This is a genomic window from Microbacterium sp. NPDC055665, from assembly GCF_053618035.1.
In genome coordinates this window covers 112,688-225,889 of record NZ_JBSHGY010000001.1, presented here as the reverse complement: position 1 = coordinate 225,889, position 113,202 = coordinate 112,688, and the positions used below count along the sequence as shown (strand labels likewise).

The window sequence follows — 113,202 nt, the reverse complement described above, 5'->3', positions numbered from 1 at the left end:
CGAGGTCGACCGAGGCCGTCTCATCGGCTACGAGGGCAACTACTCGACTTACCTGGAGAAGAAGGGCGAACGCCTCGAGGTCCAGGGCAAGAAGGACGCGAAGCTGGCCAAGCGCCTCAAGGAGGAGCTGGAGTGGGTCCGTTCCAGCGCGAAGGGCCGCCAGACCAAGTCGAAGGCGCGTCTCGCCCGCTACGAGGAGATGGCTTCGGAGGCGGAGCGGACCAGGAAGCTGGACTTCGATGAGATCCAGATCCCCGCGGGTCCGCGCCTGGGTGGCATCGTCATCGATGCCAAGAAGCTGCAGAAGGGCTTCGACGGACGTGTGCTGATCGATAACCTCAGCTTCAGCCTGCCGCCGAACGGCATCGTCGGCGTGATCGGTCCCAACGGTGTGGGTAAGACCACGCTCTTCAAGACGATCGTGGGTCTGGAGCCGCTCGACGGCGGCGATCTGAAGATCGGTGAGACCGTCAAGATCAGTTACGTCGACCAGTCGCGTTCCAACATCGATCCGAACAAGACCCTGTGGGAGGTCGTGTCCGACGGCCTGGACTACATCACCGTCGGCAAGACCGAGATCCCGTCCCGCGCTTACGTGTCGAAGTTTGGTTTCAAGGGCCCGGACCAGCAGAAGAAGGCCGGTGTGCTCTCCGGTGGTGAGCGTAACCGTCTCAACCTCGCGCTGACTCTCAAGGAGGGTGGCAACCTGCTGCTCCTCGACGAGCCGACCAACGACCTCGACGTCGAGACCCTGAGCTCGCTCGAGAACGCTCTGCTCGAGTTCCCCGGTTGCGCCGTGGTCATCACCCACGACCGGTGGTTCCTCGACCGCATCGCGACGCACATCCTCGCTTACGAGGGCACCGACGAGAATCCCGGCCAGTGGTACTGGTTCGAGGGCAACTTCGAGGCGTACGAGGAGAACAAGATCGAGCGCCTCGGACCGGATGCCGCGAAGCCGCACCGCTCGACGCACCGCAAGCTGACGCGCGACTGAGGCCGCGATGTCCGCTTCGCCGGGGCCGCGTCTGCACATCCCGATCCACCTCCGCTGGGGTGACCTGGATGCGTTCAATCACGTCAACAACACGTCGATGCTGAAACTGCTCGAGGAGGCTCGAGTCAGAGCCTTCTGGCGTGCCGGCCCCGGCGAGGAGGCGCCGTCGACGGCGGTGCTCGACTCCGGTATCGACGAGGGCATCCTGACCCTCATCGCGCGCCAGGAGATCGAGTACCTCGCACCCGTGCCCTATCAGCGACGTCCTCTCGAGGTGCAGATGTGGTTCGGCAAGCTCGGCGGCTCGAGCGTCGAAGTCTGCTACGAGGTGCACAACGATCCGGCTGCCGAGCCGCGACAGATCTACGCTCGGTCCACCGCGATCATCGTGTTGGTCGATGCTAAGACCGGGCGTCCCACCCGGCTCACGCAGGAGATGCGCGATGCGTGGGAGCCGTACGTGGGTGACTCGATCGAGTACAGCCACCGCTGATCTGGCGTTTACAGCCGACGACGCGATGAACGTCCGTCCCTAGCGCGCCTCTTCGGGGACGCGGATCATGATCTCCTGGGCGACACTCGCGACCAGCGCGCCGTCGCGCGTGTAGATGCGCCCGGTGGCGAGGCCTCGACCTCCGCGCGCATTCGGCGACTCCTGGACGTAGAGCAGCCACTCATCCACGCGCGCGGGTCGATGCCACCACATCGCATGGTCGAGGCTCGCGACCTTCAAGCCGGGGAGCGCCCAGTAGACGCCGTGCGCCCGGAGGATCGACTCCTGGATCGTCATGTCGCTCAGGTAGGCGAGAGCCGCCCTGTGCAGGCGCTGGTCGTCGGGGAGCGGCGCACGCAGTCGCATCCACACAGCCTGGCGCGGTACGTGCGCATCGTCGCTGGGCAGATACATCGGAGAGTCGACGTGTCGCACATCGGCAGCCCGTTCGCTGAGCATCCGCGTCGTGCCTTCTGGCAGGCCGTGCACACGCTCCTCATCCGGGGTGAGGTCGTCCGGATCGGGAATTCCCGCCGGCATCGGCTGGGCATGCTCCACGCCGGGATCGGCATCCTGGAACGAGGCGATCATCGAGAAGATCGGCACACCGTTCTGGTAGGCCTGTGTCCGCCGCGTCGAGAATGATCGGCCGTCGTGGATCCGATCGACGGCGATCGTGATTCCCTGGCTCGCGTCTCCTGGGCGCAGGAAGTACCCGTGCATCGAGTGCACCGCGCGGTCCTCCGGGAGCGTCCTCTCCGCCGCGAGCAGAGCCTGGGCGAGCACCTGGCCGCCGTAGATGCGGCCACTCGGCATCGGGTGCGAGGAACCGGTGAAGATGTCCTCCGTCGTGCGGGCCTGAGCCGCGTCGAGATCGAGGACCTCGAGAAGTCGCTCGACGGTCTGGATGGCGTGCTGCTCCGCGCTCATGTGTTCCTCTCCGCGACCCCGCATGCCGCACCGTTGGTAGTTTAGAACGCGTGCCGCATCACCTCCTCCTCGCCGACCCCGAGACCGCGAAGGACGTTCTGACCTTCGTCGGTCGAGCGACCAGGATCACGGACGACGGTGTGCGACTACAGGCGGCGAACGGGGTGCTCGCGCTGACCACCGCCGTGCTCGCGCCGCAGACGCTGTTCGATCAGACGCCGACCATCCTCGCGATGCGCATCGTGCATGCCGACCCCGAACTCGAATGCGATGTCGTCGTCGATCAGCTTTCGAAGACGGACGAGGCCCACCGCCTGACTCTCCCCGAAACGGGTCTCGCCCCGGCATGGGCAGGTGTCGCGCCGCCTCGGAGCGCCTGGGCGCCCGAGACGACGCTGGTCGCATCCGTGATCGCGCAGCGCGCGCAATGGGGTATCTCGGCCGTCGCGCGAGGCGCGGGACCCGGCTCGGGTGAGGAAGCGGTCCGTGCACTCCGCGCCGCGATCTGGGGTGAGCCGGATGAAGAACTCGGAGGGCTGCCCCGCGGCGTGGCGTTCGCCGCGGATGCGATGGGCTTCATCTCGGGCGAGGAGCAGGTCCGCGTTGCGCGATCCGGCAGGTGGACGCGTCTGACGTTCCGCCGCGGTCACGTGCTGGTGCGCGGTCCCGTGGCCACGGGACTGACGAGCGTGCGTACGACCGGCTCTGCCCTCTAGCCTGGGGGAGAACCCGCCGCATGGGCGCCGCGCGGTTCCCGTCGCGCTGACACCTCGTCTTCTCGAGCGTCAGCCTGCGGCTGCGGCAGCGCGACCGGCGGTTCTGCCGGAGAACAGGCATCCTCCGAGGAAGGTGCCCTCGAGCGCGCGATAGCCGTGAACACCGCCGCCGCCGAAACCACTCGCCTCGCCCGCGGCGTAGAGCCCGGGGATCGGATCGCCGGTCGCGTCGAGGGCGCGGCCCTCGAGGTCGGTGTTGATGCCGCCGAGCGACTTGCGTGTGAGGACGTGGAGTTTGACCGCCACCAGCGGTCCTGCGCTCGGGTCCTGCAGACGATGCGGCGCTGCCGTGCGGATCAGCTTGTCACCCCGATAGCTGCGCATCGAACGAAGCATGCCGATCTGTGCATCCTTCGTGAAGTCATTGTCCATCTCACGGTCCCTGGCGACGACCTCGCGGCGGACGTTCTCGATGTCGAGGAACTCGCCCCCGGGGTGGCGCTGCATCTGCTCGAGCAGCGACTCGAGGTCGTTCTCGACGATGAAGTCCTCGCCCTCATCGAGAAACGACTGCACCGGTCCGGTCGGACCCTTGGCGAGCCTCGACTTCAGCAGCAGCTGGACGTCTTTGCCGGTGAGGTCAGGGTTCTGCTCGCTGCCCGAGAGCGCGAACTCCTTCTCGACGATCTGCCGCGAGGTGACGAACCAGGAGTGATCGTGGCCGGTCGTCCGGAGGTGGGCGAGCGTCCCCAACGTGTCGAAACCCGGGAACAGCGGAACCGGGAGGCGCTTGCCCGTGGCGTCCAGCCAGAGCGACGACGGCCCCGGCAGGATGCGGATGCCGTGAGACGGCCACACCGGATCCCAGTTCGTGATGCCTTCGACGTAGTGCCACATCCGGTCTCCGTTGATGAATCGCGCGCCGGCGGCCGCACTGACGCTGTACATCGATCCGTCGACATAGGCCGGCACCCCCGTGAGCATGTGCTCGGGGGGAGTGCCGAGGCGTTCCGGCCACGCTGCACGTACGAGGTTGTGGTTCCCGCCGATGCCGCCCGAGGAGACGATGGTCGCCCCGGCCGCGATCTCGAAGTCGCCGACGATCTCGCGCGAGGAGACGGCACCACGCTGCGCGCCCGACGAGGCGAGGACGTTTCCACGCGCTCCAGTGACCGCGCCATCGGTCACCGTGAGCTCGGAGACCCGGTGTCGCGGGAGGACCGTCAGGCGTCCTTCCCGCTCGCCCTGCTCGACGGCGGCGGCGAAGGGAGCGACGATGCCCGGCCCCGTGCCCCAGGTGATGTGGAATCGCGGGACCGAGTTGCCCGGTCCGATGGCGCCGTAGCCACCGCGTTCCGCCCAGCCGACGACCGGGAAGAAGCCGACGCCGCGCTCGCGCAGCCAGGAGCGCTTCTCGCCGGCGGCGAACTGCAGATAGGCCTCGGCCCAGCGCTTCGGCCATTCGTCTTCCGGCCGGTCGAAACCGGCGTTGCCGAACCAGTCCTGCGTCGCGAGCTCGAGGGAGTCCTTGATGCCGAGCCGGCGCTGCTCGGGGGAGTCCACGAAGAAGAGCCCGCCGAACGACCACCAGGCCTGACCGCCGAGGTTCGTCCGCGGCTCTTGGTCGACCAGGATGACGCGTCGGCCGGCGTCGAGAGCCTCGGCAGCGGCCACCAGCCCTGCCAGCCCCCATCCGATCACCAGGACATCCGTGGACAGGGGCTTGGTCGTCATGAGTTCTCCGTTGATTCCTGACGTGATCGGGTCTCGAGCGTGGGGCGACCGCCGGGAGCGGCACCGATCCCCGAAGGCTCGAATGTGTTCACCATGGCATATGCCGCCCGCTCGAGGTAGTCCCAGAGCGTCGCTTCGTGCAGAGGCGACAACCGCGCCTCGTCCACGGCGGTGCGCATGTGACGAAGCCAACGATCGCGCGCGTCCGCATCGATGTGGAAGGGCATGTGCCGCATACGGAGCCGGGGGTGCCCGCGGGTGTCGCCATACGTCGTCGGGCCGCCCCAGTACTGCTCGAGGAACATCCGGAGCCGGTCCTCGGCGGGCCCGAGGTCCTCTTCGGGGTACATCGGCTTCATCACGGGATCGAGGGCGACCTCGCGGTAGAAGACCGACACGATCTTCGCGAACGTGTCGTGTCCGCCGATCTCGTCGTAGAACGTCACTTCTGGGGACTCCCGTCGTCGTTCGGCTTCTTGCGCCGCCAGATCCCGCGATCAGGGATCACCGGCACGCCGGTCACCGCATTCGGTCGTGTCCGGGGAGGATTCGCGCCACGAACCCGACGGGCGCCGTCGAGCCCCGTCGGCACGACATCGACCATGCGCGGCACGCTGATCTCCTTCTCGAGGAGCGCGGCGCGCAGACGGCGACGCAGCTCCTGCGCCACGTCGTCCTTCGCGTTGGCGCGTGCCTTGATCACGATGCGGACGACGAGAGCATCTCCGTCGATCGACTCCAGGCCCCAGAGTTCGGGCTTCTCGATGATGCGCGTGCGCCACTTGGGATCCTTCGCCAGCCCCTGTGCGGTCTCGAGCATGATGTGCTCGACCTGCTCCAGGTCGGAGTCGGCCGGGACCCCGAGGTCGATGATCGATCGCGCCCATCCCTGAGACATGTTGCCGATGCGGGTGACCTCGCCGTTGCGCACATACCAGAGGGTGCCGTTGACGTCACGGACCTGGGTGATGCGCACGCTGACGTATTCGACGACGCCGCTCGCGAGCCCGAGGTCGACGACGTCGCCGATGCCGATCTGGTCCTCGGCCACGAGGAACATGCCGTTGAGCACGTCCTTGACGATGTTCTGCGCGCCGAAACCGAGACCGGCGCCGACCGCGGCGGTGAGGAGGGTCAAAGAACCGAGCAGGCTCTGGTCGAGAGCGTTCACGATGAGCACGATCGCGATGACGACGAGCATCACGTTGACGATGTTCTGCAGGATGGTGCCGAGCGTCCTCGTGCGCTGCACGAGTCGCATATCAGCGAGGGGGGACCGCTCCAGCGCCTGGGTGTCGTCGACCGATGCCTTGCTCTTCGCGCTGTCGACGATGCGGTGCACGACCCGTCGGATGACGAGGCGGAGGATGAGCCCGATCACGATGCAGCTCGCGATGATGATCGCGACGGTGAGTGCCTTCATACCGGCCGCGCCCAGCCAGGTCAGCAGGTTCGTCACCCAGTCGGGAAGCTCAGCAGGGGTGGGGGGAGTGGTTGTCGTGAAGGGGAGCATCATCAGTCACGATCCTAGCGAGCGGGTCTCTGTGCAGGCTGGACGGACGTGCCGTGCCAAAACGGAGACCATCCACACCCGCTCCGGCGTGTCCGAGCAGAACACACCGAAGGCGGGGTGGATGGTCTCCGTTTCGAGAGGCGGCCGGTGGTGACGCCGGCGGCCGCGCTCAGTCCTCCGCGTCGCGTGCCTGTGCGGCGAGTGCGCGCTCGACGTCGGCCAGGTTCTCCAGGACCAGGCGTCGAAGAGCCGGTGCCGCCTCCTGGTTGGCAGCCAGCCACGCGCGCGTCGCATCGCGAAGCGCCGCGTCGGCGAGAGCGGTGGGGAACAGCCCGACGATCAAGTACTGGGCGATCTGGTAGGTGCGCGACTCCCAGACGGGAAGCAGCATGTCGAAGTAGGCGGGGACGAACTCGCCGAGCACAGCGGCACCGGCAGGGTGCGTGAAACCGAGCGCGGCGGAGCGGACGATCGTGTTGGGGGCATCGTCGCGTTCGATGAGCGAAGCCCACGCGGCCTTCTTGGAAGCCGAGTCCGGCAGCGAGGCCCGGGCCTGCGCCGCGAACTCCCCGCCCTTGGCGGTGTTGTCCGCAGCCAGGGCCGCATCGATGCTCGCCGCGTCGGTGGCGCCGATGGTGGCCAGACCGACGAGCAGCTGCCAATTCAGGTCGGCGTCGATCTCCAGGCCCGGAAGCGTGTCCTCCCCGGAGCGCAGACGGCCGACGATGCCGGCGTGCTCCTGGGTCACCAGCGCATTCGCGAAGGCGGTCACGAACTGCAGCTGGCTGTCGCTGCCCGGCTCTGCCGCCTCCGCCAGGTTCCACAGCCCATCGGCGATCTTGAGACGCGCCGCCTCGCGCTCGGCCGGAGCGACGTAGAGCGTGGCGGCCGTCCGCAGCTGAGCGAGCGTGGTGCGCACGGTCGTCGACTCGGTCTCCCGGCCGATGTTCCCCAGCACGAGGTCGATGTAGGCGGACGCTGCCGTCTCCGCATCCCGGGTCTGATCCCACGCGGCGCCCCACACCAGGGAGCGGGCGAGCGGATCGTGGATGTCGGCGAGGTGGGCGATCGCGGTGGCGAGCGACTTCTCGTCGAGGCGGATCTTCGCGTAGGCGAGGTCCTCGTCGTTGAGCAGCACGAGGTCGGGGCGGGCGATTCCCTGCAGCTCCGGCACCTCGGTGCGGTCGCCGTCGACATCCACCTCGAGGTAGTGCGTGCGCGTGAGCGCACCGTCGGTCAGCGTGTAGAAGCCGATGCCCAGTCGGTGCGGTCGGATGGTCGGGTAGTCCGCGGGGGCCGTCTGGGTGATGGCGAAGCGCGAGATCGTGCCGTCATGGTCCTCGGCGATGACCGGCTCGAGCGTGTTGACGCCCGCCGTCTCCAGCCACTTCTTCGACCAGGTGCTCAGGTCACGACCGCTGGTCGCTTCCAGCTCCGAGAGCAGATCGCTCAGCTCGGTGTTGCCCCAGGAGTGCTTCTGGAAGTACTGGGACACTCCGGCGAAGAACGCTTCGATGCCCACCCAGGCGGCGAGCTGCTTCAGGACAGATCCGCCCTTGGCATAGGTGATGCCGTCGAAGTTGACCTGCACGTCTTCCAGGTCGTTGATCTCGGCGACGATCGGGTGCGTCGAGGGAAGCTGGTCCTGCCGGTAGGCCCAGGTCTTCTCCATGGCGTTGAAGGTCGTCCACGCCTCGGCCCACTCGGTGGCTTCGGCAGTGGCGATGGTGGATGCCCACTCGGCGAACGATTCGTTCAGCCAGAGATCGTTCCACCACTTCATCGTGACGAGGTCGCCGAACCACATGTGCGCGAGCTCATGCAGGATGGTGACGACGCGGCGCTCCTTGACGGCGTCGGTCACCTTGCTGCGGAAGACATAGGTCTCGGTGAAGGTGACGGCTCCCGCATTCTCCATCGCGCCGGCGTTGAACTCGGGGACGAAGAGCTGGTCGTACTTGGCGAACGGGTACGGGACGCCGAACTTCGACTCGTAGTAGGCGAAGCCCTCGCGGGTCTTGTCGAAGATGTAGTCGGCGTCGAGGTGCTGCCACAGGCTCTTGCGGCCGTACACGCCGAGAGGGATCACGCGGCCCGAGGCGCTGGTGAGTTCGGAGAACGTGGACTCGTAGGGCCCGGCCACGAGCGCCGTGATGTACGAGGAGATGCGCGGGGTCGGCTCGAAGCCCCACGTCGCCGTCGTGTCGTCGTCGTGCACGATGGGCTCGGGCGTGGGGGAGTTGGAGATGACCTTCCACGCGGCCGGTGCCGTCACGGTGAACTGGAACGTCGCCTTGAGGTCGGGCTGCTCGAACACGGCGAACACACGACGCGAGTCCGGGACCTCGAACTGCGAGTAGAGGTAGACCTCCCCGTCGACCGGGTCGACGAATCGGTGCAGACCCTCGCCGGTGTTCGTGTAGAGGCAGTCGGCGTCGACGACCAGCACGTTCTCGGCCTGCAGCCCGCTGAGCGCGATGCGAGAGTCGGCGAAGACCTCGTTCGGGTCGAGCTGTTCGCCGTTGAGGGAGATCTCGCGCACGTCGCGGGCGATCAGGTCGATGAAGGTGAAGCTCTCCGGAGTCGCGGTGAAGCGCACCACGCTCCGGGAGCCGAAGACCTCGGCACCCTTGGTCAGATCGAGGGCGACTTCATAGAACTGAGTGTCGATGACGTCGCGGCGCTCCTGCGCTTCGATGCGGGTGAGGTTCTCTCCAGGCACAGCTTTACTCCCAGGGGTGAGGGGATGTCACCGGGGTCGGCGCAGTTGGCGCCGACGGCAACCCTGACAGCCTACGCCAGTGCGGTGGGTGTCTCCTCGCATCGAAGGGGGAGGACGGAGGGATAGAAACGGAGCGGTGGGGACCTCGATGCTCCGTCGAAGTGAAAGGATGGAGGGGTGACTGCGATCGAGCCGAATGTCGTCCCCTTTGCCTCGCCTGCTGCCGCCGGCGGTGCACCCTTCGTGACCACGCCGGTGGCTTATGACGGGATCCTCCTCGCCGGGTTCGGTGGACCAGAGGGGCAGGACGACGTCATCCCCTTCCTCCGGAATGTGACCCGCGGCCGAGGAATTCCGGATGAACGGCTCGAGGAGGTCGCGCACCATTACCGGCACTTCGGCGGTGTGAGTCCCATCAACGGACAGAACCGCGTGCTGAAGGAAGCGCTCGAGAACGCCCTCGCCGAACGCGGGATCACGCTCCCCGTGTACTGGGGCAACCGGAACTGGGCCCCTTATCTCGAAGAGGTCGTCACCGAGGCCTCGAGCAAGGGCCACAACACGCTGCTGGCGTTCGCCACCAGCGCCTACAGCTCGTTCTCCAGCTGCCGTCAGTACCGTGAGGACTTCGCCCGCATCCTCGAGGAGACGGGGCTGGGCGACACGGTGACGATCGACAAGATCCGGCCTTTCTACGATCACCCCGGCTTCGTGGAGGCCTTTGAGACCGGCGTCCGCGAGGCGGTGGAGGGTCTCCTGGCTGCTGGCATCGCAGCGGCGGACATCCAGATCCTGTTCTCCACCCACAGCATCCCGACGGCCGACGCCGAGCGCTCCGGAGCGCGAGACATCGACTGGGGCGAGGGCGGCGCATATGCGGCTCAGCATCTCGCCGTGGCCGCGTGGGTCATGGATCGCGTGCGGCAGACGGTTCCCGCAGCTGCCGATGTCTCGTGGGAGCTGGTCTACCAGTCCCGCTCGGGCCCCGCCTCGCAGCCGTGGCTCGAGCCCGATGTCTGCGACGTGATCGGCGAGCTGCCCGACCGCGGTCGCAAGGCAGTCGCGGTCGTCCCCGTCGGCTTCATGAGCGACCACATGGAGGTCTTGTGGGACCTCGACACCGAGGCGGCCGAGGCAGCGGAAGAAGCCGGACTTGCCTTCACTCGCACCCCGACCCCCGGTGTCTCTCCGGCATTCGTCGACGGCATCGTCGATCTGGTCCAGGAGCGTCTTCAGGGTCGCCCCAACGAGGAGCGCGCGCATGTCACGTCGCTCCCCGGCGGCTTCGATGTCTGCCGTCCCGGATGCTGCGAGAACGTCCGCGCGGGGTTCAAGCCTGCTGCCGCGGGCATCGCCCCGTGACCTCGGACTCGACCGACGCCGCTTCTAGGATGGGAGTCATGCGCATCCACATCGCCACCGACCACGCGGGACTCGACTTCTCCACGCAGCTGCAGGATCACCTGCGTGCTGCGGGGCACGACGTGGTCGACCATGGCCCGATCGAGTACGACGCGGTCGACGACTACCCCGCGTTCTGCATCCGCGCGGCGCAGGCGGTCATCGCCGACCAGCGCGACGGTGTCGAGGCACTCGGTGTGGTCTTCGGCGGTTCGGGGAACGGTGAGCAGATCGCAGCCAACAAGGTCGAGGGTGTGCGGGCCGCGCTGGTCTGGAATCTCTCGACGGCTGAGCTCGCCCGCGAGCACAACGATGCGAACGTCATCTCCATCGGAGCGCGGCAGCACACCTTCGACGAGGTGACGTCGTTCATCGATCGGTTCATCCAGACGCCGTTCTCGGGCGATGAGCGTCACGTGCGGAGGATCGGCCAGATCGCCGACTTCGAGCGCGATGGTTCCCTGCTCCCGGACCCGCGGGCCTGACATGCCCGAGGGCCACTCCGTCCACCGGATCGCGCGGCAGTTCGATCGCAACTTCGTCGGCAAGACGCTGAGCGCGTCCAGCCCGCAGGGACGGTTCGCCGAGGGAGCCGCCGTTCTGGACGGACGTGCGGCGGTGAGTGTGCAGGCCGTCGGCAAGCAGATGTTCCTCGAGGCGGAGGGTGACCTCTGGCTGAGAGTGCACCTGGGTCTCTACGGCGCGTGGGATTTCGCCGGGGAGATCCTCGTCGATCCGACGATCGCTTCGGCCAATGGGCGGATGGGGCAGACGAACCAGCGCGGCACCGTGATCGACGAGGAGATCCTCGATGACGCCGGTGAGAACTCCCTCGCATCCATCGGGGCGCCTCGGCGCACGCGGGTGCACGTGCGCATGTCGGAGCAGACGAAGGGCCTCGTCGATGAGGGGCTCGAATGGCCGCCGCCGGTCGTCGGACAGGTTCGTCTCCGCCTCATGACAGACATCACCGCCGCCGATCTGCGTGGCCCGACCGCCTGTGTTCTGCAGACGCCGGAGGAGATGCTGGCGACGATCGCCAAGCTCGGTCCCGACCCGCTGGTCGGCGACCCGGTCGAGAATGAGGAGCGGTTCGTCCGCGCGGTCAGGAAGAAGTCGACGGTCATCGCGCTGCTCCTGATGGACCAGTCCGTCGTCAGCGGCATCGGCAACGTCTACCGCGCCGAGATGCTCTACCGGCAGCGGCTGAACCCGCACACTCCGGGCCGAGATGTCCCGGAGGAGGTCGTGCGGGCGCTCTGGCACGATTGGGTCCGGCTTCTGGCCATCGGTGTCGAGACCGGCCAGATGATGACCATGGACGGCCTCACGGGAGCGGACTACCGTGCGGCGATGGCGAACCGCGACGACCGGCACTGGGTGTACCACCGCGCCGGTCTGCCGTGTCGCGTCTGCGGCACCGAGATCGCCCTCGAGGAGATCGGCGCCCGGAAGCTCTATTGGTGCCCGCGCTGTCAGGCGTGACCGGGCTCCGTGGCATCGCATCCGTTCTAGGCTGATCGCATGCGACAGAATCCGAGCTTCACTCTCGCCGACGTGGGCGAGATCCGCCGGGTGATCGAGATGAATCCGTGGGCGACGATCATGAGTGCCGGGGACGACGGTCTCGTCGCTTCACACTACGCGGTGCTTCTGGACGAGGGACGCGACGACCTCACCATCGTCGGGCATGTCGGTCGCCCGGACGACCTCATCCACGGACTGGGGGAGCGCGAACTGCTCGTCGTGTTCCAAGGTCCCCACGGTTATGTCTCGCCTGGGTGGTACGGCGATGTCCCTGCGGTGCCGACGTGGAACTACACCGCGGTGCACCTTGCCGGCGTGCCCGAGCTCCTGACCGACGAGGAGAACCTCGTCGTGCTCGACCAGCTCGTCGCGCACTTCGAAACCCGGATGCCGGAGCCGCGACGCATGTGGGAACGCCCGAACGATCAGGCCTACGTCCAGCGCCTCGCCTCAGGAACGGTCGGCTTCCGGTTGACCCCGACCCGCGTCGTCGCCAAGCGGAAGCTCAGCCAGAACAAACCGCCGGAGACGATCGAGACGGTGATCGCGGCCCTCTCGACCAACGGCCCCTATTCGAACCCGGCTCTCGCCGCGGAGATGCGGCGCGCTCAGGATGCGCGCAGAGAAGGACGACAGCAGTGACCGAGCGCGGAACAGCCATCGACACCATCACGGCTGCGCGGATCGCGGGCCCGGGGCGCGAGTTCCTGATGGACGACGAGCCCGTGGACATCTTCATCGCCGACGGGCAGATCGTCGATATCGCCCCGACCGGGGCTCTGCCTGCACGCGGCGAGGTCATCGAAGCAGATGGTGCCTGGGCGGTTCCCGGGCTCTGGGACAACCATGTCCACACCGTCCAATGGGCACTGACGTCCGAACGTGCGACGCTCGGCCGCGCGGACTCCGCTGCTTCGGCGGCCGCGGCGATGAGCAGTGTCGCCCCGCTGCCGGATGGGCGCCGCGTCGGCACCGGTTTTCGTGACGCCCTGTGGTCGGATCGTCCATCGCTGGATCTCCTGGATGCCGCGACCGGGGACGTCCCGACGTACCTCATCAACGCCGACGTCCACAGCGTCTGGTTGAACAGCGCTGCTCTTGCTCGCGAGAGCTTCCGGAGCGACGACGGTGTGCTTCGGGAGACCGAGGCGTTCGAGATCTCGCGCCGCCTGAACGCCGTCGACGCCGCTCATGGCGACCGTGCGATGATGCGGGCAGGCGAGCAAGCCGCGGCGCGCGGCATCACCGGCCTCGTCGACTTCGACATGGCGTGGAGTGCGGAGGCCTGGCCCCGGCGTGTGCACGCCGGCTTCGCCTCGCATCGCGTCGAGTTCGCGGTGTACCCCTTCGACCTCGACAGGGCCATCGGAGAGGGGCTGCGCACAGGCGAGCTGCGGGAGATGCCCGATGTCCCGGCCGCAGGCAGGGGGCTCGTGCACGTCGGACCGCTGAAGGTCATCACCGACGGGTCGCTGGGCACACGAACTGCCGCCTGCTCGCACGCCTATCCCGGAGATCCGGGCAACTTCGGTGTGCTGACCGTGCCTTCGGACGAGCTCGTCGCCCTGCTGACCCGCGCGACCGGTGCGGGCCTGGCCGCGGCCGTGCACGCGATCGGTGACAGGGCGATCACCTCGGCTCTGGACGCCTTCGCGACGACGGGCGCCGTCGGATCTATCGAGCACGTGCAACTCGTGCGGCATGCCGACCTCGCACGATTCGCCCGTCTCGGTGTGATCGCCAGTGTCCAGCCGCAGCATGCGGTGGACGATCGCGATCTGGTGGACCGCCACTGGGCGGAGCAGACCGCGATCGGCTACCCGCTCGCATCGCTGCGGGACGCGGGTGCGCGGCTGCGCTTCGGATCGGACGCACCGGTCGCCGAGCTCGACCCGTGGCAGGCTATCTCCGCCGCGGTGTCGCGCACCGACGACGAGCGGGCCGCGTGGCATCCGGAAGAGCGGCTCACGCTTGACCAGGCGCTCGAGGCGAGTGTCCGCTCGTCACTGCGACCCGGCGAGCCCGCGGACATCGTCCTGTGCGGCGCGGATCCTCGAACGGCGACGGGGGAGCTGCTGCGATCGATGCCTGTCCTCTCCACGCTTCTCGCGGGGTACGTCACGCACACCGCGTGATCCCCGGAACGAACGCAAGAAGGGGCGGCCCTCGGAGAACCGAGAGCCGCCCCTTCTCAGGTCAGACGGGACCGATCAGGCTGCGATGTGCGAGACGAGGAACCAGCGGTCCTTCTCGAGGCCGCGCTGAATCTCGATCGCGACATCCTGGCTCGTCAGATCGACCTCGTCGAGTCCTTCGACGGCAGCCTTGACATCGACCAGGATCGCGTCGATGTCGGCGATCACGGCGCGGATCAGTTCGTCCGACTGAGTGAAGCCCGCGGGGACGGTGGTCGCGCCGGCCTTCTCTGCCACGGCGCTCACACGCGCATCGATCGGCAGTCCGAGGGCGACGATCCGCTCCGCGGCGGTGTCGGCGAAATCGCCCGCGTGTGCGACGACCGTGTCGAGAAGCTCATGGACGCCGACGAAGTTGGCGCCTCGGACGTGCCAGTGCGCCTGCTTGCCGTTGACGGTCAGCGCCTGGAGGCCGAGCACCACAGGGGAGAGGAACTGGGCCGCCCCTGCAGCCACGGTCGGGTCGATGGCGGTGGTGGAAACGGTCTGTGCCTTGCTCATCTTGTGCTCCTCCGGATGGATTTCTCGTACCTGTTGTAGACAACGCTACTCGGGCTCAGACATTCCGCAACCAAGCTGAGGCTGGGCTCACTTCCGCGTGATTCCGCGGTGATTCGGGTAGCCTCGCCTCATGAGCATCGCCGCCGGAGCCTCTGTCCTCGCCCTGCCGAACAGCGCACCGTCCATCGACGACACGGCGTTCGTGGCGGATGGTGCCCGCATCGTCGGGGATGTGTCACTCGCGGCAGGCGTCAGCGTCTGGTACAACGCGGTGCTTCGAGGTGACTCTGCGGGAATCAGCATCGGATCGGACTCGAACGTCCAGGACAACGTCTCGATCCACGTGGACCCCGAGCACGGGGTGACCGTCGGCGCCCAGGTCTCGATCGGCCACAACGCGGTCGTGCACGGCTGCACGATCGGAGACGGCACGCTCGTCGGCATGGGGGCCGTGATCCTCAGCGGAGCGAAGATCGGAGCCGGGTGTCTGATCGCCGGCGGCGCGGTGGTCCTCGGCGAGGCGGACATCCCTGCGGGATCGCTGGTCGCGGGTGTTCCCGCGAAGGTGCGTCGCACGCTCGACGAGGATGAGCGGTCCGGCCTGATCGCGAACGCCGCCGTCTACCTCGCCCACTCGCGTACCCATGAGGCTGCGACGTCGGCCTGAAGGCGCTGACCGATAGGCTGAGTCAGGTACGGGGCGGTGGCCAAGCTGGTTAAGGCAGTGGGCTCATAACCCAACGATCGCGGGTTCAAGTCCCGCCCGCCCTACTTTTCGTCTGCAGTTGCCCGGGAGCCGCCTCTTGTGAGGAACAGCTGACACGCGTGGCTCGTCACGAACGGTTCGAGTCGTTCGACCTCGAGCGGGCCGTCACTGTGGCGGAGGACATCACGCACCAGCTGAGCGTGAACACCGCAGACGAGTTCCTGATCCGCGTCGAGCAGATCGTGATAGTTGCACGGCGTGAGGTCGAACCGCAGGGAGGTCTCATCGACGACGGGGTTGAGGCCCGCATCGTCGAGGTGCTCGTAGAGCACGTCGACCTGACGCAGCGCATCGGCCTCGAGGCCGAGCGGCGATTCACGCGACATCGCCCGCAGCATCCGCCCCCGCGAGACTGCTCCTTCGACTCGAGCGCGCGCCACGGAGCTCGATGCGACGTCGCGGACGGGGTGGAACACGACCGGGGGCCGGCCGCGTCTGCCGAGGACGAGAGTCTCACTGCGGATCAGCCCCTCATCTTCGAGAACCCGGAGATGATCCCGCACCGTGTTGAGGGGAATTCCGCATTGCGAGGCGAGCTCGCCTGCTGAGCATCCCGGCGTCTGCTGGATGGCGTGGAGCAACTGGAGCCGACGGGGTTGTGTCAGCCCGCGAAAATCGTGTGCGCGGCGGGGCATGTGGCGAGAGTAGACGCGGAAGAGGTCGCGTACCTCCGGTTGGACCGGAAATAAACCGGTAGAACGGAATGCGATGTGCGCGAGGGCTCGGGATGGTGGAACCACCATGACCACGAGGGGCGGGAAGCCATGAGGCTCACAGCCGAATCCGAGAACGTCGTGCGGGCGACCGCCAGCGTCGTCGCCGAGCACGCAGACGAGATAACCACGCTCTTCTATCGCGCCATGTTCGACGCGCATCCGGAGTTGCTCCGCGTATTCAACCGGGCGAATCAGGCGATCGGAGAGCAGCCGAAGGCCCTGGCCGCATCCATCGTCGCCTTCGCAGTGCAGCTCATCGACCCTGCGGCACCCGACTTCGCCCCCGTGATGCGTCGCATCGCGCACAAGCATGTATCGCTGGGCGTCAAGGCGCGCCAGTACACGATCGTGGGGCGCCACCTCCTCGACGCGGTCGGAACAGTCCTCGGGGACGCGGTCACGCCGGAGGTGAGAGCGGCGTGGGACGAGGTCTACTGGCTCTTCGGATGCTCCCTGATCGCGGAAGAGGCGAAACTGTATGCGCTCGGCGGCACCGACTCGGAGTTCCCCTGGAGGAAGCACCGGGTGGTGGAGCGGATCGAGGAGTCCTCCGACGTCGTCTCACTCGTGCTCGCTCCCGTCTCAGGAGACGTGGGGTCATACCGGGCCGGACAGTACGTGGCCATCGCCGTCGACCTGCCGGACGGTTCGCGCCAACCGCGGCAATACACGATCTCGTCCGGGCCCCGTGGTGATTCGCTGCGCGTGACGATCAAGCGTGTGCGCGCGAACGGAGACGCCCCGGAAGGCCAGGTGTCCACGTGGTTGCATGAGAACGCGCATCCGGGACAGTTGATCGACGTGTCCCAGCCGGCCGGTGACGTCACCATCGAGGATTCCGAGCGACCGCTCGTCCTCGTGTCGGCCGGCATCGGCATCACCCCGGTCGCGGCGATCGTCGAGGACCTCTCCCGTCGTGCCCCGGCGCGCACGGTCCGACTGTTCCATGCCGATCGCTCGCATTCCAGCCATGCGCTCTACGGATCGTTGCGGAGGCAAGTGCTGGCGATGGACGACGCCCGTGCCCAGAACTGGTATCGGGAGGAGGCGGAATCCGCGCCGACGCTCCACCCCGCGCGCTCAGGCCGGATGGACCTCGCCGACGTCGACCTGCCTGACGACGCGGAGGTGTTCATGTGCGGACCGCTCGACTTCATGCGCACGTCTCGATCGACGCTTCTGGCACGCGGCGTGCCGTCGGAGCGGATCTCCTACGAGGTGTTCGGCCCGGACCTCTGGGCACAGCAGCCGAAGCCCGAAGCAGCCTGAGCCCCGACCCCGACAGCGGCCGCAGAGCGATGCGGTCGCTGTCAAGCCCCTCCCCGGACCTCGCCGTAGACGCCATTCTTCCCACGTGCGGCACCGCGCCGCAGAACGGGAGGCACCATGAGCATCGGCAGCGGAATCGCGCTCTTCGTGATCGGAGCGATCCTCGTCTTCGCGGTGAACGTCGACGTCCAATGGGTCGATCTCGACATGGTCGGCTACATCCTGATGGGCGCCGGCGTCGTCATCTTCCTCATCGGGATCGTGCTGCTCGCGCGGCGGCGCAGGACGGAGACGGTCTCGCGCACATTCGTCGATCCGGCGACGGGCGAACCGACCACTCGTCGATCCGTCAGCTCCAGCGGCGACGAAGCGGTGTGAGTCATGCGGATGGCATCCGACGATCGAGTTCGTCGGATGCCATCACTCTGCGGGGCTGCTCTCGAGATGCTCCTCGACGAGGGTGATTCCTCCGCTGGAACTCGCCGAGTGCGCGAGATCCTCGATCCACTTCCGGCTCAGGTCGGGAGTCTCAGGTTCCTGGAAGACGAACCGCAGCGGAATCGACGGGTGCAGCCAGAGGGTCGAGCGTCCGGGAGCGTCACCCTCCGGGTGCCGCCAGGAGAGCGTGAAGCTCTCATTGCGTCGCAGCTTGGTGGCGATGACGACTTTCAGGTGTGCGAGGGCGCGATCGTCGATCTGGATCGGGGTCTGCGCGTCGCCGTAGTAGAGGCTCCCCATCAGCGAACGATCATCGCGATGGGATGGGGGGCAGGGATCATGCGACTCCTCGACGGCGTGGCCGCGGATGGGGGTATCCGGGTACTCGAACTCTAGTCAACGACGGCAGCACGCACCGCACTGGCGTAATGACCCGCCGCGGAATGCGAACAGAATCTTCGCCCGGTGTCACATGGAGGTCAGCGACGGCGGTGTACCGAACGCGTCTCGGTACGCCGAGGCGAAACGGGTCGGGTGGGTGAAGCCCCAGCGGCGGGCGACTTCGCCGACGGAGCGTCCTTCTCCGCTCTGCAGGTCTCTGCGGGCCCCTTCGAGTCGTGCCCGACGGAGGGCCTGGGTGGGTGTGATGTCGAGAGCGCGACGGAACGCGTACTGGAGCCCCCTCGTCGAGATGTAGGCCGCCGCCGCGACGTCGTCAACGGTGATGGGCCGGTGCGCGTTCTCGTCGATGTATGCAAGCGCCCGGCGGACCGCCACGGGCGCTCCCGCACGCTGGGCCGGGCGGCGCATCGCCTCGGTGAAGGTGTTGGGAAACGCGGAGAGCGTCATCATCAGGGCATGACGTTCGAGCTCGGCGGCGATCAGCGGGTCGGACCCGGAGAGGGCGAGTGCTTGGTCCACGTAGGCGAACATCGCCTCCCAGCGCCGTGCGTCGATGGCTGTGTGCGGGGCGAGTCCCGTCGTGCGCAGCTTCAGCGTGTCATCGCCGGTCAACTGCCGTGCCCGCGCTTCGGCTGCGGGTCGATCGAACACGAAGGCCCGGACGTCAGCGGATCGGTCCCACCTCGCCTCCACTCGGGTGCCGTCGGAGATCCACGGCGCTCCTGGGGTCAAGGTGTCGCGCGCGGACCAGACACGCGCATCCGGGGCGTCGACGCGGCACACCAGAATCTGGTCCAGCGGTTCTGCTTTCGAATGCACCTTCGCCGCGAGCCGGTAGTTCACCAGCGAGGTGCTCCCCAGTTCTTCCGAACGCCAGTCGAACCGAAAGCGGCGAGGGTCCGCATCCTGGAGCGACGAGGAGGGAACGAACTGCTGCCACGTGGACTCGACCTGCTCGATGTCGGTGGACGTGAACTGCATGGGTGCTCCTTGTTCTTCGCGTCGCGATCCCACTCGACGACGCCTTCCAGGAGCGTAGCTCAGTGAACGGTACTCCAGCTCGAAAGCCGCTGCACGGCTGGCGGCATCGTCACTCCGCACCGATTCGGCTCGATCGCACCGGCCAGCCGCCGTCGAGCGTCTCCTGCGGATCGAGACGGCCGATGCTCACGAAGTACTCGGTGAGGCTGGCCGCCTGGGAGCGCGCCCAGCCGATCTGATTCGTGTGCAGCTCCGCCGGGGTCGCGGGGAGGGTGAAACGACGAGCGAGGGCTTGCGCCACGCGGCCGGCGGCGATCGCATCCGCGGACGCCTCGTGAGCGTCTTCGAGCACGACCGCGTAGTGGGCTGCGACGACTTCGAGTGTGCGTCGCCCGCGGCGGTATCGGTCGTACGCCTTGTCGATCACGAGAGGGTCGATGACGGGGGAGGGATCGGTCAGCGGGACGATTCCGTGTCTGGCCGCCTCATGCGCCAGGAGAGAGAAGTCGTACGCGGCGTTGTAGGCGACCACGGGTACGTTCTGCTCCAGCAGTGAACGCAGGGCCGCCGTGACCTCTGCGACGACTTCCCGGGACGATCGCCCGCGCCCTCGGGCATACTCCGTGGTGATGCCGTGCACCGCCGTGGCGCCCTCCGGGATCGGTACTCCCGGATCCGCGAGCCACGAGCGTGCAGCGATCTGGCGTCCAGCGGCATCGAGGACGCCGACGTACGCGGTGACCACTCGGTCCGACTCGACATCGACGCCAGTCGTCTCCAGGTCGAACACCCCGACGCGGGTGAGCCACGCAGGAAGTGGGGGACCGGATGGCATGCCTTCACGCTATGCGCGGCCGCGGACATCCAGGGGGAGGCGCACGGCGACTCGTAGACTCGGAGCATGACCGTGCCTTCCCCCTATGCGGACCGCCTCCACCGCCTTCCCGTGCAGCGCCATGAGGTCGAGGTGCGGGGAGCGACCACGGCGTATTGGGTGTACGGCCCGGAGAAGGCCGAGACGACGGTCATCGCGGTGCACGGCTTCCGCGGCGATCATCATGGCCTCGAGCCCGTGCTGGCCTACCTCCCCGAAGTGCGTGTGATCGCGCCGGATCTTCCGGGGTTCGGGGAATCAGCACCCCTGCCCGGGCGCCGGCACGACCTGGACGAGTACGCCGGCTGGCTCAGCGACTTCGCGATGGAAGTCGCTCCCGGCGCCGTCATCCTGGGCCACTCCTTCGGGTCGATGGTGACCTCGGCGGCGGTCGCTCGAGGGCTGCGGACTCCGCGACTGATCCTGCTGAACCCGATCGGCGCTCCGGCGCTGGAAGGGCCGAAGGGCGTCATGACTCGCTTGGCCGTCTTGTACTACGCGCTCGGTGCCCGTCTTCCGGAGAGACTCGGCACCGCTCTGCTGCGCAACCGCGTCATCGTCCGCGTGATGAGCGTCACGATGGCGAAGACCAGGGATCCCGAACTCCGACGCTTCATCCACGACCAGCACGACACGTACTTCTCGCGATTCTCGGACCGAGATGTGCTCCGCGACGCCTTCGTCGCGAGTGTCTCGCACGACGTCCGGGAGTTCGCTCCCGAGATCGATGTTCCGACCCTGCTCGTCGCTGCACAGCGTGACGACATCACCCCGATCGAGGCGGAACGAAAGCTCGCGACACTGTTCCCCGACGCGAAACTCGTGGAGATCGCCGACGTGGGGCATCTCATCCATTACGAGACGCCGGCCGAGGCCGCGGGCGCTGTGCGGCAGTTTCTCAGGATTCCCGTCGCGCGAGGCCGATGAGGCCTGCGACGCGGAACGGGATGACCTCACCCATCGCCAGCGAGGTCTCGGTGCGTTCGACGCCTTCGATCGAGAGGATGCGGGCGTCGGTGTCGAAGAGGTGACGTGCGTCCCTGCACGCGACACGAGCGAGCAGGTCGATCGAGCCGCTCAGACCGTGTGCCTGCACGACTTCGGGAATCCGAGCGAGCTCGTTGATGATGCGTGGCAGTTCGGTCTGGCGGACTCCGATGCTCACGAACGCCTGCAGGGGGAAACCCAGGACGTCCGGTGAGAAGGACCGCTCGTAGGAGAGGAAGATTCCGCTCTGCTCGAGGCGCGCCATCCGCGCCTGGATCGTATTGCGGGAAAGTCCGAGATTCTCCGCCAGGGCGACGATGGTGATCCTCGGATCGTCGGCAAGGGCAGCGAGAAGCTCGAGATCGATGCGGTCCATTCCTGGCATAGTGCCAAACCTTAGCAGGGGGCCTTCGCGTCAAATTGAGCAACATGCTCAAGCACCACGAGAATGCTTGAGCGAGGTGTTCAGCAGACGTACCCTCAGAGCATGTCGGTGATGACGCCGGCATCAGCGCGCGGAGCCTCACGAGGGCCGCCGACGAGGAGGACGACGATGTCACCGCAGATCACCCCCATCGCAGACACCGCCCAGGATCTCGAGCTCTCGGAGCGGATACTGGACCCGGACGGACACCGCGTCCCGAACCCCCGTCTGGACCCTCTGGTCGCGGACGTCGATGCCGCGCAACTGCGCTCCCTGCTCCGCGACATGATCATCCTCCGTCGTATCGATGCCGAGGGTGTCGCACTTCAGCGGCAGGGCCAGCTGGGACTCTGGGCGCCATGTCAGGGTCAGGAGGCGACGCAGATCGGTACGGCACGGGCACTCGCTCCCGAGGACTACGTGTTCCCCAGCTACCGCGAGACCGGCGTCATCTACGCCCGCGGCGCTCAGCCGGGCGACTACGTGCGCATGTGGCGCGGAGAAGAGGGTGCCGCCTACGACCCCGCGGCGCTGGGGGTCGCCCCTCTGCAGATCATCATCGGCGCACAGACGCTGCATGCGGTGGGGTACGCGCTCGGCATTCAGCGCGACGGTGCCGACGAGGTCGCGGTGACGTATTTCGGTGACGGAGCGACCAGTCAGGGCGACGTCAACGAGGCGATGATCTTCGCGGCGTCGTACCAGGCGCCCGTGGTCTTCGTGTGCCAGAACAACCATTGGGCGATCTCCGAGCCGGTCGCCGTGCAGTCGCAGTACCCGATCGCGGGCCGGGCTCCGGGTTTCGGTATTCCGAGCCTCCGTGTGGACGGCAACGACGTGCTCGCCTGCATGGCCGCCATGCGATGGGCGCTGCAGCACGCACGCTCCGGCAAGGGGCCCGCGTACATCGAAGCGGTGACCTATCGCATGGGACCGCACACGACGGCCGACGATCCGACGCGGTACCGCGACGCGGAGGAGCTCGAGTCCTGGCGTCGCCGCGACCCGATCGCACGGCTGGAGACACACCTGCGGGCGAGCGGCGAGCTCACGGACGAGCACGTGGCCGAGACACAGGCCGCCGCGGACGCGGTCGCGAAGGAGATGCGGGCTGCGTGCCTCGGAATGGTCACCCGTCCGCCGCTCGCGGTCTTCGACGGCGTCTACGCCGAACCTCACACCGGGCTCGAGCGACAGCGTGGCGAGTATGCGGCGTACCTCGCCTCCTTCGAGAGCGAGGCGTGAACATGACTGAGCTCACCCTCGGAAAGGCGCTCGGCGCCGGTCTCCGGCAAGCGATGCGCGACGATGACAAGGTGGTCCTCCTCGGCGAGGACATCGGCAAGCTGGGCGGTGTCTTCCGCATTACCGACGGACTTCTCGACGAGTTCGGCGCGGCCAGGGTGATCGACACCCCGCTCGCCGAGTCCGGCATCGTCGGCACAGCTGTGGGGCTCGCCTTCCGCGGCTATCGTCCGGTGGTCGAGATCCAGTTCGACGGCTTCGTCTACCCCGCCTTCGACCAGATCGTCGCTCAGGTGGCGAAGCTCCACTACCGGACACAGGGGCGCGTCAAGATGCCGATCACGATTCGGATCCCCTGGGCGGGAGGCATCGGCGCTGCCGAGCATCACTCCGAGTCGCCGGAGGCGTACTTCGTGCACACGGCGGGCATCCGCGTGATCGCGGTATCGAATCCCGAAGACGCGTACCGCAGCCTGCGTCAGGCGATCGCCTCCGATGATCCCGTGGTCTTCTTCGAGCCGAAGCGGCTGTACCACCACAAGGGAGAGGTCGATCTCGAGGCGCCCCTCGCGGATGCGCCGCCCATGGGCCTGGCGCGTGTGGTGCGAACCGGGACGGACGCGACGTTGATCACGTACGGAGCGATGGTGTCCACCGCACTGCAGGCAGCAGAGGCCGCCGAAGACGAGGGCGTATCCCTGGAGGTCATCGATCTGCGGTCGCTCTCGCCCGTCGACTACGACTCGGTCGCCGCATCGGTCCGCAAGACCGGACGGGTCGTCGTCGCTCACGAGGCATCTCGCGAGGCCGGCGTCGCGGCCGAGGTGATCGCGAGCATCACGGAGCGCTGCTTCGAGTATCTCGAGTCCGCGCCACTGCGGGTCACCGGCCACGATGTGCCCTATCCGCCGGCGAAGCTCGAGAAGTATCACCTTCCGGATCTCGACCGGCTGCTTGACGCCGTCGATCGGGTGCTGGATCGGCCGAACAGTCTGACGGGAGCAGAGGCATGATCGCGGAGTTCCGACTTCCCGACCTCGGAGAGGGGCTGGCGGAGGCTGAGGTCGTGCAATGGCTGGTCGCCCCGGGGGACTCGGTCGCCCTCAATCAGACCCTGGCCGAGGTGGAGACCGCCAAAGCGGTGGTCGAACTGCCGTCGCCGTACGAAGGCACCGTGGCGACTCTGCACGCGGAAGCCGGCGAGACCGTCGCCGTGGGGGCTGCGCTGATCGACTTCGAGGTCGTCGGTGATGAGGAGACCACACCCGCGCCGATCCCGGAGGCTGCTGAGAAGGCCCAGCCGAACCTCGTGGGATACGGGGCTGCCCCCACCTCGGCCGGTCGACCCGCCCGACGCGCGCGCCGTGCCGGAGCGACTCCGGCGAAGGTCGACACAGCCGTGCTCGAGGCCGCGCCGCACGACGCCACCCCGTCGGCCGCGGTCGAGTCCGTGGTGGAGCGACCGCGCTCCACGCCTCCCGTCCGCGCGCATGCGAAGCGTCTGGGGATCGACCTCGTCCTGGTGGCGGCAGAGGTCGGCGACCGACTCATCACGCGCGCCGATGTCGACGCGTACGCCGAGAGGGTCGGCGCTCGTGGCTCCGCATCCGTTGACGACCGCGCAGGGGCCCCGTCGGTCCCGTCGCGCTCCTCGGCTACCGGCGACGGGGTGCGCGAGACCCGCATACCGATCCGCGGCGTGCGGAAGCATACGGCCGCGGCGATGGTGCAGAGCGCTTTCACGGCTCCTCACGTGACGGTCTTCCACACAGTGGACGTGACGGCGACCATGGATCTGCTGGCGGGCCTGCGGGACGATCGTTCGCTCAGCGAGCATCGGATCGGACCGCTCGCGGTCGTGGCGAAGGCCGTGTGTCTCGGGCTCGGTCGTACTCCGGGACTCAACTCCCGCTGGGATGAGGCCGCCGGCGAGATCGTCCAGCATCACTACGTTGACCTCGGGATCGCGGCCGCGACGGATCGTGGCCTCATCGTCCCGATGATCCGCGACGCGGAGCAGTTGACACTGATCGAGCTGGCGGACGCCGTGAGGAATCTCGCCGAGGTCGCGCGCTCGGGGAAGACCTCGCCGGCCGAGCTCGCCGGAGGTACCTTCTCGATCTCGAACATCGGCGTGTTCGGTGTCGATGCCGGCACCCCGATCCTGCCGCCGGGACAGTCCGGAATCCTCGCGGTCGGTGCGGTGCGTCGTCAGCCGTGGGAGTTCCGAGGAGAGATCGCCCTCCGTCAGGTCATGACGCTCAGCCTCTCGTTCGACCACCGGCTCGTCGACGGCGCAGAAGGTGCGCGCTTCCTCAAGGATGTCGCGGACATCCTCGAGGAGCCCGGTCGGGCGATGCTGCTCAGGTAGTCGCGCGCAACGCGGCTTCCGCCATCGCGGCCAGCACGGTCGCGGTGGCGGAGTGCCGTCGTGCCGCCGCGCGTGTGCTGTGCGGCGTGGAGTTGATGAGGCCGAAGCAGGCCTGGACGCGAAGGCGCAGCTCTTCCTGATCCGCCCCGCTCTCGCCCGCCGTGTGCAGGGGAGACAGGGTGTCCACCCACAGCTCGATGTAGGCACGCTGCAGGCGGCGGACGGCGGCCCGATCCGCTTCGGACAGGTGGGCGACGTCGCGGTCTTGCACCTGGATCACCTCGGCGTTCCCGAGGGCGAAGTCGACGTGGAAGTCGATCAGTCCGCGCATCCGCTCGTCCGGAGTCGGGGTGTTCTCCACCACCTGCCGCCCGCCGCTGACCAGGTGCTCGCTCACTTTGACCAGCACGGCGCCCAGCAATGCCTGCTTGCCGGCGAAGTGTCGGTAGACGGCCGGTCCGGACACGCCGACGGCGGCACCGATGTCTTCCAGGCTCACACCGCTGTATCCGCGCGCGGCGAAGAGCCGGGCGGCGGCGTGCAGGATCGCATCGGACCGTTCGGCCTTGGCGCGGTCTCGGGCGGTGACCGGGCTTGTCATCTCAGTTAATCCTCGCTAACCTGAAGCAACGGGTTAGTGCACACTAACCGAAAATGCCTGCACCGCGCCAGGGCATCGCCCGCGCGGACGTGAGTCGAGGAGGACATCACGATGCCCGCAACGCAGGAGTCCCTCGCGCACGAGCTGCGCGAGCGTCTCACGACCGCCGCGCGAGGCGGCCCCACCGCGTCGCGCGAACGCCATGTGGCCCGCGGAAAGCTGTTGCCGCGAGACCGGGTCGCACGAGTGCTCGACGAGGGCAGCCCGTTCGTCGAGATCGCTCCGTTGGCCGCCGACGGCCTGTACGGGGGAGACGCTCCGGGAGCCGGAGTCATCGCCGGCATCGGACTCGTCCACGGCCGCCACGTCATGGTGATCTGCAACGACGCGACGGTGAAGGGCGGCACGTACTTTCCGCTCACGGTCAAGAAGCACCTGCGCGCACAGGAGATCGCGCTCGAGAACCGGCTGCCGTGCCTCTACCTGGTCGATTCAGGCGGCGCCTTCCTTCCGAAACAGGACGAGGTGTTCCCCGACCGTGACCACTTCGGACGGATCTTCTTCAACCAGGCGCGGATGTCGGCCGAGGGGATCCCGCAGCTGGCCGCAGTTCTCGGCTCCTGCACCGCGGGTGGCGCCTACGTGCCAGCCATGAGCGACGAGACGGTCATCGTGCGCGGCCAGGGAACCATCTTCCTCGGCGGGCCGCCCCTGGTGAAGGCGGCGATCGGCGAGATTGTGACCGCCGAAGAGCTGGGCGGCGGAGAGCTGCATGCACGGCGGAGCGGTGTGGTCGACCATCTCGCGGAGGACGATGAGCACGCGCTCGAGATCCTGCGCGACATCGTCGCGACACTTCCGCCGCCGGCGGCCCCGGCGTGGGAGGTCGCGAGGACGCGACCGCCCTCCGAGACGACGTCGCTCTACGATGCGGTTCCGGTCGACGTGAACGCGTCATACGACGTGCACGAGGTCATCTCGCGGCTCGTCGACGGCGACACTTTCTTCGAGTTCAAACCGGAGTACGGCGCGACCCTGGTCACGGGGTTCGCCCGTCTGCACGGGCACCCGGTCGGCATCGTCGCGAACAACGGGGTCCTGTTCAGCGAGTCCGCGCTCAAGGGTGCGCATTTCATCGAGCTGTGCGATCAGCGCGGCATCCCCCTGCTGTTCCTGCAGAACATCACCGGCTTCATGGTGGGGTCCGACGCCGAAGCGGGCGGCATCGCGAAGGACGGGGCCAAGATGGTCACCGCGGTCGCGACGACGAGGGTGCCCAAACTGACGGTCATCATCGGCGGCTCCTTCGGAGCGGGAAACTACTCCATGTGCGGGCGCGCCTACTCGCCGCGGTTCCTGTGGACCTGGCCCGCGAGTCGCATCTCCGTGATGGGCGGCGCGCAAGCCGCATCCGTGCTCGCCACCGTGAAGGAGGACCAGCTGTCCGCACGCGGCGAGTCGTGGAGCGCCGAGGAGCGAGGCGAGTTCGAAGCGCCGATCCGCGAGCAGTATGAGCACCAGGGCGAGCCCTACTACGCCACGGCGCGGTTGTGGGACGACGGCATCGTCGATCCCGCGCAGACCCGCGATCTGCTGGGGCTGGCGCTCGACGTCGTCGCCCGCAGTCCGCTGCCCGAACCGCGCTTCGGCGTCTTCCGGATGTGAGTGCCATGTCGTCACCGACCGTTTCCTTCCAGACCGTCCTCGTTGCGAATCGCGGCGAGATCGCGCGTCGCGTCATCCGCACGCTGCGCACCCTCGGAATCCGCAGCGTCGCCGTATACAGCGATGCGGACGTATCCGCTCCCCACGTGCGCGAGGCGGATGTCGCGGTGCGGATCGGTCCCGCTCCTGCGGTCGAGTCGTACCTGGACATCGATGCCGTGATCGCCGCCGCCCGGGCCACCGGCGCGCAGGCGATCCACCCCGGATACGGGTTCCTGTCCGAGAGCGTCGGTCTCGCCGAGGCCTGCGCCGAGAGCGGCATCGTCTTCATCGGTCCGTCCGTCGACGCCCTGCAGATCATGGGGGACAAGGCGCGTGCTCGTGAGCATGTGCTGCGCTACGGGGTTCCCGTCGTCCCCGGCTTCGACGCCAAAGGGCTGTCCGATCTCGAGATCGCCGAGGAGGCTGATCGGGTGGGGTACCCGCTCCTCGTCAAGCCGAGCGCCGGCGGTGGCGGAAAGGGCATGGAGGTCGTCGCGGACGCCTCGGGTCTCCGGGCCGCACTCGCGTCGGCGCGTCGGGTCGCGGCATCCGCGTTCGGGGATGATTCCCTGATCCTCGAGCGGCTCATCCGCCGCCCCCGTCACATCGAGGTGCAGGTGTTCGGCGATGCGCACGGGACGGTCGTCGCCCTCGGCGAGCGCGAGTGCACCCTGCAGCGTCGTCATCAGAAGGTCATCGAGGAGGCACCGTCCGCGGGGATCCCCGCGCATACCCGCGAGCGCCTGCTGTCCGCCGCGGTGCTCGCCGCCGAGAGCGTCGAGTACGTCGGCGCCGGCACCGTGGAGTTCCTCATCGACGCCGATGCGCCCGACGAGGTCTTCTTCATCGAGATGAACACACGCCTTCAGGTGGAGCATCCCGTCACAGAGGAGGTCACCGGGCTCGATCTGGTCGCGCTGCAGCTGCGCGTGGCCGCGGGGCTCCCCGTGGACGTCACGCCGCGACTGCGGGGGCACGCGGTCGAAGCGCGCGTGTACGCCGAGTCACCCGAACGCGGCTTCCTGCCCTCGACGGGCACGATCCTCCTGTTCGATCCGCCGCCCGGCGTGCGCGTGGATTCCGCCGTCGAGACGGGGAGCGAGGTGACCGGGTTCTACGACCCGATGATCGCGAAGGTGATCGCCTTCGCTGATGATCGTGAAACCGCACTCGCCCGGCTCGACGAGGCTCTCGCCCGCACGGTGGTTCTGGGCGTCGAGACGAACATCGCCTTCCTCCGCACGCTCTGCTGCGACCCCCGGGTCGTCGCGGGCGACCTCGACACGGGCCTCATCGAAACGCTGCTGCCGCTCGCCGTCGTACGCCCCTCACCGGCACAGCTCGCGGCTGCGGCCGATGCCGTCGAGGTGCCGAGCGAGCCGAGACGCACGAGCGATCTGTGGCGCGAGCTTCCGGGCTGGCGGCTCGGGGCCGAGAACGCGGCTCCAGGAGACTTTGTCGCACTCACGGACGACGACGAGATGGTGGAGGCGCAATCGGCTCCCGGCGCGACTGCCCGGCATCCCCTGCGTGCCGCAGTGGACGCCGACGGGGCGGTGTGGGTCTCCGAGGAGGGCCGCACCGTCCGACTCCGCCCCACCGACCGGCGGCAGCGGATGCGGCGGCGGATCGCCGCTCACGAGGCGGGGTCGGCGACGACGGAACCCGAGGGACGCGCGCCCATGCCGGGCAGCGTCGTCGCCGTGCTCGTCGCGGACGGGGATCCGGTCGCGGCCGGCGACCCGCTCGTCGCGATCGAGGCGATGAAGATGGAGCACCAGGTGCTGGCACCGCGCGATGGCGTGGTGCATCTGCTGGTTGCAGTGGGAGACCAGGTACGGCGTGACCAACCGGTCGCCCGCGTGACGACGGAGGAGAGCTGAACATGGAAGACCTGACCGAGGAGGAGCGCGAGCTCGCGTCGATGGTGCGCGAGTTCGCCGACACGGTGGTCGCGCCGCAATCGTACGAGGCCGACCGCACGCACACGCTGTCGATGGACGTCGTCTCGCAGATGGGTGATCTCGGCCTGTTCGGCCTGCCGTTCCCCGAGGAGTACGGTGGTCAGGGCGGCGACTACATGGCGCTCGGCATCGCGATCGAGGCGCTGGGGCGGGTGGACCAGTCGATCGCGATCACGCTCGAGGCCGGAGTGAGCCTCGGCGCCATGCCGATCTACCGTTTCGGTACCGAGGAGCAGCGCCAGGAGCTGCTTCCCGATCTGCTGGCGGGGCAAGCGCTGGCGGGCTTCGGCCTCACCGAGCCGGAAGCCGGCAGCGACGCGGGGGCGACCAGGACCACCGCGCGTCTGGAGGGCGATGAGTGGGTCATCGACGGCTCCAAGCAGTTCATCACCAACTCGGGAACCCCGATCACCCGCTTCGTCACGGTCACCGCGGTGACCGGGAACGAGAACGGTCGCAAGGAGATCTCCACGATCATCGTCCCGAACGGCACACCCGGGTTCACGGTCGAAGCTCCGTACGACAAGGTCGGGTGGAATGCGTCGGACACCCACCCGCTGACCTTCGACGGAGCGCGGGTTCCGGCATCGAACCTGCTGGGGGAGCGGGGGAGCGGCTTCCGCAGTTTCCTCAGCATCCTCGACGAGGGCCGTATCGCGATCGCCGCACTGTCCACCGGCGCGGCCGAGGGCTGCCTGGAGGCCGCCGTCGAGTACGCGAAGAGCCGGACGATCTTCGGCGCTGCGCTGAGCACGCGCCAGAACGCGCAGTTCACCCTGGCCCGCATGCGGGCGCGGGTGCACACGGCGCGGCTCGCCTGGCATCACGCGGCGCGGCTGCGGGATGCCGGGAAGCCGTTCGCGGAGGCGGCGGCGATCGCCAAGCTCGTCGGCGGGGAGGCCGCGATGGACAACGCCAGGGATGCCACCCAGATCTTCGGCGGAAACGGGTTCATGAACGAGTTCCCGGTCGCCCGCCACTATCGCGATTCGAAGATCCTCGAGATCGGCGAGGGCACGACCGAGGTGCAGCTGCTGGTCATCGCCCGCGGACTCGGACTCGCCGGGTAGCGTGGCGATATGACCACGCATGACATCCTCCAGAGGGGGCTGTACTACGAGGAGTTCGTCGTCGATGCCCGTTATCTGCACCGACCGGGGCGCACGGCGACAGAAGCCGACAACGTGCTCTTCACCACGCTCACGATGAACACGCAGGCGCTGCACCTCGACGCGGCATTCGCGGATGCGCAGGATCCGTTCCGCGCGCGACTCATGAACTCGATGTGGACGCTGTCGACGATGGTCGGCGCCTCGGTCGCGCAACTGACCCAGGGCACGCTCGTCGCGCAGCTCGGGTTCGGCGACATCGTCTTCCCGCACCCGCTCTTCGCCGGTGACACGCTCTATACCGAGAGCGTCATCGTCGAAAAGCGGATGTCGTCCTCACGCCCCGGCCAGGGCATCGTCAAGATCGCCCACACCGGACGCAATCAGGACGGCACCGTCGTGGCGACAGCGGTGCGGTCCGTTCTCGTCCACTGCCTCCCGGAAGGACTCGCGAAGTGACTTTCGATCTCGGGCCGGCGCTTCTGTTCTGCCCTGCGGACCGACCGGAGCGCTTCCGGAAGGCGCTGGAACGGGCGGACGCGATCATCCTCGATCTCGAAGATGCCGTCCTGCCGGAGGAGAAGGCTGCGGCACGCCGCAACGTGATCGACGCGGACATCGATGCCGCACGGGTCGTCGTGCGCGTGAACGCACCGGGAACCGAAGCGTTCACGGCCGATCTCGACGCACTCGCCGCGACGGACTTCCGCACGGTGATGGTGGCGAAGACGGAGAGTGCCGAGAGCCTCGATGCGTTCGATGAGCGGTACTCGCTGATCGCGCTGTGCGAGACCGCGCGCGGCATCCATGCCGCCGATCGGATCGCCGCGCACCCCCGGGTGACCGCGATGATGTGGGGCGCGGAGGACCTCGCGGCCTCCCTCGGCGGAACTTCGTCGAGGAATGCGGAAGGCGGCTATCGGGATATCGCCCGCTATGCCCGTGCTCGTGTCCTCCTCGAGTCCGGCGCTCAGGGCAAGGCGGCCATCGATGCCGTGCACATCGACATCGACGACGCCGCAGGGCTGCAGCGCGAGGCGATGGACGCCGTCGCATCGGGGTTCCGTGCGACGGCCTGCATCCATCCGAACCAGGTGGCGGCGATCCGGGCCGCCTATCGTCCGGACGACGACACGGTGGCATGGGCACGCGCGGTGCTCGAGGCTGCGGCGACGGAGCGCGGCGTGTTCCGCTTCGAGGGGCGGATGATCGACGAACCGGTGCTCCGGCACGCGCGATCGGTCGTCTCCCGCGTCAGCTGATCAGAGGACCTGCGACTCTTCGAGCAGTCGCAGATAGCCGGGCGCCGCCACGAAGCGGTGTGCGGAGCCGTTGCGCAGGACCTCGCCGTCGCGGGGAAGCGTCCCGCCGGAGACATGATCGATCACCGCGCGGATCACGCCGCCGTGCGCCACCACGAGCACCGACTCCGCCTGCGGGGCCGAGCGGCGTCGCGCTTCACGGGCGATCGCGTGGAGCGCCGTGATGGCACGTTCGCCGACCTGCTCCAGCGACTCCGCACCCGGGACCTCGGCGTGCCAGTCGCCGTATGTGGAGATGTAGTCCTCGACGAGCATGCCCTCGCCGTCACCGAACTCGCGTTCCCGGATGTCAGGGACCACGCCGACGACTTCGAGCCCGAGTCTGCCGGCGATGATCTCCGCCGTCTCCTTGGCGCGCAGCAGCGGGCTGGTGTAGACGGCGTGGTGCGTGCTCGAGGCAAGGCTCTCTGCTGCCCTTCGCGCGTCTTCTCGCCCGGTCTCGTTCAGCGGGATGTCGGTCGATCCCTGGATTCGTCGAGCGAGGTTCCAATCGGTCTGGCCGTGGCGGATGAGGGTGAGGTGGGTCACGAGAGCAGTTCCTGGAGTGCGGGGAGCACGTCGCTGGTGCCTGCGGCGATGGTGACATCGGCCCAGGGGTCCGCACGCGTCGGCTCGCGGTTGACGATGATCAGAGGGATGTTGCGGCGTCTGGCGCGCTCGACCAGGCGCACGCCGGAGTTCACGACGAGGGAGGAGCCGGCAACGATGAGGGCGGAGCTGGAGCGCAGCAGCGATTCCGCCGCACGGAATCGGTCCAGGGGGACGTACTCGCCGAAGAAGACGACGTCGGGTTTCAGCATGCCGCCGCACACGGTGCACTCGGGCACGATGAACCCTTCGGTGGATTCGGGGAGGACGTCGCCGTCCGGGGCGAGTGCCACGTTCTCCGGGATGGTGATCCAGGGGTTCCGCTCCTCGATCTGCACTGCGATGTCGCGGCGGTCGAAGACCTGCCCGCACTGCAGGCAGAACACGCGACGCATCGTGCCGTGCACTTCGATCACGTGCGAGCTCCCGGCCCGCAGATGAAGCCCGTCGACGTTCTGGGTGATGACGCCCGACACCTTTCCGGCGGCCTCGAGCTGCGCGAGCGCGAGGTGTCCCGCGTTGGGTTCGGCCCGCGCGAACGCGCGCCAGCCGAGGTGGCCGCCGACCCAGTAGCGTCGTCGTGCCGCCTCGTCGCCGAGGTAAGTCTGGATCGTCATCGGGTCGCTGCGGGTTCTGGCACCTTCGCCGCGGTAGGCGGGTATCCCCGAATCGGTGGAGATGCCGGCGCCGGTCAAGAGGGCGATGCGCCTGTCGCGCAACAGCTCGGCGGCGTGGGCGATGGTGGCCGACAGCTCGGCGGTGTTCGAGACGCTCACAGGACCTCCTCGAGCAGTCTACGGCGTGGGGGTGGGACCGGGCCCCGCGCAGCCCCCTGCAGGGCGCGGTCGTCGTGGAGGCAGGTGCGAGCAATGGCAGAGTGGATGCATGCGACTGGTGCCTGTGACCGAAGCCGACGATCCGCGCCTCGATGACTACCGCGGGCTCACCGACACGGCGCTGCGCACAGTCCGGGAACCGGCGGGCGGGCTGTACATCGCGGAGTCGACGAAGGTCATCGCCCGTGCGGTGGCAGCCGGGCACCGTCCGCGTTCCGTGCTGGTGCAGGAGCGCCGTGTGGACGACATCCGCGGAATCGTCGGCGAATTCGAGGTCCCGGTGTACGTCGTCCCGGATGATGTGGCCGAGGCGGTGACGGGTTTCGCCGTGCACCGCGGCACGATCGCGTCGATGCATCGGCCGGAGTTGCCGACGGTTCGACAAGTGATCGAGGGCGCCTCCGTGGTGCTGATCCTCGAGAACATCGGCGATCACACCAACGTCGGTGCCGCGTTCCGTGCGGCGGCGGGCCTCGGCGCGGATGCCGTGCTGGTGTCGCCGGGCGGCGCCGACCCGCTGTATCGGCGCAGTGTGCGCGTGAGCATGGGGACCGTCTTCCAGGTTCCGTGGACGCGCATCACCGACTGGGATGAGGCCGTCGCAGACCTCCATGCCGCGCGCTTCGACATCGCGGCGCTGGCTCTGCGCGACGACGCCGTGTCACTCGATGCCTATGTGGCCGACCGCCCCGAGCGCGTCGCACTCGTCATGGGCTCGGAGGGCGACGGGCTCTCCCGCACGGTGATGGACCGCGCCGACACGATCGTCACGATTCCGATGTCCGGCGGTGTCGACTCCCTCAACGTAGCCTCCGCCGCCGCCGTCGCGTTGTGGGCGGTGAAGGTCTGACCCGTGGTCAGTCGCGCTCCGGGAAGATGACAGGGGAGGGCTCGGGACGCTTCGCGGCCACGTTGTCGCCCGACGACTGGTGGCGCAGCCGACGCAGAACCCAGGGCATCAGGTGCTCGCGCGCCCACCCGAGGTCCTCGCTCCGCGCCTCGCGCCAGGTCCGCAGCGGGTAGGGCTCCGGTTGCATGGCCTCGAGGTCGTTCGGCACGTTCAGTGCACGGAGCACCATGCGCGCGACCTCGTGGTGGCCGAGCGCGTTGTAGTGCAGCCGGTCGTCGTCGAAGAACCGCATGTCCTGGACGACCTTCAGGGCCCACTGGTCCGCGACGATGCAGTCGTGGCGCTCGGCGATCGCGCGGATGTTCTCGTTGTAGATCGCGACCTTCCCGCGGAAGGCACGGAACACCGGCGTGAAACCCGTGTCGATGCCGGTGAACAGGAGGACGGCCGCTCCCGTCGATGACAGGCGCGCCACGGCATCCTCCAGCTGACTCGCGATGGCGTCGGGGTCGGTGCCCGGGCGGATCACATCGTTTCCGCCGGCGCAGATCGAGACGAGGTCGGGACGCAGTTCGACGGCCGGTTCGATCTGATCGGCGACGATCTGCGCGATGAGCTTGCCGCGGACGGCGAGGTTGGCGTAGGCGAAGTCGTCGACCTGGGCGGCGAGCACCTCCGCGACCCGATCGGCCCAGCCGCGGTGGCTGCCCGGGTGCGCCGGATCCGGGTCTCCGATGCCCTCCGTGAACGAGTCTCCGACGGCGACGAAACGTCGCCACGGGTGGGCGGTCTCGTTGGGGATGTACGGGGTCCGAGTCGAATCCTGGTCGGTCATCCAGCTCTCCTTCGCGAACGTCTGCGAGGCGGCGATGGCCGCAGCGCAGTGATCGAGCCTACCCGCAGGTGGGGTCCCGGGGGAGGGGCACGCGCGAGAAGCGCCGTACGTGCGACAGTGTCCGCAGCACCGATTATCGTGGAGTCGATGCTCTCTCCGTCCTTTCCCCAGCGTGCCCCTTGGGGAACCGCAAGCAAGCTGCGCGCCTGGCAACAGGAGGCGCTGGAACAGTACTTCGAAGCCGATCAGCGGGACTTCCTCGTCGCTGCGACACCCGGTGCAGGCAAGACCACCTTCGCCCTCACCCTCGCCGTGGAGCTCATGCGCATCGGCGAAGTGAACCGCATCATCGTGGTGGCGCCGACCGAGCACCTCAAGACGCAGTGGGCGGATGCTGCGGCGCGCGTGCACATCCGGCTCGACCCGCGATTCCGCAACAGCGACTGGGCGCCCGCACGTCACTATCACGGTGCCGTCGTCACCTACGCGCAGGTCGCCGCGAAGTCGTCGGTGCATCGGCATCTGACGGAAGACGCCAAGACACTCGTGGTTCTCGATGAGGTCCATCACGGTGGGGACGCGCTGAGCTGGGGCGACGCCATCCGCGACGCCTATGGCCCCGCGAAACGCCGACTGCTGCTCTCCGGAACGCCGTTCCGCAGCGACACGGCCCCGATCCCGTTCGTCGAGTACCACCCCGACGAATCCGGTGCTCGCGTCTCGCGCACCGACTACAACTACGGCTACGGTCGTGCCCTCGCCGACGGGGTCGTTCGCCCCGTGCTCTTCCACATGTACGCGGGCAAGATGCGCTGGCGCACCACCACCGGCGACGAACTCGAGACGCACCTGGGTCAGGACAACACGAAAGACGTGACGTCGCAGGCCTGGCGCACCGCGCTCGATCCCGAAGGCGAGTGGATGCCGGCCGTGTTGTCGGCCGCCGATCGCCGTCTGACCGAGATCCGCCACCACGTTCCGGATGCCGGCGGCCTCGTGCTCGCCACCGATCAGACCGTTGCACGCGCCTACGCGAAGATCCTGCACAGCATCACGGGGCAGCAGCCGACGATCGTGCTCTCCGATGACGCGACCGCCTCGGAGCGCATCGAGAAGTTCAGCGCGAACGACTCCCGGTGGATGGTCGCGGTCCGCATGGTGTCCGAGGGGGTCGACGTGCCGCGTCTCGCCGTCGGCGTCTACGCGACATCGTCGTCGACCCCGCTCTTCTTCGCACAGGCGATCGGTCGATTCGTGCGAGCCCGTCGTCGGGGCGAGGCCGCCAGCGTGTTCCTGCCCCAGGTGCCCGTGCTCATGGGCCTGGCGAACGAGATGGACAAGCAGCGCGACCATGCGCTCGACCGGCAGTCGAAGGAAGAGGACGGACTCGACGACTCCCTGCTCGAGAGCGCCAACCGCGAAGAGGAGACCTCGGATGCGCTGACGCAGGAGTTCAGCTATCAGGCACTCTCCTCGGTCGCGCACTTCGACCGCGTCGTCTTCGAGGGCCAGGAGTTCGGGCAACTGGCCGAGCCCGGAACCCCCGAAGAGGAGGAGTTCATCGGTTTTCCGGGCCTCCTCGAGCCCGAGCACGTGCACGAGCTGCTCATGCAGCGCCAGTCGCGACAGTCCCGGCTGCGAGAGGCGCGCGAAGCCTCCACCGGGCCGACCGAGACGACGACGCTTCCTCCGCCACTGCACCGCACGCTCAAGGAGCAGCGGCAGCTCCTGAACAGTCTGGTCGGCCTCTATGCCCGGCAGAAGGGCGAGCCTCATGGCGCCGTACACGCAGAACTCCGGCGCATCTGCGGGGGACCGGCTGTGGCGCAGGCGACCGTGACGCAGCTGCAGTCGCGTATCGAGGTCCTGCGTAAGCGCGTACGCTCCTGAGCGATCGTCCGCGGTCCCGCCCGTCGGCGGTGCTTCGGATCCCCGAAATGCTGTCAATCCGCGTCTGAGCGAGGTCTCGTCGAGCCGCCGCGGCTAGCGTTGAACGGTTGCCCGCGCATCGGGCACCGTACACCTGGAGGATCCATGACAGCGCCCGCTGCTGCCGACCCGACCCCCGCCGACCGCCGGCGCTGGGCTCGCTATCTCGTGGAGGAGCGCGCCGAGGGCGCGGTCTATCAGAAGCTCGCGGCACGCCGCACGGGGGAGGAGCGGGACATCCTCCTGAGGCTCGCCGATGCCGAGCGCCGCCATGAGCAGCACTGGCTCGACCTTCTGGGCACGGAGCCTGCACGGCTGCCGCGTGCCGGCGTCCGCTCCCGGCTGCTCGGGTGGATGGCGGGCCGCTTCGGGTCCATCTTCGTGCTCGCGCTCGCGCAGAGCGCCGAGGCGCGTTCGCCCTACGACTCCGAGCAGTACGCGACCCCGGCGATGCGTGCCGACGAGAAGGTGCACTACGAGGTCGTCCGCGGACTCGCGGCGCGCGGGCGGAGACGCCTCTCCGGGTCCTTCCGCGCCGCGGTCTTCGGTGCCAACGACGGTCTCGTGAGCAACCTCGCGCTGGTGCTCGGCATCGGTGCGACCGGGGTCAGTTCCGGATTCGTCCTCTTCAGCGGGATCGCAGGGCTGTTGGCCGGCGCGCTGTCGATGGGGGCCGGGGAGTTCGTGTCGGTGCGTTCGCAGCGTGAGCTGCTGGCCGCGACGGAGGCGAATGAGGACGCTCATGCCGCAGCCGGTGACCTCGACATCGACGAGAACGAACTCGCGCTCGTGTACCGGGCGCGCGGCATGGACCAGGAGGAATCGCTGTCGCGCGCGCGACGCATCGTCTCGGCAGCGCAGGCGGGCGTCAGTCGTGCGGCGACCGGCCCTGTGAACATCCAGGCCGGAGACGATCACGAGATCGTCGGAAGCGACTGGACAGCGGCGATCTCGAGCTTTCTTCTGTTCGCCTCTGGAGCGGTCATCCCGGTCCTGCCCTGGATCTTCGGCCTCCAGGGCGCCACGGCGATCATCGTCGCCCTGGTCCTGGTCGGCATCGCACTGTTGAGCACCGGGGCGATGGTCGGCGTGCTCTCGGGCGGCCCGCCTCTGCGCCGAGCTCTCCGCCAACTCGCGATCGGTTTCGGTGCCGCAGCGATCACCTACGTCCTGGGCCTGGTCTTCGGCGTCGGCGCGGTCTGAGTCTGGAGCGCACACCACGGGGCCGGCCGACGATCCGGCCCCGTGGGGTTGCCCCATGCAGCGAAGAAGGCCCCGGATCCATGGATCCGGGGCCTTCTTCTTCTTGTGCGCGGAGGGGGACTTGAACCCCCACGCCCTTACGGGCACTACGACCTCAACGTAGCGCGTCTACCATTCCGCCACCCGCGCAGGTTTTGGATGATCGTTGCCGACCGAAGAATGACATTACCACGTTCCCCGCGGCCTCTCGAACCGAGCGGTACGCCCGGGCGTGGCTCGCCGTTTCGATAGCCTTGAGCACATGACCGATCCCTCTCTTCCCGAGGTCGTGCGCATCGCGAGCGACCTCATCCGCTTCGACACATCCAACTTCGGTGGAGGGAATGCGAAGGGCGAGCGCGAGGCCGCGGAGTACGTGGGCGCCTACCTCGAGAGGCTCGGACTGGAGGTCGAGTACTACGAGCCGATCGAGCGCCGCACCAACGTGATGGCTCGTGTTCCGGGCCGTGATCGGAGCAAACCGGCACTCGTCGTGCACGGACACCTCGACGTCGTGCCGGCGATGGCGGACGACTGGAGCGTCGACCCGTTCGCCGGTGTCGTCCAGGACGGGATGCTGTGGGGGCGCGGCGCCGTGGACATGAAGAACATGAACGCGATGATCCTCACCTCCGTCGCGGAGATCCTCCGGGCGGGCGAGCAGCCGGAGCGTGACCTGATCCTGGCGTTCTTCGCCGATGAGGAGAACGGCGGTGTCGAGGGTTCGGCGCTCGTCGTGCAGAATCGCCCGGAGTGGTTCGCGGGGGCCACAGCCGCGATCAGCGAGGTCGGAGGTTACTCGATCACCGTGGATGACCGGCGCGCTTACCTCCTGCAGGTCGGCGAGAAGGCGCTGATCTGGATCCGCCTGGTGGCGAAGGGGCGTGCGGGTCACGGCAGCCGCCTGCACGACGACAATGCCGTGACGAAGCTCTCAGAGGCCGTCGCAGCGATCGGACGCACGCGCTGGCCGATCCGTCTCACGCCGACGACCACGGCACTGTTGGAGGGCCTGAGCGCGCTCAGCGGGCGCAGCGCGGACGATCCCGATGCCCTCGCCGCCGCCGCGGGGCCCGCCGAGGCCTTCCTGCGGTCCTCGTTCCGAACGACGACGAACCCCACCGCCCTCACCGCCGGCTACAAGCACAACGTGATCCCAGAGCGTGCCGAGGCGCTCATCGACGTGCGGGTCATCCCGGGCACCGAAGACGATGTCCTGGCCGAGCTCCAGCAGATCGTGGGCGATGAGATCGTCATCGAGACGGTCGTCCGCGACATCGGGATGGAAACGCCGTTCGAGGGTGAGCTCGTGGAAGCGATGGTCGCCAGCATCGGCCGTCACGACCCCGGGGTTCCCGTGATCCCGTACCTGCTGGGCGCCGGCACAGACAACAAAGCGCTGGCCTTCCTGGGCATCACCGGCTACGGGTTCGCCCCGTTGAAGCTCCCCGCCGAACTGGACTTCACAGGAATGTTCCACGGAGTAGATGAGCGCGTCCCCGTAGAATCGCTTGTCTTCGGCCAGCGCGTGCTGGCCGATCTGCTGCGCACGTACTGAGCGCCGCCCGCTCCGTGCCCTCACAACACCGAAAGCCTCTTCATGCACCTGCTCGAAGCACTGATCCTGGGCGTCGTCCAGGGACTCACCGAGTTCCTCCCCATCTCCTCCAGCGCCCACCTGCGCATCCTCGGAACGTTCCTCCCGTCGGGAGAAGACCCCGGGGCGGCGTTCACCGCGATCACGCAGATCGGCACCGAGGCGGCGGTGGTCGTCTTCTTCTGGCGTGACATCGTGCGCATCATCGGCCAGTGGTTCCGCTCGCTCGTCGGCAAAGCCCCCCGCAACGACCCCGATGCGCGGATGGGCTGGATGATCATCATCGGCAGCATCCCGATCGTGGTGCTCGGGCTGCTCTTCCAGGACCAGATCGAGACCGTGCTCCGCTCGATGTGGATCGTCGCGATCATGCTCATCGTCTTCGGCATCCTGCTCGGCGTCGCCGACTACGTGGGGGCGAAGCGCCGCAAGCTCGACGATCTGACCTATCCGCACGGCGTCGCCTTCGGTTTCGCGCAGGCGCTGGCGTTGATTCCCGGGGTCTCCCGATCCGGCGGCACGATCACGATGGGTCTGTTCCTCGGCTATGAGCGCGCCGCTGCTGCGCGCTACGCCTTCCTGCTCGCGATCCCCGCCGTGTTCGGCAGCGGCTTCTACCAGGTCTTCAAGAGCTGGGACGAGCCGTCGTTCTTCTCGTTCGGCGACACTCTCGCAGCGACCGGCATCGCGTTCGTCGTGGCGCTCGGCGTCATCGCGTTCTTCATGAACTGGATCTCGAAGCGCAGCTTCCTGCCGTTCGTCATCTACCGGATCCTGCTCGGCACGGTGCTCCTGGTCCTGCTCGGCACCGGTGTGATCGCGGCCTGACCCGGCTCAGCGTTTGCGATCTCCCGGGCCGTCGTCGCGGCGGCGGAGATACCGTTCGAACGCCTGCGCGATCGCATCGCCCGACGCCTCGGGGGAATCCCACGTGTCGCGCGTGCGCTCGAGCTGACGGATGTACTCGGCCATGTCTTCGTCTTCCGACGCGGCCGCGTCGATCGAAGCCTCCCAGGTGGCGGCCTCTGTGCGCAGCGTCTGGCGGTCCACGTCGGCGCCGGTCAGTTCCTCGAGCCGGTCGAGCAGTGCGAGAGTCACCTTCGGCGATGGCGTGGCGGACGCGACGTAGTGCGGCACGCTGGCCCACAGGCTGGCGGTGGGGATCCCTGCGTTCTCGGCGAAGTGCTCGATCACGGACAGGATGCCGACGGGCCCCTCGTAGAGCGAGCGCTCGAGGTCGTGTGCTTCCCGCACCTGCTCGTTCTGGCTGGAGGCGAAGATCGAGATCGGCCGCGTGTGCGGGACGTCCGAGAGCATCGCGCCGAGGGTGACGAGTCCCGTGATGTCATCGCGCAGAGCCACGTCGATGAACTCCGAGGCGAACGCCTGCCAGGTGCGGGCGGGTTCGGCGCCCGTGAGCAGCCAGAACTCGGGTCCTGGCCCCGGGTCGCGCGGGCGCCAGAGGCCCGCTTCCGGCCACGTCAGCTGACGGCGGCCCTCGGCATCCATCCGACTCGACGGGCGCGTGTACTGGTAGTCGAAGAAGAGTTCGGGATCGACGGAATGCACGAGGTCGTACTCCGACGTCGCCCGCAGCGCCTCGATGGCGCCGCTCGCCGCTTCACCCGCATCGTTCCAGCCGTCGAAGGCGGCGATGACGATGCGCTGACCGAGAACATCCATCGAGGGCTCCCTTCGAGATCGTGGACGATATCCCTCCAGGCTAGTCCGCGACGGCGGGATGCGGGCGGCACCCCGGCTAGCATGGGTTCAGTGAGCAGAAAGCCCAGCGCGGTCCTGTGGGACATGGATGGAACACTCGTCGACACCGAACCGTATTGGATGGCGGCCGAGACGGCACTGGTCGAATCCTTCGGCGGATCGTGGAGCCACGAGGATGCGCTGCAGCTCGTCGGAAGCGGATTGCTCGACAGCGCGGTGATCCTGCAGGGCGCCGGTGTCGCGATGGAGGCGGAGGCGATCGTCGACCACCTCACCGATGCCGTTCAGGAATCGCTCCGCAGCCAGGGCGTCCCGTTCCGGCCAGGCGCCCGCGAACTCCTCCGAAACCTCCGAGAGGTCGGCATCCCGACGGGTCTCGTCACGATGTCGCTGCGGAGGATGGCGCTGAGCGTCGTCGATCTGATCGAGTTCGACGCGTTCGACATCGTCGTCGCCGGGGATGATGTCGACAACCCGAAACCGCATCCGGAGCCGTATCTGCAGGCGGCGGCACTCCTCGACGTCGACATCGCCGACGTCATCGTCATCGAGGATTCGCCGACGGGCGTCCGCGCCGGCCTCGCGTCGGGCGCGCTGACTCTCGCCGTTCCGCACATCGTGCCGCTCGACCATCTGGGCGCCCACGAGCTGTGGCCGACCCTCGCCGGCAGGAACGCCGGTGACCTCACCGACCTCTTCGACAGCATCAACGTCGCGACGGGAGCATCCTGATGACCGATAGCCGCGTTCCGAGGCCGAGTGGTCCGTTCCGTCCTGGCGATCGCGTGCAGCTGACCGGCCCCAAGGGCCGCCTGCACACGGTGACGCTTCGCGAAGACGGAGAACTGCACACGCACCAGGGCGTGCTGCGCCACCGTGACCTGATCGGCCTTCCCGACGGCTCCGTCGTGGCCAACAGCTCCGGCCACGACTACCTGGCTCTCCGCCCGCTGCTGAGGGACTTCGCGATGTCGATGCCGCGGGGCGCGGCGATCGTGTATCCGAAGGACGCGGCGCAGATCGTGATGCAGGCCGACATCTTCCCCGGGGCGACAGTGGTCGAGGCCGGAGTCGGCTCCGGCGCGCTCTCCCTCTCCCTCCTGCGGGCCGTCGGCCCGGCGGGCAACCTGATCTCGTTCGAGCGACGCGAGGACTTCGCCGATGTGGCTCGCGGCAACGTCGAGACGTTCTTCGGCGAGCACCCCGACACCTGGCGCGTCGTCGTGGGCGACCTCGTCGAATCGCTCCCGAGCGAGGTGCAACCTGGCACCGTCGATCGTGTGGTGCTGGACATGCTCGCTCCCTGGGAGTGCATGGACGCCGTCGCCGATGCGCTCACCCCCGGCGGCGTGGTCCTCTGCTATGTGGCCACCGCGACGCAGCTCTCCCGCGTGGCGGAGTACATCCGCGGTACCGGACTCTTCACCGATCCCGATGCCTCCGAGACGATGGTCCGGGGCTGGCATGTCGAGGGCCTCGCCGTGCGCCCCGACCACCGCATGGTCGCGCACACCGGGTTCCTGCTGACGGCGCGGCGGCTCGCGCCCGGGGCCATCGCGCCTTCGGTCAAGCGGCGTGCCTCCAAGAGCAGCTACGGCGACGAGGATGTCGAGGCGTGGACCCCCGGAGCCGTCGGCGATCGCGAGATCAGCGACAAGAACCTGCGCAAGCGCGCGAGAGAAGCCGAGAAGGCCGCCGAAGGGGCGCGCCTTGCTGCGGCCTCGCGCGATTCCGGACACGCGACGGAATAGACTGGAGCGCGTGCGTAAAACGTCCGCCGTTCTGGCCTCCCTCAGCCTTGCCGTCCTCGCTCTGACCGGCTGCACCGCCGTGGCGCCCGAGAGCGACGCCGCCTGCGATCGCGGGGCCGGGTCGACCGATATCCGCGACGCGGTGACCGTCGAGGGCGACGTAGGGTCGACTCCGGATGTCAGCGTCTTCAACCCGCTGCACCTCACGAAGACGGCGTTCGCCGACGCGACGGTGGGCGATGGTCGGAAGATCCTCGACAACTCGCAGGCACTCGTGGTGGAGCTCTCGATCTTCAGCGGTGAGACCGGCAAGAAGGTCTACGCGACTTCCTACGACGAGTCCAAGGGGCAGGTCTCCACGGCCGATTACTGGGCGACGCAGTCGCCCGGACTCGAGTCGGTGTTCTCGTGCGCGACCGCGGGGTCCCGGATCATCGCGGCCCTCACCCCGGAAGACTTCGGCGCCAACAACCTCCAGGGCTTCGGTCTCGAGGCCGACGACAACGCGGTGTTCGTCATCGACGTGGTCGATGTCTTCCTCTCCCGCGCCGAGGGTTCCCTCCAGTTCAACGATGCGAAGGGTATGCCGACGGTGGTGCGCGCCCCCGATGGCACGCCCGGGGTCATCATTCCCGACAGCGCTGCACCGACGGAGCAGGTGGTGCAGACCCTCATCAAGGGTGATGGTGAAGAGGTCGAAGCGGGCCAGATCCCCCTTCTGAACGTGATGGCCGTGGGCTGGGACGACAAGAAGGTCATCAACAGCACCTGGGGCCAGGGACCGACGGGCGATCTCTCGACCTCGGCTCCGACCGTTGCGGAGGCTCTCGTCGGCAAGACCGTGGGCTCGCAGATCCTCGTCGTGACTCCCGCCGGTGACGGCGGCCCTGCCGTTGCCTACGTGGTCGACATCCTGGGCGCAGTCACGGCGCCGACGCAGTGATGGCCAGCCGGATCCCCGCGGAGGAGCGCCTGACGAATCTCGTCGTGGCGCTGATGGCCACGGAGATCGGGCTGACCAAGCAGCAGATTCTCGACAACGTCTCGGGGTATCGGCAGCGGGCGGACGCGGGCACCCGATCCGACGCGCTCGAGAAGATGTTCGAGCGCGACAAGGACGAGCTGCGCACCCTCGGCGTGCCGATCGAGACGATCGGGGATGCCGCCGATCCGAATGACCTCAGAGAAGCTCGTTACCGTATTCCGCAGGCGGAATACGACTTGCCCAGCGACATCGAGTTCTCCGCCGCCGAACTCGCGGTGTTGCGGCTCGCGGGCAGCGTGTGGAGTGCGGAGTCCGTCTCGGGCGACGCGCAGTCGGGGGTTCGGAAGATCCGTGCGCTGGGGATCGATGGCGACGAGCCGATCATCGGATTCGCTCCGCGGATCACCGCCCGCGACGCCGCTTTCGCACCTCTCCAGGACGCGATCGAGAGGAGTCGCGTCGTCACCTTCGACTACTTGAAGCCGGGCGAGGACGCACCACGGCGACGAAGGATCCGCCCGTTGGCGCTGGTCGACTACGAGGCCCGATGGCATGTGTTCGGCATCGATGTGGATGTCGAGGAGGACCGCACGTTCCTGCTCAGCCGGATCGTGGGCGCCGTCAAGGTGAGCACGACGACCTTCGACTCCGCGCTCCGAGACGGAGCGGGGGAGCGGGCCCTTGCCGGTCTGGAGCGAGTCGCTGCTGCGAACTCGGCACTGCTGGAAGTGACGCCCGGCACTGAAGCTGCGCTGCGGCTCGGACGACGTGCGACAGCTGCGCCTCAGGGGATCCATGTGCCATTCGTGGACCTGCACATCTTCGCCGACGAGCTCGCCTCCTACGGACCGGAGGTCCGGGTGGTCGAACCGGCCGCGCTGCGCGACGCGGTCATCGACCGGCTCCGGGCGGTCGTCGACGCGCACACAGATCGGGCGGAGGCATCATGAGTGCGAAGTCCAAGCCGCTGCTCGCGGCCGATCGTGTCCGTCTGTACCTCACTCTCGTGCCGTACCTGCTCGAGCACGGTCAGGTTTCCCTCGCCGAGGCTGCTGAGGAGTTCGGCGTGACGCCGCAGGAGATGCGCGGGATGGTCGAGAAGCTGACCGTGATCGGGCTCCCCGGGGAGTCCGGCTACTGGCAGCAGCCGCAGGAGATGTTCGACATCAACTGGGACCTGCTCGACCTCGAAGACGTCATCGAGATCACGAACGACGTGGCCCTGCGTCGAGTCCCCCGCTTCACCGCGCGAGAGGCGGCAGCGTTGCTCGCCGGACTGCAGATGGTCGCAGCAGTGCCGGCGGTCTCCGACTCGGGCCTCGTCGCCGGCCTCATCTCCAAGCTGTCCCGCGGCGCAGCCGATGCGCCCGCCGAGGTCGTCGTCGCCCCGAGCGCCGTCGACGAGGTCCGTGAAGCGGTCGCGCGAGGCCTGCACGATGGCGTGGCGATCGCCTTCACCTATCAGGCCCCGGATGCCGCGCCGACGACCAGAACGGTCGATCCGATGCAGATCCTCATCACGAACGGCCAGTGGTACTTGCAGGGCTGGTGCCACATGCGGCAGGCGATGCGGACGTTCCACCTCGACCGTGTCAGCGCGCCGACGCTCACCGAGATTCCGATCACCCACGGCGGCGAACACGTTCCTGAGGCGTTCGCCGGTCTCGACGATGAACGCGAAGTCACCGTGCGCGTGCCGGAGCGGCTCGCGCCCCTGTTGAGCGGCTTCGTTCCCACCGGGCAGCCCGATGTGGTCGACGGCGCGGTGACCACCACGCTTCACCTCGCCGATCCGCGTGGCGTCAAGCGGCTCGCCGGGCGATTCGGCGGCGCGATGGAAGTGCTGGAGCCGGGGATCGCCCGATCCGCGACCAAGGATTGGGCCGCGTCGGGACTCGCGCTGTATCGCCGACCCGATATATCTCAGAGATCTGTAGACTGAACCGAACGCTCATCGACGACGGGAATCCTGACATGTTCGCTGGAATGCAAGGCTGGCACCTCCTCATCGTGCTCGCCGTGATCCTCCTTCTGTTCGGTGCCGCCAAGCTGCCGGCTCTGGCGAAGAGCATGGGCCAGTCCGCCCGCGTCTTCAAGGGTGAGATGAAGGCGATGAAGGACGACGATGCGTCTCGCGCCGACTCGACCGTCGCCGAGCCGACGTCGGTCAAGGACTCGGGCGCAGACCCTGAGACTCCGCCTCGCGCCTGACCGGCCGTGGCAGCCATCGAACCGACCGTGATGCCGAAGGCGGATCGGGATCGGCGGATGTCGCTCGGCGCGCATCTCGTCGAACTGCGCAAGCGTCTGATGTACGCAGCGCTCGCTCTGGTCGTGGGCATGGTCGTGGCGTTCATCGTCGCCGACCCGGTCATCCACTTCATCACGGAGCCCATCCGCATCATCACCGAGAAGCGCGGTGATGACTTCAGTGCGCTCAACTTCGGCACGGTGACCGCCGCGTTCGACATGCGGATGCGGATCGCCTTCTCCATCGGCCTGTTCATCTCGGCGCCGGTCTGGCTGTGGCAGGTCTGGGCGTTCATCATGCCCGGCCTGACCCGCAAGGAGATCAGATACACCGTCGGTTTCGTCGTCGCCGCAGTCCCTCTGTTCTTCGCCGGTTGCTATCTGGGCGTCATGATCATGCCGCACGTGATCGAGCTGATGTGGAGCTTCACGCCGGACGGCGCGACCAACTTCTACTACGCGCAGGAGTACTACGACTTCGTCTTCAAGCTGATGATCGTCATCGGCGTCTCGTTCGTGCTGCCGGTGTTCCTCGTCGCGCTGAACCTCGCCGGCGTCATGTCGGGCAGGGCGATCCTCAAGGGGTGGCGCATCGCGATCATCATCGCGACGGTGTTCGCGGCGCTCGCGACCCCGGCCGCCGACGTGGTCAGCATGCTGATGCTCGCCGGCATCCTGATCGTCCTGTTCTTCGCCGCCGCCGGCCTCTCCCTGCTGTTCGACCGACGCAAGCGCAAGCGCGACGAGGCGACCGGGCTGTTGCCGGACCCGGCATGAGCTCGCCCTCCGATCGGTACGCGCAGGCGCAGCAGGCAGCGGAGCACCCGGAGTCCTCGGCATTCGCCGCACTGCAGAAGTTCCAGCTCGATCCGTTCCAGGTCGCGGGATGCCACGCGCTGGAGAACGGCCGCAGCGTGCTGGTGGCGGCGCCGACGGGGGCAGGGAAGACCATCGTCGGCGAGTTCGCGATCCATCTCGCGATGCGGACGCCGAACGACAAGGCGTTCTACACCACGCCGATGAAGGCGCTCTCGAACCAGAAGTTCCGCGAGCTGGTCGAGGTGTACGGAGCAGATCAGGTGGGTCTGCTCACGGGCGACACCAACATCAACGGCAATGCGCGCATCGTGGTCATGACCACCGAGGTGCTGCGGAACATGATCTACGCCGACTCCGCCGCGCTCAACGATCTGCGCTACGTGATCATGGATGAGGTCCACTACCTCGCGGACCGTTTCCGAGGTGCCGTGTGGGAAGAGGTCATCATCCACCTGCCTCAGCGGGTGCGGCTGGTCTCGCTGAGCGCCACGGTCTCCAACGCCGAGGAGTTCGGCGACTGGCTCGACACGGTGCGGGGTGACACCGACGTCATCGTCTCCGAGATCCGGCCGGTGCCGCTGGAGCAGCACGTCCTCGTCCGCGATGATCTTCTCCCTCTGTTCGACGATCGCGCGGGTATCGCGACCGCGCAGGTGAACCAGGAGTTGATGCGGATCCGTTCGTCGACCGGGTCGAACTACGACAACAACCGGCAGGCGCAGTCGTATCGCAGCGATCGTCACGCCGGGCGTCAGGCGAAGCGCCCGCCGCGCGGCGGTCGACGACCCGTCCGCGCCTCCAACGCCCGCCGGATCGAGCGGATGGATCGCCCCGAGGTCGTGCATCTCCTCGAGCGGGCGAACCTCCTCCCAGCGATCTTCTTCATCTTCAGCCGCGTGGGGTGCGACGCCGCGGTGCAGCAGGTACGGCGCTCCGGCCTTCGGCTGACCTCCCCCGAGGAGCGGGCGGAGATTCGCTCCCTCGTAGAGGACCGGACGCGCACCCTCCAGGACGAGGACCTCGACGTGCTCGGCTACTGGGAGTGGCTCGACAACCTCGAGCGCGGCGTCGCCTCGCACCACGCGGGTCTGCTGCCGGCGTTCAAGGAGGTCGTCGAAGAGCTGTACCGACGCAAGCTCATCAAGGTCGTCTTCGCGACGGAGACTCTGGCGCTCGGCATCAACATGCCCGCCCGAACGGTCGTTCTCGAGAAGATGGAGAAGTTCAACGGCGAGGCCAGGGTCGCGATCACCTCGGGGGAGTACACCCAGCTCACCGGCCGCGCCGGCAGACGGGGCATCGACGTCGAGGGTCACGCGGTCGTGCAGTGGACCGAGGGGATGGACCCGCAGGCCGTCGCCGCGCTGGCGTCTCGACGCACCTATCCACTGAATTCGAGTTTCCGGCCCACCTACAACATGGCCGTGAATCTGATCGACATGTTCGGCAAGGCCAGGGCCCGACAGATCCTCGAGTCGTCCTTCGCACAGTTCCAGGCCGATCGCTCGGTCGTCGGGCTGGCGCGCCAGGTGCGTGAGGCCGAGGAGTCGCTGGCGGGCTACCTGAGTTCGATGACCTGCGAGCACGGGGATTTCGCCGAGTACGCCGCGATTCGCCGGGAACTCAGCGATCTCGAGAAGAAGAATCGCCAGGACTCCCAGGCGCCGCGGGCGTCGCGCGACAAGCGGATGAAGCGCATCCAGACCCTGCGCACGCAGATGCAGCGCCACCCGTGCCATCGCTGCCCCGATCGGGAAGCGCACGCGCGCTGGGCGGAACGCTACTGGAAGCTCAAGCGACAGACCGACCGGATCCGGCGCCAGATCGAGACTCGTACCGGGACGGTGGCGCGCGTTTTCGACCGTGTCGTCGAGGTGCTGGAGACACTCGACTATCTGACGGAGGTGGACGGCGAGACGACACTGACGGAGGCCGGCCGTACGATGCGTCGGATCTACGGAGAACGCGATCTGCTCGTCGCCGAATCGCTGCGGCAAGGACTCTGGGCGGGTCTCGATGCCCCCTCTCTCGCAGCGATGGCGTGCTGCCTCGTGTACGAGCCGCGACGTGACGAAGCGAACTCGGGGGAGCGCGGCCTCCCGCGCGGTGCATTCCGCGTGGCATATGAGAAGACGACCACGCTCTGGGCCGAACTCGACGACCTCGAGCAGGATCATCGTCTGCCGGGAAGCGAACCGCTCGCGGCCGGACTCGCGGGTGCGATGCATGCGTGGGCTCGCGGCGGCATGCTCGACCGGGTGCTGATCGACGCGGACATGGCCGCGGGAGACTTCGTGCGCTGGGCGAAGCAGACCATCGACCTCCTCGATCAGCTGTCCATCGTGGCTGAGGATGCGGCTGTCGCCCGCACCGCCCGCAGTGCTCTCGACGGCGTGCGCCGCGGCATCGTCGCCTACTCGTCGATGTGATGATGGCGCCGACATCCGCGGAAGCCGCTGCGCCCGAGCGCGCCCCCTTGCCTCTGTGGGCAGCGGTCCTCGCCGCCGCGCTCGGGGCTCTGCTGATGAACTTCTCCTACCCGGGCGCCGCGGTCTGGGCTCTCGCGTTCCCCGCGACCGCACTCCTGCTCGTCGCCCTGATCGGCCGCCGTTTCGGGGGTGCGCTTCTGGTGGGGTCGGTCTACGGCATCCTCTTCTTCGCGCTTCTGGTCTCGTGGACGTCCCGCTACCTCGGGCCGGTTCCCTGGGCAGCGCTCAGTGTCGTCGAAGGCGGCCTCACTGCCGTGGCCCTCGTGCCGATCGCACTGGCCTACCGATGGCTGCCTCGCGCCTTTCCCGGCACTGCAGGACGCATTCTGGGGCTTCCCCTGGTCGTCGCGGCGCTGTGGGTCGGGCGGGAGCTGTTCGTCGGCTCCTGGCCGTACGGAGGGTTCCCCTGGGCGCGCATCGGGATGAGTCAGGCCGAGAGCCCTCTGGCGCCGATCTCATCGTGGTTGGGAGTGAGTGGTCTCAGCTTCGTCATGGTGCTGCTGGTGGCGATCCTGATCGAGGTGGTCCGCCTCCGGGCATGGCGTCGTCCGCTCGTCCTGCTGGTGCCGACGGGACTCGTGGTCATGATGCTCTTCACCCCGCTCTTTCTGACCGCGTCTTCGGGGTCTATGACGATCGCCGCGGTTCAGGGCAACGGACCGACCGGCTATTTCGACGAGCGCGAGCCGTTCTCCGTGATCCAGGCGCAGACGGAGGCGACTGCGCCGCTCTACGGTGAAGACGTCGATCTCGTGGTGTGGCCGGAGGGCTCGCTGGACGCTGACCCCTTCGAGAACGAGGCGATCGCCCGCAGGATGACTCTCGTGTCGAATCGGATCGATGCGCCGCTGCTCGCTAACGCGGCGACGGCGCGAAACGGTCTCTACTTCAACACCTCGATGCTGTGGACGGCCGACGGCACGGCCACCCAGATCCACGACAAGAGGCACCCCGTTCCGTTCGGCGAGTACGTGCCGGATCGGCCGTTCTTCAACGCCCTCGCGCCCGATCTGATCGGCCTGATCCAGCGGGAGTACACGCCCGGCTCGAATCCGCCGATCGTCGAGGTCGGGGGAGTGCCGGTCGGACTCGCCATCTGCTTCGACGTCATCTACGACGATGTGATCCGCGAAGGGCTGAACGACGGCGCCGAGGTGCTGGTCTTCCAGACCAACAACGCCGACTTCCGGGGAACCGACGAGAACCTCCAGCAGCTGTCCTTCGCCAGGATGCGCGCCATCGAGACAGGGCGCAGCGTCGTCAACGTGTCGACCGTCGGCACCAGCCAGGTCATCCGGGCGAACGGATCTACCGTCGCGAGCCTGGACGCAGGAGAGGCCGGAGCACTGCTCGAGGATGTCGAGCTGCGTTCCGGCCTCACGGCGGGGGTTGTCCTGGGCCCCTGGATCCAGCAGTTCCTGCTGTGGGGCGGTCTGGGCGCGCTGCTCCTCGGGTGGTGGCGCGCCCGGGGCGTTATGCCCCGATCTTCTCGCGGGTAGGGTCTTCGCCGGCGCCTCGGCGTGCGCGGATGAAGGCGAGGCGCTCTTCGAGCAACTCCTCGAGTTCCGCGCGGGTACGGCGCTCCATGAGCATGTCCCAGTGGGTGCGAGCGGCCTTCTCGTCGCTCGCTTCGAGCGTGACGGCCTGGCCGTCGACGTTCAGGCGTGCTTCGGCGCCACAGGCGCGGCACTCCCAGGTCTGGGGCGGTTCGGCGTCCGCCGCGAACATGAGGTTCGTGACGTGGCCGCAGGTGTCACAGGTGTAGGTGGTCTCACGGCGCTCCATGAAAACGACGCCCTCTTCGCTCTGTAGGCTCTGGGCGCCGAGTCGGATGCCGCGCAGGCTGCGATCTGCCATTTTGTGGTCCTCTCGTCGCTGTCAGGTATAACGCTCCAGCCTGTGCGCTTCATCCACGCGGGCGACTTCTCGGCGCGATTCACAGCGGAATCCCAGCGCCGGAGGTTATGGGGCGCGTCGGGTGCTACTCCGCAGCGAGGGCCCGAAGTGCGACGTCAGCACGATCCGAGACGATGCCATCGACTCCCGCAGCCACGAGGCGGCGCATGTCGCCGGCGTCGTTGACGGTCCAGACATGTATCTCGACACCGAGGCGGTGGGCCGCGCGGACGAGCGCGGGGGTGAGCACCGTGAGAGCTCCGTGTCGCTCTGGAATCTGCAGCGCGTCGATTTCGCGGAGGGCACGCGCGGGGGAGAGGCGGAGTGCGGACAGCGCACGCAGTGCCGCGATCGTCCGGCTTCCGCCGGATGTCGCAGGCCGAAGTGAGGCGCCCGCCCGCAGGACGGACGCGACCGCCGCACGGCGGTTCGCGTCCGAGAAACTCGTGACGAGCACGCGGTGGGTGTCTTCGGCGAGGATCGGCCCGAGTGGGTCGACGGCAGTCGGCGTCTTCACATCGATGTTGAAGCGGACCTCGGGAAAGGAGTCGAGCGCCTCCGCGACAGTGAGCAGCCCGCCGTGGGCGGAGAAGATCTCTCGCAGTTCTCGCGTGCGGACCTCACGTACCGCTCGGGTGTCGCCGACCAGCCGCTCGAGCGTCGAGTCGTGGAACAGCACCACGTCGCCGTCCGCCGTCACCTGACAGTCGGTTTCGATGTACTCGACGCCCGCAGCATGGGCGGCGGCGAATGCCACGGCGGAGTTCTCCCAGATGCCCGAGTCCTCGCCCTCCGCGGTGATCAGACCGCGATGAGCGAGGACTCGGGGATGCCGCGCCTTGATGAAGTACGGGTGCGTCACGCGCCGGGAAGGGTGTTCGTCGGGCCCTGGCCCGGCTTCGGTGTGAACGCGCTGCCGATGCCCTTGAGCGCCTCGGTCAGTTCGCTCGGGATGATCCACAGCTTGTTGGACTGCCCCTCGCTGATCTTCGGCAACATCTGCAGATACTGGTAAGCCAGGAGTTTGTCGTCGGGCGCACCCTGGTGGATAGCGGTGAAGACGTTCTGAATGGCCTCGGCCTCGCCCTGTGCGCGGAGCACGGCGGCCTGCTTGTCTCCCTCTGCGCGGAGGATCTCGGCCTGACGGGCGCCCTCTGCCTCGAGGATCGCGGACTGCTTGGTGCCTTCCGCGGTCAGGATCGCGGCGCGGCGATCCCGCTCTGCGCGCATCTGCTTCTCCATGGAGTCCTGGATGGAGATGGGCGGATCGATCGCCTTCAGTTCGACTCGTCCCACGCGGATGCCCCACTTGCCGGTCGCCTCATCGAGCACGACGCGGAGCTGGCCGTTGATGTTGTCACGGCTGGTGAGCGCTTCCTCGAGGTTGAGGCCACCGACGACGTTTCGCAGCGTCGTCGTGGTGAGCTGCTCGACCGCGCCGAGATAGTTGGCGATCTCGTAGGTCGCCGCCCGGGCATCCGTCACCTGGAAATACACCACCGTGTCGATCGAGACGACCAGGTTGTCCTCGGTGATGACCGGCTGAGGGGGGAAGGAGACGACCTGCTCGCGCATGTCGATCAGCGGCCGGAGACGGTCGATGAACGGGACGAGGATGTTGAGTCCGGGAGTGAGGGTCTTGTGATACCGGCCGAGGCGCTCGACCACGCCGGCGGTCGCCTGCGGGATGATCCGGATGGCGCGCGCGACGGTGACCACCACGAAGATGATCACGGCGATGGCGAGTATCCAGCCGATCGCTGCGGGGATGAACGATGCGTCGTCCACGGGGTTCTCCTAGTCGTTGACGGGTCGGACGATGGCGGTCGCGCCGTTGATCGCGCTCACGGCGATCGGTGCTCCCTGCGGGATGGGGACCGGGGTGGCGGTGCGCGCGGTCCAGGTGTCGCCGTTGGCGAGCTTCGCCTGGCCGGAGATCTGCGTGATCTCGACCAGCGCTATGCCGCGCAGATCGACGAGAGCATCCACATTGGACTTGGTGGGATCTTCCCCGCGCTGCAGGCGCTTGAGCAACGGCGGTCGGAGAAAGAGGATGAAGACCGCAGCCGCCGCGGCCGCGATGATCACCTGCACCCAGACCGGCACGCCGAGCAGGTCGGTCACCAGCCCGACGACGCTGCCGAAGCTGAGCATGAGGAACGTGAAGTCCAGCGAGAGCATCTCGATGACGAGGAACACGGCGATCAGGACCAGCCAGCCGATCCAAGCCCATTGGTCGATGAACGTGACGAAAGTCGTGAAGTTGTCCATGCGGCCTCCTTTGTGGTCAACGTATCACGCGGGGGACCGCCGATCCGGGTGCCACTGCGCTCCCTTGATAGTGTGAGTGGGCCGTGCGATCACGGCCTTTTCGCGCATCATGAGGAGTCACCGTGACCGACGTTCTTCCCGCAGGTTCCCTGGACGGCAAGGTGGCACTGGTCACCGGCTCATCACGCGGGATCGGCGCAGACACCGTCCGCTATCTCGCCGAGGCCGGCGCCGATGTCGTCATCAACTTCCGCAACAAGGCCCCGCGCGCCGAGAAGCTCGCCGCTCAGCTGCGCGAGCTCGGTCGTCGGGCGCTCGTGGTGGGGGCTGATCTCACCGATCCCGCATCCGTGGCGGAGATGTTCGACGCGATCCGCGCCGAGTACGGACGTCTGGACGTGCTCGTGCTCAACGCCTCCGGCGGCATGGAGTCGGGGATGGCCGAGGACTACGCGCTCACTCTCAACCGGGATGCGCAGCTCAACGTGCTGAATGCTGCGGCCCCCCTGCTCGGTGACGGGGCGCGTGTCGTGTTCGTCACGAGCCACCAGGCGCACTTCATCCGCACGACGCCGACGATGCCCGAGTACGTGCCGGTCGCGCTGTCGAAGCGCGCGGGCGAGGATGCTCTGCGCGAACTCATCCCCGGGCTCGCTGAGAAGGGGATCGGCTTCACGGTCGTCTCCGGCGACATGATCGAAGGGACCATCACGGCCACCCTGCTCGAGCGCGCTAACCCCGGCGCGATCGCCGAGCGTCGCGAATCGGCCGGCAAGCTCTACAACGTCTCCGAGTTCGCGGCCGAGGTCGCCAAGGCGGCGGTGGATCCGGTGCCCGCCGACAACACGCGGCTCGTCGGAGATGTGAGCGCGTTCGTCGCAGAGTAGCCCCAGACGAGAATCGGCCCCGTTCTGCTGATGCAGAGCGGGGCCGATTCGGCGATCGGGAGTCGTCAGCTGACGGGCTCTCCCTTGACGGCTGCGACGTATTCCTTCTCGTCCTTGCCGAGCGTGATCGCACGCACGATCTGGATGATCCCGAGCACGATCAGCGAGATGCCGAGGAGCAGCCAGAAGGCGAAACCGGCGATCAGCGGCGAGAACAGCACGATGATTCCCGCGATGATGCTGAGGATCGCGTACAGAACGGTCCATACACGCGAGCCATCGCTGCCGAGGAGCGTCAGGGCGACGACACCGTCGACGATCCAGCTGACGCCGATGAAGATCACGACGACGAAGGCGAGGGTGGCTGCAGCCGCGCTCAGGTTGAAGAACGCGATGACGCCGGCGACGACGTAGAGCAGGCCGAGGACGATGTGCCCCACACGGGCCCATCCGCCCTTCGCGCCCGAGAAGATTCCGAGCCCGATGTAGACGAGACCGGCGATGACCAGGTACGACGCGAAGATCGCAGTCACGATGACAGCGGACTTCACCGGCCAGACCAGCAGGACGATTCCGGCGATGAGAGCGAGGACGCCGGCGACGGCCAATGTGACCCGGATCGACTTGAACAGCGATTTCGCCTGGGTGAGTGGTTCAGACATGGTGGGGACCCCTTTCTGAGAAGATCCTGTGAGGATGCCCCCTCAGGGTAGCGCCCTCGCGGCACACGATGGGGGAGGAGACCTCACCCGCGTTTCTCGAAGTCATCCCAGGACTCGCAACGTCATGGCAAAATCGAGTCGTGACAGCCCTGGATGATGCGCGCCTACGCGAACTCGCCGTGATGCGGAAGGTCAGGGACCGCATCGACCGGGAGTACGCGAACCCTCTCGACGTCGAGGCGCTCGCGCGCGGAGTGCACATGTCGGCGGGTCACCTGAGCCGGCAGTTTCGGGACGCCTACGGCGAATCGCCCTACTCCTATCTGATGACCCGCCGGATCGAGCGAGCGATGGCGCTACTGAGGAGGGGCGACCTGACCGTGACCGAGGTCTGCTTCGAGGTCGGCTGCTCGTCGCTCGGCACGTTCAGCACGAGGTTCTCGGAGCTGGTGGGTGTCGCACCCAGCGTGTACCGTGAACGCGCCGCGAACGTCGAAGGGATTCCGTCCTTTCAGGCGAAACAGGTCACCCGACCGATCAGGAATCAAGAAGCACCGCGCACCCATGCGCACCTAACGTGAACACCATGAACATCAGCATCCACTACGCCTTCCTCCCGCACACCGACGCTGACGCAGCCCTCGCCTTCTACCGAGATGCTCTCGGGTTCGAGGTGCGCAACGACGTCGGGTACGACGGTCTGCGCTGGCTCACGGTCGGTCCTGAGGGACAGCCTGAGACGTCGATCGTGCTGCATCCGCCGGCAACCGACCCCGGCATCACGGATGCCGAGCGGCAGACGATCCTGGAACTCATCGCCAAGGGCAGCTATGCGGCGCTCACTCTGGCGAGCGACGATGTCGACGCCCTGTTCGAGCGCCTCGTCGAAGGCGGTGCCGACGTCGTACAGGAGCCGATGGATCAACCGTACGGCGTGCGCGACTGCGCCTTCCGCGATCCCGCGGGCAACCTGCTGCGTATCAACCAGGCAGCCTGAACACCTACCGATTCACGAAGGACGCAGATGACCGTCGATCAGCACCCCGCCGACACCCATGACCTGATCCGCGTGCAGGGCGCGCGTGAGAACAATCTGAAGGACGTGAGCGTCGACATTCCGAAGCGGCGACTGACGGTCTTCACCGGCGTCTCGGGCTCGGGGAAGAGCTCGCTCGTCTTCGACACGATCGCTGCCGAGTCCCGGCGCATGATCGACGAGACGTACAGCGCATTCGTGCAGGGATTCATGCCGTCGGTGCCGCGCCCGGACGTCGACGTCCTGGAGGGGCTGACCACGGCGATCATCGTCGATCAGGAGCGCCTCGGCGCCAACCCGCGGTCGACGGTCGGCACGGTCACCGATGCGAATGCGATGCTGCGCATCCTGTTCAGCAAGCTCGGCCAGCCCTATATCGGCGGTCCGACCGCATTCTCCTTCAACATCCCCACGCAGAAGGCGAGCGGGGTGATGACCGGCCCGGGCGGAGAGAAGAAGATCGTCAAGGATGCGATCTACCTCGGTGGCATGTGTCCGCGATGCGAGGGCAGGGGAGCGGTGTCCGACCTCGACCTGGCGCAGATCGTCGACGAGTCGAAGTCTCTCGACGAGGGCGCGATCATGGTGCCGGGATACACCGCGGACGGCTGGATGGTGAAGGGCTTCTCTCAGTCCGGGTTCTACCCGGCCGACAAGCCGATCGCACAGTTCACGGAGAAGCAGCGTCACCTCTTCCTTTACGGCGAGGTGACGAAGGTGAAGATCTCGGGGATCAACATGACCTACGAGGGTCTGATCCCGAAGATCACGAAGGCGATGCTCTCGAAGGACCTCGACGCGCTGCAACCGCACATCCGCTCCTTCGTGGAGCGTGTGGCGACCTTTGCCGTGTGCCCGGAGTGCGACGGAACGCGACTGACCGAGGGGGCCCGCTCCTCGAAGATCGATGGCATCAGCATCGCCGATGCGTGCCGGATGCAGGTCACGGATCTCGCCGATTGGGTGCGTGGACTCGACCTGCCTGGAGCCGGCCCGCTGCTGCAGGCGCTCAGTGCCAATCTCGACGCGTTCGTGACGCTCGGCCTCGGATACCTGAGTCTCGAGCGGCCGTCGGGCACGTTGTCCGGGGGAGAGGCGCAGCGGATCAAGATGCTGCGACACCTCGGTTCGTCCCTCACCGACATCACCTACGTGTTCGATGAGCCCACGATCGGTTTGCACCCGCACGACATCCAGCGCATGAACGGGCTCCTGCTCCAGCTGCGGGACAAAGGCAACACCGTCCTGGTCGTCGAGCACAAGCCGGAGACGATCGTGATCGGCGATCATGTGGTCGATCTGGGTCCCGGCGCCGGAAGTGCCGGTGGAGAGATCTGCTTCGAGGGCACGGTCGAGGGGCTGAAGACGAGCGGCACCAAGACGGGCAACCATCTCGATGACCGGGCGCGGCTGAAGGATGCGGTGCGCTCGGCGTCTGGTGCGATCGAGGTGCGCGGCGCTACGGCGAACAACCTGCAGAACGTCGACGTCGACATTCCCACCGGCGTACTCACCGTGGTGACCGGTGTCGCCGGGTCGGGCAAGAGCTCACTCATCCACGGCTCGGTGTCGAAGCGCGACGGTGTCGTGGCGATCGACCAGGCGGCGATCAAGGGCTCCCGGCGCAGCAACCCTGCGACGTACACGGGGCTGCTCGAGCCGATCAGGAAGGCGTTCGCGAAGGCCAACGGCGTGAAGCCGGCTCTGTTCAGCGCCAATTCCGAGGGGGCCTGCCCTTCCTGCAAGGGCGCGGGCGTCATCATCACCGAACTCGGTTTCATGGACACGATCGAGACGCCGTGCGAGGACTGCGGCGGCAAGCGCTTCCAGGCGGGCGTCCTGGAGTACAAGCTCGCGGGCAAGGACATCACCGAGGTGCTCGACCTCCCGGTCGCTGAGGCGCGGCTGTTCTTCAGTGAGGGCGAGGCCAAGCTCCCCGCAGCCACGGCGATCCTCGGGCGCATGGAAGATGTGGGGCTCGGCTACCTGTCGCTCGGACAGCCGCTGTCCACGTTGTCGGGCGGTGAACGCCAGCGCATCAAGCTCGCGATACAGATGGGGGAGAAGGGCGACGTCTACGTCCTCGACGAACCGACCACGGGCCTCCACCTCGCGGATGTCGACAAGATCCTCGGACTCCTGGACCGACTGGTCGACTCCGGAAAGACCGTGATCGTCATCGAGCACCACCAGGCGGTCATGGCGCATGCCGACTGGATCATCGACATCGGCCCCGGTGCGGGCCACGATGGCGGCAAGGTCGTGTTCGAGGGAACGCCGAGCGATCTGGTATCCCAGAAGTCGACCGTGACGGGGGAGCACCTCGCCGAGTACGTCGGCGCCTGACGTGTAGAGGAGGAGGCCTACGGAAACCGATCGGTTTCCGTAGGCCTCTTCGCCTCTCAGTCCCTCCGGCGAACTCTGCGTACCACCAGAAGCAGAGCCCCCGTCAGCAGCGTGCCTGCAGCGATGAGCAACAGGGGACCGGAGTCCGCACCGGTGACGGCGAGTGACCCATCAGCTGCGGTCGGCACATTCGGCGTCCCGGGAACACTCGGGGTATCGGGGTCGACGGGCGGCTCGCTGGGCGGCACCGCCGTCACCGGATTCTCCAGGCTGATCGCGACGGTGCCGTCGGCGACCGTGAACGTGGCGGACTCACTCCAGTCGGACGCTGCGGGGTCGGACGAAGTCAGTGTGCCGAGTGCATCAGGCTGGCTTCGATCGATGGACGGAGCAGCCAAGAGACCTTAGTCGGTTGGCAGGGCTTTGTCTGTCGGCCGAACGTCCTACAGACACGGAGCTTGCGGGTCGGCGATGCTATAGCTTCCAGTTACTCAGGGAGATAGCTCATGACGAAGAAGTTCTTGACAGTATCGTCACGCGGGGCGAAGGCGCTGATAGCCGAGGGCGGTCACCAGGTCGAAAGTGATACATTTCATTTATGATGGTGTGGATCGTGTACTTGGAAGAAACTCCTGGTTTCATCGGCGTTTTTGACGTCGAAAGCGACGCGTACGAATTCCAGGAAAAGTATGCGGCTGATAGCGGACTCTCAGTTCTGCTTACCCCCGTCTCTGTGCCTTATCGGGTCGCAGGAACAGATGGGCCTCTTTATTCGCAGTAGCGGTGAGCTCGGCGGACGTTCCCTACGAGTACCTCGTCTACCCGGATGGAACACCACTTCCTGCTGATGCGGTGGTGATGACGGACGCGGAGATGGATGCACTTGGGTCCGACACGAGCATCGGCGCTCCTGAATCGACGCCAGGTGCGACCACGAGAGCGACGGTAGTAGGAAATTGTAATTTTGCGGTGAGACAAATGTGGAAGAGATCATCCGGACAGGGGTTCCCCTCCGGTTCAGTGGGCGCGAAGCCAGCAATCTCTAGTTGTTGGGGAGCCGTCACCAAGACGCACTTCAGGTCCATCGTTTTCATGCATAACGGGTGGCTCTGGGTTCCCGTTACTAAAGCCTTCGAGAGTTTCGGCACGTGGAACATGGTGCAAAAAAGTGTCCAGTACAAATGCAATGGGACCGGGCAGCACACGTTCCGCGTTGTCTCGTATTTCAAAGCCTCTGGGGCCAAGGATGTCACCGCTGCGTCAGCTCAGCTCAGCTCCGGCGATTACAAGCTCCAGTGCGGCTAAAGAACTGTCTGATCTCATGACGCGGTGAGCAATCGCTACGCTGAACCGCGAGCTGGCCCGTCATCCTCGAACCCGTCACCGTCATCTCGGACTACGAACGACGACTGCTCTCGAACAAGACGCTCGTCCACGCACTCGAGTCCGCATCAGCGGAAGTCGAGCGAGGCAAGATCGTCCCGGCTGAACGTCGACACGTCGCCGCTGACCAGCAATACAACGCTACGAACAAGCGAGATCGGCCAGATTTTAGTGAATGACGGACTGGCACACGCCCGTATCATCGCGTACTGAGTTGACACGGAGGGTTGCGACGCAGAACCCGCGAGTCGAAGCGCCGATGGTCAGAGCGTGGGATTCGAAGCCGCTTGCTGATCGATCGCCGTGACTTACGTCCCCACCGTGTTCGGGCCGCGTGTGAACAGCGTTGCCCGCTGGTCTTACTCGCTTGCGATGACTCTAAGCTGCTGACCGAAAGTGTCGATAAGGAATCTGTCTGTCGCACCGAGCAATGCGAGCATGTCTTCACTCGCACGTGCTTTCGACATTCCAGGCTGGACGATGCCTACTGAGATCTTCAGATCGAAGAGTCGCGCATCTCTTACCAGATTCGCCAGGTCACGCGCGGAGCCCTTGATCAGGCCAGACCGGCCATTGGCTTGGCGGGTCTGCTCCCGACGCAGCAGTCGCTTAGTTAGTAGTTCTGGGAGCGACTTCGCGCGATTCATCTTCATCGCTTGGCCACAGACTTCGTAGAGGTCTGTGATGCGTGCTCCCGGGGAGGGCAGCGAGGAGAACTTACAATGAACAAGAAGTACGTGAAGTTCGTCGGCCGCACGGCGGATAAAAACCGCATCGGCAAGCTCACCGGGGCCGTCATCATCGATGATGATGTCCCACTCCACCTGCTGATCGATTAGAGAGATGGCTCTGTACTGGATCGAATCCTGGTGTCGCTCAGGCGTCTGAGACTCTTTCCTGAGATTGATGCCGGTCCAGTCGAAGACCTCGATCTCTTCTCTGTTGAACAAGCGACGCTCAAGGTCGGGACGTAAAAAGTACCCTTGTTCGGCTAGAACGAGCTGGTCCTCGAAGATCACGAACGGGTTGGCTTTCGACAAGAGTGTGCTCAGAGGCATGCGTGCCGTCGAAGTCACATAGTCAACTTCTTCAGAGCCGGTTGGATGGATCTTTGGCGCACCATCGATTGAGAATTCGAATCGGTATTCAACAGACCAAGCCGCAGTGCTTACCGCGAACGTAAGGGTGCCCGCATTGGAAGGCGATGTCAGCACCAAGTCGGCCTCGAGCAGAGACAAGCTGCGTCCCGCGAACTCCAGTTGCCGCGCATCGCTTATCGACGCTTGCACCTGGTAAGGCCACTCGATCGAGAGCGGCACGGAGTTGGGGCGAGCCGTCGCAGGTTCGGGGATCAAAAATCCCGACATCACGGATTCGAGGCTGATGCTCTCGTCCGTGATGACCGGGCCAATCACCTTCACCCATCGAACCCAGTCATTGATGTCGCGAGCTTGCTGATGGCTCCAAACGCGCCCTTTTCGAGATGCGCCGAAACTGACCGGCTCCCCGTCGGAGAAGCCATGGGCGAAGATGTTGGTCTTCATCTTCGTTCCCCCTTCACCCCTCCAAGCATTCAGGACGTCCTGGCCCACATGCATGGAGAATCTGCGATTGCGACTAACAGAGTCAAGCAATCCGACGTTGGTAGGAACTCGACGCTTCACCCGCGATAGCACCCGATAGACTGCGTCGCCTTTGATGAGGTGCACTGAAGGTCCGCCGATGGCCTCCGCTATCTCCTCATGGTAGGAATCGTTGTTCGTGCTGTTGATGTAGAGAAAGCCACTGGCTGAGTCGAGATATACGAGGTAGAGGTGATGGACCAGTTCGTTGAACTGGGAAAACTCACCCCATCGAACGGGAGAGACCTCACGAGATACCCACCATGCAACCTTGTCGCGGTTGTTGATGCCCAAACGAGTGGTCAGCAGTCGGTCTTCAAACAGACCGTATATGGACTCCGGCTTCCACGTCGCGCCGGATGCCGAGTAGACAACGGTGCTCATTTTCGGGTGAATCGATTGCATGGCAACCTCGCGAGGGAGCGATGAGCCAAACGACCGCTCGAACTCAGTACGCTCTCTCTCGCGTCCAACGACCTGCTCGGTGAGGTCGCTGATGACTTCATTCCAGTCGGCGTCCTCGCCATAAAGTCGTCGTAGTCGTTCGTCAATCCCCGCGATCTGGAGAGGCACGAAAGCTGAAGCCGTTCCAAGATTCCCATTCGAACTGGTCCGCGTAAAGCGACCAATGAACTGAAGCGTGACACCGAGGCTCCTCTGGGGGTCATGGATCGCTGCCACCTTCAGCGCAGGAAGGTCGAACCCCTCGCCCAGCATGTTCACGCAGACGACGATGCGGCTCGTGCGATCGTCAAGCCTCGATCGATTCGTTGCGCGCTGGGCGGCGGTCAGGCCGGTGTCGAGCCTCATCGGACCGAGGTCCGACGCGATGCGTTCGTAGTGAGGCAAAAGCTCCGCAACCCTTCGCACGCTTCCTACTCGTGCCATTAGGACATGATCGAGTCCCATCGCGAGATCACTGCGAAGACGTTCCACCGCAGCTCTCGCCAGCGCACCGTCAGGATCGCTCAGATCGATAGTCGATGTGTACTCGATCGGCGAGAAGTAACCGCGTTGCTGGGCAAGCTTGAGGGGATATGCGTAGGCGATCGATCCGCCTAGGTGCTGCCCGTCCTCACGATATGGCGTGGCCGTGAACTGAAGCACTTCCCGGCCGGCGAAGATGCGTTCAATCACGCGCCAGGTCTTCGCCGCGACGTGGTGTGCCTCATCGATTACGAGGACTTCGCAGTGTTCGTACAGCCTCGCGCGCGCATCGTCGCCGAACGCGTTCAGCGCGGAAGTAGTCGCCACGACCACGTTGACGCTGTCCATAACCGCGTCGACCTCGGCGACCTCGGCAATGCCCGCCTTGACGACCAGAACTATGGGGCACTTGAACGAACCCTCGAGCGCTCCGACCTCGGGAAGAACGCCCAGTGAGACATACTTCCTCGCCGTCTGTGTTCGAAGCGCGTCCGACGGAACGATGACCAGGGTCTTCCGAGGCGAGTGCGCGAACGCCGCCAACATCGTCTCGGTCTTACCGGTTCCGGTCGGCATGACGATCGTGATGGGCTCGGTCCGCTCCGTGGACCGTAGAGCGAGGATCGCGTGCAACGCTCCAAGCTGGGGCGCCCGCAAACCCTGGCCGGTTTCATCTTCGCTAGCAAAGCGGAAACATCCGGCGAGGGAGTCCGTTACGGTCTGAGGCGTCGCGGGCTGCCAGCCATGAGAACCACGTCCGTCTTCCAGCCACCAAATCTCGTTGTTCCCTACGGTGGATTCCCTGATGGTCATGTACCGGCTCTACTTCCCCAAGGTGTCGGTCTCTGCAGGCGACTTCGCCCCAGGCTCACGTTATCGAAAACTACCGCGCCCGACTGGCGAACCTGGCGAGAGCGGCGGCGAAGGGGAAGTCGAAGTCGAAGGCCCATATGTTCGCGACGGTTACGTTCTCACATGACCCCGAACCACTTCCAGAGCCAACCAGATCGGACGTGGACCGATGCAGAGTTCGCGGCCGCCGAGTTCCTCGGTAAGTTGCATGCCGTTCGGCGACCCGCCGCTGCAGCGATGCTGCATCGCGATGTATGCATCTCAAGCTAAGCGTGTATTCCTCAGCCTGACAGCGTGAATCCCTTAGCCATATCTCAGGAGATGCCGGAAGCAGACGGAGCTTGAGCAAGCGCAATTCAGCCGCCAGCCGACCTCACGCCGACGACGAACCCCAGAGCCAGCAGCCCCACCACCATCGCTCCGACTCCTAGGCGAAGTCTGACGCGTGGTCGTGCAGGCGATGAGTCTGAGTCGGAATCCGCGTCCGCAACGTAGCTGACTGACAGATAAGTGATCTCATCGTCTTTCAGGACGATGGTTTCGGCGGAGAACGGTTGCAGCTCTCCGCCTGGCGGCCGAACCGAGATGTTTCCCAGGAGAGTTAGGGCCTTTGGCTCTCCCTCCTCGCCTACGTTCCCGTACGTATCGACGTAGCCTTCGACCCAGGTCCCGTCCTTCAGCTGCACGCCCGCAAAGTTCAGAGCCTCCGGAAAACGATTGAACACGTAGCCCCAGGATTCTCGGTCGGGGTCATCCTGCCATCGCCCGAAGGTGAGCTCGTGCGCTTTCTTCCCGCCTGCCAGCCAGCTTGCGACACCAGCCACGCCAAGAGCTGCGGTGCTCACAATAACGAACCAATCGAAGTGCGCTCGCGTGTAGGAGGTCGGATCTTTGAGGAACGCTGTTACCTCTGAGCGCATCGTCACGTCGACCATGGACATCAACGCGACGGCCAGCGCGAACAGCGCGAAGATGGTGGCGCTGACGAAAACAGCTGTAGCTGTCTCGCGGAACGCGGATCGCTTGACTTTCGGTCGATGCCGCTCTCGACTGATCGAGAACACCACTCCGGGGATGATCAGTAGGAGGTAGAAGGCCACTCCGACGAGATCCGTTGGCATTCCGTTACTCAGCTTTCAGTCGTAGAATACAGATCACAAGGACGGCTGGAGGGCACCATGGCGACGGAAACGATGAACAACCAGACCCACCTTGAGCATGCCCAGCAACCGGTGAACCGACGGATCCAAGCCATCGTCCGCCCTGCTTCTCAGCTTCCTAAGCCGCCGGCAGCCGTAGCGCCGAACGCCACTCGCTAGCAACTGTACCGGTCGGGCGTTTCTTGCGGACGTGAGGGTTCCTGGTGCCCTGTCGTCCGACGCGCGACTGTGAGTAGTTCCGACGGGCGGGCCATCGTTGAAGTTCGTCGGCGACGACTCCGGTTAGTCAAAGGTTTCGTCCCTCGGCTCCGGGAGGGAGACCGACGTCCCAGAGAGCCCTTGCGAGTAAGCCTTGCAATCGAGAAGCTTGCGACTGGCGCGAACCGATCCGGGGCGAAGCCGCTCGCGAACTAGCTTCACACCTCCGCAGAGACCATACGCTCTGCACTGTAGACACGGGAGCTAGTTTGAGCCAGTAAGGCGACGTCGATGATGGTGAGCATCGGCAGCGGAATCTCTCCAGCATCGGCAGTGTGCAGGCGCTTATGCGGTGTGACCCAAACGAAGCAATCCGCTCCGGAGTGTCTCATCACCTCCACGAATTCTGAGTCAGCAAACCAGAAGTGTGGCCTCCCAATGCCCGAGCGTCCGGATGCGTCGAGCGTTTCGAAGTAGGCGGTCGCTTCGTCGAAGATTAGGAACCCGAGCTTGAAACCCAGGCGTTCGCTCCGGTACGCGTCAGCCTTGCGCGCGTGGTCAGAGACGGTGCGCGCGAATTGCTGGATGTATGCCGCGTAGTTGTGGTCCTGGTCTGTGGGTAGTCCGCTGCTCACCGCTGCCATCACAGTTGCGTCCTCGTGGACGTCAAGTCCTAGCGCCGCGATCTCCCGGAGCACTGCGCCTTCGCGTGCTCGCGTCCTATCTTTCTTGCCGGGTCGCGGGTGATCATCAACCGCCATCGCTTCCAGGAGAATCGACGAAGTCAGGTCCTCGAAGTCGGGACGTTCACGTTGATCAAGGTGCCCGTTCCGAATGCCAGCCAGGAACTTATGAGCCAACTCGCTTTCCGCTGGGTAAAAGCACACGGCTGAATCAGCAACGTCCGAGGCGAGATCGACGACGTCGCGTTCGTTCTTGAATGTGAGCTTCATGCTCGTGCCGAACTTTCAATTGCTACCGGTCGACGGCAGGTTGGTGGCGTCCTAGATAGCAATGGTTCCACGCCTCGCAACGCTGACCCTGCCTCGACCACCCTAGCTGTGGCGATCCCGTGATCGGCGAAGACCCGGACATCGATTTTACGGGGTACACGCAAGCTGCCAGTCTCGGATGGGTGCAGTCCCTTCGGCAGGCTTTCTCAAGCAGGTACCCCAGAGGGAGGGAGCACGCCAGCTGACCGGAAGAGTGGTCCCTCAGCCGGCGACGGGTATGGATTCCCGACACTCGAGTCGAGCCGTCCAGTACGATCGCGCCATGGATCTCGCCATGCTCATCGTAAACTTCGCGCTGTTGGCCGCGACAGGTGCCGCCACGGTCGTGGCGTTCGTGCAGGCGCGCTCATCGCTCGCAGATTCGAGGGAGGCCAAGTCGGCGAGGGACGAGGCGGTGGCCGCGCAGCGAAGGAGCACTGAACTGCTTGGCGAGGCCAATGCGATTGCGCGGTCAGCGCGCGACACGATGGATGAGCGTCTTGAGCTCGAACGCCGTCGTCACGCGCTACACAGCGAAAGGCGAGACGTGAGCTGGGGCGGAGAGTGGCCGATGGATATTGGCGCTGACCAGGCTCCGACGCTCCGGATGTCTAACATCGGAAGCACTGACGCCTTCGATGCGGTTCTGAAGATCCTGACGCCGGGCGGAGATGCCACTTTCATCCTCGGCGACGTTCCAGCGGGTGCGAGTGCCGATGCGATTCTCCAAGACACTGAGATGAGAGGCCCGGTCGCACAGGCGGTCATGCGGCGACACCCCACTCTGGGAAATATCAGTTGGCAGAGCGCAGCCGGGCACCGAGAGGCACGCCCCATCGAACTGCTCGCAGAGCGCTGAGCGCCGAAGTAGATGCTGCAGATTACACCCTCGGCTCACCGGACTAGCGCTGCACCGGCCGCAACTTGCGACCTGGGATGATGTGTCCGTGGCAGACGTCGAACTCCTAGCTGTATCGAAGATCACCGAACTTGTCGCGCGATGCCCTCATCTTGCGGCGCAGATCGCGTCGAACGACAAGACCCCCTTCACCGATGGCCATATCGACGTGTACGAGGGACTCAGTCGTAGCAAGGCCGACTGGCGGGGCCGCGTCGACGTGCAGGTGAAAGGGCGCAAAACGAAGGGTCTACTCGCAACCTTCCCGGTAACGCGTACGGACCTGCTCGCCTTTCAGCGCAATGCTGGCGTCCTCTACTTCGTGGTGACGATCCATCCGAAAACGCTCAAGCGCACGGCCTACTTTGCGGTCCTGTCGCCCTTCGGGATCGAAGGCCTTCTCGCGAAGGCGGATCGGGATCAGAAGACCATCTCGATTCCGCTCACCACTCTGACGAGTGACCCGACGAAGCTCGAGTCGGTGGTGGCGTTGGCGCTGAACACGAAGCGGCAGAACACCTCGACGGGGTTCGATCCGGCGCTGTTCGACCAGATCGCATCGCTCACGGTGCACTCCGTGAGTGACCTCAGCTTCGACGGTCCACTGACGCTGGATTCGAGCCGATTGGACGTGGCGCTAGAGATGACGACGACCAGCGGCATGCAGGTGCCCCTCGGTGGCCGTCTCGAGATCGTTCCTGCCGAATACACCCAGAAACGTGTGGCCTTCCAGATCCGCTGCGGTGACATCGCCTACGACGAGTGCTCGGTGAGGAGACTGGACTCGACTCGAGTTGCGGTCGCACTTGCCGGCGGTCTGACGATCATTTTCAAGGAGGAGGCGGGTGTTCAGACCAGCTCCTTCACTCTCACCCTCGCAGGGAACTTCGCTGACGAGTTGAAAGCGCTCGAGTTCTTCTCAGCGGTGAAGACCACTCGGACCATTGAGCTCGACGGGCGAAAGTCCACGTACGAGATGGAGGACGAGGACGAGGACGACTCGCTCGAACGTCAGCTGCGATTCATGCGACGGCTGCAGGACCTGTTCACTCTGCTCGAAGTTGATACGACTTTGATCAACCTCGAGGACGTCTCGGATTCCCAGCTGCGAGAGCTGATGAACGTCTACCGATCACTCATCGAGGGCGAGGAGCCCACGAACAAAACGGGGGCGATCAGCCGGTTCGTGATCTCGGTCGCCGAATGGCACCTGATGTTCCTGCTCATGCCTGGTTCCACGGAGGGGCATTGGCGCCTCGTGGACCCATTCGACTCGGCCGCGCCCCACATGTATCGCTACGACGACGAGGATGATCCTTCGCGCGCGGGCGTCCCCGTCACCGTCTACGACACAGTCGAGGACGAGTACTTCGCGACTGTTCTGAACCTGCGCCTGAGCGCGATGGTCGACGCGTACGAAGCGCTGACCGATCAGCCCACGACTTTGCACCTCGCGAATCTCCGAGTCATCGCGCTCATCTCCGCCGCCGATGGCGCGGGTTCCCGGAGGGGAGCGCTCCTAGCCGCGGCGCAACATCTCAACGACTGGTTGATCGCGCAGGACAGGGACCTTGACCGTCACTACCTGAACAGGTATCAGATCCTTTGGCGGACAGGCTCACTCACCTCGGACGACCTTGCAGCGATTAGGGAGATGAAGAGGCAACAGGCCCGGCTAGGCGACGCACAGTCTCTCGAGTTTGAGATCGCCTGCGCGCTACTTCTCGACGACGCCGGCGAGGTAGCCCACCTGGAGAAGCAGCTCGAACCCGATCGGCTGGCGATGATGGAAGCATGGCCGATCTGGTATCTCCACCCGCCGCGATCGTCACTCAGGGAGGTCGAAGGTTCGTCGGGTGTAGCCCCGCGCCACTGAGCGCGCACGACTACCCGATGGACGCATCTCCACGCAGGCTGAGACGGCGGTCGCTAGCTCGGTGAATCGGCCTTCTCGTGTAGCGATGATGGCGAGTCCTCGTTGAGCCACGGATTCCCTACAATGAACCAGGCTCGCGCGATGTTATCGCCTTCCACCTCGCTGATCGCCCGCCACGCGTCCTCCGCACACCTGAGCCGCGTGGGTCAACCTTGCGGCCCAGGAATGGGCGAACACGGCCGGCCACCCGATCAGCTGGGCCGACGTCGCGATCCGCGGCAAGCTCGCCTGGTCGATCGCCGAGCAGCAGCTCAAGCGCGCACCCGCCCTCGGCCCGACCCACCTCTCCTTCAACGGCGGTGGAGCTCGCAGCTCCAGCACTGCCGCTGGTGGACCGGGTGCGACACGGAACCAGTCCATCGGGCGATCAAGCCGAATGCATCTGTGCGTCCGCGATCGCAGTGAGGATCGACTCGGGGTCTCGTCTCATGAGCAACCACTGCGTCGGTGTGACGAGTTTGAGTGACGGGTTCTGAGTGGTCATGAACCCGTAGACCTGCTCGACCGGCCAGGACGGCGGGAGGGCCTGCCCTACCTGCGCTACGCCGGCGAGCACACCGCACGACCGATCGAATTGCCAAACCGGGAAGCGTCGTTTTCGATTCACAAGAAAGTAGTAGAGAGTGCCGCGGCGGGCCCGCCGCTGTACCTGGCGCAGGCCGATCATCAAAAAGTCGGCCGTTTCATCGTCGCTCCAGGAATCGACAACTGCCTCGATTCGTAGTCGATACTCGGGGCGAAGTCTCCGTGGCAACTGGGCGTTGGAGCCTCCGGAAGATGGCTTCGCGTCGGCACCCTTGATCGGCTCGTAGTCCTGCGGCTCTGCCGGGACGAGTACATCGCCTTCAGTCTCTAACACCAGTTCGATCATCGTTTGCAGAAGCGCGTCGATGAGCTTCCAGTCGCGCCCTGAATCCGACGCAGCTTCCACGAGTCGCCGCAACGCTTCGAGTACAGAATTGACTTCGTCTTGCGAGACTTCGCCAGCGCCCCGCTGAGCAGATGTCTTCCCACGACGTTGGTGCGCGGTCTGCTTGCCGGCCTGACCGTTACTCACTCGGCACGTCCAACGTCTCGAGGATGTTGACCACTTCGAGCGGATCGCTTCCCGTGATCAACCAATCAACGGGGGAGCGCGCCCTGCCTTCGGCGACAAGACTCGGATGAGGCGTCGACATGAAGATATTGATCGCAGCGGCCGGCCATTCTCTCGGGATCGCGGGAACGATGATGTCGACACCGGGCAGGACTTTGAAGCGCGGCCATCCAGCGAACTGCCAGGAGGGATACCGCAATTCCCGACCCGAACCGATCACGTGCAGATAGCCGTGTCGGCTAAGTCGCCGCAACGAGGCGGGCGTGATCCGCAAGAAAGATTGCGTCCCGTCCGGGGTTAACGAATCCTCGTCCTGGACGAGCACCGGTGTGAACGTTGCTGCAGCAAGGGGTGTCGAGCTGCCACAGACTCGCGCGTTGAGCGCTCGAGATTGCTCGCGGAAACGCTGACCCACTCGAAGACTGCGCGTCACTTGCGGTTCGTAGCGGATGTAGCCGCGTCGGCGCCACTCGATCGCGACATGCCGACGAAAGCCGTTGCCCCCGCGGCGACGATCCAGTGCGTCCCACTCCGCGGGGAGAAGTGATGGGAATCCGCCGGTGTCCGGCAGCAAGTGTTCGAAGAGCTCCCGGAATGTCGGCCCGTGAGAGTGTCGACGACGATACTGGGCGATGAAGATCGCAGCCGCGAGACCCCACTCATCCGCTGTTTCCTCGCCCGTGAAATCCTCGAAAGCATACTTCCACTGAGCTGGCGGGGGATGGTTGACACCGCTCCACCAACCTGTCCACGACATAGTCGCCACGGTCACCGTCACAATCGCGATCGCATGTGAAAGCCGGCCCTGCGGTGCGACCGCGGTGTCCGTAGGGCGGGCAGCACACGTGCAGAGTGGAAGAGATCCGGCGGTGAGGGATTGTTTCGTATGGCCATTCAGATTATGGCATACGCGTAAGCCCATACCTGGCAGTCAATGTCGAAACGCTAGAGGGGTGGAGAAGCGTGCGGAGGAGGACGAGCGAGATTGGCGAGATTTCGCCGACGAGTTGGCCGTCCAGCTTCGCCGCATCCGCCATGCCGCTGGCATGAGTCAAGAGGATGTCGCGTATCGGGCGAACCTGAGCCGTTTCATATATAGGCAATACGAGCAGGGGGAGTCGAGGCGCGGCACCCCCGCCAATCCGTCTCTTCGTGCGGTCCTGTCGATTGCGCAGGCCCTGAACGTCACTCTCGAAGAGCTTCTGCCTGACGCTGTACCTGACTTACGGCGTCGTTGACTTGTGTGCCGTGAGCTGGATCATAAGTCGGGGGAGGGGCTCCTCCGACTTCCAGTCTCGTTATAGGTCAAGGACACTGGTTCCGGGCGCGGCGTCCTTCGCGAGCTGCTGAACCACGCCGAGGTACTTGGCGTAGGTCGCTCCCGAGTCGATGGCGTAGATCTCGAGCGTCCGCGGTGAGTAGCCGAGCGCGTCGGCGACGATTGTGACGGGGCTGAGCTTTGAAAGTTCATCGAGGGCACCAAGACGAGCTGCACGGGCTTGGATCGTTTTCTTGATCTTGTCGGAGAGAAAGCCCGGGTTGATTGGTTGCCCCGGTTTGAAACCCGGGAAGACGAGGTCACCGGCCGGATGCGCCGCAGTCTGGGCATTGGTGGGGTTGGCATAGAGCTCCCGCCACACCTCGTCGAACGGCTCAGGGATTTGCATCCAGTCGCCGCCGAGCGAGATCTCGACCGAGTGAGGAAGAATTCTCAAATCGCGCCATCTGAGGTGTACGAGATGCTCGAGTTGCTGACCGAACACCAGAATGAGGACTGCTGCACCGCGGTCTCGCGGGGTCAACACGCGCGGATCCATCACGCGGCCGGTCGTCTCCTGCTGTTCGACAAGGGCCAGTCGACGGGCCGTCCCACGTCTGTGCTTTGGCATCTCGAGGTCGCGGTGTACGAGATCGCTCTTGCGTGCCCAGTTGAGGAAGCGCTCGGCGATCAGTCGTGTCGTGGGTCCGCCTGTGGCCCATGCTTCGATGTCGTCTTGACCGAGCTCAGCTAGCTCGATTGCTTCGGCGTCCATCCAATTGAGGAAGTCAACGGCGACGGTGATGGCCTGTTTACTTCGCAGGAACGTTCCGCGGCTCACTGGCGCGTTGGCTCGCATCTTCCGCAGATGATTCCATCTCACATATTCCGCAATGACTTTGCAGTGTTCCGTTCGCGAAAGCCGATCGGGGATGTCGACCAACCATTGCTCGAAGACGGCAAGATATGAGTCACGCCGGGGGATCACCCCATGAACGGTCAGGAGCTCACGTACGAATTCTCGTGTCGTCGAACGGGGGACAGCGTCGACCTGCTCGTGGGTGACCTGACTCACAGAGGCTAGGTCAGCCAGGAAGGATTGCACGTGAGGCTGACGGATCCATGTCAGTCCACTATTAGCGCGCTTCATGGTCTTCAGTGCGTTCGCGAAGGGGAGCAGTTCCGCCGAGACTTCAGCAGTGTCAGGGTGAGCCAGAGCAGAATCAACCAAGAGCCCGAGCACACATCTCCAGCAGCGATTGCCCGAGTAGAGCTCATCCTCATTCCCACACGAGATGCAATCGACGTGCAATCGGATACCTGCGCAACCCCGGCAGGTCGGACCAGTTGCGCTGACTCCAGGGAGTACCCCTTCGTGCCCACAGATCGCGCACGCACCTTGGGTCCGGATCGCTCGTCGTCGACACAGGTGACAGATCCTGCCGTCCGGCCAGTGATTGGCAATCTCTCGATGCTCGCCGCATCGAGCGCATGGATCGGGGTACTTGATCGGGTCTTCGGGCTGCTTCGGCCTAGCCATCCTCGTCCTCTTCGTCCACGAGTCGTATGCGATGTGTAACCGACGAGCTCGCCGACGGTAGCGGATCCTCACCCACACGAGGTGCGTTGGCTCGTCGTACGGACTGCATCTCCACGTACGGTTCGAAAAGGTCTGTTGGGGTGCACTCAAGGATGTCGCACAACGCCGCAAAGGTGCGGCCGGTGAACTTCTCCGGTGTGCCAGTCACCAGGCGCCAGACTTGCGATTCTGACAGGCTGATCCCTCGCGCACGCAATAGCGGCATGAGATCGGAACTTTTCCAGAGGTTTCGCTGAGCCATGAGCTGGCGAAGGTTCCAGTTATAGCCGATGCGACGCTGTTCGTTCATTGGTGCCATCCAGTCCGATGCCTGCGGTGAGCTGACCAGCACGCTTCGTCAGCATGCGCTGCAGCTCTTTCTGACGGAAACTCGATGATACGTGAGTGTATAGACCCGTGGTGGATGCGTACTTGTGCCCTACTTGCACCTGTACGAATGCGGGGTCGTATCCGGCCTCCAGTAAATGGGTGATGTACGAGTGTCGCAGGCAGTGCAGTCCAAGGTTTGACGGCAAACCTGCCTGCTCCCGCAACCGAGTGAATGAGTTTCCGAACGTGCTCAGGCCCACTTGTGCTTGGCGCTCGCTGGGCCATAGAGCAACGCTGTCGTCTGCGGTGCGAAATTGATCCCGCCGGCCAGGGGAGAGCCACGTCTGCATCAACGGCACCGCCCACGCGAACTTCGGCGTCGTCAGCACTGTTCGGCGACGCGGCCCAGACCCCTTCGTGCCCTTGGCCCAGCGAACCGTGAGTGCACCGAAGACGCCGTATTGCGGGATGTATGGATTTGGGCCGAAATCGTTTAGTTCGAGCATCGCGAGTTCGCGTCTTCTCAGCCCGAAGGCGTAGCAGAGCTTGAAGGCCATCGAGTCGCGCAACAGGGTCGTCCACCTTTTTGATCCTTTGACGCGTTCGCTGTCTACCAGATCGTCGATGAAGTCGAAGAGAGTCTGCAGCTCAGAGTGGGTGAGTGCTCGGTTTGAGGTCGCGACATCGTCGTCTGACGTGTGACGGGGTGAGTTCCACTCGAAGACGATCTGTGATGGTATGTCCCCGAAAGTGGATTCACAGTACTCTGCCCAGCCGTAGACGGGGTTTGTCGCGTAGCTGCAGAACATTCCGATCGAGCCGCTGTACTGGCGCAGGGTCCGGACTGAAAGCGGCTTCTTCGTGCGCGAACGTGCTTCAGCGAAATACTCCTCGAGATCCACGGGAGCCCACTGCCATGGATACGCACCGGTGTGAGACTGAAACCTGCGAATAGTTGACACTTTGGACTTGATCGTTTCCACTGTTAGGCCTCGGGCAAGCATCTGAGTGCGCCAGCCCTCGATCATTCCATCGAACACACGATCGTCCGCCCTGAACAGCGCAATCGACGGATCCCGAAACTCGCGCGGAACGCGGCCTTTGATGTTCTCAGACATTCTCGGTCCTAACTCGAGCTACAACCTCGGTGAAGTCGAGCCGAGGAGGGAGCGGGGGCGTGTCGACGAAAACATGCGAACGCGTGGCTTTAATGAACAGGTAGAACTGCTGAAGGTCGTGTAGCTGTGTAGTCAAACACCGTGATGACAGGCCAGCCGAGCGCACGAGCGTGCAGTATTCAAGGATGCTGACGGTTGACCAACTCCATGGGTACTCCTGAACGACCATGTGCACGCGATAAGGAGTCTCGGTCCGCCTCCGAACGAGCCGCTGTACCAGATTGGCCCGCGTTGAATAACGCACCCAGTCGTTGACCATGGTTTCGAAGATCTTCGCCTCGGAATGGATCGGTAGGACGATGACGGGGCGCTGCTCGACGAGGTGGCTGTCGCCGTCGCATGATGAAGACATCTTGCATCCAATCGTGAAAACTCGCGTTTGATGCAAGAAACCTACGCTTGACAGGGCGATCCGGCAAGACCGATCTTGCAGACGTGCTGTTCGGTGGGCGGTTTTATCCACCTGACCGGGGATAAGTTTGATGCGCAGGTCGTCCCGAGTTCTTTCATCTGATGCAACTCAGGCAGATTATTGACCGATAATGCACATTATGTCAGGTCGCTCCGAAATCGGCTCCCCGCCTCCGCGCTCATAGACTCTCGGCATGCGCGACCTCGGATGGGACGGGTACTTCAATGCCCGTGATCTCGGCGGACTCCCCACGTCGTTCTCCGCTACCGGTTCCACGCTTTTCGGGCGGGTCGCACGGGGGCCTCGGCGCGAACTCCTGACGGAAGCGGGATGGCAGGACGCTCAGCGGTGGGGCCTGGGGGCGATCGTCGACCTACGATGCGCGTACGAGGTCGGCGCTCGGGACGGCGATCCGGATGTCGCTGCAGAGACGAGCACGATCGTCGCCGTGGTGAATGCTCCGACGGAGGATCAGGACGACGAGGAGTTCCGCGCCGTCTGTTTCCCGATTCTGGACTCGCCGCTCTACTGGCGCCACAACTGGCGGATACTGCCCGAGCTGGTGCTCGACGCCCTGACGGCGATCGCCGCTGCTCCCCGCGGGGTCCTCGTGCACTGCAGCGCAGGACGCGACCGGACGGGGATGATCAGTGCACTGCTGCTGAGCAACGCCGGCGTGAGCCCAGACGACGTCGCTGCCGACTATGCGGAGTCGGTGAGAGCGATGGTCGGCGCCCAGACTCACGCCCCCACCCTCGACCGGCAGGCCGGCTGGAGCGCCGACGAGGTGACGAACTGGATTGCGCAGACCGGTCCGATCGTGGCGGACATAGCGGCCGATGTTGATGGGGCCTTCGCCGCCATCGGTGCGAGCGCTGATCTGCGGAACAGGCTGCGCGCGCTCCTCACCCGGTGACAGGAACCTGACGCGGTGGCAGGCCGCTCCCCCGCGCTCGAGCTACTTCACGGACCAGACGCCGAGCTCGTTGCCGGTCGGGTCGGAGAAGTGCAGGCGTCGCCCGCCGGGGAACTCGTAAGGTGCCTGCAGGATCGTGCCACCTGCCGAGACGATGCCACTCATCGTCGCGTCGAGGTCGTCCGAGTACAGGAGCACCAGCGGGCCGCCGACCGGACGCGGCTCGTCGGCGAGCATGAGTCCGCCGACCTCGCTGCCGTCATCACGCGGGGACACGATGCCCGCATAACCGGGTCCGTAGTCGTTGAAGGTCCACCCGAACGCCTCGGCGAAGAATCGCCTCGATGCTTCGAGATCGGTGACGACGAGTTCGACATAGTCGAGGGAATGATGCAGAGGGGAACTGGTCATGGCGTCACGTTAGCCCCCCGGTCCGACATCGCCCGCGGGCAGAGGCGACGCTGTCGCAGGAGTAGCGTTGACATGTGCCGCAGGTCCCCCACTCCCCCGTGTCCACGCCAGGATTTCGCGCATGGGTGATCTGGTCCGTCGGCGTCGCAGCCTACGTGCTGGCGATCACGAACCGCACCTCCCTCGGCGCGGTCGGAGTGGAGGCGGCCGACAGGTTCCAGGCGGACGCATCGACACTCGCGCTGTTCGCCGTCGTGCAACTCGCGGTCTACGGCGGGATGCAGATCCCGATCGGGATCCTGCTCGACCGCTTCGGCTCGCGCCCCATCATGACGATCGGCATGTTGCTCATGGCGGCGGGGCAGCTGACCATGGCCCTCTCCCCCAGCATCGGCATCGCGATCTTCGCGCGCGTTCTGCTCGGCGCGGGAGACGCGGCGATCTTCCCCGCCGTGCTGCGTCTGGTCGCGACGTGGTTTCCCGCACAGCGTGGTCCGATCATGGTGCAGTTCACCGGGATCATCGGGCAGACCGGTCAGCTGATCGCCCTGGTCCCGCTCGCGGCACTGCTTCATGCGACGACCTGGACCATCACTTTCGGCAGCATCGCCGGCCTCGGAGTGCTGTTCACCATCCTCGTGGCGCTCGTCATCCGCAACCACCCCGCAGAGCGCGGCGCCGACGTCACGGTGAATACCGACACGGGCGTCATCCGCGTCGTCACATCGGCGATCGACACGGGCGTCGGCATCCGCGCCGCCTGGGCCCATCCGGGCACTCGCCTCGCCTTCTGGTCCCATTTCACGACACCGTTCGCGGGCACCGCGTTCGTCCTGCTCTGGGGAATGCCCTTCCTCACCGCAGCCGAAGGGCTCGACACCGCTCATGCGGCGGGAATCATCTCCGTATATGTCGTTGCCGGCATGCTTCTGGGGCCGATCATCGGCGACCTCTCGCGAAGACTGCCCAACCACCGATCCCTGGCACTCGTGCTCCCCGCCGTAGGCGTGCAGATGGCGGCGTGGATCGCCGTCATCGCCCTTCCTGACACCGCTCCGCTCTGGCTGCTCTACGTGCTGGCGATCGCACTCGCGACCGGCGGTCCTGCATCGATGATCGCCTTCGACCATGCCCGCACGCACAATCCGAGCCACCGGCTGAGCACGGCGACAGGTGCCACCAACGCGGGCGGCTTCATCGCCGCCCTCATCGCGATCTTCCTGATCGGACTCGTCCTCGACATGCAGGGCGCCGGTACTCCCGAGACATACACCCTCGAAGCGTTCCGCATCGCCTTCCTCATGCCGATCCCGCTATGGATCATCGGAACCGCGTTCATTCTCATCGAGCGCAAGCGCACACGCATCCGCATGGGCCTCGATCCGGAGCGCCGTCGCTGACTGTTCCGCGATCGTGGGTACGGAGGTTCAGCGAAGAAGGTGCTGAAGCGTCTCGATGATCAGCTCGACACTCACGCGCGCGGGCACCTCCGCGTCGCCTGCTTCGAACTCCGCCAGCTCGACACCCCGGACGGAGTCCTGCGGAAGAGCGGAGAAGATCGCGGCGATCTGGTGCGGCAGCAGTCCACCCCCGACCCGGTAAGCAGCCGGGATATACCCCGGCTCGAGCACGTCCCAGTCGACGTGGATCCACACGGGGCGACCGGCGACGAGCTCCCGCACCCGCTCCGGCGTGCTGTCCGATGGGGCCAGCACCGTCACGCCGGCGCCGGCGAGCAGCTCCCCCTCGGCCGGATCGATATCGCGTCCGCCGACCACGACGACCTGCTTCGGGTCGAGTCCTGAGCCGTGCCCGCTGTCCCAGAGTCCGCAGGCGGCCGCGAGGACCATTCCCCCGAGGTAGCCGGACTCCGTGGTCTCGGGGGTGTTGAAGTCGCCGTGCGCGTCGATCCACAACAGCACTGCGTCGGGGTGACGCTCGGCGACGGTCGGAAGGGTGCCGAGACTCGCCGCGCACGTGTTGGTGATGAGCAGCGGTGTCGTTCCGGCGCCGAGGGCGCTCTGCAACGCATCGCGCAGACCGGTCAAGGTCTCCTCCGCTTGCGGGAGCGCGACGGACCAGTCGTCGACCGTGCTCGCCGTGGGTGTTCCGATCACCTGTGGCTCGAGATCGAGCAATGACGCCACCGACTCGCCGACTCGGCGGGCGCCGACGAGGGCCCCGTCGGTGCGGTCGGCGACGCGACCCTGGGAGACGATGAGCGAGTACGTGGATGCCATGGATCCAGCTTTCCATCCGGGTGACGACGGACAAAACCAGCGACCGATCACACGCGCTCAGTGACCGGCGGACGCGGGGCGTGGGTGTGACTACCGCCTCCGCGGCGTCCAGCCCGAAGGCAGCGGACCGTCTTGCACCGCACGTTCGCGGTCTCCCTGAGCCGACCAGCCCTGCGCCTGACCGGGCGTATCGAACGCCCCTCGCGCGAGACGGAGTCCCACGTCGTCGTGATGCATGCGCGGCGCTCCCCCACGACGAACCGATGCCCGGACGCTCCACGCGTCGTCGGCGAATCCGCCGCCGCGGAACACGCGATAGTCGTCGTAGCGGGCGGGGTCCAGGAGGTCCCAGCACCACTCCCACACGTTGCCGAGCGTGTCGAAGAGACCGTTGAGGTTCGGCAGCTTGCCGCCGATGTCCTGTGGAGAAGACACTCCGTCCGCGCTCGTCCACGCGGCGTCGGCGAGGGGCGCGTAGTGGGGGCCGGTCGATCCGGCGCGGCACGCGAACTCCCATTCCGCCTCGGTCGGCAGCCGGTAGCCGTCGGCCGTGGTGTCCCATGTCACCTCCTCGCCGTCGAACAGGTAGACCCGGTCGAGGCCCTCCCACTCGGACGCGGCATTGCAGAAATGCACAGCCCGCAGCCAGGACAGATCCGATGCGGGGCGCCGTGGATGTTCGACCGGTATACCGAGGACGTCGGCAAGCTGTTCCTGCGTGACCGGGTAGACACCGATCTCGAACGGCTCGAGCTCGACCACACGCTGCTCTTTGCGGCGTGCATCACTCAGCGTCACGACACCCGCAGGGATGCGAGCGAGTTCGAGGTCGCTCACGCACCCACCCGCAGCGTCCGCGCGAGCCTCACGAAGGAATCCGTTCGACCCACGTGGGGTACTTCGCGGTGCGGCCGTCACCGGACGACGTGCGCGTCACGCGACGCCGCACCCACGGGCCGACGAACTCGCGGTAGTAGGCCAGGCCGGACGGACCGGTACCCAGACGATCGTTCGGCGCCCACCATGTCTCCGGAGGCTCGAAGCCCAGCGCGTGCAGCACGCGGGCGGCCACGCGATGGTGCCCGGCGGCGTTCATGTGCAGGCGATCGTCGGCCCAGTACGCGCCTCGGGAGAGCTCCCGATCCGGCCAGTTGAGGGCTCGGATGACATCGGGGCGCTCTTCGATCCGCCGCATCACGGCCTCCGAGAGCAGATCCCCTCGACGCTGTACGAGCGATCCCATCGGAAGCTGCCCACTGGGGTTCGCACCGGAGAGGAGGATCATGGTCACCCCCTCTTCGTCGCAACGGCGCAGCACCCGGCTGAACGCATCCGCGATGTGCTCGACGTCGGTACGAGGGCGCAGCATGTCGTTGCCGCCGCCGTTGAACGACAGGTGTGTGGGGCGCAGAGCGAGCGCGGGCTCGAGCTGCTGCTCGACGATCGGCCAGGCCAGCTTGCCGCGGATGGCGAGATTCGCGTATTGGATGGGGTGTCCGGCGGCGTCGGCCCAGCCCTGCGCCGCGAGATCGGCCCACCCGCGCTCCTGCCCGCTCGGGAGCACGTCGCCGACGCCCTCTGTGAACGAGTCGCCGATAGCCACGAAACGCACATCTGCCATCGTCCCAGCCTATTGCGGCCCGACGACACCGGGCTTCAACGATCGTCGAGAGCCTGGCCTCCGCGATCGACGAGGCCCCAGGCGGCGGCGGCCGCGCCGAGGAAGCAGACGCCGAACACCGCGAACAGCAGGGGTGCTCCCCCGGCGAGAAGCAGGACGGGGACGGACAGCGGCGCCACGATCGAGGCGATCCGACCGATTCCGGCTGCCCATCCCGCTCCGGTCGCCCGCAGAGACGTGGGGTAGATCTCCGGCGTCACGGCGTAGAGCGCTCCCCACGCGCCGAGGTTGAAGAAGGACAATGCCATTCCCGCTCCGATGATCGCTCCTTCGGTGGAAGCCGTGCCGAAGATCACGGCCGACACGGCAGAGCCGACGAGGAACACTGAGAGGGTCAGACGTCTCCCCCAGACCTCGATAAGCCAGGCGGCGACGGCGTATCCGGGGAGCTGAGCGAGCGTGATGATGAGGGTGAAACCGAAGGACTTGACGAGGTCGAAGCCAGCATCCACGAGGATGCTGGGGATCCAGATGAAGGCACCGTAATAGGCGAAGTTCACTCCGAGCCAGACCAGCCACAGGCATAGCGTCCGCAATCGGAACTCCGGATTCCAGAGGGTTGCGAGGCGTGCGCGCGCCGTGATCGCGATGGCTCGAGAGGGCGGCTCCTTCCGGATGGCCGGTGCCGAGAGGACTCTCGCATCCGCCTCGAACGTCGACACGATGCGGTCCGCTTCTGCGATGCGGCCCCGAGAAGCGAGCCAGCGGGGTGATTCGGGCATCCGCCAACGGACGAACAGTGCGTACACCGCGGGGATGGCGCCCAGTGCGAAGGCCCATCGCCATCCGGCGTCGGAGGTGGGGATGACGAGGAACCCGATCACCGCCGCGGCAGTCCACCCGAGAGCCCAGAAGGCCTCCAGTACGACGATCAGACGACCACGGATGCGGGCCGGAGCGAACTCGCTCACATACGTCGAGGCGACAGGGAGCTCGGCGCCGAGGCCCAGACCGACCAGGAACCGCAGGACGAGAAGCGCAGCGAGTCCGCCCACGAGTGCGCTCGCACCGGTCGCGACGCCGTAGACGAGCAGCGTGAGCGCGAACACCTGTCGTCGTCCGAAGCGATCTGCGAGGAGCCCGCCGAGGGTGGCGCCGATGGCCATGCCGACGAAACCGATGGAGGCGATCCAGCCGGCATCGCTCTTGCTGAGGTCCCACTGCTGCGTGAGCGCCGCGAGGATGAACGAGATGAGACCGACATCCATCGCATCCAGCGCCCAACCGAGCCCGGACCCGGTCAGCAGGCGGAGGTGGCGACGCGTGAACGGGAGCCCGTCCAGGCGTTCAGCGAGCGAGTCGCGGCTCGGCAGGGCGGTGTTGGCCATGCTCCTCATCGTAGAGCCGCGCCAAGACCGCCCTGCCCCGGATGACGTCTCAATCGCGCTCGGCGAGGATCCTGCGCACCCGCGGGATGACCTCGGTGCCGTAGAGCTCGATGCTGCGCATCATCGACTCGTGCGACAGGGTGCCGGTGGCGTACTTCAGGTCGAAGCGTCCGAGGCCGAGAGTGGTGATGGTATCGGCGATCTTCGCCGCGACACGGTCCGGGGAGCCGGCGTAGATCGCACCCTCCGGTCCGACGTCGTTCTGGAATCGCGCGCGGCTGTACGCGGGCCATCCGCGCTCACGCCCGATGGTGTTGTTCATGGCCTCGAAGCCCGAGTAGGCGGCATCCCACGCTTCGGCGTCGGTCTCGGCGATGTGCCCCGGAGAGTGTACGGAGATCGGGTGCGACGTCGTTCCGAAGGATGCGACCGAACGGTGATAGAGATCGACGAACGGCTTGAAGCGGTGGGCCGGTCCCCCGATGATCGCCAGCATCAGACCGAGACCGTGGCGGGCAACCCGCACGACCGACTCCGGACTGCCGCCGACGCCGACCCAGGTGCGCAATCCGTTCTCGGTCTTCGGGAACACGTTGGCGTTCTCCAGCGAAGCTCGCATGGTGCCGGACCAGGTGACGGGTTCCTCCTTGAGCAGCTCGACGAAGAGCTCGAGCTTCTGCTCGAACAGGGCGTCGTAGTCGCGCAGATCGTAGCCGAACAGCGGGAAGGACTCGATGAAGGAGCCGCGTCCGAGCACGACCTCGGCCCGCCCGTTCGAGAGCGCATCGAGCGTCGAGAACCGCTCGAACACGCGCACCGGGTCGTCGGAGGACAGCACGGTGACCGCTGTGCCGAGTCGGATGTGCTCGGTGCGCGCAGCGATGGCGGCGAGCACCATCTCCGGTGCGGAGACGGCGAACTCCGTGCGGTGGTGTTCCCCCACCCCGAAGAAGTTCACCCCGACCGTGTCGGCGAGCTCCGCCTGCGCCACGATGTTGCGGATCGTCTGCGCCCCGGTGAGGAGCTCTCCGTCCGCATCCCTCGTGATGTCGCCGAAGGTGTCCAGCCCGAATTCGATGCTCATGTCATCCCTTCCTATTCACGTGAATGAACACGCGAGGGCCGGACAGCATTCCCGTCAGCGCGGCAGCAGCGTCGTACGCAGCGTGTCGAGGCCGACGCCGCCGATGTCGAGGGCCCTCTTGTGGAAGTCCTTGAAGGCGAAAGAGTCACCTTCGGCAGCCCGCACACCGTCACGGACCTGCTCCCAGATGCGCTGACCCACCTTGTACGACGGCGCCTGGCCCGGCCAGCCGAGGTAGCGGTTCACCTCGAACTGCACGAACTGATCGGACATGTTCACGTTGCGGCGCATGAACTCGAGGGCGTAGTCCGCATCCCAGACGCCGTCTCCGTCGAGCCGCGGCTTGCCGAGGTGCACACCGATGTCGAGCACGACCCGGGCCGCTCGCATGCGCTGCCCATCGAGCATTCCGAGACGGTCGGCGGGATCGTCGAGGTAGCCGAGCTGCTCCATGAGACGCTCCGCATAGAGCGCCCATCCCTCGGCATGGCCCGAGGTGCCCGCGAGCAGACGGCGCCAGGAATTGAGCTCGGCGCGGTTGTAGACCGCCTGCGCGATCTGAAGGTGGTGACCGGGGACGCCCTCATGGAAGACGGTGGTGAGTTCGCGCCAGGTGTCGAACTCCGTGACGCCCTCGGGAACCGACCACCACATACGACCGGGACGGGAGAAGTCGTCTGTCGGGCCGGTGTAGTAGATCCCACCCTCCTGCGTGGGGGCGATCATGCACTCCAGGGTGCGGATCGCCTCGGGGATGTCGAAGTGCGAGGCGCCGAGCTCGGCGACGGCACGATCGCTGGTCTCCTGCATCCACTTCTGGAGCGCATCCGTGCCGACGAGCTTGCGGGCGGGATCGGCCTCGAGATGAGCCACCGCCTCCTCGACCGAGGCTCCGGGGAGGATCTCGTTCGCGATCGCGGTCTGCTCCTCGACCATGCGTGCGAGCTCTTCACGGCCCCATTCGTACGTCTCATCGAGATCGATCGTCGCGCCGAGGAATCGGCGGGAGTTGAGCGCGTACAGTTCGCGCCCCACGGCGTCGACGTCGCCGACCGCCGGGGCGAGCTCCTCAGCGAGGAAGCGACGCAGCTCGTCGTAGGCGACCCGTGCGGCGGCGGAATTGTCGGCGAGCGTCCGCGCCAGGGAGGCGGGAAGCTGCCCCTCGTCGGGGTCGGCGTGCGCCACGAACGCAGCGAAGAAGCCGTCATCGGCGGTGTAGCGGTCGATCTGGGTGGCGACCTCGATCACCTGGCGGCGCGCGGGCGTGACGCCCTCCGCGATGCCGGTGCGGAGCGTCTCGACGTAGCCGCGGAGCGCCCCGGGGACGGCGGCGAGGCGAGTCGCGATCACGTCCCAGTCCTCGACCGTCGACGTCGGCATCAGGTCGAACGCCGAACGTACATCCTGCGCGGCCGAAGCGATCACGTTGAGATCACGCAGATGCCACTTCGCATCGTGAAGCTCGAGATCGAGGCGGAGTTCCGCGCTGAGATCGGTCTTGGTGACCTCATCGATCGCGTCGACAGGAGTTAGCGCAGACAGCTTGTCGAGGGTCGACCGGGTCGCCGCGGCGATCTCCTCATGGCCGGCCGGGCTCAGATCGCCGAAACGATCGTTCACCTCGTCGCGGCCGATGTAGGTACCGAGAGTGGGCGCCAGAACCGCGATCTTGTCGACCCATTCATCGGCGACGGCGTCGATGGCGGAGGGGGTGCGGGGAGCTGAAGTCATAACTGCCAGCCTAATCCCCGGGCCCCTTCCCCCGCCGGAGGTCAGTGCGCGGCTTCGTTCCAGTCGCGACCACGACCGACCTGCACATCGAGCGGCACGGACAACTCGGCCGCATCGCCCATGCGCGCGCGGACGATGCGCTCGGTGGCATCCCACTCCCCCGGAGCGACTTCGACCACGAGCTCATCGTGGATCTGCAGAAGCACCCGCGAGGAGAGCTGTTCGGACCGCAGATCGTCGTGGATGTGCAGCAAGGCGATCTTCATGATGTCGGCGGCGCTGCCCTGGATCGGCGCGTTGAGCGCCGCACGCTCCGCGTTCTCACGGAGCACACGGTTGGGGCTCGCGAGGTCGGGGAACGGGCGACGGCGGCCGAAGATCGTCTCGGTGTAGCCGACTTCCTTGGCCTTCATGACCGAGGCGCGCAGGTAGTCGCGCACCGCGCCGAAACGCGCGAAGTACTCGACCATGAGCTGCTTGGCCTCGGACTGCTCGATGCGCAGCTGCTTGGAGAGCCCGAACGCCGAGAGCCCGTAGACCAGGCCGTACGACATCGCCTTGACCTTGGTACGCATGGCGGGCGTCACCTCGCTCGGCTCGACGCCGAAGACCCGCGCACCCACGAAGCGGTGCAGATCTTCGCCGCTGTTGAACGCCTCGATCAGTCCTTCGTCACCCGACAGGTGCGCCATGATGCGCATCTCGATCTGCGAGTAGTCGGCGGTGAGAAGAGCCTCATACCCTTCGCCGACCTCGAACGCGCTGCGGATGCGGCGCGACTCCTCCGTGCGAACCGGGATGTTCTGCAGGTTGGGGTCGGTGCTAGAGAGGCGCCCGGTCTGGCTGCCGGTCTGTACGTAGGTCGTGTGCACACGGTGGTCGTCGCCGATCGCCGTGTCGAGCGATTCGATGATCTGACGCAGCTTGGTCGCTTCACGATGCTGCAGGAGCAGGCTCAGGAAAGGATGCGGGTGGCTCTCCTGAAGGTCGGCGAGCACCGCCGCATCCGTCGAGTAACCCGTCTTCGTCTTGCGGGTCTTCGGGAGCTGGAGGTCTTCGAAAAGGACCTCCTGCAGCTGCTTGGGCGAGCCGAGATTGAATTCGCGCCCGACGACGGAGAACGCCTCCTGCGCGAGCCCCTCGGCGCGCGTGGCGAGCTCGCCGGAGAAGGTCGAGAGCACCTCGTGGGAGACCGCCACACCGGCGACCTCCATGTCGGCGAGGGTGAGCAGCGTCGGCAGCTCGATGTCGACGAGGACCTTGCCGACCGACTCCGGGATGTCTTCCCGCAGCGCATCGGCGACGCGCAGGGCGAACCACGCCTCCTGTGACGGCGTCGCGCCCTCGGTCTCGGGCACGAGCTGCGACGGGTCGGCCTCAGGCAGCTTCTCGCCCAGATAGCGCTCCACCAGGTCGGCGAGGGTCTTGTCGGGGAAGCTCGGGCGCAGCAGCCAGCCGGCCAGGCTCGTGTCGTAGGCGAGACCACGGAGCCGGATGCCCTGACGGATCAGTGCCTTCACCTGCGGCTTCGCATCGTGCAGGACCTTCGGCGCGTCGGATTCGATCCATTCGCGCAGGGCTTCTGCTGCGGCATCCGTCCAGTCGGCCTCGCGGAGCTCAGTCAGCGTAGCGACCCCGATGCGCACCGGCACGCCGCCCTGGGTGGCGACGCGAAGTGCGACATCGTCGCTCTGCGCTGCAGCCCAGGCCGCGAGGTCGGTGGGCGAGACCTCGACAGGGACGGGAAGGACGACGACGGAGGCGGGGTCGTCGGCGACTTCGCCGGCTCCGACAGCTTCGAAGACTCGCGGCAGAAGCGTGCGGAACTCCAGACGCGCGAAGATGTCACGCACGGCCTGCGCATCGATCGGCGTGACCGCGAGGTCGGCAGGGCCGACCGGAAGCTCCACATCGGTGAGCAGACGGTTGAGCTTGCGGTTGCGGCGCACGTCGTCGATGTGATCGCGGAGATTGCCACCGACCACACCCTTGATCTCATCGGCCCGTGCGATCAGCTCGTCGAGTGAGCCGAACTGCGTGAGCCACTTGACCGCGGTCTTCTCACCGACCTTCGGCACACCCGGCAGGTTGTCGCTGGTCTCGCCGACGAGAGCCGCGATGTCGGGGTACTGCTCCGGACGCACACCGTACCGCTCCTGGACGGTCGTCGGGTCGTAGCGCTTGAGCTGCGACACGCCCTGAACCGACGGGTACAGCAGCGTGACATCGTCGTTGACGAGCTGGATGGTGTCACGGTCGCCCGAGACGACGAGCACCTCGTAGCCCTGCTCCGCGCCCTGGGAGGCAAGCGTCGCCAGGATGTCGTCGGCCTCGATCCCCTCTTTCGTCAGGACCGGGATCGACATGGCGGCGAGGCAGTCCTGCAGAAGCGGGATCTGCCCCTTGAACTCCTGTGGCGACTCCGAGCGCGTGGCCTTGTACTCCGGGTATTCGTCGGTGCGGAACGAGTGCCGTGAGGTGTCGAAGGCGATGGCCAGATGCGTCGGCTGCTCGGCCTTGATGAGGTTCACCAGCATCGACAAGAAGCCGTAGATGCCGTTCGTGTGCTGGTTGTCCTTCGTCGTGAAGTTCTCGACCGGAAGGGCGAAGAAGGCACGGTAGGCGAGCGAATGGCCGTCGACGACCATGAGGGTAGGCTTTGCGGAGTCCGTCACCCTGTCAGCCTAACGAGGACGACAGACACCCGCTGAGGAGGATGCATGAGCGACGTCGCGACGAGCGAGGGTCTCGACTGGGCCACGGCCCGCGGGATGGGGGCTCTGGCCGAGAAGATGGGCATGGCGTTCGTCGAGTTCAGCGTCGATCGCTGCGTCGCGACCATGCCGGTCGAGGGCAACACTCAGCCTGTCGGGCTCATGCACGGCGGCGCGTACGTGGTGCTCGGAGAATCGCTCGGCTCGATGGCGGCGAACCTCCACGCGGGCGCCGGTCGCTTGGCGGTCGGTGTCGACATCAATGCCACCCACACGCGTTCGGCGACGTCCGGCGTCGTCACGGGTGTGTGCACACCCGTGCACCTGGGGCGGAGCATCACGGTTCACGAGATCGTCGTGACCGACGATCAGGGGCGCCGCTGCTCGACGATCCGCATCACGAACATGATCAAGGACGTTCCCGCCGCGCGCTGAGCGGTTCTTCCAGCAGCCGCTGGAACAGCAGGTGATCCTGCCACTCCCCCGCGATGCGGAGATACTTCGGAGCGAGTCCGATCCGTTCGAAGCCGTTTCCTAGCAGCACGCGCTGGGATCCGACGTTGTGCAGCAGCGTCGCGGCCTGCATCCGGTGCAGACGCAGCTCGACGCGCGAATACTCCAGGACCTGTGCGACAGCGCGGCTCGCCAACCCTCTGCGCTGCCTTGCGGCATCGACCCAATAGCCGAGATCTGCGCTCCAGAACGCGCCGCGGACGATGTTGTTGATGTTCATCCGACCACGGATCTCACCGTCGTCCGACTCGATCACGAAACGGATGCTGCGACCTGACTCGGCGTCGGACACACTCTCCTGAGCGTGACGCTCCTGCGAGGCGACGGTGAAGAACGACTCGTCTCGGAGCGGCTCCCACGGCGCGAGGTGATCCCGGTTCGACAGGTACGCTCTCGAAAGCGCTGCACCGTCGCCGACGCGGACGGGTCGCAGGATGTGCTCGCCATCCAGCCGGAGGATTCCGGCGCTCACCGCTACTTCTTGGGGGCGAGCTGTTCGATGATCGCTTTGGCGACGTCCTGCATCGTCAGGCGGCGGTCCATGGACGCCTTCTGAATCCAGCGGAACGCCTCGGGCTCGCTCAGGCCCATCTTCTCGTTGAGCAGGCCCTTGGCCCGGTCGACGAGCTTGCGGGTCTCGAAACGCTCGACCATGTCGGCGACCTCGGCCTCGAGCGTGATGATCTGCTCGTGACGGGCGAGGGCGATCTCGATCGCGGGGAGGAGGTCGTTCGGCGTGAACGGCTTCACGACGTAGGCGAGTGCGCCCGCTTCGCTCGCCCGCTCGACGAGTTCCTTCTGGCTGAACGCCGTGAGGAGGACGACCGGCGCGATATTGCCCTTGTGCAGCTTCTCGGCGGCGCTGATGCCGTCGAGCTGAGGCATCTTCACGTCCATGATGACGAGGTCGGGACGCAACTCGGTCGCGAGTGCGACCGCGGTCTCTCCGTCACCGGCCTCACCGACGACATCGAAGCCGTTGTCGCGGAGGATCTCGACGATGTCGAGGCGGATCAGCGACTCATCCTCGGCGACGACGACGCGTCGCGGGGCGGATGACGTGGGCTGCTCGGCCTGCTCTTCTTGCTCTGTCACAGAACCATCCTAGTGGAGAGCTCTGTGAGCAGGCCGTAGGTGCCCGGTGCGGAGGATCGAACCCCTCCCCTGCGCTAAAGTCGTAGACGCGACACACGAGCCGGCGTGGCGGAATGGCAGACGCGGAGCACTCAAAATGCTTTGTCCGAAAGGGCGTGTGGGTTCGAGTCCCACCGCCGGCACACGAATTGCGATCCAGCGCTGCATCACGGGCTGGGGCTGGGGCGTGCTGCTCGTTCCCGCCGCAGCGGTTGCCTCGCGCTAAGACGTCCCCGGGCTATTCGGCGAGCACGGCCAGTTCGGCCAGCACCCGAGGGTGCGCGAGGATCCGGAAGTGCCCGCCGGTCTCGAGTCGGACGTTCTTCGCACCGGCCAGCTCGCTCCCCTCCGGGATGTGAGGGTCGAACGCCGCATAGATCGACACGATCCGCTCATTGACCGTGAGCTGCCGGGCCATGTCCACGATCGACGGGTCTTCCGGGGAGAAGGCCCGCAGGGTGCGGGACAGCATCAGGCGGGCGTAGCGCGAGCCGCCGAACGGCGTCGCGATGGCGAGCATCGAGCGTACGCGCTCCCCCGCCGGGCCGGTCATGACGAGCTTCCCTGCGAGCCCACCCTTGCTGTGAGCGACGAGGATCACGTCGGTGAGCTCACGTCGCTCCAGGAACTCCGCCACGGCGGCGGCGATGTCGGCGACCGGTCGCTCGTTCCGATGAAGCGTGTCGACGATGTGCACGGCGTGCCCCTTCGCGCGCATCTGCTCCACGAGGGGCTGCATGAACTTCCACGTCTCGTACACTCCGGGGAGAACGACGATGTGCGCCCCGCTCCCTGATGTGAAGCTCGCCGGATCGGTGCGATCGAACGTCGCGCGCAACTGCCAGTAACCCGCGTATGCGTAATCGGCGATCCACCAGGCGGCCTTCCTCAGCACGCCGATGATGTGCTCCCGGTCGTTCGACGCGCCACGGATCGCGCGCTCGGCGGCCACGGCCCCGCCGTGTTCGCCATGATGGCAGCAGCGACAGCGCGAGGAGCGGAGTGCTGCACGACGTGGTGGCGCCCCGGGACCTCCACGAGCCGTGCAGCCCGTGCGGTATCGCGCAATCGACGACACCATGCGCGACCTGCCACCGGGTCATCCCCGCCCCTCATCACCAGCACGGGCGGCTGTAGCTCGGAATAACGCTTCTCGGTCGGATACGCGATCATGTGCCGCGCCTGCTTCAGGTACCAGGGGACTCCGCAGCGCAGATAGTCGGCGAACACGATCAGGTTGATGAGAGGCGTCTCGCCGAGCGTGTCGACGGCAAGTGCCCTGGCCTGAGCCATGAGGCTGCGATGGCGCTGGTCCACCACAGGGCCGATCGCGACGACCGCCTGCACGCGCTCCGGACGATGCAGGACGGCCTCAGCAACCCACTGCGCGCCCATCGAATGCCCGACCACGATGATGCGCTCCTCCCCCAGGGAGGCGATCACCTCCGAGAGCGCTCGTCCCATCCGCCCCACGTCGGGATCGCCGGAGGGCTTGGGCAGCCCCGCGAATCCCGGCAGATCCACGGACACGACACGTGTGAAATCAGCGAACACGCCCTGCAACCGCGACAGGTAGCGATGCGACATCCCGATTCCGTGCACGAGCACGATCGCAGGCGAATCCGTGCCGGGAGGCCGTGGGCTCTCCCAGAGACCGAAGGTCATCCGGTCGACGACGACGCGACGACGGGAAGGGCTCATGCTGTGAAGCTACCGCAACGCGCGGAAATGTAGCACGGGGTTGACGGGCCCACCGCGGCACGACAGAGGGGGCGAGACCGAAGTCCCGCCCCCTCTGGATGCTTTGCGTCAGACGCCGGCCTTGTAGATCGGTGCTGCACCGCGAATCGCATCGCCGACCTTGTGCACGCGAAGGTCGTTCGTCGATCCGATGATTCCAGGAGGGGACCCGGAGATCACGACGACCTTGTCCCCTTCCTCGGCAAGCTTGTTGCCGAGCAGATACTCGTCGACCTGGTGATACATCAGGTCGGTGTGCTGCACCATGTCGACCAGGGTCGAGCGGATGCCCCACGTAAGCGCCATGCGACGGCGGATGTCGGGCTCCGGCGTGAACGCGATCATCGGGATGCGCGAGCGCAGACGCGACAGGCGACGCGCGGAGTCGCCGGACTGCGTGAACACACAGAGGAACTTCGCGTCGACGAACTCGGCGACCTCGAGCGCTGCGAGGGTGATCGCACCACCCTGGGTGCGGGGCTTGGTCGTCAGCGGCGCGATGCGCTCCAGACCGTGCTCCTCGGTGGAGGCGATGATCCGCGCCATGGTCTCGACGACCACGACCGGGTAGTCTCCGACGCTGGTCTCACCGGAGAGCATGACCGCGTCCGCACCGTCGAGGACGGCGTTCGCGACGTCCGAGGTCTCGGCGCGCGTGGGGACGGGGCTGCTGATCATCGACTCGAGCATCTGCGTCGCGACGATGACCGGCTTGGCGTTGCGGCGTGCGAGCTCGACTGCACGCTTCTGGACGATCGGCACGGCCTCGAGCGGAAGCTCGACACCGAGGTCGCCACGGGCGACCATGATCGCGTCGAACGCGTCGACGATCTCTTCGAGCGCGTCGACGGCCTGAGGCTTCTCGACCTTGGCGATGACAGGGACGCGAACGCCCTCCTCCGCCATGATCTCGTGCACGCGGGTGACGTCGGAGGCGTTGCGGACGAACGACAGGGCGATGAGGTCGGCGCCGATGCGCAGGCCCCAACGGAGGTCGTCCTCGTCCTTCTCGCTGAGCGCAGGAACGTTCACGGCCACACCCGGCAGGTTGATGCCCTTGTTGTTGGACACGGCACCGGCAACGATGACCTTCGTGGTCACGGTCACGCCATCGGTCTCGACGACCTCGACGCGGACCTTGCCATCGTCGATCAGAAGGAAATCGCCCGGCTTGACGTCCTGGGGAAGCCCCTTGAACGTGGTGCCGCTGATCTCCTTGTTGCCGATGATGTCTTCGGTGGTGATCTTGAAGATGTCGCCCTTGGCGAGCTCGTACGGGCCGCCCTCGAACTTGCCGAGGCGGATCTTCGGTCCCTGCAGGTCGACGAGGATGGCGACCGCGCGGCCGGCGTCCTCCGCGGCACGACGCACGTTGGCGTAGTTGTTCTCGTGCACGGAGTAGTCACCGTGGCTGAGGTTCAATCGAGCGACATCCACCCCCGCGTCGATCAGTGCACGCACCGTCTCGTATGTCGAGGTGGCGGGGCCCAGGGTGGCGACGATTTTCGCGCGTCTCAAAGAATTCTCCAGGGTAGAAGTGGGGGAAGGTGAATCAGGCGACGGTGCCGGCCTCAGCCTACGCGGGCTGGAGACCGATCGCGACATCACTCGGGCGCACCGGCTCGGGAAGAACCGTGGTGCCCATCAGGAAGCGATCGACGTTCGCGGCGGCCGCGCGCCCCTCGGCGATGGCCCAGACGATGAGCGACTGCCCACGTCCTGCGTCGCCGGCGACGAACACGCCGGGCACCGTCGACTCGTAGCTGGAGTCGCGACGGAAAGCACCACGGTCGCTGACCTGAGGAAGCGTCTCCTCCGTGTATCCGTCCTGCTCCGGACCGGTGAACCCCATGGCGATCAGGATCAGGTCGGCCGGGATCTCGCGCTCGGTGCCGCTCTTGGGCACGCGACGGCCGTCGATGTACTCGGTCTCGGCCACGCGCAGTGCGCGGACCTCGCCCACCTCGTTGCCGAGGAACTCGACGGTCGAGGCGAGGAAGACCCGCTCGCCGCCTTCCTCGTGCGCCGAGGAGACCTCGAAGAGCGTCGGCATCATCGGCCACGGCTGGTGGTCGGGACGCGCGTCTCCCGGCTGCTTGCCGATCGCGAGGTTGGTGACGCTGAGCGCGCCCTGACGGTGCGCGGTGCCGATGCAGTCGGCTCCGGTGTCGCCGCCGCCGATCACGATGACGTGCTTGCCTTCGGCTGAGATCTGGTCGGGGACCTTGTCGCCGGCAACCGCGTGGTTGGACTCGACCAGGTACTCCATCGCGAAGTGGACCCCGTCGAGGTCGCGTCCGGGGATCGCGAGGTCACGCGGCACGGTCGAGCCGGTCGCGATGACGACCGCGTCGTAGCGCGCCCGCAGGTCGGCCCACGAGATGTCCTTGCCGATCTCGACCCCCGCGCGGAAGCGGGTGCCCTCCTCCTGCATCTGACGCAGGCGCGACTCGAGCTGCGACTTCTCCATCTTGAAGTCCGGGATGCCGTAGCGGAGCAGTCCGCCGATGCGGTCATCGCGCTCGAAGACGGCCACGGTGTGACCGGCGCGGGTCAGCTGCTGAGCGGCGGCGAGACCCGCGGGCCCCGAGCCGACGACCGCGACCGTCTTGCCGGTCAGGCGCTCCGGCGGCTCCGCCTCGACCCAGCCCTTCGCGAAGGCCTCGTCGATGATCGAGACCTCGATCTGCTTGATCGTCACGGCGGGCTGGTTGATGCCGAGCACGCACGAGCTTTCGCACGGTGCGGGGCACAGGCGCCCCGTGAACTCCGGGAAGTTGTTCGTCGCGTGCAGCCGCTCGATCGCCTCGCGACCCTCGCCACGCCACGTCAGGTCGTTCCACTCGGGGATCAGGTTTCCCAGCGGGCAGCCCTGGTGGCAGAACGGCACGCCGCAATCCATGCAGCGACCGGCCTGGCGACGCAGCACCTGCTTGTCGCCGGGCTCATAGACCTCTTTCCAGTCCATGATGCGCACGGGCACGGGACGACGGGCGGGAAGCTCCCGCTCGGTCACCTTCAGAAAGCCTTTGGGGTCAGCCACCGGTCACCTCCAGGATGCGGTTCCACACGATGTCGCCGTCGGGGTCGATCCCCTCGGCCAGCGCCTCCTCGCGCATGCTCCGCACGGCGGCGAAGTCACGAGGCAGCACCTTCACGAACTCTGCAGCGGTCTGTTCGAACCCCTCGAGCAGCGCGGATGCTCGCGGCGAGGCCGTGCGTTCGACGTGCGCGACCAGCAGGCTGCGCAGCACCTCGAGGTCGGCACGGTCGAGCGGTTCGAGCAGGAGCTCTCCGCTGCCGAGCGACTGCGCGTTCACCTTGCTGGTGTCGAGCGCGTGAACGTAGGCCACTCCCCCGGACATCCCGGCGCCGAAGTTGCGTCCGGTCGAGCCCAGGATCACGGCGAGCCCGCCGGTCATGTACTCCAGCGCGTGGTCGCCCACCCCCTCGACGACAGCGGTCGCACCCGAGTTGCGGACGAGGAACCGCTCGCCGACGACACCAGAGATGAACATCGTCCCGGAGGTCGCACCGTACCCGATCACGTTGCCGGCGATCACGTTCTCGTGCGGAGCGATCGCGGAACCGCGCGGCGGACGGATCGTGATGTCGCCGCCCGAGAGTCCCTTGCCGACGTAGTCGTTCGCGTCGCCCTCCAGGCGCAGCACGATCCCCGGCGGGAGGAAGGCTCCGAGCGACTGTCCGGCCGTGCCGTGAAGCGTGACGTCGATGGTGCCCTCGGGCAGACCGGCGGCGCCGTGCCGCGAAGTCACCTGATGGCCCAGCATGGTGCCGACCGCACGCTCGGTGTTGGCGATGGGAAGCTCGACCACGACGGGGTCGCCGTTGAGCAGCGCCCCCTTCGCGATGTCGATCAGCTGCACGTCGAAGTGCTTCTCGAGCTCGTGATCCTGCGTGCGGCCGCTGCGACGCGGCTCGCCCGCCGGGAACACCGGGCCTTCGAGCACGGGCGTCAGGTCGAGGCCCTCGGCCTTCCAGTGCTCGACCGCGGCGTTCACCTCGATGAGGTCGGCACGGCCGATGATCTCGTCGAGCGAGCGGTAGCCGAGCTCCGCGAGCAGCTCCCGCACCTCTTCGGCGATGAACTCCATGAAGTTGACGACGAACTCCGGCTTGCCGGTGAACCGCTCACGCAGCACCGGGTTCTGGGTCGCGACGCCCACAGGGCACGTGTCGAGGTGGCAGACGCGCATCATGATGCAGCCGCTGACGACGAGCGGAGCCGTGGCGAAGCCGAACTCCTCCGCACCCAGCAGAGCGCCGATGATCACATCGCGGCCGGTCTTGAGCTGGCCGTCGACCTGCACCACGACGCGGTCGCGCATGCCGTTGAGCATGAGCGTCTGCTGCGTCTCGGCGAGACCGAGCTCCCACGGCGTTCCCGCGTGCTTGAGCGAGTTCAACGGGCTCGCACCCGTGCCGCCGTCGTGGCCGGAGACCAGGATGACGTCACTGAGCGCCTTGGCCACACCCGCCGACACCGCACCGATGCCCGACTGGCTCACGAGCTTCGTGTGGATGCGCGCCTCGGGGTTCGCCCGCTTCAGGTCGAAGATCAGCTGCTTGAGGTCTTCGATCGAGTAGATGTCGTGGTGCGGCGGCGGCGAGATGAGCCCCACACCGGCGGTTGCGTGACGGGTGCGCGCCACCCACGGATACACCTTGGTCGGAGGCAGCTGACCGCCCTCGCCGGGCTTGGCGCCCTGGGCGAGCTTGATCTGGATGTCGTCCGACTCGGTGAGGTACAGGCTGGTCACGCCGAAGCGTCCGGAGGCCACCTGCTTGATCGAGCTGCGGCGCTGCGGGTCGAGCAGCCGATCCGGATCCTCGCCGCCCTCGCCGGTGTTCGACTTACCGCCGATGCTGTTCATCGCGATCGCGAGCGTCTCGTGCGCCTCGCGCGAGATGGAGCCGTAGCTCATCGCGCCCGTGGAGAAGCGCTTGACGATGGCGGAGACGGGCTCGACCTCGTCCAGGGGCACGGGCTTGCGGGTACCGGTGCGCAGCTGGAACAGGCCGCGCAGCGTCTTCAGTTCGGCAGCCTGCTCGTCGACGAGCTTCGTGTACTCGCGGAAGATGTCGTAGCGCCGGGTGCGGGTCGAGTGCTGCAGCTTGAACACCGTCTCCGGGTTGAAGAGGTGCGGGGAGCCGTCGCGCCGCCACTGGTACTCGCCGCCGGTCCACAGACGCTCGTGCGCGCGGGCAGCGGCATCCTCCGGGTAGGCGTAGTCGTGACGCGCCTGGTTCTCGGCGAAGATCTCTTCGATGCCGATGCCGCCGAGCTTGGACTCGGTGCGCGTGAAGTAGGCGTCGATGAACTCCTGGCTGAGACCGATCGCCTCGAACACCTGGGCCCCGGCATACGAAGACACCGTGGAGATGCCCATCTTCGACATGATCTTGAGCACACCCTTGCCGAGCGCGTAGATCAGGTTCTTGACTGCCTTCTCCGGAGAGATCCCGGTGATGTAGCCGGTGCGCACCAGGTGCTCGACCGATTCCATCGCCAGGTACGGGTTGACGGCGGAGGCGCCGTAGCCGATCAGCGTCGCGACGTGGTGCACCTCGCGCACATCGCCGGCTTCGACGATCAGGCCGACCTTCATCCGGTTCTCACGCCGGATGAGGTGGTGGTGGATCGCGGAGACCATGAGCAGCGACGGGATCGGCGTCAGGTCCTTGTTCGAGTCCCGGTCCGACAGGATGATGAACTCGGTGCCGTTCTCGATCGCCTCGTCGACCTCCGCGCACATCTCGGTGAGCCGGTCCTGCAGCGTCTGCGGGCCCGCGTCGAAGTGGTACAGACCGCGGATCGTCGCACTCGACCGACCGGGCATGGCCTTGTCGATGTGACGGATCTTCGCGAGCTCGTCGTTGTCGATCACGGGGAAGTCGAGCGAGACGGTGCGCGTGTGCTCCGGACCCCAGGAGAGCAGGTTGCTCTCGGGGCCGAGACCCAGCTTGAGGCTTGTGACGACCTCTTCGCGGATCGAGTCCAGCGGCGGGTTCGTGACCTGCGCGAACTGCTGCGTGAAGTAGTCGAACAGCAGTCGCGGACGCTTGCTGAGCACGGCGATCGGCGTGTCGGAGCCCATCGCGCCGAGCGGCTCGACACCGGTCTGCCCCATCGGCGTGAGGAGGATGCGGACCTCTTCCTCGGTGTATCCGAAGGTGCGCTGACGACGGGTGATCGATGCCGGAGGGTGCACGATGTGCTCGCGCTCGGGGAGCTCCGCGAGTCGCACGGCACCGGCGTCCAGCCACTCCTGCCACGGGTGCATCGTGGCGAGGTCGTGCTTGATCTCGCTGTCTTCGACGATGCGACGCTGCGAGGTGTCGACCAGGAACATCTTCCCGGGCTGCAGGCGTCCGCGACGCTTGATGCGCTCGGGCTCGAACTGCAGCACGCCGGTCTCGGAGCCGATCACGACCAGGCCGTCGGTCGTCTCGGTCCAGCGCCCGGGGCGGAGGCCGTTGCGGTCGAGCGTGGCGCCGACGAGGGTGCCGTCGGTGAAGATGAGGGCTGCCGGACCGTCCCACGGCTCCATCTGGTTGGAGTGGTACTCGTAGAACGAACGCAGCTCCGGCGTGATGTCGGCCTGCTTCTCGTACGCCTCCGGGACCATCATCATGATGGCGTGCGGCAGGCTCCGGCCCGTGAGGGTCAGCAGTTCCAGGACCTCGTCGAACGACGCGGAGTCGCTGGCGCCGTCGGTGCAGATCGGGAGCAGCGGCGCGATGTCGCCGAGCAGTTCGGACTCGAGCTGCGACTGCCGGGCGCGCATCCAGTTGCGGTTTCCGCCGACCGTGTTGATCTCGCCGTTGTGGGCGAGCATCCGCAGCGGCTGTGCGAGCGGCCACGACGGGAACGTGTTGGTCGAGTAACGGGAGTGCACGACGGCCAGCTCGGACGCGAAGCGCTCATCCTGCAGGTCGGGGTAGAACGGCTCGAGCTGCAGGGTCGTGACCATGCCCTTGTACCCGAGCGTGCGTGCCGAGAGCGAGACGAAGTAGGCGCCGAGCTCGTGGCCGGCGCGCTTGCGCAGCCGGTAGGCGACCCGGTCGAGGGCGATGCCCGTGACCGGTGCATCGGTGTGGGTCGCTCCGCCGGCGCTGACGAACAGCTGCTCGAAGGCGGGACGCGCCTCATCGGCGAGCTTGCCGAGGTTCTCGTTGGCGGTGGGGACCTCGCGCCAGCCGAGAACGCGGAGTCCCTCGGAACGGGCGATCTTCTCGATCCCGGCCTTCTGCTGGCGGCGCTCGCTCGAATCGCGAGGCAGGAAGGCCAACCCAGCGGCGTACTCCCCCACGGGCGGCAGTTCGAAGCCGACGACTGCGCGGAGGAATGCATCGGGCATCTGCGTCAGGATGCCGGCGCCGTCCCCGGTGCCCGCGTCGGAGCCGATGGCTCCGCGGTGCTCCAGGTTGCGCAGGGCCTCGAGGGCCAACGCGATGATGTCGTGCCCGGCTTCGCCGCGCAGGGTCGCGACCATGGCGAGGCCGCAGGCGTCCTTTTCGAACGCCGGGTTGTACATGCCCTGCTTCGGGGGGTAGGCGCCGGACGCGCCGTAGGGTGGCTGGAAGTACACCAGTTACCGTCCTCAGATCTTCAGTGAAACCCGGGGACGACGTCGGCCCGCTCGTTCAGTGCAATGGTTCTCCCGCCACGAGGTGGCGTTGTTATCGGGAGCCGTCCTCGCTCGTGGAAGCAGTGCTTGTGGCAGTGGCTCCTGCGGTGACTTCCTCGGTCGGAGGCTCGCTCACGTCCACGAAGTCAGAGGGATTGTTCTGCGATTGTACATCAGCGTCGGCGTCGACCTTCTCGCGGCCAGGCTGGTAGGGCGACGGCTCGAGACCGGGGTGACGACGCGTCTGCACGACGAGGATCACGAGTCCGACGACGACGCCGATGATCGCGGCCCAGACGTTGCTGCGCAGCCCCAGGATGATCTCGCTCGGATCGATGCGGATCGACTCCCAGACGATGCGACCGGCGCTGTACCAGATGAGGTAGATCGCGAACAGGCGGCCCCACTGGAAGAAGAGCTTGCGACCGAGCCACAGGAGCACCAGCACGCCCAGGCCGTTCCAGATCACCTCGTACAGGAAGGTCGGATGGAACAGCGTGCCTTCCGGCAGGCCCGCCGGGAATGCCGAGTTCGTCGACTCGATCTCCAGCCCCCACGGCAGGTCGGTGGGAAGGCCGAAGAGCTCGTGGTTGAACCAGTTGCCGAAGCGGCCCATGGCCTGAGCCAGCAGCAGACCCGGCGCCAGAGCGTCGGCGAATGTCCAGAAGCGGATGCCCGTCCAGCGGCAGCCGAGGTAGGCGCCGATCGCCCCACCGATGAGGGCACCGAAGATCGCGATCCCGCCCTCCCAGATGGCCCACACCGAGCCGGGCTCGAACGGGTTCCAGGTGTTCTTGCCCTCACCGAAGTAGAAGTTCGGGTGGGTCAGCACGTGGAAGATGCGGGCACCGATGATGGCCAGCGGCACCGCGAGGATCGAGATGTCGATCACGACCCACGGCTCCGCTCCACGCTTGGTGAGGCGGTGATTGGTCAGGATCGTCGCCGCGATGATGCCCGCGATGATGCACAGCGCGTAGAAGTGGATCCGTACGGGTCCGAGGTCGAAGTACGACACCGGAGGGCTCGGGATGCTGGCGAGCACGCTGGTGACGGTGCTGGGGAACGCGAGTGACATGAGTGCGATTCTAGTTCTCGGTATCGGGGCGGGCCGACGAGGTGCCGGCAGCCAGGCTTCGGGTGACCTCGGCGAGGGCGGGGACGCCGCCGTCACGGAGGGCGCGGACCAGTGCGGTTCCGACGATCGCGCCGTCGGCGTACTCGGACACTCCGGCGATCTGCTCGGCGGTGGAGATGCCGATGCCCACACAGGCGCGGTGAGCCCCGTGCGCGCGGAGGCGGCCGACCAGGGTACGGGCGGCGCGGTCGAGTTCGGCGCGCTCCCCCGTGATCCCCATGGTCGAGACGGTGTAGACGAAGCCGGTGGACGACTTCACGACGAGTTCGAGGCGCTCGTCGGAGGAGGTGGGGGCTGCGAGGAACACGCGGTCGAGACCCGTCCGCTCGCTGGCCGCGATCCACTCCCCTGCCGCTTCCGGCGTGATGTCGGGCGTGATGAGCCCCGCGCCACCCGCGGCGAGCAGGTCGTCGGCATAGCGGTCGACCCCGTACTGCATGACCGGGTTCCAGTACGTCATCACGAGCACCGGAACGTCGGTCGCGGCCGTGATCTCACGGATCGCCGTGAACAGGTCGGCCATCCGGAACCCCGCAGCGAGTGCCTTGGTGGTCGCCTCCTGGATGATCGCGCCGTCCATCACCGGGTCGCTGTAGGGCGGGCCCAGCTCGATGATGTCGACGCCGTTCTCGGCCAGGGCGATGGCGGCCTGGATGCTCGTCTGAAGATCGGGGAACCCGACGGGAAGGTAGCCGACGAAGGCGCTGCGACCGGCATCCTGTGCGCGCTGGATCGCCTGTTCGACGCGACTCATAGCTGCGGCTCCCCCTTCGAGGCCGTGTCTTCGGCCTCGCTCTCCTCGGCGACATCGTGCGCGAGAGCGGCTTCGTCGTAGAGCTCGAAGTAGCGCGCAGCCGTGTCCATGTCCTTGTCCCCGCGGCCGGAGAGGCAGATCGCGATGAGTCCGTCCGGGCCGAGCTCGCGCCCGATCCGCAGAGCGCCGGCGAGGGCGTGGGCCGACTCGATGGCCGGGATGATGCCCTCGGTGCGGCTGAGCAGTCGCAGCGCCTGCATCGCCTCGTCATCGGTAGCCGGGATGTACTCGGCGCGGCCGATGTCGGCGAGCCACGAGTGCTCGGGTCCGACGCCCGGGTAGTCGAGGCCGGCGGAGATCGAGTGCGACTCGATGGTCTGGCCGTCTTCGTCCTGCAGCACGTAGGTCTTGGCGCCGTGCAGCACTCCCGGTCGCCCGCGCTCGATCGACGCGGCGTGCTTCTCGGTGTCGACGCCGTCGCCGGCCGCCTCCACGCCGTAGAGCTTGACGCCCTCGTCGTCGAGGAACGCGTCGAACATGCCGATCGCGTTGGAACCGCCGCCCACACAGGCGACGACCGCATCCGGAAGCCGACCGACCTCGTCGAGCAGCTGCGCGCGGGCCTCTTCGCCGATGATCTTCTGGAAGTCGCGGACCATCGCCGGGAACGGGTGCGGTCCGGCGGCGGTGCCGAAGATGTAGTTGGTGGTCTCGACCGACGCCACCCAGTCGCGGTAGGCGTCGTTGATCGCGTCTTTCAGAGTGCGCGAACCGGAGGTCACCGGGACCACCTCCGCGCCGAGCAGGCGCATGCGGGCGACGTTGAGCGCCTGACGCTCCGTGTCGACCTCGCCCATGTAGATCGTGCAGTCCAGGCCGAAGAGCGCCGCGGCGGTCGCCGTGGCGACACCGTGCTGTCCGGCACCGGTCTCGGCGATCACGCGGGTCTTGCCGAGCCGCTTGGTGAGCAGCGCCTGGCCGAGCACGTTGTTGATCTTGTGGGACCCCGTGTGGTTCAGGTCTTCACGCTTGAGGAAGACGCGCGCACCTCCGGCGTGCTCGGCGAACCGCGGCACCTCGGTGATCGCCGACGGGCGGCCCGCGTACGAGCTCAGAAGGTGTGCGAGCTCGTCCCGGAAGGCTGGATCGGCGATCGCCTCCTCGTACGCGACGGTCAGCTCGTCGATCGCGGCGATGAGCGACTCGGGCATGTAGCGCCCGCCGAACTCGCCGAAGAAGGGGCCGTGCTGATCGCGCAGGCTCATCATGCCTCCAGGAAACTCTTGAGGGTGGCGACGGGATCGCCGGTCACGAGTGCCTCGCCGATCAGGACGACGTCGGCACCGGCGGAGCGGTAGTGCACGACGTCGGCGGGCGTGAGCACCGCGGATTCGGCGATCTTGACCGCGGTCTCCGGGATGCGCTCGACCAGGCGTCCGAAGAGGTCGCGGTCGAGCTCGAGGGTCTTCAGATCGCGCGCGTTCACACCGATCAGCGGCGCCCCCAGGTCGATCGCGGCTTCGAGCTCGTCGGCCGAATGCGTCTCGACGAGCGGCGTCATGCCCAGCTCGCCGATGAATCCGAACAGGTCGCGGAGGACATCGGGTTCGAGGCCGGCGACGATCAGCAGCACCAGATCGGCACCCGCAGCGCGAGCTTCGAGCACCTGATAGCGGGTGGCGATGAAGTCCTTGCGCAGCACCGGCAGCGAGACGCGGGCCGTGACGGCCTCGAGGTCGGCCAGGCTGCCGCCGAAGCGACGTTCCTCGGTCAGCACGCTGATCGCGGAGGCGCCTCCCGTCTCGTAGAGGGATGCCTGGAGAGCAGGGTCGGGGATCTCGGCGAGTGCACCGCGTGAGGGGCTCGCGCGCTTGACCTCCGCGATGATCTTGACCCGGTCGGTGGGAGCGAGGAACGAAAGGGCGTCCTTGGCGGCGGGGCGCGCGAGTGCTGCCCGCTCGACGGCCTCCAGCGGGCGCGACAGAGCGCGACGCTCAGCGTCTGCGACTGCGCCGGCCGTCAGGTCGGCGAGGACCATTAGTGCGCCTTCGGAGCGTACTTCGGACCCTTCACGCCGTAGCCGGCCTTGGCCAGTGCCCAGCCCACGATCGCACCGATCGGGACGAGCGCGACCGAGATGATCACGAGGGTGGGCTGCTCGAAGCAGAATGCGACGGTGGCGGCGGCGACGCCGACCAGCATGATCACGACGGCGGTCCAGGCTGCAGGCGAGTGTCCGTGGCCGGGGTCGGCGATCGGGTTTGTCATGTTCTCCTCCGGGGGGACGACGTGCAGTTCGAAATCAGTCTATCGGGGTCAACGCGTCGGATCGGTTCCGCGGGACAGCTCGTCCCAGGAATCGACCGCGTCCACGGGCCCGTCATGGGCAGCCTCGACGTGGTCGGTGCGGTAGCGTCGCCCACCGGCCTTCCACCCCCGCCAGGTCGTGAGGACCACCACGGATGCGGCGAGCAGGATCACCCATCCGACGAGGGCGATGTACGGCCAGGCCGAGGGGACGATGCTCGTGACGACCTCGTGGACCGCACCGCCACCGGCGAGCCCCGTGACCTCGGTGACGGTCGCGGCGACGGCGTCGAAGGGCTCGGTCAGGAGCAGCTGGACGGTCGACCAGCCGAGGAACAGCGCCGTCGCAGCCGCCAGCACGCCGAAGATGAGGCGCACGACCTTGCCGGAGATGGCGAGGGCCGCTCCGAGGGCGAGCACCGCGAGGCTGAGGGGGGCGAGCAGCACCAGAGCTGACGCCCCAGGAACCAGAATCGCCTCGCCCGCATCCGCACGCTCGACCGTCAGCCAGGTCTGGGTAGACGAGATGATGCCGATCGCGCCGGCGAGCAGGAAGCCGGAGACGGAGAGCGACCGACCGCGCTGTGCGAAGGTCATGCCTGAGCCGTCCCGGTCGTCGCCTCGAGGTCGGTCGTGTCGAAACAGGTGCGCGTGCCGGTGTGGCAGGCGGGGCCGGTCTGGGCGACCAGGAGCAGGATGGCATCGCCGTCGCAGTCGAGGCGCGCCTCGTGTACCACCTGGATATGCCCGGATGTGTCGCCCTTGCGCCAGTACTCCTGGCGGGACCGCGACCAGTACGTGGCCCGCCCCGACGTCAGCGTGCGCCGCAGCGCCTCGGCATCCACCCACGCGAGCATCAGCACCTCGTGCGTGTCGAACTGCTGCACGATCACCGGTGCCAGTCCGTCGGCATTGAATGCGACCTGCGCGATGCGCTCTTCCACGGAAGTCATCGGACCACCACTCCCTCTGCGCGAAGGGCGTCCTTGACGTCGCCGACGGTGAGTGCCCCCGTGTGGAAGACGCTCGCCGCGAGGACGGCATCGGCCCCGGCCTTGATGGCAGGAGCGAAGTCGGACACCTGACCTGCACCGCCCGAAGCGATGACGGGAACGGAGGCCGCTTCCCGCATGAGCCGCACGAGCTCGAGGTCGAAGCCGTCGCGCGTGCCGTCGGCATCGATCGAGTTCACCAGGAGCTCGCCGGCCCCTCGTTCGACGGCCTCTCGTGCCCAGGCGACCGCGTCGAGGGTGGTCTGCGTGCGACCGCCGTGCGTGGTGACGACGAAGCCGGAGGGCGTGGTCCCCGCCCGCTTCACGTCGAGCGACAGGACGAGCACCTGCGCGCCGAAGCGGTCGGCGATCTCTCCGATCAGCTCGGGGCGCGCGATGGCGGCCGAGTTCACTCCGACCTTGTCGGCGCCGACCGAGAGGAGCCGCGCGACGTCTTCGGCACTGCGCACTCCCCCGCCGACCGTCAGCGGCACGAAGACCTGCTCCGCCGTGCGCTGCACGACGTCATAGGTCGTGGCACGGGCGTCGACCGTTGCCGTCACATCGAGGAACGTGATCTCGTCGGCGCCCTGCGCCGCATAGTGCCTGGCGAGTTCGACCGGGTCGCCCATGTCACGCAGGTTCTCGAAGTTCACGCCCTTGACCACACGGCCCTCGGCGACATCCAGACACGGGATGACACGGCTGGCGAGTGTCATCAGAGCCTCGCGTTGTGGATGGCGGTGACGAGGATGGCGCGAGCGCCGAGCGCGTAGAGCGCGTCCATGACAGGGTTGACCCGCGTGCGCGCGACCATGACGCGCACGGCCACCCATTCCGGATCCCGCAGCGGTGAGACGGTCGGCGACTCGACGCCACCGGCGATCTTCACGGCTTCGTCGAGCAGAGCCACCGGCAGGTCGTAATCGATCATGACGAAACGTCGAGCCACCATGACGCCGCGAAGCCGGCGCAGAAGCGTGTCGGCGCCCTCGGCATCGGCGGGACCCGCGATGAGCACGGCCTCCGACTGCAGGATGACCGGACCGAAGACCTCGAGCCCGGCCTGACGGAGTGTGGTGCCCGTCTCGACGACATCGGCCACCGCGTCGGCGACACCGAGACGGACGGCCGACTCGACCGCTCCGTCGAGCGGAACCAGGTCTACGGCGATGTCGCGTTCGTCGAGGAACGCGTCGACCAATCCGGGATAGGAGGTGGCGATGCGCAACCCGTCGAGCTCGGTCACGTCGGTGTAGCGGCCAGTGGGTGCCGCGAAGCGGAACGTGGAGCCGGCGAACCCGAGCGCCTCGATCTCGCGTGCGCCCGGCATGCGGGCGTCGAGCAGCAGGTCACGACCGGTGATGCCCACATCGATCGCGCCGGAGCCGACATAGGTCGCGATGTCCTTGGGACGGAGGAAGAAGAACTCGACGTCGTTCTCGGCGTCGATGACATGGAGGGTCTTGGGGTCGCGGCGGCCCGCATAACCCGCCTCGGCGAGCATGTCGGCGGCAGTCTCGGAGAGCGAGCCCTTGTTGGGAACGGCGATGCGCAGCATGGAGTGCTTTCAGTTCGAGAGGAGAGGAACGGAGCGCATCACAGATGTCGGTAGACGTCTTGCAGGCTGAGGCCCTTCGCGAGCATCATCACCTGGACGTGATAGAGCAGCTGCGAGATCTCTTCGGCGGCGGCCTCATCGGACTCGTACTCCGACGCCATCCACACCTCGGCGGCCTCTTCGACGATCTTCTTGCCGATCGTGTGCACGCCGCCGTCGAGCTCGGCGACCGTGCCCGATCCTTCGGGACGGGTCTCGGCCTTGACGCTGAGCTCGGCGAACAGCTCGTCGAAAGTCTTCACGCTTCCAGGCTACCGGCTCGGGCGAGGTCTCTCAGCCGGGTGACGGCCGCTTCGATGTCGTCGGCGCCGTACACGGCCGAACCGGCCACGAAGGTGTCGGCCCCGGCGGCGGCGGCGTACTCGATCGTGCTGTCCGAGATTCCGCCGTCGACCTGGAGCCAGACGGACGAGCCGCGCCGACGAGCCTCCTCGGCGAGGGACCGGAGCTTCGGCATCGTCTCGGGCATGAAGCTCTGTCCCCCGAATCCGGGCTCGACCGTCATCACGAGGATCTGATCGAACTCGTCGAGCACCTCGAACAGCGACTCGACCGGGGTCCCCGGCTTCACGGCGACGCCGGCACGGGAGCCGATGTCGCGCAGTCGACGGGCGAGGGCAACGGGATCGGCGGCCGCCTCGAGGTGGAACGTGACGCTCGCCGCTCCGATCTCGGCATACTCCGGTGCCCAGCGCTCCGGATCGGTGATCATCAGGTGCACGTCGAGCGGGATGGGGCTGGTCGCCTGGATGCGCTCGACCATCTGCGGCCCGAACGTCAGGTTCGGGACGAAGTGGTTGTCCATCACGTCGACGTGCGCGAAGTCCGCTGTCGCGATGCGGGCGAGATCCGCCTGCATGTTCACGAAGTCGGCGGCGAGGATGCTGGGGTTGATGCGCGGTGCGCGAGGCAGATCCACGGTCCTAGTCTTCCTTCTCTGCGGTGGTGACGGTTGCGGAGCGCTGCAGGAGCGCGAGGAACATGGCATCGGTGCCGTGTCGGTGCGGCCAGAGCTGAGCGCTGCCGGAACCGGATCGCTCCTCGGTCGCGAGGTCGATCGGCGACCGGGAGACATCGGCGATCGCTGCACGGGCGTCGAGCTCGACGATGTCGCCGCGGCCGCGCAGCACCTCCTGCACGACCCCCGTGGTCTCGGCCAGATGCGGCGAGCACGTGACGTACGCGACGATCCCGCCCGGGGCGAGCGCGTCGAGGGCGGCCGAGAGCAGCTCCACCTGGAGCGGCACGAGCTCGGCGACGTCGGCGGGCGACTTGCGCCACCGCGCCTCGGGCCGACGACGCAGCGCGCCCAGTCCCGTGCACGGCGCGTCCACGAGGATCCGGTCGAACTCACTGTGCCGAGAAGCCGCGAGGGCGCGACCGTCCTGCTCGTGCACCACGATCTCGCCGGGAACGGCCCGGAGCGCCTTGCGCACCAGGCGCGCTCGGACGGGAACGACCTCGTTGGCCTCGAGGGTGACGTCTTCCCGGAGCGCGATCGCGGCCAGGAGCGCGGTCTTCCCTCCCGGACCGGCGCAGAGATCGAGCCAGCGCTCCCCCGCTGTGATGGGCGAGACTCCGGCCAGGGCGAGCGCGACGAGCTGGGAGCCCTCGTCCTGCACCCGGACCGTGCCGCCTGAGGCCTCGACCGACAGACGCGGATCGCCACCGGGAGACGCGAACGCGGTCGGTGCGTAGGGCAGACGGGGCTCGCCGGGCTCGGCGAGACCGGGCAGCGCGACGAGCGTCACTTCGGGCGAGGCGTTGTCGGCTTCGAGGAGGGCGTCGAGCTCGGCGTCGCGACCCTCCGCCGCGAGAGCTCGACGGAGCGCCCGGATGACCCAGACCGGGTGTGCGGAGCGCAGCGCCAGACGCTCGTCGTCGGAGCGGGCGTGCTCTTCGACGCGCTCCTGCCAGGCCTCGGCCGAATCCCGGGTGATGCGCCGCAGAACCGCGTTCGCGAAACTCGATGCTCCCCGACCGGACTCCACGGCGACCAGATTCACGGATTCGTTCACCGCGGCGTGCGAGGCGACTCGTGTCGCGAGCAGCTGGTGCACGGCGAGCCGGAGCGCATCGAGAACCGCGGGATCGATGCTGTCGGTCGAGCGATCGGCCGCCGAGGCGATGATCGCGTCATACGTTCCGAGCCGTCGCAGGGTGCCGTAGGTCAGTTCGGTCGCGAGCGCCGCGTCCTGAGGGGTGAGTTTCGCCTCGGCGATGGCCGAAGGAAGCACGAGGTTCGCGTACGCATCGGTCTCGGAGACCGCACGCAGCACGTCGTAAGCCACCCTTCTCGCGGGCTGCACGGTGCGGGCGGGGCCGCGCTGACCGCCGCGATGCCCCTCTGCCGAGCCTTGGGCACCCCGCGGTCGGCCTTTCGAGGGCGTGCTTCGACGGTTCCGTCGCTCGTCGCTCATGATCCGGCCACCAGCTCATCTCCCCCGCGCAGACCGCGCCACCAGTCGACCGCGTTCATCGCTCCCTTGCCCGCGGGCTGCACCCTGGTGACGGAGAGGGGCGCGGTGCCCGTGCCGATGTGGAGCGCGGTCTTGGTGCCCCGGAGATGCCCGGGCGGCAGCGAATCGGCCTCCGGCGCGGGAACCGCCTCGAGCACCTTGAGGGGCTGACCGGCGATGGTCGTGTGCGCTCCCGGTTCGGGGGTCACACCACGGAACCGCGCGAACACGGCCTCCAGCGCCTGGTCCCAGTCGAGCAGCCCGTCGGCGAGCGTGAGTTTGGCGGCGAAGGTCGGCGTCCCCTCCTGGGGCACCGCCCGAGCCGTACCCGCCGCGATCGAGGTGACCACATCGGCGGTGAGCTCTGCTCCGTCCAGCGCGAGCGCCTCGAGAGCCTCTCCCGCCGTCGCCGTCTCGGGAACATCGACCTCGCGGGTGGCGAAAACATCGCCGGCATCGAGCTCGGCGACGAGCTGGAAGACGCTCGCTCCGAGTACCCGATCCCCCGCGATGAGCGCCCGCTGCACAGGGGCGGCCCCTCGCCATGCGGGCAGGAGCGAGAAGTGGAGGTTGATCCACCCGGCGGTCGGGGCGGAGAGCAGCGGCTCGCGCACCAGCCCGCCGTAGGCCACGATCACTCCCAGCTCCACCTGCAGCGCCGAGATCTCGGCCGTCGCGGCATCATCCAGCCGGGCCGTCTTGATGACGGGGAGACCGAGTTCGACGGCAGCCTGGGCGACCGGGGACGGCGTCAGCACCCGCCGTCGGCCGAGTGGGGCATCGGGCCGCGTGACGACCGCGGCGATGTCATGCGAGGTCGCGAGACGTCGCAGGGTGGGCACGGCGGCAGCGGGTGTGCCGGCGAAGACGAGGCGCATGAAGGTTCTCCGGATGGGTCAGAGCTCTGGTTCGAGGATATCGAGGCGGACGGAGAGCGTGCTCTTGGTCGCACGCCCCTTTCGACGACGGCCGCTCACCGCTTCGGCGACGACGGCCGCGCGCAGGGCCGTCGCGACGCGAGCGCCCGAGCCGTAGTCGAACCTCACGAGCGCTCGCACCCGTGGCGGGATGTCATCGGACTCGACGGGGACAGGGCCGAGCACCGCGTCGGCGGGCAGGGCGAGCTCGGTGAGCGCGGCGAGGGCGTTGGCGACCGCCGGAACCGAGCCCTGCACCAGAGCGACCCTGGTCGTCGGGGGCATGTGCAGCGGTGCCCGACTCTCCAGTTCCGAGCGGGCATGGCCCGCCTGGTTCCACGTCGCGAACGCCTTCGCCGCCGCCCCGTTCACCCCGACCAGGTGGATGGGCGCGCCGGGTGCGGCCAGCGCGGCCGCGTTCGACCACCAGCGCAGACACGACTCCGCGACACGGAGATCGGGCGCCTGGAGCATTCGAGGGCCGTCGAGCAGCACGACCGCACGGTACCCGCCCTCGGCGATCGGCTCGGCGCCTCTGGTCGCGACCACCAGCGCGGGTTTGGCCGGCACGTGTTCGACCGGGTGCGCGCCGTCGGCCACGATCACCCGTACCCCCGGGAACGCGCGCCCGAGCTCGTCGGCGGTGCGCTCGCTCCCCGAGGAGGCGAGTCTCAGCTTGGTCGAGGAGCAGGCAGGACACGTCCAGGCGCTGGCGGCGCGGCCGCACCAGCCGCACACCGGCACGGCACCACGGTGCTTCGCGCCGAGTGGGCCACCGCAGTGGGCACATCGCGCCGGCGCCCGGCACTCGGCGCACACCAGTGACGGAGAGAAACCAGGACGCGAGACCTGGACGAGCACCGGTCCTTCAGCCGCCGCGGTGCGGGCAGCGAGAAATGCGGAGGACGGCATCCGCTGGGCCGTCGGCTGCTCCATCTCCTGCGGTGTGCTGAGCACGACACGCGGGAGCACGCGACGCACTGCCCGGACATCCTGCAGCCAGCCGATGACGACGAGCCTTTCCACATCGGTCGTCCGCGTGTGGCCGGTGAAGAGCAGCGCCGACCCCTCGAGCTCCTGGCGGAGGAGAGCCGCGTCTCGCGCGTTGACGTACGGGGCCAATGGCTCCCCCAGAAGCGGATCACCGTCGTCCCAGATCGCGACCAGCCCCGCCACGACCGGGGAGTACACCGCCGAACGGTTGCCCACCACGATGCACGGGGCGTCCTCGAGCGTGCGCAGGAATCCGCGGTAGCGATCGGGGTTCGTCTGCCGGGAGTCGTGACGCACGACCGCTCCGGGAGGGACGAGAGTGTCGAGCGCAGCGAGGAGCCGGTCGAGATCACGACTGTCGGGGACGACGATGATCGATGACTTCCCCGCGGCGAGCATCCGGGCTGCGGACGATGCCAGCAGTCGAGCCCACCCCTGCGCACCGTCGACGAGCTGGGGTATCGCCTCCACCGCGGCGCGACCGCCCGTGTCGAGGACGGCGCCGAGGCCTTCGTACAGTCCGACAGTGCTCTCCGCCGCCTCGCGCGCCTCGGCATCCGGTGTCTCGACCGGGGTGTCGGCGGTCCACGCCTTCTCGACGCGCACCTGGCGCTTGGGGATCACGAGGCGCAGCACGTCGGACGCCGATCCTGCCGCACGGTCCGCCACGCGGCGGGCGAGGGTGTGCAGGCGCTCCGGAAGCACGGCGACCTCGGACACGACGCTCTCGACCTCGGAGAGCGGGCGGTCGGCGTCGTCTTCGGTGTCGATCTCGACGATGTAGCCGTCGATCACGCGCCCGGCGGTGCGCAGCGGCACTCGGACGCGGACTCCGAGCGGCACATCCCCCAGTTCCGCGGAGAGCGCGTAGTCGAAGAGCCGATCGAGTTGGGGCAGAGGTGAATCGAGGAGCACGCGCGCGATGCGCCGGCTCTCGGCAGGCATCAGGGCCGCGGTCCCGTCAGAGCCCGGCAGCGCGGCGCAGCTCTTCGACGCGATCCGTCCGCTCCCAGGTGAAGTCGGGGAGTTCGCGACCGAAATGGCCGTACGCGGCCGTCTGGGCGTAGATCGGGCGCAGCAGATCGAGCTGCTCGATGATCGCCTGCGGGCGCAGATCGAACACTGAGGTGATCGCCTGCGTGATGACCTCGTCGGACACCTTTCCGGTGCCGAACGTCTCGACGTAGAGGCCGACCGGACGCGCGACGCCGATCGCATAGGCGATCTGCACCTCGAGGCGGTCTGCGAGCCCCGCCGCCACCGCGTTCTTCGCCACCCATCGGGTCGCGTAGGCGCCGGAGCGGTCGACCTTCGACGGGTCTTTCCCGCTGAAGGCTCCCCCGCCGTGGCGGGAGGCTCCGCCGTAGGTGTCGATGATGATCTTGCGGCCGGTGAGCCCGGCGTCTCCCTTGGGGCCACCAGTGACGAAGGGGCCGGCCGGATTGATGTAGAGGGTGACGTCGTCGAGGTCGAGGCCGGTCGTGGCGAGCACGGGATCGATCACGTGCTGGCGAACCTGAGCCTGGAGGTCTTCCTGCGAGATGTCGGGGTGATGCTGGGTCGAGACCACGACGGCATCGACGGTCTTCGGCGTGAAGCCGTCGTAGCCGAGCGTCACCTGCGTCTTGCCGTCGGGCCGCAGGAACGGCAGCACGCCGGAGCGGCGCACCTCGGTCAGCCGCTCGGCGAGCCGGTGCGCGGTCCAGGCAGCCATCGGCATGAGCTGCGGCGTCTCGTTCGTCGCGAAGCCGAACATGATGCCCTGGTCGCCCGCGCCGAGGGCGTCGAGCGGGTCCACGGACGATCCGTCGCGATGCTCCTGAGCGCTGTCGACGCCGTGGGCGATGTCGGTCGACTGCTCGCCCACCGAGACGCTGACACCGCAGGAGTCGCCGTCGAAGCCGGTCTCACTGGACGTGTAGCCGATGCCGTTCACGACCTGGCGGACGATCGTGGGGATGTCGACGTAGGCGTCGGTGCGGATCTCGCCGGCGACGTGCACGAGGCCCGTCGTGACGAGCGTCTCGACCGCGACGCGGGAGCCTCTGTCTTTGGCGAGGAGCCCGTCGAGGATGCTGTCTGAGATCTGATCGCAGATCTTGTCCGGGTGCCCTTCGGTGACGGACTCGGACGTGAACAGACGCAGGGCGCTCATCGAAACTCCAGAACGGGATGGACAGAGGGAGGGTGTTGCACCCATTCTGGACCGCGCCTCCGACAGAAGGGAGGCGCGGCCTCGAATATCACTCTGCGTGACGCAGGCGGAGCTTGTCCTCGTTGATCTCGTGCAGCGCGATGGTGAGCGGCTTGTCCTCGACGGAGGAGTCGACCAGCGGACCCACGTTGTCGAACAGGTTGCCCTCGTGCAGGTCCGAGTAGTAGTCGTTGATCTGGCGCGCGCGCTTCGCGGCGTAGATGACGAGCTCGTACTTGGAGTCGACGCGGTCGAGCAGGTTGTCGATGGGGGGATCGATGATGCCGTTGTTGTGTCCGGCCATGGTGAGACCTCCTGGTCAGGCGACGGGATCGTCGCGAAGTCGGTGCGAAATGGCGCGCGAAGACGCTCAGCGCGCAGAGCTTGAAGACAATTCTACGACCTCGCGGGCCGCAGTGGCGACGTCCTCGTTCACGATGAGGTGATCGAACTCGTTCTGAGCGGCGAGTTCGCCCTTCGCGGTGCGCAATCGGCGGGCGCGCTCCTCGGCATCCTCGGTACCGCGGCCGACCAGCCGATGCACCAGCTCGTCCCAGCTCGGAGGCAGTAGGAAGATGAGTGTCGCGGCCGGTTCTGCGGCCCGCACCTGACGTGCGCCCTGCAGATCGATCTCGAGCAGGACGGTCTTGCCCGCGGCCAGCGCGGTGTCGATCGGCGCACGGGGCGTTCCATAACGGGAGCGGTTGTGGACCACGGCGTACTCGAGGAGCTCGTCCTCGGCGATCAGCCGGTCGAACTCCGCGTCGTCCACGAAGTAGTAGTGCACGCCGTCGATCTCGCCCGGGCGCGGAGGCCGCGTGGTCGCCGACACCGACAGGTGGATCTCCGGGTTGTGCTCGCGGATGTGCGCGGCGACGGTGCCCTTGCCCACGGCGGTGGGTCCGGCGAGCACCAGCAGGCGGCTGCGTGCACCGCGCGGGGTCGGCACCGGGAAACGTGAGTCGAGCCACTCCTCCAGCACTCGGCGCTGCCGAGCTCCGAGCCCACCGAGGCGCTTCACGGGCGAGATCTGCAGCTCGTCCAGCACGCGGTCGCGCTTGCCGGCCCCGATCGCGGGGAGAGCGAGCAGGAAATCGGTGATGCGCATCGAGCCCTCGACCGAGTCGGCGTCCGCCGTGGCTCGATGCAGCACCGTCTGCGGGGTCACCACCCGCATCGTGAGGTCGCGCTTGACCGAAGCCCTGGCGCGTCGGCGCTCCACGGCGCGTCGTGCCGCCGCGGCCCTGTCGACCTCGGGAACCGTGCGCTGCGCGTCAGACACCGGCCACCTCGAGGTACTCGGCGGCGCGTGCGGTGATCGCCTCGGCCAGGTCGACGGGACCGGCGGAGAGCAAGCTGCGGCTCTCGCTCGCGATCACCGCGTCGGTCATCGCGCCGAAGCGGGCGCGGAGGTCTGCCGGCGTCGCTCCCTGCGCACCGAAGCCCGGGGCGAGGATGGGGGCGGCCGGAGTGAATGCGGAGATTCCCGCCAGAGCCCAGTCGACCGTCGCACCGATGACGAAGCCGAAGCTGCCCCACTCCCGTGCCGGCGACGACTCGACGTTGCGGGCGGTCACCTCGGCGATGACCGCGGCGGACACCGTGTCGCCGGACGCGTTCACGGACCGCTGGAGGGACTCGGCTTCCGGGTTGCTGGTCGCGGCTAGCACGAAGAGCCCCTTGCCGTGGTCGGCGGCCAGCGCGAATGCTCCGTCGAGAGCGCCGACGCCGAGGAACGGGTTGACCGTGAGCGCGTCGGCTTCGAGCGGGGAACCCGGGGTGAGCCACGCACGCGCATAGTCATCCATCGTCGATCCGATGTCGCCCCGCTTGGCGTCGGCGATCACGAGGAGGCTGGCGGCACGCGCTGCCGCGAGGACGTCCTCGAGCGCAGCGATGCCCTGCGAACCGAAACGCTCGAAGAACGAGACCTGCGGCTTGACGATGCCTACCCGCCCGGAAGCAG

The 113,202-nt window shown here is 66.8% G+C and carries 107 protein-coding genes, 3 tRNA genes and 1 pseudogene (2 of these 111 only partly in view); 46 read left to right on the top strand and 65 right to left on the bottom strand.

All coding sequences use genetic code 11. The features are described from left to right. Together ettA and ACWGO6_RS01085 are read left to right on the top strand one after the other, a co-directional pair. A protein-coding gene (gene ettA / locus ACWGO6_RS01090; RefSeq protein ID WP_136043861.1) for an energy-dependent translational throttle protein EttA crosses the window boundary here: on the top strand, window positions 1-997 show its 3' portion. The gene continues 683 nt to the left of window position 1, outside the view; the window shows 997 of its 1,680 coding nt (coding positions 684-1,680); its start codon lies beyond the left edge, outside the window; the stop codon is at window positions 995-997. A gap of 7 nt (window positions 998-1,004) precedes the next feature. Then, window positions 1,005-1,490, top strand: a complete 486-nt coding sequence (locus ACWGO6_RS01085; RefSeq protein ID WP_452325633.1) for an acyl-CoA thioesterase — start codon at window positions 1,005-1,007, stop codon at window positions 1,488-1,490. A 39-nt stretch (window positions 1,491-1,529) separates the two neighbouring features. On the opposite strand, the gene ACWGO6_RS01080 is transcribed toward ACWGO6_RS01085, so the two are convergent. Continuing rightward, the gene (locus ACWGO6_RS01080) at window positions 1,530-2,420 is read right to left on the bottom strand and encodes an acyl-CoA thioesterase (protein ID WP_452325632.1); all 891 of its coding nucleotides are present in this window, start codon (window positions 2,418-2,420) and stop codon (window positions 1,530-1,532) included. 50 nt (window positions 2,421-2,470) lie between these two features. On the opposite strand from ACWGO6_RS01080, the gene ACWGO6_RS01075 reads away from it, so the two are divergent. Further along, the gene (locus tag ACWGO6_RS01075; protein ID WP_136043864.1) at window positions 2,471-3,136 is read left to right on the top strand and encodes a hypothetical protein; all 666 of its coding nucleotides are present in this window, start codon (window positions 2,471-2,473) and stop codon (window positions 3,134-3,136) included. A gap of 69 nt (window positions 3,137-3,205) precedes the next feature. On the opposite strand, the gene ACWGO6_RS01070 is transcribed toward ACWGO6_RS01075, so the two are convergent. From ACWGO6_RS01070 to pepN, 4 genes are all read right to left on the bottom strand, one after another. Continuing rightward, window positions 3,206-4,870, bottom strand: a complete 1,665-nt coding sequence (locus ACWGO6_RS01070) for an FAD-binding dehydrogenase (RefSeq protein WP_452325631.1) — start codon at window positions 4,868-4,870, stop codon at window positions 3,206-3,208. Next, complete coding sequence (locus ACWGO6_RS01065; protein WP_376105737.1) at window positions 4,867-5,316, bottom strand: globin; 450 nt, start codon at window positions 5,314-5,316, stop codon at window positions 4,867-4,869. Before ACWGO6_RS01065 ends, ACWGO6_RS01070 begins: the two co-directional genes overlap by 4 nt. Continuing rightward, window positions 5,313-6,386 carry a mechanosensitive ion channel family protein gene (locus ACWGO6_RS01060; RefSeq protein WP_136043867.1) on the bottom strand — a complete coding sequence of 358 codons (1,074 nt, stop codon included), beginning with the start codon at window positions 6,384-6,386 and terminating at the stop codon, window positions 5,313-5,315. The genes ACWGO6_RS01065 and ACWGO6_RS01060 overlap by 4 nt, the downstream gene beginning before the upstream one ends. A 166-nt stretch (window positions 6,387-6,552) precedes the next feature. Next, window positions 6,553-9,105, bottom strand: coding sequence for an aminopeptidase N (gene pepN / locus ACWGO6_RS01055; RefSeq protein WP_452325630.1), 2,553 nt, complete (start codon window positions 9,103-9,105; stop codon window positions 6,553-6,555). Between the two features lie 177 nt (window positions 9,106-9,282). Between pepN and ACWGO6_RS01050 the strand changes: the two genes are divergently transcribed. From ACWGO6_RS01050 to ACWGO6_RS01030, 5 genes are read left to right on the top strand one after another with little or no spacing between them, the layout of a single operon-like run. Further along, window positions 9,283-10,467 (top strand): ferrochelatase, encoded by a 1,185-nt coding sequence (locus ACWGO6_RS01050; protein ID WP_452325629.1) that lies wholly within the window; start codon window positions 9,283-9,285, stop codon window positions 10,465-10,467. A gap of 38 nt (window positions 10,468-10,505) precedes the next feature. Continuing rightward, window positions 10,506-10,991, top strand: a complete 486-nt coding sequence (locus ACWGO6_RS01045; protein ID WP_452325628.1) for a ribose-5-phosphate isomerase — start codon at window positions 10,506-10,508, stop codon at window positions 10,989-10,991. Window position 10,992: 1 nt separating this feature from the next. Beyond that, entirely contained in the window at window positions 10,993-11,991 is a 999-nt protein-coding gene (locus tag ACWGO6_RS01040) for an Fpg/Nei family DNA glycosylase (RefSeq protein WP_136043871.1), read from the top strand. A gap of 39 nt (window positions 11,992-12,030) precedes the next feature. Continuing rightward, the gene (locus tag ACWGO6_RS01035; RefSeq protein WP_452325627.1) at window positions 12,031-12,675 is read left to right on the top strand and encodes an FMN-binding negative transcriptional regulator; all 645 of its coding nucleotides are present in this window, start codon (window positions 12,031-12,033) and stop codon (window positions 12,673-12,675) included. After that, window positions 12,672-14,168 carry an amidohydrolase gene (locus ACWGO6_RS01030; protein ID WP_452325626.1) on the top strand — a complete coding sequence of 499 codons (1,497 nt, stop codon included), beginning with the start codon at window positions 12,672-12,674 and terminating at the stop codon, window positions 14,166-14,168. Before ACWGO6_RS01035 ends, ACWGO6_RS01030 begins: the two co-directional genes overlap by 4 nt. Window positions 14,169-14,243: 75 nt before the next feature. On the opposite strand, the gene ACWGO6_RS01025 is transcribed toward ACWGO6_RS01030, so the two are convergent. After that, on the bottom strand, window positions 14,244-14,729 hold the full coding sequence (locus tag ACWGO6_RS01025; protein ID WP_136043874.1) for a Dps family protein: 486 nt from the start codon (window positions 14,727-14,729) through the stop codon (window positions 14,244-14,246). 130 nt (window positions 14,730-14,859) lie between these two features. Between ACWGO6_RS01025 and ACWGO6_RS01020 the strand changes: the two genes are divergently transcribed. Both ACWGO6_RS01020 and ACWGO6_RS01015 read left to right on the top strand, forming a co-directional pair. Beyond that, entirely contained in the window at window positions 14,860-15,396 is a 537-nt protein-coding gene (locus tag ACWGO6_RS01020; protein ID WP_452325625.1) for a gamma carbonic anhydrase family protein, read from the top strand. Between the two features lie 30 nt (window positions 15,397-15,426). Next, a tRNA-Ile gene (locus ACWGO6_RS01015) sits at window positions 15,427-15,500 on the top strand. Here the strand turns inward: ACWGO6_RS01015 and ACWGO6_RS01010 are convergent. Then, entirely contained in the window at window positions 15,498-15,821 is a 324-nt protein-coding gene (locus tag ACWGO6_RS01010) for a hypothetical protein (protein ID WP_452326114.1), read from the bottom strand. The two genes, ACWGO6_RS01015 and ACWGO6_RS01010, sit on opposite strands and share 3 nt — an antisense overlap. 141 nt (window positions 15,822-15,962) lie before the next feature. Continuing rightward, window positions 15,963-16,130 (bottom strand): annotated as a pseudogene (locus ACWGO6_RS01005) (winged helix-turn-helix domain-containing protein); the annotation flags it as partial. Between the two features lie 129 nt (window positions 16,131-16,259). Between ACWGO6_RS01005 and ACWGO6_RS01000 the strand changes: the two are divergent. Together ACWGO6_RS01000 and ACWGO6_RS00995 are read left to right on the top strand one after the other, a co-directional pair. Continuing rightward, a complete protein-coding gene (locus ACWGO6_RS01000; RefSeq protein ID WP_136043877.1) occupies window positions 16,260-17,480 on the top strand; it encodes a globin domain-containing protein in 1,221 nt (406 codons plus the stop codon). 117 nt (window positions 17,481-17,597) lie between these two features. Next, window positions 17,598-17,858, top strand: a complete 261-nt coding sequence (locus ACWGO6_RS00995) for a DUF6458 family protein (RefSeq protein WP_136043878.1) — start codon at window positions 17,598-17,600, stop codon at window positions 17,856-17,858. A 42-nt stretch (window positions 17,859-17,900) separates the two neighbouring features. On the opposite strand, the gene ACWGO6_RS00990 is transcribed toward ACWGO6_RS00995, so the two are convergent. From ACWGO6_RS00990 to ACWGO6_RS00980, 3 genes are all read right to left on the bottom strand, one after another. Beyond that, window positions 17,901-18,218, bottom strand: coding sequence for a DUF7882 family protein (locus tag ACWGO6_RS00990; RefSeq protein ID WP_136043879.1), 318 nt, complete (start codon window positions 18,216-18,218; stop codon window positions 17,901-17,903). Between the two features lie 168 nt (window positions 18,219-18,386). After that, window positions 18,387-19,301 (bottom strand): helix-turn-helix transcriptional regulator, encoded by a 915-nt coding sequence (locus ACWGO6_RS00985; RefSeq protein ID WP_136043880.1) that lies wholly within the window; start codon window positions 19,299-19,301, stop codon window positions 18,387-18,389. Between the two features lie 109 nt (window positions 19,302-19,410). Then, a complete protein-coding gene (locus ACWGO6_RS00980; protein ID WP_136043881.1) occupies window positions 19,411-20,136 on the bottom strand; it encodes a 3'-5' exonuclease in 726 nt (241 codons plus the stop codon). Between the two features lie 66 nt (window positions 20,137-20,202). On the opposite strand from ACWGO6_RS00980, the gene ACWGO6_RS00975 reads away from it, so the two are divergent. Then, window positions 20,203-21,102 (top strand): alpha/beta fold hydrolase, encoded by a 900-nt coding sequence (locus ACWGO6_RS00975; protein ID WP_452325624.1) that lies wholly within the window; start codon window positions 20,203-20,205, stop codon window positions 21,100-21,102. On the opposite strand, the gene ACWGO6_RS00970 is transcribed toward ACWGO6_RS00975, so the two are convergent. Continuing rightward, entirely contained in the window at window positions 21,074-21,547 is a 474-nt protein-coding gene (locus tag ACWGO6_RS00970) for an Lrp/AsnC family transcriptional regulator (RefSeq protein ID WP_136043883.1), read from the bottom strand. The two genes, ACWGO6_RS00975 and ACWGO6_RS00970, sit on opposite strands and share 29 nt — an antisense overlap. Window positions 21,548-21,715: 168 nt before the next feature. Here ACWGO6_RS00970 and pdhA point away from each other — a divergent pair, with 168 nt between their 5' ends. The 3 genes from pdhA to ACWGO6_RS00955 are packed head-to-tail and all read left to right on the top strand — an operon-like array spanning window position 21,716 to window position 25,202. Continuing rightward, window positions 21,716-22,831 (top strand): pyruvate dehydrogenase (acetyl-transferring) E1 component subunit alpha, encoded by a 1,116-nt coding sequence (pdhA, locus tag ACWGO6_RS00965; RefSeq protein ID WP_452325623.1) that lies wholly within the window; start codon window positions 21,716-21,718, stop codon window positions 22,829-22,831. 2 nt (window positions 22,832-22,833) lie between these two features. Continuing rightward, window positions 22,834-23,844, top strand: coding sequence for an alpha-ketoacid dehydrogenase subunit beta (locus ACWGO6_RS00960; RefSeq protein ID WP_136043885.1), 1,011 nt, complete (start codon window positions 22,834-22,836; stop codon window positions 23,842-23,844). Beyond that, window positions 23,841-25,202: a dihydrolipoamide acetyltransferase family protein gene (locus ACWGO6_RS00955; RefSeq protein WP_452325622.1), complete on the top strand. Its 1,362-nt coding sequence runs from the start codon at window positions 23,841-23,843 to the stop codon at window positions 25,200-25,202. Before ACWGO6_RS00960 ends, ACWGO6_RS00955 begins: the two co-directional genes overlap by 4 nt. On the opposite strand, the gene ACWGO6_RS00950 is transcribed toward ACWGO6_RS00955, so the two are convergent. After that, entirely contained in the window at window positions 25,195-25,803 is a 609-nt protein-coding gene (locus ACWGO6_RS00950; RefSeq protein ID WP_452325621.1) for a TetR/AcrR family transcriptional regulator, read from the bottom strand. The genes ACWGO6_RS00955 and ACWGO6_RS00950 overlap by 8 nt on opposite strands. A 111-nt stretch (window positions 25,804-25,914) precedes the next feature. Between ACWGO6_RS00950 and ACWGO6_RS00945 the strand changes: the two genes are divergently transcribed. Genes ACWGO6_RS00945 through ACWGO6_RS00925 form a run of 5 tightly spaced genes read left to right on the top strand, consistent with a single transcriptional unit; the run spans window position 25,915 to window position 31,845 of the window. After that, entirely contained in the window at window positions 25,915-27,468 is a 1,554-nt protein-coding gene (locus tag ACWGO6_RS00945; protein WP_452325620.1) for a carboxyl transferase domain-containing protein, read from the top strand. A 5-nt stretch (window positions 27,469-27,473) separates the two neighbouring features. After that, window positions 27,474-29,393 (top strand): ATP-binding protein, encoded by a 1,920-nt coding sequence (locus ACWGO6_RS00940; protein WP_452325619.1) that lies wholly within the window; start codon window positions 27,474-27,476, stop codon window positions 29,391-29,393. A 2-nt stretch (window positions 29,394-29,395) separates the two neighbouring features. Next, window positions 29,396-30,544 carry an acyl-CoA dehydrogenase family protein gene (locus ACWGO6_RS00935; RefSeq protein ID WP_452325618.1) on the top strand — a complete coding sequence of 383 codons (1,149 nt, stop codon included), beginning with the start codon at window positions 29,396-29,398 and terminating at the stop codon, window positions 30,542-30,544. A 9-nt stretch (window positions 30,545-30,553) separates the two neighbouring features. Continuing rightward, complete coding sequence (locus ACWGO6_RS00930) at window positions 30,554-31,042, top strand: MaoC family dehydratase (RefSeq protein WP_136043891.1); 489 nt, start codon at window positions 30,554-30,556, stop codon at window positions 31,040-31,042. Next, window positions 31,039-31,845: an HpcH/HpaI aldolase/citrate lyase family protein gene (locus ACWGO6_RS00925; RefSeq protein ID WP_452325617.1), complete on the top strand. Its 807-nt coding sequence runs from the start codon at window positions 31,039-31,041 to the stop codon at window positions 31,843-31,845. Before ACWGO6_RS00930 ends, ACWGO6_RS00925 begins: the two co-directional genes overlap by 4 nt. Here ACWGO6_RS00925 and ACWGO6_RS00920 read toward each other — a convergent pair whose 3' ends face one another. Together ACWGO6_RS00920 and ACWGO6_RS00915 are read right to left on the bottom strand one after the other, a co-directional pair. Then, window positions 31,846-32,433 carry a histidine phosphatase family protein gene (locus ACWGO6_RS00920; RefSeq protein WP_452325616.1) on the bottom strand — a complete coding sequence of 196 codons (588 nt, stop codon included), beginning with the start codon at window positions 32,431-32,433 and terminating at the stop codon, window positions 31,846-31,848. Beyond that, window positions 32,430-33,269 carry a Sir2 family NAD-dependent protein deacetylase gene (locus tag ACWGO6_RS00915; RefSeq protein ID WP_136043894.1) on the bottom strand — a complete coding sequence of 280 codons (840 nt, stop codon included), beginning with the start codon at window positions 33,267-33,269 and terminating at the stop codon, window positions 32,430-32,432. The genes ACWGO6_RS00920 and ACWGO6_RS00915 overlap by 4 nt, the downstream gene beginning before the upstream one ends. Window positions 33,270-33,378: 109 nt before the next feature. On the opposite strand from ACWGO6_RS00915, the gene ACWGO6_RS00910 reads away from it, so the two are divergent. Next, window positions 33,379-34,179, top strand: coding sequence for a TrmH family RNA methyltransferase (locus ACWGO6_RS00910; RefSeq protein ID WP_136043895.1), 801 nt, complete (start codon window positions 33,379-33,381; stop codon window positions 34,177-34,179). A gap of 7 nt (window positions 34,180-34,186) precedes the next feature. Here the strand turns inward: ACWGO6_RS00910 and ACWGO6_RS00905 are convergent, their stop codons facing one another. Further along, window positions 34,187-35,014, bottom strand: a complete 828-nt coding sequence (locus ACWGO6_RS00905) for an SGNH/GDSL hydrolase family protein (protein ID WP_136043896.1) — start codon at window positions 35,012-35,014, stop codon at window positions 34,187-34,189. A gap of 147 nt (window positions 35,015-35,161) precedes the next feature. On the opposite strand from ACWGO6_RS00905, the gene ACWGO6_RS00900 reads away from it, so the two are divergent. After that, on the top strand, window positions 35,162-36,904 hold the full coding sequence (locus ACWGO6_RS00900; protein WP_136043897.1) for a DEAD/DEAH box helicase: 1,743 nt from the start codon (window positions 35,162-35,164) through the stop codon (window positions 36,902-36,904). 144 nt (window positions 36,905-37,048) lie between these two features. Continuing rightward, entirely contained in the window at window positions 37,049-38,146 is a 1,098-nt protein-coding gene (locus ACWGO6_RS00895; protein WP_136043898.1) for a VIT1/CCC1 transporter family protein, read from the top strand. 106 nt (window positions 38,147-38,252) lie between these two features. Here the strand turns inward: ACWGO6_RS00895 and ACWGO6_RS00890 are convergent. Next, window positions 38,253-38,335 (bottom strand) — tRNA-Leu (locus ACWGO6_RS00890). A gap of 112 nt (window positions 38,336-38,447) precedes the next feature. On the opposite strand from ACWGO6_RS00890, the gene ACWGO6_RS00885 reads away from it, so the two are divergent. Together ACWGO6_RS00885 and ACWGO6_RS00880 are read left to right on the top strand one after the other, a co-directional pair. Next, window positions 38,448-39,743 carry a M20/M25/M40 family metallo-hydrolase gene (locus tag ACWGO6_RS00885; RefSeq protein WP_136043899.1) on the top strand — a complete coding sequence of 432 codons (1,296 nt, stop codon included), beginning with the start codon at window positions 38,448-38,450 and terminating at the stop codon, window positions 39,741-39,743. Window positions 39,744-39,785: 42 nt separating this feature from the next. Then, the gene (locus tag ACWGO6_RS00880; RefSeq protein WP_136043900.1) at window positions 39,786-40,610 is read left to right on the top strand and encodes an undecaprenyl-diphosphate phosphatase; all 825 of its coding nucleotides are present in this window, start codon (window positions 39,786-39,788) and stop codon (window positions 40,608-40,610) included. A gap of 6 nt (window positions 40,611-40,616) precedes the next feature. On the opposite strand, the gene ACWGO6_RS00875 is transcribed toward ACWGO6_RS00880, so the two are convergent. Then, the gene (locus ACWGO6_RS00875; protein WP_452325615.1) at window positions 40,617-41,465 is read right to left on the bottom strand and encodes a PAC2 family protein; all 849 of its coding nucleotides are present in this window, start codon (window positions 41,463-41,465) and stop codon (window positions 40,617-40,619) included. Between the two features lie 81 nt (window positions 41,466-41,546). Here ACWGO6_RS00875 and ACWGO6_RS00870 point away from each other — a divergent pair, with 81 nt between their 5' ends. Genes ACWGO6_RS00870 through lnt form a run of 9 tightly spaced genes read left to right on the top strand, consistent with a single transcriptional unit; the run spans window position 41,547 to window position 51,297 of the window. Continuing rightward, window positions 41,547-42,236, top strand: a complete 690-nt coding sequence (locus ACWGO6_RS00870; protein ID WP_452325614.1) for an HAD family hydrolase — start codon at window positions 41,547-41,549, stop codon at window positions 42,234-42,236. Continuing rightward, the gene (locus ACWGO6_RS00865; RefSeq protein WP_452325613.1) at window positions 42,236-43,255 is read left to right on the top strand and encodes a tRNA (adenine-N1)-methyltransferase; all 1,020 of its coding nucleotides are present in this window, start codon (window positions 42,236-42,238) and stop codon (window positions 43,253-43,255) included. The genes ACWGO6_RS00870 and ACWGO6_RS00865 overlap by 1 nt, the downstream gene beginning before the upstream one ends. A gap of 10 nt (window positions 43,256-43,265) precedes the next feature. Next, a complete protein-coding gene (locus ACWGO6_RS00860) occupies window positions 43,266-44,198 on the top strand; it encodes a hypothetical protein (protein ID WP_452325612.1) in 933 nt (310 codons plus the stop codon). Next, window positions 44,198-45,190: a helix-turn-helix transcriptional regulator gene (locus tag ACWGO6_RS00855; protein ID WP_452325611.1), complete on the top strand. Its 993-nt coding sequence runs from the start codon at window positions 44,198-44,200 to the stop codon at window positions 45,188-45,190. Before ACWGO6_RS00860 ends, ACWGO6_RS00855 begins: the two co-directional genes overlap by 1 nt. Then, window positions 45,187-46,182, top strand: coding sequence for a helix-turn-helix transcriptional regulator (locus ACWGO6_RS00850; protein WP_452325610.1), 996 nt, complete (start codon window positions 45,187-45,189; stop codon window positions 46,180-46,182). The genes ACWGO6_RS00855 and ACWGO6_RS00850 overlap by 4 nt, the downstream gene beginning before the upstream one ends. Window positions 46,183-46,214: 32 nt before the next feature. Continuing rightward, the gene (gene tatA, locus ACWGO6_RS00845) at window positions 46,215-46,451 is read left to right on the top strand and encodes a Sec-independent protein translocase subunit TatA (RefSeq protein ID WP_136043906.1); all 237 of its coding nucleotides are present in this window, start codon (window positions 46,215-46,217) and stop codon (window positions 46,449-46,451) included. A 57-nt stretch (window positions 46,452-46,508) separates the two neighbouring features. Further along, a complete protein-coding gene (gene tatC, locus ACWGO6_RS00840) occupies window positions 46,509-47,267 on the top strand; it encodes a twin-arginine translocase subunit TatC (RefSeq protein WP_136044047.1) in 759 nt (252 codons plus the stop codon). Next, the gene (locus tag ACWGO6_RS00835) at window positions 47,264-49,738 is read left to right on the top strand and encodes a DEAD/DEAH box helicase (RefSeq protein ID WP_136043907.1); all 2,475 of its coding nucleotides are present in this window, start codon (window positions 47,264-47,266) and stop codon (window positions 49,736-49,738) included. Before tatC ends, ACWGO6_RS00835 begins: the two co-directional genes overlap by 4 nt. Before the next feature lie 47 nt (window positions 49,739-49,785). Further along, a complete protein-coding gene (gene lnt, locus ACWGO6_RS00830; RefSeq protein WP_452325609.1) occupies window positions 49,786-51,297 on the top strand; it encodes an apolipoprotein N-acyltransferase in 1,512 nt (503 codons plus the stop codon). Here the strand turns inward: lnt and ACWGO6_RS00825 are convergent. From ACWGO6_RS00825 to ACWGO6_RS00810, 4 genes are all read right to left on the bottom strand, one after another. Continuing rightward, window positions 51,272-51,655, bottom strand: a complete 384-nt coding sequence (locus ACWGO6_RS00825; RefSeq protein WP_029263398.1) for an RNA polymerase-binding protein RbpA — start codon at window positions 51,653-51,655, stop codon at window positions 51,272-51,274. The genes lnt and ACWGO6_RS00825 overlap by 26 nt on opposite strands. Before the next feature lie 124 nt (window positions 51,656-51,779). Beyond that, window positions 51,780-52,556: a glycerophosphodiester phosphodiesterase family protein gene (locus ACWGO6_RS00820; RefSeq protein ID WP_452325608.1), complete on the bottom strand. Its 777-nt coding sequence runs from the start codon at window positions 52,554-52,556 to the stop codon at window positions 51,780-51,782. Then, window positions 52,553-53,482, bottom strand: coding sequence for an SPFH domain-containing protein (locus ACWGO6_RS00815; RefSeq protein ID WP_051662450.1), 930 nt, complete (start codon window positions 53,480-53,482; stop codon window positions 52,553-52,555). The genes ACWGO6_RS00820 and ACWGO6_RS00815 overlap by 4 nt, the downstream gene beginning before the upstream one ends. 9 nt (window positions 53,483-53,491) lie before the next feature. Further along, window positions 53,492-53,965: an NfeD family protein gene (locus ACWGO6_RS00810; RefSeq protein WP_136043911.1), complete on the bottom strand. Its 474-nt coding sequence runs from the start codon at window positions 53,963-53,965 to the stop codon at window positions 53,492-53,494. A gap of 122 nt (window positions 53,966-54,087) precedes the next feature. Between ACWGO6_RS00810 and ACWGO6_RS00805 the strand changes: the two genes are divergently transcribed. After that, entirely contained in the window at window positions 54,088-54,852 is a 765-nt protein-coding gene (locus ACWGO6_RS00805; protein ID WP_452325607.1) for an SDR family oxidoreductase, read from the top strand. Between the two features lie 65 nt (window positions 54,853-54,917). Here the strand turns inward: ACWGO6_RS00805 and ACWGO6_RS00800 are convergent, their stop codons facing one another. After that, a complete protein-coding gene (locus ACWGO6_RS00800; RefSeq protein ID WP_136043913.1) occupies window positions 54,918-55,514 on the bottom strand; it encodes an HdeD family acid-resistance protein in 597 nt (198 codons plus the stop codon). Window positions 55,515-55,696: 182 nt separating this feature from the next. On the opposite strand from ACWGO6_RS00800, the gene ACWGO6_RS00795 reads away from it, so the two are divergent. Genes ACWGO6_RS00795 through ACWGO6_RS00785 form a run of 3 tightly spaced genes read left to right on the top strand, consistent with a single transcriptional unit; the run spans window position 55,697 to window position 58,896 of the window. Then, complete coding sequence (locus ACWGO6_RS00795) at window positions 55,697-56,095, top strand: helix-turn-helix transcriptional regulator (RefSeq protein ID WP_452326098.1); 399 nt, start codon at window positions 55,697-55,699, stop codon at window positions 56,093-56,095. 5 nt (window positions 56,096-56,100) lie between these two features. Next, window positions 56,101-56,511, top strand: coding sequence for a VOC family protein (locus ACWGO6_RS00790; protein ID WP_136043915.1), 411 nt, complete (start codon window positions 56,101-56,103; stop codon window positions 56,509-56,511). Between the two features lie 27 nt (window positions 56,512-56,538). Continuing rightward, entirely contained in the window at window positions 56,539-58,896 is a 2,358-nt protein-coding gene (locus tag ACWGO6_RS00785; protein WP_452325606.1) for an ATP-binding cassette domain-containing protein, read from the top strand. Window positions 58,897-58,952: 56 nt separating this feature from the next. Here the strand turns inward: ACWGO6_RS00785 and ACWGO6_RS00780 are convergent, their stop codons facing one another. The 4 genes from ACWGO6_RS00780 to ACWGO6_RS00765 form a co-directional block, all read right to left on the bottom strand. Continuing rightward, the gene (locus tag ACWGO6_RS00780; RefSeq protein ID WP_452325605.1) at window positions 58,953-59,294 is read right to left on the bottom strand and encodes an LPXTG cell wall anchor domain-containing protein; all 342 of its coding nucleotides are present in this window, start codon (window positions 59,292-59,294) and stop codon (window positions 58,953-58,955) included. Between the two features lie 1,344 nt (window positions 59,295-60,638). Continuing rightward, the gene (locus tag ACWGO6_RS00775) at window positions 60,639-63,641 is read right to left on the bottom strand and encodes a DEAD/DEAH box helicase (protein ID WP_452325604.1); all 3,003 of its coding nucleotides are present in this window, start codon (window positions 63,639-63,641) and stop codon (window positions 60,639-60,641) included. 395 nt (window positions 63,642-64,036) lie between these two features. Further along, entirely contained in the window at window positions 64,037-64,801 is a 765-nt protein-coding gene (locus ACWGO6_RS00770) for a DUF6338 family protein (RefSeq protein WP_452325603.1), read from the bottom strand. A gap of 455 nt (window positions 64,802-65,256) precedes the next feature. Next, window positions 65,257-65,991 carry a hypothetical protein gene (locus tag ACWGO6_RS00765; RefSeq protein WP_452325602.1) on the bottom strand — a complete coding sequence of 245 codons (735 nt, stop codon included), beginning with the start codon at window positions 65,989-65,991 and terminating at the stop codon, window positions 65,257-65,259. Between the two features lie 322 nt (window positions 65,992-66,313). Here ACWGO6_RS00765 and ACWGO6_RS00760 point away from each other — a divergent pair, with 322 nt between their 5' ends. After that, on the top strand, window positions 66,314-66,889 hold the full coding sequence (locus ACWGO6_RS00760) for a hypothetical protein (protein ID WP_452325601.1): 576 nt from the start codon (window positions 66,314-66,316) through the stop codon (window positions 66,887-66,889). A gap of 88 nt (window positions 66,890-66,977) precedes the next feature. Then, the gene (locus ACWGO6_RS00755) at window positions 66,978-68,804 is read left to right on the top strand and encodes a hypothetical protein (RefSeq protein ID WP_452325600.1); all 1,827 of its coding nucleotides are present in this window, start codon (window positions 66,978-66,980) and stop codon (window positions 68,802-68,804) included. A 427-nt stretch (window positions 68,805-69,231) separates the two neighbouring features. Here ACWGO6_RS00755 and ACWGO6_RS00750 read toward each other — a convergent pair whose 3' ends face one another. After that, window positions 69,232-69,921, bottom strand: a complete 690-nt coding sequence (locus ACWGO6_RS00750) for a hypothetical protein (protein WP_452325599.1) — start codon at window positions 69,919-69,921, stop codon at window positions 69,232-69,234. Continuing rightward, window positions 69,914-70,738 carry a hypothetical protein gene (locus tag ACWGO6_RS00745; RefSeq protein WP_452325598.1) on the bottom strand — a complete coding sequence of 275 codons (825 nt, stop codon included), beginning with the start codon at window positions 70,736-70,738 and terminating at the stop codon, window positions 69,914-69,916. The genes ACWGO6_RS00750 and ACWGO6_RS00745 overlap by 8 nt, the downstream gene beginning before the upstream one ends. Before the next feature lie 43 nt (window positions 70,739-70,781). Here ACWGO6_RS00745 and ACWGO6_RS00740 point away from each other — a divergent pair, with 43 nt between their 5' ends. Then, window positions 70,782-71,198, top strand: coding sequence for a helix-turn-helix domain-containing protein (locus ACWGO6_RS00740; protein WP_452325597.1), 417 nt, complete (start codon window positions 70,782-70,784; stop codon window positions 71,196-71,198). 60 nt (window positions 71,199-71,258) lie between these two features. On the opposite strand, the gene ACWGO6_RS00735 is transcribed toward ACWGO6_RS00740, so the two are convergent. The 3 genes from ACWGO6_RS00735 to ACWGO6_RS00725 all read right to left on the bottom strand — a co-directional run bounded on the left by ACWGO6_RS00735 (window position 71,259) and on the right by ACWGO6_RS00725 (window position 74,245). Next, window positions 71,259-72,293 (bottom strand): hypothetical protein, encoded by a 1,035-nt coding sequence (locus ACWGO6_RS00735; RefSeq protein WP_452325596.1) that lies wholly within the window; start codon window positions 72,291-72,293, stop codon window positions 71,259-71,261. Window positions 72,294-72,750: 457 nt separating this feature from the next. Next, window positions 72,751-73,107 (bottom strand): helix-turn-helix domain-containing protein, encoded by a 357-nt coding sequence (locus ACWGO6_RS00730; protein WP_452325595.1) that lies wholly within the window; start codon window positions 73,105-73,107, stop codon window positions 72,751-72,753. Next, window positions 73,079-74,245, bottom strand: a complete 1,167-nt coding sequence (locus ACWGO6_RS00725; RefSeq protein WP_452325594.1) for a tyrosine-type recombinase/integrase — start codon at window positions 74,243-74,245, stop codon at window positions 73,079-73,081. The genes ACWGO6_RS00730 and ACWGO6_RS00725 overlap by 29 nt, the downstream gene beginning before the upstream one ends. A gap of 665 nt (window positions 74,246-74,910) precedes the next feature. Between ACWGO6_RS00725 and ACWGO6_RS00720 the strand changes: the two genes are divergently transcribed. Then, window positions 74,911-75,633, top strand: coding sequence for a tyrosine-protein phosphatase (locus tag ACWGO6_RS00720; protein WP_452325593.1), 723 nt, complete (start codon window positions 74,911-74,913; stop codon window positions 75,631-75,633). A gap of 42 nt (window positions 75,634-75,675) precedes the next feature. Here the strand turns inward: ACWGO6_RS00720 and ACWGO6_RS00715 are convergent, their stop codons facing one another. After that, the gene (locus ACWGO6_RS00715) at window positions 75,676-76,044 is read right to left on the bottom strand and encodes a VOC family protein (protein WP_136043919.1); all 369 of its coding nucleotides are present in this window, start codon (window positions 76,042-76,044) and stop codon (window positions 75,676-75,678) included. Window positions 76,045-76,169: 125 nt separating this feature from the next. On the opposite strand from ACWGO6_RS00715, the gene ACWGO6_RS00710 reads away from it, so the two are divergent. Next, complete coding sequence (locus ACWGO6_RS00710) at window positions 76,170-77,444, top strand: MFS transporter (protein WP_452325592.1); 1,275 nt, start codon at window positions 76,170-76,172, stop codon at window positions 77,442-77,444. A 27-nt stretch (window positions 77,445-77,471) separates the two neighbouring features. Here ACWGO6_RS00710 and ACWGO6_RS00705 read toward each other — a convergent pair whose 3' ends face one another. The 7 genes from ACWGO6_RS00705 to polA form a co-directional block, all read right to left on the bottom strand. Further along, window positions 77,472-78,284, bottom strand: a complete 813-nt coding sequence (locus ACWGO6_RS00705; protein WP_452325591.1) for an arginase family protein — start codon at window positions 78,282-78,284, stop codon at window positions 77,472-77,474. 90 nt (window positions 78,285-78,374) lie between these two features. Next, entirely contained in the window at window positions 78,375-79,121 is a 747-nt protein-coding gene (locus tag ACWGO6_RS00700; protein ID WP_452325590.1) for a formylglycine-generating enzyme family protein, read from the bottom strand. A gap of 28 nt (window positions 79,122-79,149) precedes the next feature. After that, on the bottom strand, window positions 79,150-79,905 hold the full coding sequence (locus tag ACWGO6_RS00695) for an SGNH/GDSL hydrolase family protein (protein WP_452325589.1): 756 nt from the start codon (window positions 79,903-79,905) through the stop codon (window positions 79,150-79,152). A gap of 35 nt (window positions 79,906-79,940) precedes the next feature. Beyond that, window positions 79,941-81,293, bottom strand: coding sequence for an MFS transporter (locus ACWGO6_RS00690; protein ID WP_452325588.1), 1,353 nt, complete (start codon window positions 81,291-81,293; stop codon window positions 79,941-79,943). Window positions 81,294-81,342: 49 nt separating this feature from the next. Continuing rightward, a complete protein-coding gene (locus tag ACWGO6_RS00685) occupies window positions 81,343-82,377 on the bottom strand; it encodes an LLM class flavin-dependent oxidoreductase (protein ID WP_452325587.1) in 1,035 nt (344 codons plus the stop codon). Window positions 82,378-82,431: 54 nt separating this feature from the next. Further along, window positions 82,432-84,108: a DUF885 domain-containing protein gene (locus tag ACWGO6_RS00680; RefSeq protein WP_452325586.1), complete on the bottom strand. Its 1,677-nt coding sequence runs from the start codon at window positions 84,106-84,108 to the stop codon at window positions 82,432-82,434. A gap of 41 nt (window positions 84,109-84,149) precedes the next feature. Beyond that, the gene (gene polA, locus ACWGO6_RS00675; protein WP_452325585.1) at window positions 84,150-86,783 is read right to left on the bottom strand and encodes a DNA polymerase I; all 2,634 of its coding nucleotides are present in this window, start codon (window positions 86,781-86,783) and stop codon (window positions 84,150-84,152) included. Between the two features lie 45 nt (window positions 86,784-86,828). Between polA and ACWGO6_RS00670 the strand changes: the two genes are divergently transcribed. Next, entirely contained in the window at window positions 86,829-87,257 is a 429-nt protein-coding gene (locus ACWGO6_RS00670; protein ID WP_452325584.1) for a hotdog fold thioesterase, read from the top strand. On the opposite strand, the gene ACWGO6_RS00665 is transcribed toward ACWGO6_RS00670, so the two are convergent. Then, entirely contained in the window at window positions 87,232-87,807 is a 576-nt protein-coding gene (locus ACWGO6_RS00665; protein ID WP_452325583.1) for a GNAT family N-acetyltransferase, read from the bottom strand. The two genes, ACWGO6_RS00670 and ACWGO6_RS00665, sit on opposite strands and share 26 nt — an antisense overlap. A gap of 2 nt (window positions 87,808-87,809) precedes the next feature. After that, window positions 87,810-88,430 (bottom strand): ANTAR domain-containing response regulator, encoded by a 621-nt coding sequence (locus tag ACWGO6_RS00660; RefSeq protein WP_017830602.1) that lies wholly within the window; start codon window positions 88,428-88,430, stop codon window positions 87,810-87,812. Window positions 88,431-88,529: 99 nt separating this feature from the next. Between ACWGO6_RS00660 and ACWGO6_RS00655 the strand changes: the two genes are divergently transcribed. Then, a tRNA-Leu gene (locus ACWGO6_RS00655) sits at window positions 88,530-88,612 on the top strand. Window positions 88,613-88,707: 95 nt separating this feature from the next. On the opposite strand, the gene ACWGO6_RS00650 is transcribed toward ACWGO6_RS00655, so the two are convergent. The 23 genes from ACWGO6_RS00650 to pyrF form a co-directional block, all read right to left on the bottom strand. Next, entirely contained in the window at window positions 88,708-89,421 is a 714-nt protein-coding gene (locus tag ACWGO6_RS00650; protein WP_452325582.1) for an esterase/lipase family protein, read from the bottom strand. After that, on the bottom strand, window positions 89,358-90,170 hold the full coding sequence (locus tag ACWGO6_RS00645) for an alpha/beta fold hydrolase (protein WP_136043928.1): 813 nt from the start codon (window positions 90,168-90,170) through the stop codon (window positions 89,358-89,360). Before ACWGO6_RS00645 ends, ACWGO6_RS00650 begins: the two co-directional genes overlap by 64 nt. 108 nt (window positions 90,171-90,278) lie before the next feature. Continuing rightward, window positions 90,279-91,727 (bottom strand): pyruvate kinase, encoded by a 1,449-nt coding sequence (gene pyk / locus ACWGO6_RS00640; RefSeq protein ID WP_136043929.1) that lies wholly within the window; start codon window positions 91,725-91,727, stop codon window positions 90,279-90,281. A 58-nt stretch (window positions 91,728-91,785) separates the two neighbouring features. After that, window positions 91,786-93,252 carry a glutamate synthase subunit beta gene (locus tag ACWGO6_RS00635; RefSeq protein WP_136043930.1) on the bottom strand — a complete coding sequence of 489 codons (1,467 nt, stop codon included), beginning with the start codon at window positions 93,250-93,252 and terminating at the stop codon, window positions 91,786-91,788. Continuing rightward, window positions 93,245-97,768 carry a glutamate synthase large subunit gene (gene gltB, locus ACWGO6_RS00630; protein WP_136044051.1) on the bottom strand — a complete coding sequence of 1,508 codons (4,524 nt, stop codon included), beginning with the start codon at window positions 97,766-97,768 and terminating at the stop codon, window positions 93,245-93,247. The genes ACWGO6_RS00635 and gltB overlap by 8 nt, the downstream gene beginning before the upstream one ends. A 145-nt stretch (window positions 97,769-97,913) precedes the next feature. Next, a complete protein-coding gene (lgt, locus tag ACWGO6_RS00625) occupies window positions 97,914-98,939 on the bottom strand; it encodes a prolipoprotein diacylglyceryl transferase (protein ID WP_452325581.1) in 1,026 nt (341 codons plus the stop codon). A 10-nt stretch (window positions 98,940-98,949) separates the two neighbouring features. Beyond that, entirely contained in the window at window positions 98,950-99,753 is an 804-nt protein-coding gene (gene trpA, locus ACWGO6_RS00620; RefSeq protein ID WP_452325580.1) for a tryptophan synthase subunit alpha, read from the bottom strand. Continuing rightward, a complete protein-coding gene (gene trpB, locus ACWGO6_RS00615; RefSeq protein ID WP_452326097.1) occupies window positions 99,750-101,018 on the bottom strand; it encodes a tryptophan synthase subunit beta in 1,269 nt (422 codons plus the stop codon). The genes trpA and trpB overlap by 4 nt, the downstream gene beginning before the upstream one ends. Further along, window positions 101,018-101,791 (bottom strand): indole-3-glycerol phosphate synthase TrpC, encoded by a 774-nt coding sequence (gene trpC, locus ACWGO6_RS00610; RefSeq protein WP_452325579.1) that lies wholly within the window; start codon window positions 101,789-101,791, stop codon window positions 101,018-101,020. The genes trpB and trpC overlap by 1 nt, the downstream gene beginning before the upstream one ends. Further along, window positions 101,791-102,021, bottom strand: a complete 231-nt coding sequence (locus ACWGO6_RS00605; RefSeq protein WP_136043934.1) for an HGxxPAAW family protein — start codon at window positions 102,019-102,021, stop codon at window positions 101,791-101,793. Before ACWGO6_RS00605 ends, trpC begins: the two co-directional genes overlap by 1 nt. 48 nt (window positions 102,022-102,069) lie before the next feature. Next, window positions 102,070-102,657: a Trp biosynthesis-associated membrane protein gene (locus tag ACWGO6_RS00600; RefSeq protein WP_452325578.1), complete on the bottom strand. Its 588-nt coding sequence runs from the start codon at window positions 102,655-102,657 to the stop codon at window positions 102,070-102,072. Beyond that, complete coding sequence (gene hisI, locus ACWGO6_RS00595) at window positions 102,654-103,013, bottom strand: phosphoribosyl-AMP cyclohydrolase (protein WP_136043936.1); 360 nt, start codon at window positions 103,011-103,013, stop codon at window positions 102,654-102,656. The genes ACWGO6_RS00600 and hisI overlap by 4 nt, the downstream gene beginning before the upstream one ends. Beyond that, window positions 103,010-103,771: an imidazole glycerol phosphate synthase subunit HisF gene (gene hisF / locus ACWGO6_RS00590; protein ID WP_136043937.1), complete on the bottom strand. Its 762-nt coding sequence runs from the start codon at window positions 103,769-103,771 to the stop codon at window positions 103,010-103,012. Before hisF ends, hisI begins: the two co-directional genes overlap by 4 nt. Further along, window positions 103,771-104,613 (bottom strand): ATP phosphoribosyltransferase, encoded by an 843-nt coding sequence (hisG, locus tag ACWGO6_RS00585; RefSeq protein WP_136043938.1) that lies wholly within the window; start codon window positions 104,611-104,613, stop codon window positions 103,771-103,773. Before hisG ends, hisF begins: the two co-directional genes overlap by 1 nt. A 38-nt stretch (window positions 104,614-104,651) precedes the next feature. Then, window positions 104,652-104,915, bottom strand: a complete 264-nt coding sequence (locus tag ACWGO6_RS00580; protein ID WP_017202142.1) for a phosphoribosyl-ATP diphosphatase — start codon at window positions 104,913-104,915, stop codon at window positions 104,652-104,654. Next, window positions 104,912-105,592, bottom strand: coding sequence for a ribulose-phosphate 3-epimerase (rpe, locus tag ACWGO6_RS00575; protein ID WP_136043939.1), 681 nt, complete (start codon window positions 105,590-105,592; stop codon window positions 104,912-104,914). The genes ACWGO6_RS00580 and rpe overlap by 4 nt, the downstream gene beginning before the upstream one ends. Before the next feature lie 4 nt (window positions 105,593-105,596). Beyond that, window positions 105,597-107,093 (bottom strand): RsmB/NOP family class I SAM-dependent RNA methyltransferase, encoded by a 1,497-nt coding sequence (locus tag ACWGO6_RS00570; protein ID WP_452325577.1) that lies wholly within the window; start codon window positions 107,091-107,093, stop codon window positions 105,597-105,599. Then, complete coding sequence (fmt, locus tag ACWGO6_RS00565; RefSeq protein ID WP_136043940.1) at window positions 107,090-108,010, bottom strand: methionyl-tRNA formyltransferase; 921 nt, start codon at window positions 108,008-108,010, stop codon at window positions 107,090-107,092. Before fmt ends, ACWGO6_RS00570 begins: the two co-directional genes overlap by 4 nt. 18 nt (window positions 108,011-108,028) lie before the next feature. Beyond that, complete coding sequence (locus ACWGO6_RS00560; protein WP_452325576.1) at window positions 108,029-109,987, bottom strand: primosomal protein N' family DNA-binding protein; 1,959 nt, start codon at window positions 109,985-109,987, stop codon at window positions 108,029-108,031. Between the two features lie 16 nt (window positions 109,988-110,003). Next, on the bottom strand, window positions 110,004-111,197 hold the full coding sequence (metK, locus tag ACWGO6_RS00555; protein ID WP_452325575.1) for a methionine adenosyltransferase: 1,194 nt from the start codon (window positions 111,195-111,197) through the stop codon (window positions 110,004-110,006). An 88-nt stretch (window positions 111,198-111,285) separates the two neighbouring features. Further along, a complete protein-coding gene (gene rpoZ, locus ACWGO6_RS00550) occupies window positions 111,286-111,540 on the bottom strand; it encodes a DNA-directed RNA polymerase subunit omega (RefSeq protein ID WP_017204385.1) in 255 nt (84 codons plus the stop codon). A gap of 66 nt (window positions 111,541-111,606) precedes the next feature. After that, entirely contained in the window at window positions 111,607-112,518 is a 912-nt protein-coding gene (gene gmk / locus ACWGO6_RS00545; protein WP_452325574.1) for a guanylate kinase, read from the bottom strand. Continuing rightward, window positions 112,511-113,202, bottom strand: partial view of an orotidine-5'-phosphate decarboxylase gene (pyrF, locus tag ACWGO6_RS00540; protein WP_452325573.1) — the 3' portion only. Its footprint extends 154 nt past the window's final position; 692 of the gene's 846 nt are visible here — the last part of the coding sequence; its start codon lies off the right edge, out of view; it ends in the stop codon at window positions 112,511-112,513. The genes gmk and pyrF overlap by 8 nt, the downstream gene beginning before the upstream one ends.

Bases quoted from the DNA above. Each gene is read 5' to 3' on its own strand.
- ACWGO6_RS01085 (WP_452325633.1), top strand. From the start codon at position 1,005: ATGTCCGCTTCGCCGGGGCCGCGTCTGCACATCCCGATCCACCTCCGC.
- ACWGO6_RS01080 (WP_452325632.1), bottom strand. From the start codon at position 2,420: ATGAGCGCGGAGCAGCACGCCATCCAGACCGTCGAGCGACTTCTCGAG.
- ACWGO6_RS01070 (WP_452325631.1), bottom strand. From the start codon at position 4,870: ATGACGACCAAGCCCCTGTCCACGGATGTCCTGGTGATCGGATGGGGG.
- ACWGO6_RS01060 (WP_136043867.1), bottom strand. From the start codon at position 6,386: ATGATGCTCCCCTTCACGACAACCACTCCCCCCACCCCTGCTGAGCTT.
- ACWGO6_RS01045 (WP_452325628.1), top strand. From the start codon at position 10,506: ATGCGCATCCACATCGCCACCGACCACGCGGGACTCGACTTCTCCACG.
- ACWGO6_RS01040 (WP_136043871.1), top strand. From the start codon at position 10,993: ATGCCCGAGGGCCACTCCGTCCACCGGATCGCGCGGCAGTTCGATCGC.
- ACWGO6_RS01035 (WP_452325627.1), top strand. From the start codon at position 12,031: ATGCGACAGAATCCGAGCTTCACTCTCGCCGACGTGGGCGAGATCCGC.
- ACWGO6_RS01025 (WP_136043874.1), bottom strand. From the start codon at position 14,729: ATGAGCAAGGCACAGACCGTTTCCACCACCGCCATCGACCCGACCGTG.
- ACWGO6_RS01020 (WP_452325625.1), top strand. From the start codon at position 14,860: ATGAGCATCGCCGCCGGAGCCTCTGTCCTCGCCCTGCCGAACAGCGCA.
- ACWGO6_RS01010 (WP_452326114.1), bottom strand. From the start codon at position 15,821: ATGTCGCGTGAATCGCCGCTCGGCCTCGAGGCCGATGCGCTGCGTCAG.
- ACWGO6_RS01000 (WP_136043877.1), top strand. From the start codon at position 16,260: ATGAGGCTCACAGCCGAATCCGAGAACGTCGTGCGGGCGACCGCCAGC.
- ACWGO6_RS00995 (WP_136043878.1), top strand. From the start codon at position 17,598: ATGAGCATCGGCAGCGGAATCGCGCTCTTCGTGATCGGAGCGATCCTC.
- ACWGO6_RS00990 (WP_136043879.1), bottom strand. From the start codon at position 18,218: ATGGGGAGCCTCTACTACGGCGACGCGCAGACCCCGATCCAGATCGAC.
- ACWGO6_RS00985 (WP_136043880.1), bottom strand. From the start codon at position 19,301: ATGCAGTTCACGTCCACCGACATCGAGCAGGTCGAGTCCACGTGGCAG.
- ACWGO6_RS00980 (WP_136043881.1), bottom strand. From the start codon at position 20,136: ATGCCATCCGGTCCCCCACTTCCTGCGTGGCTCACCCGCGTCGGGGTG.
- ACWGO6_RS00975 (WP_452325624.1), top strand. From the start codon at position 20,203: ATGACCGTGCCTTCCCCCTATGCGGACCGCCTCCACCGCCTTCCCGTG.
- ACWGO6_RS00970 (WP_136043883.1), bottom strand. From the start codon at position 21,547: ATGCCAGGAATGGACCGCATCGATCTCGAGCTTCTCGCTGCCCTTGCC.
- pdhA (WP_452325623.1), top strand. From the start codon at position 21,716: ATGTCACCGCAGATCACCCCCATCGCAGACACCGCCCAGGATCTCGAG.
- ACWGO6_RS00960 (WP_136043885.1), top strand. From the start codon at position 22,834: ATGACTGAGCTCACCCTCGGAAAGGCGCTCGGCGCCGGTCTCCGGCAA.
- ACWGO6_RS00955 (WP_452325622.1), top strand. From the start codon at position 23,841: ATGATCGCGGAGTTCCGACTTCCCGACCTCGGAGAGGGGCTGGCGGAG.
- ACWGO6_RS00950 (WP_452325621.1), bottom strand. From the start codon at position 25,803: ATGACAAGCCCGGTCACCGCCCGAGACCGCGCCAAGGCCGAACGGTCC.
- ACWGO6_RS00945 (WP_452325620.1), top strand. From the start codon at position 25,915: ATGCCCGCAACGCAGGAGTCCCTCGCGCACGAGCTGCGCGAGCGTCTC.
- ACWGO6_RS00940 (WP_452325619.1), top strand. From the start codon at position 27,474: ATGTCGTCACCGACCGTTTCCTTCCAGACCGTCCTCGTTGCGAATCGC.
- ACWGO6_RS00935 (WP_452325618.1), top strand. From the start codon at position 29,396: ATGGAAGACCTGACCGAGGAGGAGCGCGAGCTCGCGTCGATGGTGCGC.
- ACWGO6_RS00930 (WP_136043891.1), top strand. From the start codon at position 30,554: ATGACCACGCATGACATCCTCCAGAGGGGGCTGTACTACGAGGAGTTC.
- ACWGO6_RS00910 (WP_136043895.1), top strand. From the start codon at position 33,379: ATGCGACTGGTGCCTGTGACCGAAGCCGACGATCCGCGCCTCGATGAC.
- ACWGO6_RS00905 (WP_136043896.1), bottom strand. From the start codon at position 35,014: ATGACCGACCAGGATTCGACTCGGACCCCGTACATCCCCAACGAGACC.
- ACWGO6_RS00900 (WP_136043897.1), top strand. From the start codon at position 35,162: ATGCTCTCTCCGTCCTTTCCCCAGCGTGCCCCTTGGGGAACCGCAAGC.
- ACWGO6_RS00895 (WP_136043898.1), top strand. From the start codon at position 37,049: ATGACAGCGCCCGCTGCTGCCGACCCGACCCCCGCCGACCGCCGGCGC.
- ACWGO6_RS00885 (WP_136043899.1), top strand. From the start codon at position 38,448: ATGACCGATCCCTCTCTTCCCGAGGTCGTGCGCATCGCGAGCGACCTC.
- ACWGO6_RS00880 (WP_136043900.1), top strand. From the start codon at position 39,786: ATGCACCTGCTCGAAGCACTGATCCTGGGCGTCGTCCAGGGACTCACC.
- ACWGO6_RS00875 (WP_452325615.1), bottom strand. From the start codon at position 41,465: ATGGATGTTCTCGGTCAGCGCATCGTCATCGCCGCCTTCGACGGCTGG.
- ACWGO6_RS00870 (WP_452325614.1), top strand. From the start codon at position 41,547: ATGGGTTCAGTGAGCAGAAAGCCCAGCGCGGTCCTGTGGGACATGGAT.
- ACWGO6_RS00865 (WP_452325613.1), top strand. From the start codon at position 42,236: ATGACCGATAGCCGCGTTCCGAGGCCGAGTGGTCCGTTCCGTCCTGGC.
- ACWGO6_RS00855 (WP_452325611.1), top strand. From the start codon at position 44,198: ATGGCCAGCCGGATCCCCGCGGAGGAGCGCCTGACGAATCTCGTCGTG.
- ACWGO6_RS00850 (WP_452325610.1), top strand. From the start codon at position 45,187: ATGAGTGCGAAGTCCAAGCCGCTGCTCGCGGCCGATCGTGTCCGTCTG.
- tatA (WP_136043906.1), top strand. From the start codon at position 46,215: ATGTTCGCTGGAATGCAAGGCTGGCACCTCCTCATCGTGCTCGCCGTG.
- tatC (WP_136044047.1), top strand. From the start codon at position 46,509: ATGTCGCTCGGCGCGCATCTCGTCGAACTGCGCAAGCGTCTGATGTAC.
- ACWGO6_RS00835 (WP_136043907.1), top strand. From the start codon at position 47,264: ATGAGCTCGCCCTCCGATCGGTACGCGCAGGCGCAGCAGGCAGCGGAG.
- ACWGO6_RS00825 (WP_029263398.1), bottom strand. From the start codon at position 51,655: ATGGCAGATCGCAGCCTGCGCGGCATCCGACTCGGCGCCCAGAGCCTA.
- ACWGO6_RS00810 (WP_136043911.1), bottom strand. From the start codon at position 53,965: ATGGACAACTTCACGACTTTCGTCACGTTCATCGACCAATGGGCTTGG.
- ACWGO6_RS00800 (WP_136043913.1), bottom strand. From the start codon at position 55,514: ATGTCTGAACCACTCACCCAGGCGAAATCGCTGTTCAAGTCGATCCGG.
- ACWGO6_RS00795 (WP_452326098.1), top strand. From the start codon at position 55,697: ATGCGGAAGGTCAGGGACCGCATCGACCGGGAGTACGCGAACCCTCTC.
- ACWGO6_RS00790 (WP_136043915.1), top strand. From the start codon at position 56,101: ATGAACATCAGCATCCACTACGCCTTCCTCCCGCACACCGACGCTGAC.
- ACWGO6_RS00785 (WP_452325606.1), top strand. From the start codon at position 56,539: ATGACCGTCGATCAGCACCCCGCCGACACCCATGACCTGATCCGCGTG.
- ACWGO6_RS00775 (WP_452325604.1), bottom strand. From the start codon at position 63,641: ATGACCATCAGGGAATCCACCGTAGGGAACAACGAGATTTGGTGGCTG.
- ACWGO6_RS00770 (WP_452325603.1), bottom strand. From the start codon at position 64,801: ATGCCAACGGATCTCGTCGGAGTGGCCTTCTACCTCCTACTGATCATC.
- ACWGO6_RS00765 (WP_452325602.1), bottom strand. From the start codon at position 65,991: ATGAAGCTCACATTCAAGAACGAACGCGACGTCGTCGATCTCGCCTCG.
- ACWGO6_RS00760 (WP_452325601.1), top strand. From the start codon at position 66,314: ATGGATCTCGCCATGCTCATCGTAAACTTCGCGCTGTTGGCCGCGACA.
- ACWGO6_RS00730 (WP_452325595.1), bottom strand. From the start codon at position 73,107: ATGAACGAACAGCGTCGCATCGGCTATAACTGGAACCTTCGCCAGCTC.
- ACWGO6_RS00725 (WP_452325594.1), bottom strand. From the start codon at position 74,245: ATGTCTGAGAACATCAAAGGCCGCGTTCCGCGCGAGTTTCGGGATCCG.
- ACWGO6_RS00720 (WP_452325593.1), top strand. From the start codon at position 74,911: ATGCGCGACCTCGGATGGGACGGGTACTTCAATGCCCGTGATCTCGGC.
- ACWGO6_RS00715 (WP_136043919.1), bottom strand. From the start codon at position 76,044: ATGACCAGTTCCCCTCTGCATCATTCCCTCGACTATGTCGAACTCGTC.
- ACWGO6_RS00705 (WP_452325591.1), bottom strand. From the start codon at position 78,284: ATGGCATCCACGTACTCGCTCATCGTCTCCCAGGGTCGCGTCGCCGAC.
- ACWGO6_RS00695 (WP_452325589.1), bottom strand. From the start codon at position 79,905: ATGGCAGATGTGCGTTTCGTGGCTATCGGCGACTCGTTCACAGAGGGC.
- ACWGO6_RS00690 (WP_452325588.1), bottom strand. From the start codon at position 81,293: ATGGCCAACACCGCCCTGCCGAGCCGCGACTCGCTCGCTGAACGCCTG.
- ACWGO6_RS00685 (WP_452325587.1), bottom strand. From the start codon at position 82,377: ATGAGCATCGAATTCGGGCTGGACACCTTCGGCGACATCACGAGGGAT.
- ACWGO6_RS00680 (WP_452325586.1), bottom strand. From the start codon at position 84,108: ATGACTTCAGCTCCCCGCACCCCCTCCGCCATCGACGCCGTCGCCGAT.
- ACWGO6_RS00670 (WP_452325584.1), top strand. From the start codon at position 86,829: ATGAGCGACGTCGCGACGAGCGAGGGTCTCGACTGGGCCACGGCCCGC.
- ACWGO6_RS00645 (WP_136043928.1), bottom strand. From the start codon at position 90,170: ATGAGCCCTTCCCGTCGTCGCGTCGTCGTCGACCGGATGACCTTCGGT.
- gltB (WP_136044051.1), bottom strand. From the start codon at position 97,768: ATGTACAACCCGGCGTTCGAAAAGGACGCCTGCGGCCTCGCCATGGTC.
- lgt (WP_452325581.1), bottom strand. From the start codon at position 98,939: ATGTCACTCGCGTTCCCCAGCACCGTCACCAGCGTGCTCGCCAGCATC.
- trpA (WP_452325580.1), bottom strand. From the start codon at position 99,753: ATGAGTCGCGTCGAACAGGCGATCCAGCGCGCACAGGATGCCGGTCGC.
- trpB (WP_452326097.1), bottom strand. From the start codon at position 101,018: ATGAGCCTGCGCGATCAGCACGGCCCCTTCTTCGGCGAGTTCGGCGGG.
- trpC (WP_452325579.1), bottom strand. From the start codon at position 101,791: ATGGTCCTCGCCGACCTGACGGCCGGCGCAGTCGCAGACGCTGAGCGT.
- ACWGO6_RS00605 (WP_136043934.1), bottom strand. From the start codon at position 102,021: ATGACAAACCCGATCGCCGACCCCGGCCACGGACACTCGCCTGCAGCC.
- ACWGO6_RS00600 (WP_452325578.1), bottom strand. From the start codon at position 102,657: ATGACCTTCGCACAGCGCGGTCGGTCGCTCTCCGTCTCCGGCTTCCTG.
- hisI (WP_136043936.1), bottom strand. From the start codon at position 103,013: ATGACTTCCGTGGAAGAGCGCATCGCGCAGGTCGCATTCAATGCCGAC.
- hisF (WP_136043937.1), bottom strand. From the start codon at position 103,771: ATGACACTCGCCAGCCGTGTCATCCCGTGTCTGGATGTCGCCGAGGGC.
- hisG (WP_136043938.1), bottom strand. From the start codon at position 104,613: ATGCTGCGCATCGCCGTTCCCAACAAGGGCTCGCTCTCCGAGACTGCC.
- ACWGO6_RS00570 (WP_452325577.1), bottom strand. From the start codon at position 107,093: ATGAGCGACGAGCGACGGAACCGTCGAAGCACGCCCTCGAAAGGCCGA.
- fmt (WP_136043940.1), bottom strand. From the start codon at position 108,010: ATGCGCCTCGTCTTCGCCGGCACACCCGCTGCCGCCGTGCCCACCCTG.
- ACWGO6_RS00560 (WP_452325576.1), bottom strand. From the start codon at position 109,987: ATGCCTGCCGAGAGCCGGCGCATCGCGCGCGTGCTCCTCGATTCACCT.
- metK (WP_452325575.1), bottom strand. From the start codon at position 111,197: ATGAGCGCCCTGCGTCTGTTCACGTCCGAGTCCGTCACCGAAGGGCAC.
- rpoZ (WP_017204385.1), bottom strand. From the start codon at position 111,540: ATGGCCGGACACAACAACGGCATCATCGATCCCCCCATCGACAACCTG.